At 69.1% G+C, this 111,741-nt stretch carries 111 protein-coding genes and 3 tRNA genes (2 of these 114 only partly in view); 32 read left to right on the top strand and 82 right to left on the bottom strand.

What is annotated here, in order from left to right; translation table 11 throughout:
• The 17 genes from AB0L64_RS23265 to AB0L64_RS23185 form a co-directional block, all read right to left on the bottom strand.
• On the bottom strand, window positions 1-481 hold the start of the coding sequence (locus AB0L64_RS23265; protein WP_363713113.1) for a DNA-directed RNA polymerase subunit beta'. 3,380 nt of this gene lie to the left of the window's left edge; 481 of the gene's 3,861 nt are visible here — the first part of the coding sequence; it begins with the start codon at window positions 479-481; the stop codon falls past the left edge of the window.
• A gap of 68 nt (window positions 482-549) precedes the next feature.
• Window positions 550-4,032: a DNA-directed RNA polymerase subunit beta gene (gene rpoB / locus AB0L64_RS23260; RefSeq protein WP_355482536.1), complete on the bottom strand. Its 3,483-nt coding sequence runs from the start codon at window positions 4,030-4,032 to the stop codon at window positions 550-552.
• 262 nt (window positions 4,033-4,294) lie between these two features.
• Complete coding sequence (locus tag AB0L64_RS23255; protein ID WP_363713111.1) at window positions 4,295-5,089, bottom strand: hypothetical protein; 795 nt, start codon at window positions 5,087-5,089, stop codon at window positions 4,295-4,297.
• The gene (locus AB0L64_RS23250) at window positions 5,089-5,580 is read right to left on the bottom strand and encodes a hypothetical protein (RefSeq protein WP_359939447.1); all 492 of its coding nucleotides are present in this window, start codon (window positions 5,578-5,580) and stop codon (window positions 5,089-5,091) included. Before AB0L64_RS23250 ends, AB0L64_RS23255 begins: the two co-directional genes overlap by 1 nt.
• A complete protein-coding gene (locus AB0L64_RS23245; protein WP_363713109.1) occupies window positions 5,577-6,869 on the bottom strand; it encodes an MlaD family protein in 1,293 nt (430 codons plus the stop codon). The genes AB0L64_RS23250 and AB0L64_RS23245 overlap by 4 nt, the downstream gene beginning before the upstream one ends.
• Window positions 6,866-8,095 carry an MCE family protein gene (locus AB0L64_RS23240; RefSeq protein WP_363713107.1) on the bottom strand — a complete coding sequence of 410 codons (1,230 nt, stop codon included), beginning with the start codon at window positions 8,093-8,095 and terminating at the stop codon, window positions 6,866-6,868. Before AB0L64_RS23240 ends, AB0L64_RS23245 begins: the two co-directional genes overlap by 4 nt.
• Window positions 8,092-9,279 carry an MCE family protein gene (locus tag AB0L64_RS23235; RefSeq protein WP_363713105.1) on the bottom strand — a complete coding sequence of 396 codons (1,188 nt, stop codon included), beginning with the start codon at window positions 9,277-9,279 and terminating at the stop codon, window positions 8,092-8,094. Before AB0L64_RS23235 ends, AB0L64_RS23240 begins: the two co-directional genes overlap by 4 nt.
• Window positions 9,279-10,292, bottom strand: coding sequence for an MCE family protein (locus AB0L64_RS23230; protein WP_363713103.1), 1,014 nt, complete (start codon window positions 10,290-10,292; stop codon window positions 9,279-9,281). Before AB0L64_RS23230 ends, AB0L64_RS23235 begins: the two co-directional genes overlap by 1 nt.
• Entirely contained in the window at window positions 10,289-11,320 is a 1,032-nt protein-coding gene (locus AB0L64_RS23225; RefSeq protein ID WP_363713101.1) for an MCE family protein, read from the bottom strand. Before AB0L64_RS23225 ends, AB0L64_RS23230 begins: the two co-directional genes overlap by 4 nt.
• Window positions 11,321-11,480: 160 nt before the next feature.
• A complete protein-coding gene (locus AB0L64_RS23220; protein ID WP_363713099.1) occupies window positions 11,481-12,818 on the bottom strand; it encodes an MCE family protein in 1,338 nt (445 codons plus the stop codon).
• A 4-nt stretch (window positions 12,819-12,822) separates the two neighbouring features.
• Window positions 12,823-13,653, bottom strand: a complete 831-nt coding sequence (locus AB0L64_RS23215; protein WP_363713097.1) for an ABC transporter permease — start codon at window positions 13,651-13,653, stop codon at window positions 12,823-12,825.
• A 1-nt stretch (window position 13,654) separates the two neighbouring features.
• Complete coding sequence (locus AB0L64_RS23210; protein WP_355699434.1) at window positions 13,655-14,428, bottom strand: ABC transporter permease; 774 nt, start codon at window positions 14,426-14,428, stop codon at window positions 13,655-13,657.
• A complete protein-coding gene (locus tag AB0L64_RS23205) occupies window positions 14,425-15,372 on the bottom strand; it encodes an ABC transporter ATP-binding protein (RefSeq protein ID WP_359939473.1) in 948 nt (315 codons plus the stop codon). The genes AB0L64_RS23210 and AB0L64_RS23205 overlap by 4 nt, the downstream gene beginning before the upstream one ends.
• Before the next feature lie 224 nt (window positions 15,373-15,596).
• The gene (gene rplL, locus AB0L64_RS23200; RefSeq protein ID WP_134107138.1) at window positions 15,597-15,986 is read right to left on the bottom strand and encodes a 50S ribosomal protein L7/L12; all 390 of its coding nucleotides are present in this window, start codon (window positions 15,984-15,986) and stop codon (window positions 15,597-15,599) included.
• Window positions 15,987-16,049: 63 nt separating this feature from the next.
• A complete protein-coding gene (gene rplJ, locus AB0L64_RS23195) occupies window positions 16,050-16,670 on the bottom strand; it encodes a 50S ribosomal protein L10 (protein ID WP_355699432.1) in 621 nt (206 codons plus the stop codon).
• Between the two features lie 216 nt (window positions 16,671-16,886).
• Window positions 16,887-18,062, bottom strand: a complete 1,176-nt coding sequence (locus AB0L64_RS23190; protein ID WP_363713093.1) for an MFS transporter — start codon at window positions 18,060-18,062, stop codon at window positions 16,887-16,889.
• The gene (locus AB0L64_RS23185; protein ID WP_363713091.1) at window positions 18,062-18,871 is read right to left on the bottom strand and encodes an IclR family transcriptional regulator; all 810 of its coding nucleotides are present in this window, start codon (window positions 18,869-18,871) and stop codon (window positions 18,062-18,064) included. The genes AB0L64_RS23190 and AB0L64_RS23185 overlap by 1 nt, the downstream gene beginning before the upstream one ends.
• Window positions 18,872-18,923: 52 nt before the next feature.
• Between AB0L64_RS23185 and AB0L64_RS23180 the strand changes: the two genes are divergently transcribed.
• On the top strand, window positions 18,924-19,526 hold the full coding sequence (locus AB0L64_RS23180; RefSeq protein WP_363713089.1) for an SMI1/KNR4 family protein: 603 nt from the start codon (window positions 18,924-18,926) through the stop codon (window positions 19,524-19,526).
• On the opposite strand, the gene AB0L64_RS23175 is transcribed toward AB0L64_RS23180, so the two are convergent.
• The 3 genes from AB0L64_RS23175 to AB0L64_RS23165 are packed head-to-tail and all read right to left on the bottom strand — an operon-like array spanning window position 19,523 to window position 21,643.
• On the bottom strand, window positions 19,523-19,927 hold the full coding sequence (locus tag AB0L64_RS23175; RefSeq protein ID WP_355699428.1) for a RidA family protein: 405 nt from the start codon (window positions 19,925-19,927) through the stop codon (window positions 19,523-19,525). The genes AB0L64_RS23180 and AB0L64_RS23175 overlap by 4 nt on opposite strands.
• 19 nt (window positions 19,928-19,946) lie before the next feature.
• Entirely contained in the window at window positions 19,947-20,681 is a 735-nt protein-coding gene (locus AB0L64_RS23170) for an IclR family transcriptional regulator (RefSeq protein ID WP_363713087.1), read from the bottom strand.
• A complete protein-coding gene (locus tag AB0L64_RS23165) occupies window positions 20,678-21,643 on the bottom strand; it encodes a sugar kinase (RefSeq protein WP_363713085.1) in 966 nt (321 codons plus the stop codon). The genes AB0L64_RS23170 and AB0L64_RS23165 overlap by 4 nt, the downstream gene beginning before the upstream one ends.
• A 131-nt stretch (window positions 21,644-21,774) precedes the next feature.
• Between AB0L64_RS23165 and AB0L64_RS23160 the strand changes: the two genes are divergently transcribed.
• Genes AB0L64_RS23160 through AB0L64_RS23150 form a run of 3 tightly spaced genes read left to right on the top strand, consistent with a single transcriptional unit; the run spans window position 21,775 to window position 25,329 of the window.
• Window positions 21,775-23,079, top strand: a complete 1,305-nt coding sequence (locus AB0L64_RS23160) for an amino acid deaminase (protein ID WP_363713083.1) — start codon at window positions 21,775-21,777, stop codon at window positions 23,077-23,079.
• Between the two features lies 1 nt (window position 23,080).
• Window positions 23,081-24,694 (top strand): D-aminoacylase, encoded by a 1,614-nt coding sequence (locus tag AB0L64_RS23155; RefSeq protein ID WP_363713081.1) that lies wholly within the window; start codon window positions 23,081-23,083, stop codon window positions 24,692-24,694.
• Window positions 24,691-25,329, top strand: a complete 639-nt coding sequence (locus AB0L64_RS23150; protein ID WP_363713079.1) for a bifunctional 4-hydroxy-2-oxoglutarate aldolase/2-dehydro-3-deoxy-phosphogluconate aldolase — start codon at window positions 24,691-24,693, stop codon at window positions 25,327-25,329. Before AB0L64_RS23155 ends, AB0L64_RS23150 begins: the two co-directional genes overlap by 4 nt.
• Here AB0L64_RS23150 and AB0L64_RS23145 read toward each other — a convergent pair.
• Genes AB0L64_RS23145 through AB0L64_RS23135 form a run of 3 tightly spaced genes read right to left on the bottom strand, consistent with a single transcriptional unit; the run spans window position 25,316 to window position 27,955 of the window.
• Window positions 25,316-26,008 (bottom strand): DUF4097 family beta strand repeat-containing protein, encoded by a 693-nt coding sequence (locus AB0L64_RS23145; RefSeq protein WP_363713503.1) that lies wholly within the window; start codon window positions 26,006-26,008, stop codon window positions 25,316-25,318. The two genes, AB0L64_RS23150 and AB0L64_RS23145, sit on opposite strands and share 14 nt — an antisense overlap.
• A complete protein-coding gene (locus AB0L64_RS23140) occupies window positions 26,008-26,652 on the bottom strand; it encodes a response regulator transcription factor (protein WP_363713077.1) in 645 nt (214 codons plus the stop codon). Before AB0L64_RS23140 ends, AB0L64_RS23145 begins: the two co-directional genes overlap by 1 nt.
• Window positions 26,653-26,677: 25 nt before the next feature.
• Complete coding sequence (locus AB0L64_RS23135) at window positions 26,678-27,955, bottom strand: sensor histidine kinase (RefSeq protein ID WP_363713075.1); 1,278 nt, start codon at window positions 27,953-27,955, stop codon at window positions 26,678-26,680.
• Between the two features lie 166 nt (window positions 27,956-28,121).
• Here AB0L64_RS23135 and AB0L64_RS23130 point away from each other — a divergent pair, with 166 nt between their 5' ends.
• Window positions 28,122-28,637: a hypothetical protein gene (locus tag AB0L64_RS23130; protein ID WP_363713073.1), complete on the top strand. Its 516-nt coding sequence runs from the start codon at window positions 28,122-28,124 to the stop codon at window positions 28,635-28,637.
• Here AB0L64_RS23130 and AB0L64_RS23125 read toward each other — a convergent pair.
• Entirely contained in the window at window positions 28,627-29,745 is a 1,119-nt protein-coding gene (locus AB0L64_RS23125) for a hypothetical protein (RefSeq protein WP_363713071.1), read from the bottom strand. The two genes, AB0L64_RS23130 and AB0L64_RS23125, sit on opposite strands and share 11 nt — an antisense overlap.
• A 227-nt stretch (window positions 29,746-29,972) precedes the next feature.
• Here AB0L64_RS23125 and AB0L64_RS23120 point away from each other — a divergent pair, with 227 nt between their 5' ends.
• Complete coding sequence (locus AB0L64_RS23120) at window positions 29,973-31,016, top strand: alpha-hydroxy acid oxidase (protein WP_363713069.1); 1,044 nt, start codon at window positions 29,973-29,975, stop codon at window positions 31,014-31,016.
• Window positions 31,013-31,852 carry a formyltransferase family protein gene (locus AB0L64_RS23115; protein WP_363713067.1) on the top strand — a complete coding sequence of 280 codons (840 nt, stop codon included), beginning with the start codon at window positions 31,013-31,015 and terminating at the stop codon, window positions 31,850-31,852. Before AB0L64_RS23120 ends, AB0L64_RS23115 begins: the two co-directional genes overlap by 4 nt.
• Before the next feature lie 245 nt (window positions 31,853-32,097).
• Here AB0L64_RS23115 and rplA read toward each other — a convergent pair whose 3' ends face one another.
• From rplA to AB0L64_RS23090, 5 genes are all read right to left on the bottom strand, one after another.
• The gene (gene rplA / locus AB0L64_RS23110; protein WP_355699416.1) at window positions 32,098-32,820 is read right to left on the bottom strand and encodes a 50S ribosomal protein L1; all 723 of its coding nucleotides are present in this window, start codon (window positions 32,818-32,820) and stop codon (window positions 32,098-32,100) included.
• Between the two features lie 78 nt (window positions 32,821-32,898).
• A complete protein-coding gene (gene rplK, locus AB0L64_RS23105) occupies window positions 32,899-33,330 on the bottom strand; it encodes a 50S ribosomal protein L11 (protein WP_355699415.1) in 432 nt (143 codons plus the stop codon).
• A 12-nt stretch (window positions 33,331-33,342) separates the two neighbouring features.
• Window positions 33,343-34,041, bottom strand: a complete 699-nt coding sequence (gene nusG, locus AB0L64_RS23100) for a transcription termination/antitermination protein NusG (RefSeq protein ID WP_363713501.1) — start codon at window positions 34,039-34,041, stop codon at window positions 33,343-33,345.
• A 574-nt stretch (window positions 34,042-34,615) separates the two neighbouring features.
• Window positions 34,616-34,858, bottom strand: coding sequence for a preprotein translocase subunit SecE (gene secE / locus AB0L64_RS23095; protein ID WP_130384685.1), 243 nt, complete (start codon window positions 34,856-34,858; stop codon window positions 34,616-34,618).
• Window positions 34,859-34,913: 55 nt separating this feature from the next.
• Window positions 34,914-34,986: transfer RNA gene (locus AB0L64_RS23090), tRNA-Trp, on the bottom strand.
• Window positions 34,987-35,265: 279 nt separating this feature from the next.
• Here AB0L64_RS23090 and AB0L64_RS23085 point away from each other — a divergent pair.
• The 4 genes from AB0L64_RS23085 to AB0L64_RS23070 all read left to right on the top strand — a co-directional run bounded on the left by AB0L64_RS23085 (window position 35,266) and on the right by AB0L64_RS23070 (window position 39,539).
• Window positions 35,266-36,459 carry a pyridoxal phosphate-dependent aminotransferase gene (locus AB0L64_RS23085; RefSeq protein ID WP_363713064.1) on the top strand — a complete coding sequence of 398 codons (1,194 nt, stop codon included), beginning with the start codon at window positions 35,266-35,268 and terminating at the stop codon, window positions 36,457-36,459.
• A 45-nt stretch (window positions 36,460-36,504) separates the two neighbouring features.
• Complete coding sequence (locus AB0L64_RS23080) at window positions 36,505-37,539, top strand: adenosine deaminase (protein ID WP_363713062.1); 1,035 nt, start codon at window positions 36,505-36,507, stop codon at window positions 37,537-37,539.
• On the top strand, window positions 37,506-38,105 hold the full coding sequence (locus AB0L64_RS23075) for a histidine phosphatase family protein (RefSeq protein ID WP_363713060.1): 600 nt from the start codon (window positions 37,506-37,508) through the stop codon (window positions 38,103-38,105). The genes AB0L64_RS23080 and AB0L64_RS23075 overlap by 34 nt, the downstream gene beginning before the upstream one ends.
• Before the next feature lie 63 nt (window positions 38,106-38,168).
• Window positions 38,169-39,539 (top strand): TrpB-like pyridoxal phosphate-dependent enzyme, encoded by a 1,371-nt coding sequence (locus AB0L64_RS23070; RefSeq protein WP_363713058.1) that lies wholly within the window; start codon window positions 38,169-38,171, stop codon window positions 39,537-39,539.
• A gap of 27 nt (window positions 39,540-39,566) precedes the next feature.
• On the opposite strand, the gene AB0L64_RS23065 is transcribed toward AB0L64_RS23070, so the two are convergent.
• The gene (locus AB0L64_RS23065) at window positions 39,567-40,070 is read right to left on the bottom strand and encodes a hypothetical protein (protein ID WP_363713056.1); all 504 of its coding nucleotides are present in this window, start codon (window positions 40,068-40,070) and stop codon (window positions 39,567-39,569) included.
• A gap of 418 nt (window positions 40,071-40,488) precedes the next feature.
• On the opposite strand from AB0L64_RS23065, the gene AB0L64_RS23060 reads away from it, so the two are divergent.
• From AB0L64_RS23060 to AB0L64_RS23050, 3 genes are all read left to right on the top strand, one after another.
• A complete protein-coding gene (locus AB0L64_RS23060) occupies window positions 40,489-41,835 on the top strand; it encodes a hypothetical protein (protein ID WP_363713054.1) in 1,347 nt (448 codons plus the stop codon).
• Window positions 41,832-42,476: a 2'-5' RNA ligase family protein gene (locus AB0L64_RS23055; RefSeq protein ID WP_363713052.1), complete on the top strand. Its 645-nt coding sequence runs from the start codon at window positions 41,832-41,834 to the stop codon at window positions 42,474-42,476. Before AB0L64_RS23060 ends, AB0L64_RS23055 begins: the two co-directional genes overlap by 4 nt.
• A gap of 128 nt (window positions 42,477-42,604) precedes the next feature.
• Entirely contained in the window at window positions 42,605-43,246 is a 642-nt protein-coding gene (locus AB0L64_RS23050; protein ID WP_363713050.1) for a helix-turn-helix domain-containing protein, read from the top strand.
• Window positions 43,247-43,508: 262 nt separating this feature from the next.
• On the opposite strand, the gene AB0L64_RS23045 is transcribed toward AB0L64_RS23050, so the two are convergent.
• The 9 genes from AB0L64_RS23045 to AB0L64_RS23005 all read right to left on the bottom strand — a co-directional run bounded on the left by AB0L64_RS23045 (window position 43,509) and on the right by AB0L64_RS23005 (window position 53,012).
• Window positions 43,509-45,719, bottom strand: coding sequence for an FAD-dependent oxidoreductase (locus tag AB0L64_RS23045; RefSeq protein ID WP_363713048.1), 2,211 nt, complete (start codon window positions 45,717-45,719; stop codon window positions 43,509-43,511).
• Between the two features lie 10 nt (window positions 45,720-45,729).
• The gene (locus AB0L64_RS23040; RefSeq protein WP_359939553.1) at window positions 45,730-46,605 is read right to left on the bottom strand and encodes a MurR/RpiR family transcriptional regulator; all 876 of its coding nucleotides are present in this window, start codon (window positions 46,603-46,605) and stop codon (window positions 45,730-45,732) included.
• Window positions 46,606-46,627: 22 nt separating this feature from the next.
• The gene (locus AB0L64_RS23035) at window positions 46,628-48,001 is read right to left on the bottom strand and encodes a hypothetical protein (RefSeq protein ID WP_363713046.1); all 1,374 of its coding nucleotides are present in this window, start codon (window positions 47,999-48,001) and stop codon (window positions 46,628-46,630) included.
• On the bottom strand, window positions 47,998-48,822 hold the full coding sequence (locus AB0L64_RS23030) for a carbohydrate ABC transporter permease (RefSeq protein ID WP_363713044.1): 825 nt from the start codon (window positions 48,820-48,822) through the stop codon (window positions 47,998-48,000). The genes AB0L64_RS23035 and AB0L64_RS23030 overlap by 4 nt, the downstream gene beginning before the upstream one ends.
• Window positions 48,815-49,747: a sugar ABC transporter permease gene (locus AB0L64_RS23025; protein ID WP_363713042.1), complete on the bottom strand. Its 933-nt coding sequence runs from the start codon at window positions 49,745-49,747 to the stop codon at window positions 48,815-48,817. The genes AB0L64_RS23030 and AB0L64_RS23025 overlap by 8 nt, the downstream gene beginning before the upstream one ends.
• Window positions 49,747-50,889 (bottom strand): ABC transporter substrate-binding protein, encoded by a 1,143-nt coding sequence (locus tag AB0L64_RS23020; RefSeq protein ID WP_363713040.1) that lies wholly within the window; start codon window positions 50,887-50,889, stop codon window positions 49,747-49,749. Before AB0L64_RS23020 ends, AB0L64_RS23025 begins: the two co-directional genes overlap by 1 nt.
• Window positions 50,890-51,169: 280 nt before the next feature.
• Window positions 51,170-52,195, bottom strand: a complete 1,026-nt coding sequence (locus AB0L64_RS23015; protein WP_363713038.1) for a UDP-N-acetylmuramate dehydrogenase — start codon at window positions 52,193-52,195, stop codon at window positions 51,170-51,172.
• Entirely contained in the window at window positions 52,192-52,593 is a 402-nt protein-coding gene (locus AB0L64_RS23010; RefSeq protein WP_363713036.1) for a MaoC family dehydratase, read from the bottom strand. The genes AB0L64_RS23015 and AB0L64_RS23010 overlap by 4 nt, the downstream gene beginning before the upstream one ends.
• The gene (locus AB0L64_RS23005; protein WP_363713035.1) at window positions 52,590-53,012 is read right to left on the bottom strand and encodes a MaoC family dehydratase N-terminal domain-containing protein; all 423 of its coding nucleotides are present in this window, start codon (window positions 53,010-53,012) and stop codon (window positions 52,590-52,592) included. Before AB0L64_RS23005 ends, AB0L64_RS23010 begins: the two co-directional genes overlap by 4 nt.
• Before the next feature lie 71 nt (window positions 53,013-53,083).
• Here AB0L64_RS23005 and AB0L64_RS23000 point away from each other — a divergent pair, with 71 nt between their 5' ends.
• Window positions 53,084-53,830 carry a (2Fe-2S)-binding protein gene (locus tag AB0L64_RS23000; RefSeq protein WP_363713033.1) on the top strand — a complete coding sequence of 249 codons (747 nt, stop codon included), beginning with the start codon at window positions 53,084-53,086 and terminating at the stop codon, window positions 53,828-53,830.
• A 60-nt stretch (window positions 53,831-53,890) separates the two neighbouring features.
• Here AB0L64_RS23000 and rpmG read toward each other — a convergent pair whose 3' ends face one another.
• The 3 genes from rpmG to AB0L64_RS22985 form a co-directional block, all read right to left on the bottom strand.
• Window positions 53,891-54,058 carry a 50S ribosomal protein L33 gene (gene rpmG / locus AB0L64_RS22995; protein ID WP_130384703.1) on the bottom strand — a complete coding sequence of 56 codons (168 nt, stop codon included), beginning with the start codon at window positions 54,056-54,058 and terminating at the stop codon, window positions 53,891-53,893.
• A gap of 67 nt (window positions 54,059-54,125) precedes the next feature.
• Window positions 54,126-54,199 (bottom strand) — tRNA-Met (locus AB0L64_RS22990).
• Between the two features lie 50 nt (window positions 54,200-54,249).
• Window positions 54,250-54,322: transfer RNA gene (locus tag AB0L64_RS22985), tRNA-Thr, on the bottom strand.
• Between the two features lie 317 nt (window positions 54,323-54,639).
• Here AB0L64_RS22985 and AB0L64_RS22980 point away from each other — a divergent pair.
• On the top strand, window positions 54,640-55,272 hold the full coding sequence (locus AB0L64_RS22980) for a DUF899 family protein (protein WP_363713031.1): 633 nt from the start codon (window positions 54,640-54,642) through the stop codon (window positions 55,270-55,272).
• On the opposite strand, the gene AB0L64_RS22975 is transcribed toward AB0L64_RS22980, so the two are convergent.
• From AB0L64_RS22975 to AB0L64_RS22920, 12 genes are all read right to left on the bottom strand, one after another.
• Window positions 55,269-56,312, bottom strand: a complete 1,044-nt coding sequence (locus AB0L64_RS22975) for an LLM class flavin-dependent oxidoreductase (RefSeq protein WP_363713029.1) — start codon at window positions 56,310-56,312, stop codon at window positions 55,269-55,271. The genes AB0L64_RS22980 and AB0L64_RS22975 overlap by 4 nt on opposite strands.
• Window positions 56,313-56,319: 7 nt before the next feature.
• Window positions 56,320-57,096, bottom strand: a complete 777-nt coding sequence (locus AB0L64_RS22970) for a DUF1684 domain-containing protein (RefSeq protein ID WP_363713027.1) — start codon at window positions 57,094-57,096, stop codon at window positions 56,320-56,322.
• Window positions 57,093-58,193 carry an LLM class flavin-dependent oxidoreductase gene (locus AB0L64_RS22965; protein ID WP_363713025.1) on the bottom strand — a complete coding sequence of 367 codons (1,101 nt, stop codon included), beginning with the start codon at window positions 58,191-58,193 and terminating at the stop codon, window positions 57,093-57,095. Before AB0L64_RS22965 ends, AB0L64_RS22970 begins: the two co-directional genes overlap by 4 nt.
• Window positions 58,183-60,120: an FAD/NAD(P)-binding protein gene (locus AB0L64_RS22960; protein WP_363713023.1), complete on the bottom strand. Its 1,938-nt coding sequence runs from the start codon at window positions 60,118-60,120 to the stop codon at window positions 58,183-58,185. The genes AB0L64_RS22965 and AB0L64_RS22960 overlap by 11 nt, the downstream gene beginning before the upstream one ends.
• Complete coding sequence (locus tag AB0L64_RS22955) at window positions 60,117-61,433, bottom strand: NtaA/DmoA family FMN-dependent monooxygenase (RefSeq protein WP_363713021.1); 1,317 nt, start codon at window positions 61,431-61,433, stop codon at window positions 60,117-60,119. Before AB0L64_RS22955 ends, AB0L64_RS22960 begins: the two co-directional genes overlap by 4 nt.
• Window positions 61,430-62,533 (bottom strand): LLM class flavin-dependent oxidoreductase, encoded by a 1,104-nt coding sequence (locus AB0L64_RS22950; RefSeq protein ID WP_363713019.1) that lies wholly within the window; start codon window positions 62,531-62,533, stop codon window positions 61,430-61,432. Before AB0L64_RS22950 ends, AB0L64_RS22955 begins: the two co-directional genes overlap by 4 nt.
• Window positions 62,530-63,585, bottom strand: coding sequence for an NADPH-dependent FMN reductase (gene ssuE / locus AB0L64_RS22945; protein WP_363713017.1), 1,056 nt, complete (start codon window positions 63,583-63,585; stop codon window positions 62,530-62,532). Before ssuE ends, AB0L64_RS22950 begins: the two co-directional genes overlap by 4 nt.
• A gap of 8 nt (window positions 63,586-63,593) precedes the next feature.
• On the bottom strand, window positions 63,594-64,562 hold the full coding sequence (locus AB0L64_RS22940; protein WP_363713015.1) for an ABC transporter substrate-binding protein: 969 nt from the start codon (window positions 64,560-64,562) through the stop codon (window positions 63,594-63,596).
• A 9-nt stretch (window positions 64,563-64,571) separates the two neighbouring features.
• The gene (locus AB0L64_RS22935; protein WP_363713013.1) at window positions 64,572-65,516 is read right to left on the bottom strand and encodes an ABC transporter substrate-binding protein; all 945 of its coding nucleotides are present in this window, start codon (window positions 65,514-65,516) and stop codon (window positions 64,572-64,574) included.
• Window positions 65,516-66,268, bottom strand: coding sequence for an amino acid ABC transporter ATP-binding protein (locus AB0L64_RS22930; RefSeq protein ID WP_363713011.1), 753 nt, complete (start codon window positions 66,266-66,268; stop codon window positions 65,516-65,518). The genes AB0L64_RS22935 and AB0L64_RS22930 overlap by 1 nt, the downstream gene beginning before the upstream one ends.
• Window positions 66,265-67,158, bottom strand: a complete 894-nt coding sequence (locus tag AB0L64_RS22925; protein WP_363713009.1) for an amino acid ABC transporter permease — start codon at window positions 67,156-67,158, stop codon at window positions 66,265-66,267. Before AB0L64_RS22925 ends, AB0L64_RS22930 begins: the two co-directional genes overlap by 4 nt.
• A 109-nt stretch (window positions 67,159-67,267) precedes the next feature.
• On the bottom strand, window positions 67,268-67,342 hold the full coding sequence (locus AB0L64_RS22920) for a putative leader peptide (protein WP_355483003.1): 75 nt from the start codon (window positions 67,340-67,342) through the stop codon (window positions 67,268-67,270).
• 340 nt (window positions 67,343-67,682) lie between these two features.
• Here AB0L64_RS22920 and AB0L64_RS22915 point away from each other — a divergent pair, with 340 nt between their 5' ends.
• Together AB0L64_RS22915 and AB0L64_RS22910 are read left to right on the top strand one after the other, a co-directional pair.
• The gene (locus AB0L64_RS22915; RefSeq protein ID WP_363713007.1) at window positions 67,683-68,609 is read left to right on the top strand and encodes a M23 family metallopeptidase; all 927 of its coding nucleotides are present in this window, start codon (window positions 67,683-67,685) and stop codon (window positions 68,607-68,609) included.
• A gap of 41 nt (window positions 68,610-68,650) precedes the next feature.
• Complete coding sequence (locus AB0L64_RS22910; protein WP_363713005.1) at window positions 68,651-69,343, top strand: hypothetical protein; 693 nt, start codon at window positions 68,651-68,653, stop codon at window positions 69,341-69,343.
• Here the strand turns inward: AB0L64_RS22910 and AB0L64_RS22905 are convergent.
• Genes AB0L64_RS22905 through AB0L64_RS22895 form a run of 3 tightly spaced genes read right to left on the bottom strand, consistent with a single transcriptional unit; the run spans window position 69,340 to window position 71,636 of the window.
• Window positions 69,340-69,849, bottom strand: a complete 510-nt coding sequence (locus AB0L64_RS22905; protein WP_359939621.1) for a GNAT family N-acetyltransferase — start codon at window positions 69,847-69,849, stop codon at window positions 69,340-69,342. The genes AB0L64_RS22910 and AB0L64_RS22905 overlap by 4 nt on opposite strands.
• Window positions 69,850-69,891: 42 nt before the next feature.
• Window positions 69,892-70,977, bottom strand: a complete 1,086-nt coding sequence (locus AB0L64_RS22900) for a HAMP domain-containing sensor histidine kinase (RefSeq protein WP_363713003.1) — start codon at window positions 70,975-70,977, stop codon at window positions 69,892-69,894.
• Window positions 70,974-71,636, bottom strand: a complete 663-nt coding sequence (locus AB0L64_RS22895; protein WP_363713001.1) for a response regulator transcription factor — start codon at window positions 71,634-71,636, stop codon at window positions 70,974-70,976. The genes AB0L64_RS22900 and AB0L64_RS22895 overlap by 4 nt, the downstream gene beginning before the upstream one ends.
• A gap of 88 nt (window positions 71,637-71,724) precedes the next feature.
• Between AB0L64_RS22895 and AB0L64_RS22890 the strand changes: the two genes are divergently transcribed.
• Complete coding sequence (locus tag AB0L64_RS22890) at window positions 71,725-72,351, top strand: M15 family metallopeptidase (RefSeq protein WP_363712999.1); 627 nt, start codon at window positions 71,725-71,727, stop codon at window positions 72,349-72,351.
• Window positions 72,352-72,353: 2 nt separating this feature from the next.
• Here AB0L64_RS22890 and AB0L64_RS22885 read toward each other — a convergent pair whose 3' ends face one another.
• Complete coding sequence (locus tag AB0L64_RS22885; RefSeq protein ID WP_363712997.1) at window positions 72,354-73,187, bottom strand: oxidoreductase; 834 nt, start codon at window positions 73,185-73,187, stop codon at window positions 72,354-72,356.
• A gap of 184 nt (window positions 73,188-73,371) precedes the next feature.
• On the opposite strand from AB0L64_RS22885, the gene AB0L64_RS22880 reads away from it, so the two are divergent.
• Complete coding sequence (locus tag AB0L64_RS22880; RefSeq protein ID WP_363712995.1) at window positions 73,372-74,355, top strand: AraC family transcriptional regulator ligand-binding domain-containing protein; 984 nt, start codon at window positions 73,372-73,374, stop codon at window positions 74,353-74,355.
• Here the strand turns inward: AB0L64_RS22880 and AB0L64_RS22875 are convergent.
• On the bottom strand, window positions 74,352-74,873 hold the full coding sequence (locus tag AB0L64_RS22875; RefSeq protein ID WP_363712993.1) for an N-acetyltransferase family protein: 522 nt from the start codon (window positions 74,871-74,873) through the stop codon (window positions 74,352-74,354). The genes AB0L64_RS22880 and AB0L64_RS22875 overlap by 4 nt on opposite strands.
• A 42-nt stretch (window positions 74,874-74,915) precedes the next feature.
• On the opposite strand from AB0L64_RS22875, the gene AB0L64_RS22870 reads away from it, so the two are divergent.
• Window positions 74,916-75,476, top strand: a complete 561-nt coding sequence (locus AB0L64_RS22870) for an XRE family transcriptional regulator (protein ID WP_363713499.1) — start codon at window positions 74,916-74,918, stop codon at window positions 75,474-75,476.
• On the opposite strand, the gene AB0L64_RS22865 is transcribed toward AB0L64_RS22870, so the two are convergent.
• Window positions 75,443-76,954, bottom strand: a complete 1,512-nt coding sequence (locus AB0L64_RS22865) for an FAD-dependent monooxygenase (RefSeq protein ID WP_363712991.1) — start codon at window positions 76,952-76,954, stop codon at window positions 75,443-75,445. The genes AB0L64_RS22870 and AB0L64_RS22865 overlap by 34 nt on opposite strands.
• A 64-nt stretch (window positions 76,955-77,018) precedes the next feature.
• Window positions 77,019-77,627, bottom strand: coding sequence for a TetR family transcriptional regulator (locus AB0L64_RS22860; RefSeq protein WP_363712989.1), 609 nt, complete (start codon window positions 77,625-77,627; stop codon window positions 77,019-77,021).
• A 101-nt stretch (window positions 77,628-77,728) separates the two neighbouring features.
• Between AB0L64_RS22860 and AB0L64_RS22855 the strand changes: the two genes are divergently transcribed.
• Window positions 77,729-78,937: a TerC family protein gene (locus tag AB0L64_RS22855; RefSeq protein WP_363712987.1), complete on the top strand. Its 1,209-nt coding sequence runs from the start codon at window positions 77,729-77,731 to the stop codon at window positions 78,935-78,937.
• Window positions 78,938-78,943: 6 nt separating this feature from the next.
• Here AB0L64_RS22855 and AB0L64_RS22850 read toward each other — a convergent pair whose 3' ends face one another.
• The 4 genes from AB0L64_RS22850 to AB0L64_RS22835 are packed head-to-tail and all read right to left on the bottom strand — an operon-like array spanning window position 78,944 to window position 83,904.
• Window positions 78,944-79,774, bottom strand: a complete 831-nt coding sequence (locus AB0L64_RS22850; protein WP_363712985.1) for a carbohydrate ABC transporter permease — start codon at window positions 79,772-79,774, stop codon at window positions 78,944-78,946.
• A gap of 2 nt (window positions 79,775-79,776) precedes the next feature.
• On the bottom strand, window positions 79,777-80,727 hold the full coding sequence (locus AB0L64_RS22845; RefSeq protein ID WP_363712983.1) for a sugar ABC transporter permease: 951 nt from the start codon (window positions 80,725-80,727) through the stop codon (window positions 79,777-79,779).
• The gene (locus tag AB0L64_RS22840) at window positions 80,724-82,046 is read right to left on the bottom strand and encodes an extracellular solute-binding protein (RefSeq protein ID WP_363712981.1); all 1,323 of its coding nucleotides are present in this window, start codon (window positions 82,044-82,046) and stop codon (window positions 80,724-80,726) included. Before AB0L64_RS22840 ends, AB0L64_RS22845 begins: the two co-directional genes overlap by 4 nt.
• Before the next feature lies 1 nt (window position 82,047).
• Window positions 82,048-83,904, bottom strand: a complete 1,857-nt coding sequence (locus AB0L64_RS22835; protein ID WP_363712980.1) for a beta-L-arabinofuranosidase domain-containing protein — start codon at window positions 83,902-83,904, stop codon at window positions 82,048-82,050.
• A 156-nt stretch (window positions 83,905-84,060) separates the two neighbouring features.
• On the opposite strand from AB0L64_RS22835, the gene AB0L64_RS22830 reads away from it, so the two are divergent.
• Together AB0L64_RS22830 and AB0L64_RS22825 are read left to right on the top strand one after the other, a co-directional pair.
• The gene (locus AB0L64_RS22830; protein WP_359939664.1) at window positions 84,061-85,059 is read left to right on the top strand and encodes a LacI family DNA-binding transcriptional regulator; all 999 of its coding nucleotides are present in this window, start codon (window positions 84,061-84,063) and stop codon (window positions 85,057-85,059) included.
• An 88-nt stretch (window positions 85,060-85,147) separates the two neighbouring features.
• The gene (locus tag AB0L64_RS22825; protein ID WP_363712978.1) at window positions 85,148-86,335 is read left to right on the top strand and encodes a hypothetical protein; all 1,188 of its coding nucleotides are present in this window, start codon (window positions 85,148-85,150) and stop codon (window positions 86,333-86,335) included.
• Here AB0L64_RS22825 and AB0L64_RS22820 read toward each other — a convergent pair.
• From AB0L64_RS22820 to AB0L64_RS22770, 11 genes are all read right to left on the bottom strand, one after another.
• Entirely contained in the window at window positions 86,298-87,278 is a 981-nt protein-coding gene (locus AB0L64_RS22820; RefSeq protein WP_363712976.1) for an acetylxylan esterase, read from the bottom strand. The two genes, AB0L64_RS22825 and AB0L64_RS22820, sit on opposite strands and share 38 nt — an antisense overlap.
• A 23-nt stretch (window positions 87,279-87,301) precedes the next feature.
• On the bottom strand, window positions 87,302-89,611 hold the full coding sequence (locus AB0L64_RS22815; RefSeq protein ID WP_363712974.1) for a polysaccharide lyase 8 family protein: 2,310 nt from the start codon (window positions 89,609-89,611) through the stop codon (window positions 87,302-87,304).
• A gap of 10 nt (window positions 89,612-89,621) precedes the next feature.
• Window positions 89,622-90,470: a GDSL-type esterase/lipase family protein gene (locus AB0L64_RS22810; protein WP_363712972.1), complete on the bottom strand. Its 849-nt coding sequence runs from the start codon at window positions 90,468-90,470 to the stop codon at window positions 89,622-89,624.
• A gap of 383 nt (window positions 90,471-90,853) precedes the next feature.
• A complete protein-coding gene (locus AB0L64_RS22805; protein ID WP_363712970.1) occupies window positions 90,854-91,906 on the bottom strand; it encodes a right-handed parallel beta-helix repeat-containing protein in 1,053 nt (350 codons plus the stop codon).
• A gap of 29 nt (window positions 91,907-91,935) precedes the next feature.
• Window positions 91,936-92,520 (bottom strand): hypothetical protein, encoded by a 585-nt coding sequence (locus tag AB0L64_RS22800; protein ID WP_363712968.1) that lies wholly within the window; start codon window positions 92,518-92,520, stop codon window positions 91,936-91,938.
• Window positions 92,517-94,451: a hypothetical protein gene (locus tag AB0L64_RS22795; RefSeq protein WP_363712966.1), complete on the bottom strand. Its 1,935-nt coding sequence runs from the start codon at window positions 94,449-94,451 to the stop codon at window positions 92,517-92,519. The genes AB0L64_RS22800 and AB0L64_RS22795 overlap by 4 nt, the downstream gene beginning before the upstream one ends.
• Window positions 94,451-96,178: a heparinase II/III family protein gene (locus tag AB0L64_RS22790; RefSeq protein ID WP_363712964.1), complete on the bottom strand. Its 1,728-nt coding sequence runs from the start codon at window positions 96,176-96,178 to the stop codon at window positions 94,451-94,453. The genes AB0L64_RS22795 and AB0L64_RS22790 overlap by 1 nt, the downstream gene beginning before the upstream one ends.
• Window positions 96,166-96,930 (bottom strand): SDR family oxidoreductase, encoded by a 765-nt coding sequence (locus tag AB0L64_RS22785; RefSeq protein WP_363712962.1) that lies wholly within the window; start codon window positions 96,928-96,930, stop codon window positions 96,166-96,168. Before AB0L64_RS22785 ends, AB0L64_RS22790 begins: the two co-directional genes overlap by 13 nt.
• Before the next feature lie 23 nt (window positions 96,931-96,953).
• Window positions 96,954-97,835, bottom strand: a complete 882-nt coding sequence (locus AB0L64_RS22780) for a carbohydrate ABC transporter permease (RefSeq protein ID WP_363712960.1) — start codon at window positions 97,833-97,835, stop codon at window positions 96,954-96,956.
• Window positions 97,822-98,775, bottom strand: coding sequence for a sugar ABC transporter permease (locus AB0L64_RS22775; RefSeq protein ID WP_363712958.1), 954 nt, complete (start codon window positions 98,773-98,775; stop codon window positions 97,822-97,824). Before AB0L64_RS22775 ends, AB0L64_RS22780 begins: the two co-directional genes overlap by 14 nt.
• Window positions 98,772-100,058: an extracellular solute-binding protein gene (locus AB0L64_RS22770; protein WP_359939699.1), complete on the bottom strand. Its 1,287-nt coding sequence runs from the start codon at window positions 100,056-100,058 to the stop codon at window positions 98,772-98,774. Before AB0L64_RS22770 ends, AB0L64_RS22775 begins: the two co-directional genes overlap by 4 nt.
• 222 nt (window positions 100,059-100,280) lie before the next feature.
• On the opposite strand from AB0L64_RS22770, the gene AB0L64_RS22765 reads away from it, so the two are divergent.
• Entirely contained in the window at window positions 100,281-101,363 is a 1,083-nt protein-coding gene (locus AB0L64_RS22765; RefSeq protein WP_363712955.1) for a LacI family DNA-binding transcriptional regulator, read from the top strand.
• A 1-nt stretch (window position 101,364) separates the two neighbouring features.
• Window positions 101,365-102,174: a TrmH family RNA methyltransferase gene (locus AB0L64_RS22760; protein ID WP_363712953.1), complete on the top strand. Its 810-nt coding sequence runs from the start codon at window positions 101,365-101,367 to the stop codon at window positions 102,172-102,174.
• Between the two features lie 11 nt (window positions 102,175-102,185).
• Here the strand turns inward: AB0L64_RS22760 and AB0L64_RS22755 are convergent, their stop codons facing one another.
• Window positions 102,186-102,980: a methyltransferase domain-containing protein gene (locus AB0L64_RS22755; RefSeq protein ID WP_363712951.1), complete on the bottom strand. Its 795-nt coding sequence runs from the start codon at window positions 102,978-102,980 to the stop codon at window positions 102,186-102,188.
• Window positions 102,981-103,147: 167 nt separating this feature from the next.
• On the opposite strand from AB0L64_RS22755, the gene AB0L64_RS22750 reads away from it, so the two are divergent.
• Both AB0L64_RS22750 and AB0L64_RS22745 read left to right on the top strand, forming a co-directional pair.
• The gene (locus tag AB0L64_RS22750; RefSeq protein WP_359939711.1) at window positions 103,148-103,444 is read left to right on the top strand and encodes an antibiotic biosynthesis monooxygenase; all 297 of its coding nucleotides are present in this window, start codon (window positions 103,148-103,150) and stop codon (window positions 103,442-103,444) included.
• Entirely contained in the window at window positions 103,441-104,175 is a 735-nt protein-coding gene (locus AB0L64_RS22745) for an isocitrate lyase/phosphoenolpyruvate mutase family protein (RefSeq protein WP_363712949.1), read from the top strand. Before AB0L64_RS22750 ends, AB0L64_RS22745 begins: the two co-directional genes overlap by 4 nt.
• Here the strand turns inward: AB0L64_RS22745 and AB0L64_RS22740 are convergent.
• Complete coding sequence (locus AB0L64_RS22740; RefSeq protein ID WP_363712947.1) at window positions 104,172-105,431, bottom strand: AlkA N-terminal domain-containing protein; 1,260 nt, start codon at window positions 105,429-105,431, stop codon at window positions 104,172-104,174. The two genes, AB0L64_RS22745 and AB0L64_RS22740, sit on opposite strands and share 4 nt — an antisense overlap.
• An 84-nt stretch (window positions 105,432-105,515) precedes the next feature.
• Here AB0L64_RS22740 and AB0L64_RS22735 point away from each other — a divergent pair, with 84 nt between their 5' ends.
• The 3 genes from AB0L64_RS22735 to AB0L64_RS22725 all read left to right on the top strand — a co-directional run bounded on the left by AB0L64_RS22735 (window position 105,516) and on the right by AB0L64_RS22725 (window position 107,640).
• On the top strand, window positions 105,516-106,058 hold the full coding sequence (locus AB0L64_RS22735) for an AAA family ATPase (protein ID WP_363712945.1): 543 nt from the start codon (window positions 105,516-105,518) through the stop codon (window positions 106,056-106,058).
• Window positions 106,059-106,168: 110 nt separating this feature from the next.
• Window positions 106,169-106,852: an RraA family protein gene (locus AB0L64_RS22730; RefSeq protein WP_363712943.1), complete on the top strand. Its 684-nt coding sequence runs from the start codon at window positions 106,169-106,171 to the stop codon at window positions 106,850-106,852.
• Window positions 106,849-107,640 (top strand): aldo/keto reductase, encoded by a 792-nt coding sequence (locus tag AB0L64_RS22725; protein ID WP_363712941.1) that lies wholly within the window; start codon window positions 106,849-106,851, stop codon window positions 107,638-107,640. The genes AB0L64_RS22730 and AB0L64_RS22725 overlap by 4 nt, the downstream gene beginning before the upstream one ends.
• 99 nt (window positions 107,641-107,739) lie before the next feature.
• Here the strand turns inward: AB0L64_RS22725 and AB0L64_RS22720 are convergent, their stop codons facing one another.
• Window positions 107,740-108,624, bottom strand: a complete 885-nt coding sequence (locus AB0L64_RS22720) for an LLM class flavin-dependent oxidoreductase (RefSeq protein ID WP_363712939.1) — start codon at window positions 108,622-108,624, stop codon at window positions 107,740-107,742.
• Between the two features lie 92 nt (window positions 108,625-108,716).
• Between AB0L64_RS22720 and AB0L64_RS22715 the strand changes: the two genes are divergently transcribed.
• Window positions 108,717-109,133, top strand: a complete 417-nt coding sequence (locus AB0L64_RS22715) for a MarR family transcriptional regulator (protein ID WP_363712937.1) — start codon at window positions 108,717-108,719, stop codon at window positions 109,131-109,133.
• 242 nt (window positions 109,134-109,375) lie between these two features.
• On the opposite strand, the gene AB0L64_RS22710 is transcribed toward AB0L64_RS22715, so the two are convergent.
• The 3 genes from AB0L64_RS22710 to AB0L64_RS22700 all read right to left on the bottom strand — a co-directional run.
• A complete protein-coding gene (locus tag AB0L64_RS22710) occupies window positions 109,376-109,888 on the bottom strand; it encodes a YciI family protein (protein WP_363712935.1) in 513 nt (170 codons plus the stop codon).
• A 58-nt stretch (window positions 109,889-109,946) separates the two neighbouring features.
• Window positions 109,947-111,038 (bottom strand): hypothetical protein, encoded by a 1,092-nt coding sequence (locus tag AB0L64_RS22705; protein ID WP_363712933.1) that lies wholly within the window; start codon window positions 111,036-111,038, stop codon window positions 109,947-109,949.
• 87 nt (window positions 111,039-111,125) lie between these two features.
• A protein-coding gene (locus AB0L64_RS22700) for a hypothetical protein (RefSeq protein WP_363712931.1) crosses the window boundary here: on the bottom strand, window positions 111,126-111,741 show its 3' portion. The gene runs 281 nt beyond the window's last position; 616 of the gene's 897 nt are visible here — the last part of the coding sequence; the start codon falls outside the window, past its right edge — the gene reads right to left on this strand; the stop codon is at window positions 111,126-111,128.

The following is a 111,741-nucleotide window of genomic DNA, read 5'->3' as shown; positions in this document are numbered from 1 at the left end:
GCTTGCGCTCCACGTCCACCCGGCCCTCGAGCGAGGTCAGGTCGCGGTGCCGGGCCTCGTCGTCGACGTCGGTGATCATGTACGCCGCGAAGTAGATGACCTTCTCCAGGTCCTTCGGGGCGAGGTCGAGCAGGTAGCCGAGCCGCGACGGGACACCCTTGAAGTACCAGATGTGGGTGACCGGCGCGGCCAGCTCGATGTGGCCCATCCGCTCACGGCGCACCTTGGAGCGGGTGACCTCGACGCCACACCGCTCGCAGATGATGCCCTTGAAGCGAACGCGCTTGTACTTGCCGCAGTAGCACTCCCAGTCCCGGGTGGGACCGAAGATCTTCTCGCAGAACAGACCGTCACGCTCGGGCTTGAGGGTCCGGTAGTTGATCGTCTCGGGCTTCTTGACCTCGCCGTGCGACCACTGGCGGATCTCATCCGCGGTCGCCAGGCCGATCCGAAGCTCGTCGAAGAAGTTCACGTCGAGCACGATGTGTTATCTCCTAGTAAAAACTGTGGTCTGAGTTGAGTTGACGTTGATCTCGAGCGGCAACCCGCTCAGACCTCCTCGACGCTGTTCGGCTCCCGCCGGGACAGGTCGATGCCCAGTTCCTCTGCCGCCCGGAAGACGTCCTCCTCGCTGTCGCGCATCTCGACCCGGCTTCCGTCGGACGAGAGCACCTCGACGTTGAGGCAGAGGGACTGCATTTCCTTGACCAGAACCTTGAACGACTCCGGGATACCCGGCTCCGGGATGTTCTCGCCCTTGACGATCGCCTCGTACACCTTGACCCGCCCGACGACGTCGTCGGACTTGATGGTCAGCAGCTCCTGCAGCGCGAAGGCGGCACCGTAGGCCTCCAGGGCCCACACCTCCATCTCGCCGAACCGCTGGCCGCCGAACTGGGCCTTACCGCCCAGCGGCTGCTGCGTGATCATCGAGTACGGACCGGTCGAGCGCGCGTGGATCTTGTCGTCGACCAGGTGGTGCAGCTTCAGCATGTACATGTAGCCGACACCGATCGGGTCCGGGAACGGCTCACCCGAACGGCCGTCGAACAGCTTCGCCTTGCCCTGCCCGTTGACCATCCGGACGCCGTCGCGGTTCGGCAGCGTCGAGGACAGCAGGCCGGTGACCTCTTCCTCGGTGGCGCCGTCGAAGACCGGGGTGGCGACGTTCGTCATCGGCTCGGCCGCACCGGCGCCGATCTTGATCAGCCGCTGCGCCCACTCCTCCTCGTTCTCCGGGTCGACCTCCCAGCCGCGGGAGGCGATCCAGCCGAGGTGGGTCTCCAGCACCTGGCCGACGTTCATCCGGCCGGGCACGCCCAGCGGGTTCAGGATCACGTCGACGTGGGTGCCGTCCTCGAGGAACGGCATGTCCTCGACCGGCAGGATCTTCGAGATGACGCCCTTGTTGCCGTGCCGGCCGGCCAGCTTGTCGCCGACCGAGATCTTCCGCTTCTGGGCGACGTACACCCGGACCAGCTGGTTGACGCCCGGCGGCAGCTCGTCGCCGTTGTCCCGGTCGAAGACCCGGACGCCGATGACGGTGCCCTCCTCGCCGTGCGGGACCTTCAGCGACGTGTCGCGGACCTCGCGCGCCTTCTCACCGAAGATCGCGCGCAGCAGCCGCTCCTCCGGCGTCAGCTCGGTCTCGCCCTTCGGGGTGACCTTGCCGACCAGGATGTCACCGGTGGTGACCTCGGCGCCGATCCGGATGATGCCGCGCTCGTCCAGGTCGGACAGCATCTCGTCGGAGACGTTTGGGATGTCCCGGGTGATCTCCTCCGGGCCCAGCTTGGTGTCGCGGGCGTCGACCTCGTGCTCCTCGATGTGGATCGAGGTCAGCAGGTCCTGCTGCACGACGCGCTGGCTGAGGATGATCGCGTCCTCGTAGTTGTAGCCCTCCCACGTCATGAACGCGACCAGCATGTTCCGGCCGAGGGCCATCTCGCCCTCGTCGGTGCAGGGACCGTCGGCCAGCGGGGTCCCGATCTCGACGCGCGCGCCGGCGTCGACCAGCGGGCGCTGGTTGATGCAGGTGCCCTGGTTCGAGCGGCGGAACTTCGCCATCCGGTAGGTCTGGTACGTGCCGTCGTCGGCGGCGACCTCGATCAGGTCGGCCGAGACCTCCTTGACCACACCGGCCTTGTCGGCCACGACCACGTCGCCGGCGTCGACCGCACCGCGGAACTCCATGCCGGTACCGACCAGCGGGGCGTCCGAGGTGATCAGCGGCACCGCCTGGCGCTGCATGTTCGAACCCATCAGCGCGCGGTTGGCGTCGTCGTGCTCGAGGAACGGGATCAGCGCGGTCGCCACCGACACCATCTGGCGCGGCGAGACGTCCATGTAGTCCACGTCCTCGACCGGGACCAGCTCGACCTCGCCGTGGCGGCGACGGACCAGCACGCGCTCCTCGGCGAACCGGTTCTCGTCGTTCAGCGCGGCGTTCGCCTGCGCGATGACGAAGCGGTCCTCCTCGTCGGCGGTCAGGTAGTCCACCTGGTCGGTGACCTGGCCGTCGACGACCTTGCGGTACGGCGTCTCGACGAAGCCGAACGCGTTCACCCGGCCGTACGACGCGAGCGAGCCGATCAGGCCGATGTTCGGGCCTTCCGGGGTCTCGATCGGGCACATCCGGCCGTAGTGCGACGGGTGCACGTCACGGACCTCGAAGCCGGCCCGCTCACGGCTCAGACCACCCGGGCCGAGCGCGTTCAGCCGGCGCTTGTGGGTCAGGCCCGCGACCGGGTTGGTCTGGTCCATGAACTGCGACAGCTGGGAGGTGCCGAAGAACTCCTTCAGCGCCGCCACCACCGGACGGATGTTGATCAGGGTCTGCGGCGTGATCGCCTCGACGTCCTGGGTCGTCATCCGCTCCCGGACCACGCGCTCCATCCGGGCCAGGCCGGTGCGCAGCTGGTTCTGGATCAGCTCGCCGACGGTGCGCAGGCGACGGTTGCCGAAGTGGTCGATGTCGTCCTCTTCGACCACGATCTCGCCGCGCGGGGCCGGCAGTTCGGTCTTGCCCTCGTGCAGGGCGACCAGGTACTTGATCGTGGCGACGATGTCGTCGACGGTCAGCACCGCCTGGTCGTGCGCCTCGTCCCGGCCGAGCTTCTTGTTGATCTTGTAGCGACCGACCTTGGCCAGGTCGTAGCGCTTGCCGTTGAAGTAGTAGTTCTCCAGCAGCGCCTGCGCGGCCTCGCGGGTCGGCGGCTCACCCGGACGCAGCTTGCGGTAGATGTCCAGCAGCGCGTCGTCCTGGCCGGAGGTGTGGTCCTTCTCCAGGGTCAGGCGGATCGACTCGTAGTCCCCGAACTCCTCGAGGATCTGCGCGTCGGTCCAGCCGAGCGCCTTCAGCAGGACCGTGACGTTCTGCTTGCGCTTGCGGTCGAGGCGGACGCCGACCATGTCGCGCTTGTCCACCTCGAACTCCAGCCACGCGCCGCGCGACGGGATGATCTTGGCGGTGAAGATGTCCTTGTCGGACGTCTTGTCCGGCGTGCGCTCGAAGTACACACCGGGCGAACGGACGAGCTGCGACACGACGACGCGCTCGGTGCCGTTGATCACGAACGTGCCCTTGCGGGTCATCAGCGGGAAGTCGCCCATGAACACGGTCTGGCTCTTGATCTCGCCGGTCTCGTTGTTCATGAACTCGGCCGTGACGAACAGCGGCGCGGAGTAGGTGACGTCCCGCTCCTTGCACTCGTCGACCGTGTTCTTCGGCGGCTCGAAACGGTGGTCGCGGAACGACAGCGACATGGTGCCGCTGAAGTCCTCGATCGGGGAGATCTCCTCGAAAATCTCTTCCAGGCCGCTGGGGCCGGACAGGTCCGACCGCCCCTCGGCCTCAGCGGCGGCCACCCGGGCCTGCCACGTTTCGTTACCGACCAGCCAGTCGAAACTGTCCACCTGCAGCGCAAGCAGATCCGGAACCTGGAGCGGCTCGGAGATCTTTGCGAAGGAGATGCGGCGGGGGCCGGTGACGTTGGAAATGCTGTCGGACTGGGGGTTGCGCGAGGCGACCAAGGGGCGTCCTTCCACGGGCTCGCAAAATCACATCGGTGCTGGGAGCGCACGCCAAGCCGCCCCAGTCAAGTCGGAGACCCGAGCAGAGGCGAGAGAAAGGCAGCGCAAAGCAATAGGCTACATGATCCAGGCAAGCCTGTCCAATGGGGTCCAACAGTTTGCCGTCGGACCACCCTCTCCGTCAAGGACCGACCCGGAGTCTCCAGCGGGTAGATCACCCACGAGACACCCGGCGCCCCTCTGGTGCGGAGTTAGGAAGAGATTACAGTCCGGCGATCTCCTGGACCAGCCATCGGTCGCCGTTTCGGACCATGGTGAACCGGGTCCGGTTCAGGTCCACCCGGGGACTACCCTTCGTGATCGTGCTGGTGGTCGTCTGGTTGACGAAGATGATCAGCGTGACCCGGTCGGCGTCGCCGTCACGGACCCCGACCTCGCGGACCTCGGCCTTCACCGTGGCCTTGGTCTTGGTGGCCAGTTCGCCGGCGACCTTCGCGGTCTCGTCGAACTTGGCGGCGAAATCCGGGGTCATCGTCGCCCGCGCCGCGGCGAAGCTCTTGTCCAGGTCGCGGTAGTCGTAGCTGAGCGCCGTCTCGGCCGCTTTCCGCCCGGCCGCCGCGGCCTGGCTCCGGGCGTCCTCGGCCTGCTTGCCGTGCCACGCCTTGACCCCGAGCACCGCGGCGACGGTCAGCGTCAGCACCACGACCACCGCCAAGGCGGCCGTCAACGTGGTCCCCAGACCCCGCTTCTGCTCACTCTCCGTAGAGATTTCAGCAGCCGGAGACTTCTCGGGAAGGTCCTCCGGAGGCTCCTCTGTGGCCGGGGTCACATCCCCTTGAGCGTCCGCAGCCGTGTCCTCGGCGGGGTCCGCAGGCGTCTGCTCGGCCTCGGGCTCGGGGTCGGCCCGGACCCAGTAGCCGCCGCCGCGTGCGGGCATGCGCTTCCAGTTGCCCGGTCCCGGCGGCTCGGGGAGCTGCGGGGTCTCCGGCGTGTCCGGGACCTCGGCCGCCGGGCGGGGGCGGCGGGAACCGGCGACGCGGGGGCGGTAGCGAGGCATCAGCCCACCACCTGGAGGTCGGCGGTCAGCCAGCGGTTCTGCTCGCGGACCATGTCCAGCTTGATCCGGTAGCGGCGCTGGACGCCTTCGGCCGAGGCCGTGTTCGTCACCACCGCGTTCACGATCACCAGCACTTGGGCGGAGTCCTTGTCGTTCGAGACCACGGCTGCTTCCTTGACGTCCCCCTTGGAGGTCGCCTTGTTCGTCACGACCTCGGTCTTCACCGCGGCGATCCCGGCCTCGAACTCCTGTTTGAACTGCCCGGTCGACTCGTCGGTCACACGCTTGAAGTCCGCCTCCGACGTCGTGTAGTCGTACGTCGTGAAGTCCAGCGCGAGCTGCCGCGCCGCCTTCATCGCGCCGTCGCGCTGCGAGTCGTCGGCCCGCTGCTTGCTCAGCGCGACCACCGACAGCGTGAGGCCCGCGAGCGCCACGATGAGCAGGACGCTGAGCGCCCAGGCCAGCACGAGCCGGCCGTTGCGTGCGATCACTTGCTGGTCACCGGTCCGAGGATGAGTGCCTTCCAGGAGTCGCTGCCGAGCAGCTCCTGCTGTCCACCGGTGGAGCCCAGGGTCAGCTGCGGCATCCCATCGGTTCCGCCCGCGGCGCCGGTCGCCGGGTCGTAGCCGATCCCGTACCCGCCGCGGTTCAGGTCCTCCCGCGACGACGGGGTCGGCTTGTTCTGCGAGCCGCGGACGTTGATCCCGCTGCCCGGGTTCGCCGTACAGCCGGCCTTGGTGTTCGCGGGGGTGTTCTTGAGGTCCTGCGGGACCCGCTTGTCGGTGCCGCCGTACCCGGGCCGGCAGGCCGGCGGCTGGAGTCCCACGACCAGGCCGAAGTGCGCGTCGTAGTGGCCGGTGCCCGGGTCCTTGGCCGGTACGACGTAGCCGCCCATCGACACCGCCGGGTACACCACCAGCAGCTGCTCGACGGCGTCCAGCCGGACCGCGGTCAGTTCGTTCACCGTCAGGAGGTTACCGAGCAGCACCGCGATCGACGCACTGTTCTCCTGGATCAGCCCCGTGACCTGCGTGGATGCCAGTGAGCCCTGGTCGATGACCTTGCGCAGGTTGGCGTCCGAGCTGACCAGGGTGTCGGACAGCAGCGCCAGGTTCTTCGCCCAGGTCTTGATCGCGTCGCCGCTGGCCACCTGGGTGGCGAGCACGGTGTCGCCGTCGTTGATCAGCTTGATCGTCTGCAGCACGTTGGCGTCCGCGTCGTCGATCAGCTTGCCGGAGCTGTCGATGATCTTCTGCAGGTCGGTGCCCTTGCCCTTGAGCGCGGTCCCGAGCTCGCGGACCGTGGTCCGCAGGCTGTTCTTGTCGACCGAGTTCACCAGCTGGTCGAGGTTCAGCAGCAGCTCGGTGGTGTCGATCGGGATCGCGGTGTCCTTGCGGTCGATCCGCGAGTTGTCCTGCAGGTACGGCGCCCCGTCGCGGCGCGGCTGCAGGTCGACGTACTGCTCGCCGATCGCGGACCGGTTCGCGACCACGGCGAGCAGGTCGTTCGGGATCTTCACCTTCTTGTCGATGACCAGGTTGACCTGGACGCCGTCGCTGAGCAGCTTCAGCTGACCGACCCGGCCGACCGGCTGGCCGCGGTACGTCACCTCGGCGCCGGTGAAGATGCCGCCGGACTCGGCGAAGCTGGCGCTCACCGTGTAGTCGTCGTCGACGACCAGCTTGTCGATCTGGGCGTACCGGGCGCCGACGAACGCGACGCCGACGACGGTGATCAGCAGGAACACCATCAGCTGGATCCGGACCGCTCTGGTGATCATCCGACCACCCCCGGCATCAATGCCTTCGCCAGGTCGGGATCGAGCCCGGACCGGTTCAGCGTCGGCGAGCAGACCGGCAGCCCGAGCACCGTGATGCAGGTCGTCGTCGTCCCGGTCGGGACCGGCAGCGACGGGAGCACACTGCCCGGCGCCTGACTCGTCGGCAGGTGCACCGGGAGGCTGATCCGGCCGGTCGGGATCGCGGTCGGGCCGGCGGTCGGCAACTGGATGCCCAGCAGGTTGTCGAGTGCCTTCTTGGTGTTCACGTCGAGCGTGATCCCGAGGTTGGTGTAGTCACCCTTCGCGGCCTTGGCGGCATTGTCGGGGAACGGATAGGTGAACAGCAGCTCCAGCGACTTCGGCAGGTTCTCCCCCGCCTCGGCCAGCTTGGTGAGGATCGGGTAGAGCGACTTCAGGTTGGCCACCAGGTCCTTCTGGGCCGAGGTGATCACCCGGGTCGCGGTGTTGCCGAGCGTGGCTAGCGCCTGCAGCGTCTTGACCAGCGCGGCCCGCTGCTTGTCCAGCGTCGCGATCGACGCCGGCAGCGAGTCGATCGCGGTGGCGAGCGTCGCCTTCTGCGCGTTCAGCTTCTTCGCCAGGGCGTCCACGGACTTGATCGCGGTGACGATGCGCGCCTTGTTCTGGTCCAGGGTGCCGACGAAGGTGTTCAGCTGGGTCAGCACGCTGCGGATCGCCGGCTCGTTGCCGGTCAGGGCCTTGTTGAGCTCCTGGGTGATGATCTGCAGCTGGGCCACGCCGCCGCCGTTCAGCAGCAGCGAGAGCGCGGACAGCACTTCCTCGACCTCGACGTTGCTGGTCGTCCTGGACAGCGGGATCAGCTCGCCGTTGTCGAGCTTGCCGCGCGCCTTCTCGGTCCCGGTCGGCCGCGACAGCGACACGAACTTCTCGCCCAGCAGGCTGGTCTGACGGATCGTCGCGTGCGTGTTGTCGGGCAGGTCGAGGCTCTTCGGCAGCCGGATCCGCACCTTCGCGACGTACCCCTCCAGCCAGACCTTCTCGACCGTGCCGACGGTGACGTCGTCGACCTTCACCGTCGACTTCGGCACGAGGTCGAGGACGTCGGTGAACTCGACGGTGACCGTGTACGACGGCCCCTTGATCTTCGCGCCGCCGGGCAACGGCAGCGAGTACACGCTGAAGTCACAGCCGCTCAGCAGCATCGCGAGCGCGGCGACTCCGGCAAAGATCGACGTACGGCGCCTCATCGGACCAGCCCCCCGAGCGTCGGGTCGACCGGGTCAGGACTGTTCAGCGGGGCCTGCGGCTTCGGCGCCCACGGCGTACCGGCAGGGCCGCCGCTGGTCGGCCCGGTGCCGGTCAGCTGCTCGAGCAGCGGCAGCTTGGCGAGCGCGTCGAGGACCGGCTTGAGCGTCGTGCACGTCGACAGGGGCTGGTTCGCCTGCAGCAGCAGCGAGCACACGAACGTCGCCGGGTCGTCGAGCTGCCCGGGGTTGATCCGCTGGTCGAGCGTGCCGAACTGCGGGTTGTAGATCCGGGCGAGGTTGCCGAGGCCGAGCGGCGCGGTGTCGAGCACCTCAGCCAGCGCGGCCTTCTCGTTGACCAGGATCTGCGACAGCTTGGTGGCGCCGGAGACCGTGTTCTTCACCAGCGTCCGGTTCTCCTTGACGAACGTCGCGACCTCGCCGAGCGCGGTCGCCAGCAGCGACAGCGACGCGCCCAGGTCCTTGCGTTCGCCGGCGAGCGTCGTCGAGACCGCGGCGAAGTTCGTGTTGAACTGCCGGACCAGCTGGTCGTTCGCGGCCAGAGCGGACACGAAGGTCTGCAGCTGCCGGATCGTGTTGAACAGCGCCGACGAGTTCCCGGACAGCGTGCTGGTCAGCTTGGAGACGTCGGTGATGGTCTGGTTCAGCTTGGCGCCCTGGCCGTTCAGGTTCTTCGCCGAGACGTCCAGCAGCCGGGCCAGCGCGCCCTGGTCGTTCGCGCCCTTCGGCCCGAGCGCCACGGACAGGTCGTTGAGGCTTTGGTAGATCTGGTCGAGCTCCAGCGGTACGGCGGTCCGCTCGATCGGGATCTGCGCGCCGTCGGCCATCACGGCCCCCTTGGAGTACGCCGGGGTGAGCTGCACGTACCGGTCCGCGACGATCGACGGCGACGCGATCACCGCCTTCGCGGTGGCCGGCACCTTGTGCTTGGCCTCCCACCAGAACTTCACCCGGACCGTCCGGCCGGCCGGGGTGACGCTCTCCACCTCGCCGACCTTGATGCCGAGGATCCGGACGTCCGAGCCCGGGTACACCGAGACCGCACGCGGGAAGTACGCCGTCGCCGTCACCCGCTCGGGTTTCGGCCACAGCGTCACGACGCTGACCGCGAGGATCACCACGACCACGCCGACCGCGATCAACCGGGACAGTGCGTTGACCTTCATCAGCCGCCACCTCCCAGGATCGTCGGCAGTCCGGGAATCGGCACCTTCGGCAGCGGGATCTCCGGCACCGGCACCAGGTTCTGCAGGTAGGTGTCGAACCAGGGCCCGGTGCCGAGGGTGTTGGTGAAGACGCGGACGAACGGCGCCAGGCCCTTGATGCTCGCGTCCAGCGAGTTCTGGTTCTGCAGGAGGACGGCGAGCACCGCGTTGACCTTCTGCAGCGTCGGCCCGAGGTCCTTGCGGTTCTCCCGGACCAGCGCGGTGATCTGCGCGGACAGCTTCTGCGTCGACACCAGCAGCTGGTGGATCAGCGCCCGCCGGGCCTGCACGGCCTGGAAGACGGTGTTGCCGTCCTTCATCAGCTTGATCAGCTGCTGGTTGCGGTCGGCGAGGACCTTGGTGACCACGTTCGAGTGCTGGAGCAGCAGTTTGAGCTGCTCGTCGCGCTTGGCCACGTTCCGGGACAGGCGGGACAGGCCGGTCAGCGACGCCTGCACCTCTTCCGGCGTGTTCTTGAACGTCGCCGACAGCGTGTCCAGGGCCTTGGCCAGCTGCGCGGTGTTGATCCGCTCGGTGGTGTTGGCCAGGTCGGTGAAGGCGTCCACGACGTCGTACGCCGAGATGGTCCGGGCCAGCGGGATCTCGGCGCCTGGCTTCAGCTTGCCGGAACCGGCCGGGTCGAGCTTCAGGTACTTCTGGCCGAGCAGCGTCTTGATCTTCATCTCGGCGCCGGTCTGGTCGCCGAGCTGCACGCCCTTGTCGACCACGAAGTCGACCCGGACGTGGGTGCCCTCGAGCTCGACCTTGCGGACCTTGCCGACCCGGACGCCGGCGACCCGGATCTCGTCGTTCGGCTTCAGCCCGCCGGCTTCGGAGAACTGCGCGGAGTACTTCGTCCCGCCGCCGATCAGCGGCAGGTCCTGCGCCTTGAACGCGGCCAGCATGATCAGGCCGATCACGGTCAGCCCGATCACGCCGATCGTCACCTGGTTCTGCTCGCGGAACGGTTTCACTTCGCGCACCTCGCCGAGTTGAGCTGGTACGAGACCGGGATCCGGGTTCCGGTGGGCAGCGTGACGTTGCCGTCGAAGTTGCACAGGTAGAAGTTGAACCAGGAGCCGTACGACGCGGTGCGGGTCATCGTGTTGAGCTTCTCCGGCATGAACTGCAGGGTCTTCACCCAGATCGACTGGGTGTCGTCCAGCGTGGTGGCGACCGCGCGGAGCTTGTCCAGGTCGGCCTTGATCGGCACCCGGGTCTGCTGCAGCAGGCCCGCGGTCTTGGTGTTCAGCGAGTTGATCGAGGTCAGCGAGCCGAGGATCGGGGTGATGTCCTGGCTGAGGCCGGTGATGAACTGCTGCAGGTTGACGAGCAGCTGGGAGAAGTTCGCCTGCCGCTGGGACACGATCTGCAGCGTGCCGGTCAGGTTCGTGATCAGGTCGCCGATCACCTGGTCCGCGTCGGCCAGCGTGGTGGTCAGCGACGCGGTCTTGGCCAGTAGCGACTCGATCGTGCCGCCCTCGCCCTGCAGCACCTTGATCACCTCGAACGCGAACTGGTTCACGTCCGCCGGGGTGAGCGCGGTGAACAACGGCTTGAACCCGTTGAAGAGCACCGACAGGTCGAGCGCCGGCGTCGTCCGTTCCTTCGGGATGATGCCGTTCTTCTTCAGCCGGTCGCCGCCGCCGACGCCGTCGGTGAGCGCGACGTAGCGGTTGCCGACCAGGTTCCGGTACCGCAGCGTCGCGTGCGTGGAGGTGTCGATCACCTGGTCGGAGTCGACGCTGAAGGTCACCATCGCGAGCTTGTCCTGGTACAGCTGGATCTTGTCGACCTGGCCGACCTTCACGCCGGCGATCCGGATGTCGTCGCCCTGGTTCAGCCCGACCGCGTCGGTGAAGACCGCGCGGTACTTCGTGGTCGGGTTGAAGCTGATGTTCCCGATCGTCACCGCCAGCAGCGCGGTCGCGATCGTGGTCACCACCACGAAGATCCCCAGCCGCACGGTGTCGAACGTGGTCGTCTTGTCGAAGAAGCTCACTTGGTGACCCCCCTCGGCTGTTGGTGCGTAGCTCCGGTGTCCAGGTGGGTGCATCGCAAGGCGGAGGAGGTGCTCGATGCGGGTTTCATCGTGCGCCGACGACAACGCAGCGAGGTGCCCGCCTGGGCGCCGGAGATGCGTGCCGAACAGTCGAGGGGGGTCACCTTAGGTTCACCTGGCCTCCGCGCAGCAGTGGGCCGACCATCAGCGTGGTGAGGTCCGGCACCTCGTTCGCCGGCACGCCCATCTCGGGGCCGACGATCGAGTTGACGACGTCCTGCTCGGCCGGTGTGCCGACGCCCTGGGTGTCCGTCGCGAAGCCCGGCATCGCCCGGTTCAGCTTCAGGTCGAGCGGGAAGCGCTGGTTCTTGTTGTGGTCGCCGATCACGCCGTCGTCGCCGGTGATGTACGGCGCCGGATTCTCCTGCGTGTAGGGGCCCGGCTTCGCCCCCGGGTGGCTGTAGTTCTTGCCGACACAGGTCGGGCCGCGGTGGTCGGCGTACACGGGCTTCTCGTTCGGCTCGTACGGCGTCGGCTGGTTGGTGATCAGCTCGAGGTTGATGTTCAGCCGGCCGTCCCGGAACGTGTCGTTCAGGATCGGGGCGGTGTCGGTCATCACCTGCAGGAAGCACGGCACCTCGGGCGAATACCGCTCGAGCAGGTCCAGCACCGGGCGGCTGACCTGGCCGAGCCGGATCACCCGGTCCTCGTTGTCCTTCAGGAACGTGTTCCCGGTGGTGGACAGGTTCTGCACGTCGACGAAGAACTGCTGCAGTTGCTTCTGCTTCTCGACCACAGTGTTGCCGGTGATGGTCAGGTTCCGCAGCGCGCGGACCAGGTCCGGCGTCGCGTCGCCGTACAGGTCCGCGACCTGGGTCAGCTTGGCGAGCGCGTCCATCAGCTTCGGGACGTGCGGGTTCAGCTTCTTCAGGTACCCGTCGAGCTGGGTGAGGGTGCCGGCGATCTCGGCGCCGCGGCCCTCGAGCGCGGTCGCGAGCGTGTTCAGGGTGGCGTTCAGGTCGGCCGGGTCGACCGCCTGGAGCAGCGGCAGCGCGTCGTTCAGCACCTTCTCGATCTCGATGCCGACCGCGGTCTTGTCCCGGCTGATCACGTCGCCGGCCTTGATGTGCCGGTCTCCGGTGGCTTCGGTGCCGGTCGGCGGCACCAGCGCGACGTACTTCTCGCCGAACAGCGTCTTCGGCAGGATCCGGGCGCTGACCGCGGCGGAGATCTCGTTCACCTGGTCGGGCTTGAGCGCCAGGTCGACGGTCGCCTCGTCGCCGTCCGTCGAGACCCCGCGCACCTCGCCGACGATGATGCCGCGCAGCTTCACGTCCGCGTGCTCGTTCAACTGCAGGCCGATGTGGCTGGTCTTCAGCTCGACGTTCACGGTCTTGGTGAAGACCTTGGCGTAGAACGCGTAGGTCAGCCACAGCAGGAACACGAGTACGCCGATGAACGCGACGCCGAGCACCTTGTGCGAGATCAGTTTGGTCATGACGTCATCCCGCCAGCCGAACCGTGGTCGTCGTACCCCAGATGGCCATCGACAGCAGCAGGTCGACGACGTTGATCACGACGATCGACGTCCGGACGGCCCGGCCGACGGCCACGCCCACACCCGCCGGACCGCCGGTCGCGTGGTAGCCGTGGTAGCAGTGCACCAAGATCACCAGCACCGCGAACACCAGCACCTTGCCGAACGACCAGAGCACGTCTCCGGGTGGCAGGAACAGGTGGAAGTAATGGTCGTACGTGCCCGTACTCTGCCCGTAGAACGTGGTCACGGTGAGTCTGGTCGCGAAGTACGACGCGAGCAGACCCACGACGTACAACGGGATCACCGCGATCAGTCCGGCGATGATCCGGGTGGTGACCAGGAACGGCAGCGACGGGATCGCCATCACCTCGAGGGCGTCGATCTCCTCGCTGATCCGCATCGCGCCGAGCTGCGCGGTGAAACCGCAGCCGACGGTCGCGGCGAGCGCGATCCCGGCGATCAGCGGCCCGATCTCGCGGGTGTTGATGTACGCCGACACGAAACCGGCGAACGCCGACGTGCCGATCTGGTTCAGCGCCGAGTAGCCCTGCAGGCCGACCTCGGTGCCGGTGAAGAACGCCAGGAACGTGATCACGCCGACCGTGCCGCCGATCACCGCGAGCGCGCCGCTGCCGAGCGTGACCTCGGCGAGCAGCCGGAAGATCTCCTTGCGGTACCGCGTCACGGACTTGCCGGACCAGGCCAGCGCCTTGATGTAGAAGGCGAGCTGCTCACCGAGGTGGTCGAGCGAGCTCAGCGGCTTCTTGACCAGCACGTCCATCAGGGCCGCCATGTCAGGCCCCCTTCGGCGGGACGAGCTGGAAGTAGATCGCGGTCATCGAGAAGTTCGCGACGAACAGCAGCATGAACGTGATCACGACGGACTGGTTCACGGCATCGCCGACGCCCTTCGGGCCGCCGCCCGCGTTGCAGCCCTTGTACGACGCGACGACCGCGGCGATGAACCCGAAGACCAGCGCCTTCGCCTGCCCCTGCCACAGGTCGGGCAGGTGGGCGAGCGCGGTGAAGCTCGCGATGTAGCTGCCCGGTGTCCCGTCCTGGAGGACGACGTTGAAGACGTAGCCGCCCATCACGCCGACCACGCTGACGAACCCGTTCAGGAAGAACGCGACCAGCATCGTCGCCAGCACCCGCGGCACCACCAGCCGCTGGATCGGGTCGATGCCGAGCACCATCATCGCGTCCAGCTCCTCGCGGATCTTCCGCGAGCCGAGGTCCGCGCAGATCGCGGAACCGCCGGCGCCCGCGATCAGCAGCGCGGTCGCGATCGGCGACGCCTCCCGGACGACGGCCAGCACGGCGGCCGAACCGGTGAACGCCTGCGCGCCGAACTGCTTGATCAGGCCGCCGACCTGCAGCGCGATCACCGCACCGAACGGGATCGCGACCAGCGCGGTCGGGATGATCGTCACGCTCGCGACGAACCAGGCCTGCTGCAGGAACTCCTTCAGCTGGAACGGCCGCCGGAACGTGGCCCGGCCGGTGTCGAGAGCGAAGGCGAACAGTGAACCGGCATGCTTCAGCGGGGCGGTCGCAGAAACAGTCACCGCGCCCCCACGGCTTTCGCCTCGAACGACCCCGGCGGCGGGACGATGCCGTTCTCACGGCACCATTCGCCCGGCGGGCGCTGGGTCGGGCGGAGCATGCCGCTGCTGGGCAGCTGCTGGATCGGGATCGGCGGCAGCGGCGGCAGCTCCTGGCCGATCTCACGGGCCAGCTCGTCGGCGTCCTTCTCCTCGGACATGCCGATCGGGCCGATCATCTGCGCGTTCAGGAACTGCCGGATCACCGGCTCCTCGCTGGACAGCAGCATCTCCCGCGGACCGAACATCGCCAGGTGCCGGTGGTACAGCATGCCGATGTTGTCCGGCACCGTCCGGGCGGTGTTGATGTCGTGGGTGACGATCAGGAAGGTCGCGCCGAAGGCTTCGTTCAGGTCGATCATGACCTGGTTGAGGAACGACGTCCGGACCGGGTCGAGGCCGGAGTCGGGCTCGTCGACGAGCAGGATCTCGGGGTCCAGGACGAGCGCCCGGGCCAGGCCGGCTCTTTTGCGCATACCGCCGGAGATCTCGCCGGGCAGCTTCCGCTCGGCGCCGACCAGGCCGACCATCTCCATCTTCTCCATCACGATGGAGCGGATGTCGGACTCGGACTTCTTGGTGTGCTCGCGGAGCGGGAACGCGACGTTGTCGTAGAGGTTCATCGAGCCGAACATCGCGCCGTCCTGGAACAGCACGCCGAACAGCCGGCGGACGTCGTACAGCTCGCGCTCGCTGCAGGTGGCGATGTCGGTGCCCTCGATCCAGACATGCCCGCGGTCGGGCTTGATCAGACCGATCAGCGTCTTCAGGAACACGGACTTGCCGGTACCGGACGGGCCGAGCATCACGCAGATCTCACCGGCCGGCAGAGTCAGGGACACGTCGCCCCAGATCAGCTGGCTACCGAAGGACTTGGTGAGACCCTCGACGCGGACTTCTACGCCCACCGGTCCTCCTCACGGGAATGTTCTGGCCTGCCCCGAACCGACGAGTACGCGGGTTCCAACGAGGGAGCAGTGGCCTAGGTTACGCACGAGTACGGTTTTGCGTAACCCCTGGAAGTCAAGCGATTGCGATACTAACCATCACGTAACAGCAGAAGGGCGGCCCCCTTGCGGGGACCGCCCTTCTCTACACATTCGTTACGCTCCTTGACGGAACGTAACCGAGGTCACTTCAGGGTGACGGTGGCGCCGGCGCCCTCGAGGGCCTCCTTGGCCTTCTCCGCGGCAGCCTTGTCGACCTTCTCCAGGACGGCCTTCGGGGCCGACTCGACGAGGTCCTTGGCCTCCTTCAGGCCGAGGCTCGTGAGACCGCGCACCTCCTTGATGACCTGGATCTTCTTGTCGCCGGCGCTCTCCAGAACGACGTCGAACTCGTCCTGCTCCGCGGCCTCTTCGGCGGGGGCGCCCCCACCAGCGGCCGGAGCGGCGGCAACGGCGACCGGGGCGGCGGCGGTGACGCCGAACTCCTCCTCGAACGCCTTAACGAACTCCGACAGCTCCAGCAGGGTCAGTTCCTTGAACTGGCCGAGGAGCTCTTCGGTGCTGAGCTTCGCCATGATGGCGGTCCTTCCTAACGATGGTGCTTGGTGATCACTGATGGGGTGTTGCGGTGAGATGCCTCAGCTGTCCGCTGCGGCGGTCTCCTCGGTGCTCGCCTCGGCAGGTGCCTCGACCGTGTCCTGGACGGTGTCCTGCACCGTGTCCTGGACGTCCGCCGGAGCGGCGTCGGCCGGCAACTTCTCCTGCAGCGCCGCGAACAGGCGCGCGGCCTGCGACAGCGGAGCAGCGAACAGCGACACCGCTTGCTGCGGGGCCGCCTTCATCGCACCTGCGAGCTTCGCGAGGAGAACCTCACGCGACTCCAGGTCAGCGAGCTTGCTGATCTCGTCAGAGCCGAGTGCCTTACCGTCCAGCACTCCACCCTTGATGACGAGCAGGGGGTTCGCCTTGGCGAAGTCACGCAGTCCCTTGGCCGCAACCACCGGGTCGCCCTTGATAAAGGCGATCGCCGAGGGGCCCTCGAGGAGCGAGTCGAACGAGTCGACACCCGCGTCCTTGGCCGCGATCTTGGTCAGCGTGTTCTTCACCACGGCGTAGTTCACGTCGTCACCGAGCGCAGTCCGAAGTTGCTTCAGCTGCGCGACGGTGAGACCGCGGTACTCGGTCAGCACGGCGCCGTTGGAGCTACGGAACTCGTCCGTCAGCTCCGCGACAGCGGCTGCCTTGTCCGGCCTCGCCATGGGGGTCTCCTTCTATCGGCTTCCACGCCTCGGACCCCTGAACAAAGAAAATCGCCCCTGCGTAGGCGCAAGGGCGTGAAACATACAGTGTCACTTCCAAGTCACCTGCGCGGGCCGCCCACCTGAGTGGGACCTTCAGCTACCTAGGGCAGCAACCAGCGGTCTTCGGCAGTAGACAGTGTGCCTGGTGGACAGGTGTTTGGCCAAATCGGTTGTTCACGTGGGCTGTTCCGTCCTCGGATGCGGCGGGATCCAGCGGTGCATCGCCGTTGCCGCTGCCCAGCCGGTACCGGCCATGATCACGATCGCCGGCCCGAGCCCCAGCAACGCGGTCGCCCCTGCCAGCAGCAGAGGTCCCGCGCCGTTGCCGGTATCGGCGAACAGCCTGAACGCGCCGAGGAACTGGGCCCGTCCCACCGGCGGTGAGGCGTCCGCGCCGAGCGTCATGATCACGCCGGCGCCCAGGCCGTTGCCGATCCCCATCAGCAGCGCGACCGCGGTCAGCGTGGCCGTGGTGTGCGTCAGCGGGAGCAGCAGGTGCGCCAGCCCCAGCACGATCATCGACGGTACGGCGACCCACTTCCGGCCGAGCCGGTCCATCACGGATCCAGCCGGATAGAACAGCAACATGTCGACGGCTCCGGACAGCCCGAAGATCACACTGGTCGTCTGCGGATCCAGTCCGATGTGCTGCGCCCACAGCGGGATGACAACCTGGCGCGACGCCCGGACGGCCCCGACGAGCAACGCGCCGACGCCAAGTGTGCGCAGTACGGGAATGTGGTCGCGGATGACACCCCAGGTGGACTGTGCGGCCAGCGGGCCTTTCCCGCGCCTGTTGGCAACGTCCGGCAGGCTCACCAGAACCGCACAGGCCAGGACGGCGGCCACCAGGTGCACCCAGTACGCGCCGTCGGTGCCGAGGAACTTCATCGCGCCCGCTCCGAGGAACGGCCCGATGAACGAGCCGATGCGCTGTACGCCGCCCAGCGTGGACAGGGCCCGCGCCCTGAGCTCGATCGGCACTGCCTCACTCAGATAGGCCTGCCGCGCAAGGCCCCAGACTGCGCCGGCCAGACCGGTGCAGCCGATCGCCACTGCGAGTCCCCAGACCGTCGGGACCAGCAAACAGGCCACCAGGGCCAGCGCAACGAGGACGGTGGCGGCCAGCATCGCGCTGCGCTCGCCGATGCGGTTGGTGAGTGCCCCGGCCGGGATGTCACCGATCACCTGCCCCAGTCCGGCTGCAGCGACGACCAGGCCGGCCACGGCGACTGATGCGCCCAAGTGGGTGGCAGACAGCGCTACTACGGGTGCGATGGCGCCCTGCCCGATTCCGTAGAGCAGAGCGGGCAGATAGACAGCGGGGGCGATCTTCCAAAGGCTGCGCATCACCGGCCGCCGGCCAGCGCCGTACTGCGGTCCCGGGCGGCCGGGGTCGCTCCCAGCAGCTCCGAGACCGACCAGGCTGCCTCGGCGACCCGCATCCCGAACTCCTGCATCCGCTCGACCGGCATCCGCATCTCGGGGCCGGACACACTCAGACACCCGGCGACCGTGCCGGAGTAGCCGAAAACCGGTGCCGCCACACTGCAGATCCCCGGCGTCCGCTCGGTCCGCGACATCGCATAACCGCGCCGACGGATCTCCGTGAACTGCTCCGCGAGCACCTCCGGGTCGGTGATGGTTGCCGGTTGCACCTGCTCCAGCGGGCCCTGCAGCACCTCCTGCTGCTGCTCGAGCGGCAGGAATGCCAGCAGCGCCTTGCCCGGCGCACCGAGCGGCAGTGCCACCGGGAGACCGAACTCCGTGTAAGTACGGCGCAACTGGTGGTGGCTCTCGACCTGATCGAGCACGACGCGCTGCCCTGACGGGAGCAGTTCGTGCACGGCCGCGGTCTCCCCTGTGGCATCGCGGAGTGCACGCAGCACCGGCAGAGCAGCGTCGCGCAGGCCGGCCGGGACGCCGCCGCTGTGTGCCAGTTGCACGACCAGCGGACCGATCGCGTAGCGCCGGTGCGCGGTCTGCCGGACGAGCCCGTTCTCCTGCATGGCCAGCAGCAGCCGGTGCACGGTGCTCGTGGACAGGCCGGTGGCCCGAGCCAGGTCGCTGATCCCGAGGTCCGGCGTCCGCGCGTCGAAGCACCGGAGGATCGCGACCGCGCGGTCGATCGACTGCACCGAACCGCGCGTTTCCTGCATTGTGAAACCATATCCCGCGATACGGGAAGCTTGTCGATGTAGTGTCCAGCGGGTGAGCATCACCGCCTCTTGGGGCCGGATCGACCACTGGCTCGCCCGGCACGCTCCCGCGACGTACGACGTCCTCGCACCCCCGGCCACCGGCGCAGAACTCAAAGGCGACGCGGTCGAACTGCCGCCTGAGCTGGTCGAATCGCTGAGCTGCCACAACGGCGTGACGTCGTGGGCGAATCTGCTGCCGGAGGCGCTGCCGTCGAGCGCGTCCGAGATCGCCGTGAATTGGCAGCTGCGGATGGACCTGGCGGCGGAGTACGACGGGTTCACCGTCCACCCGCCGGCCTCGGAGCCGTACTGGCATCCGGCCTGGATCCCGTGGGCCGACAGCGACGGGGACCTGCACGTCATCGACCTGCGCCCGGGCCCGGCACGGGGGCGCCTGGGCATGGCGCTGCACGACGGATCAGGAGACTTCAGGGCCGGCTGGCCGAGCCTCGCGTCCTACCTCGCGGAGGTGGTGCACTCCCTGCACCACGGCACCGGCGTCAACGGCTGGTACCCGTACCTCACCATCCACCAGGAGCTCTGGTGGGATCGGGGCCCGGACCAGCAGTCCGTCAGCGGCGAGCCGCTGGTCCGGGCACCGGTGCAGAACTAGCTCAGAACAGCCAGCGCGTCGATCTCGACGAGCATGTCCGGCAGCGGCAGGCCGGTGAACACGGTGGTGCGCGACGGCAGGACGCCGCTCGGCGTGCGGGCCGACACGAACTCGTCGTACGCCTCGTTCATCGCGGCGAAGTTGTCGCGCTCGGTGAGGTAGACGCGCAGCATCACCACGTCGTCGATGCTCCCGCCGCCGGCCTTCAGGATCGCCTCGATGTTCTGCAGCACCCGGGTGGTCTGACCCTTCACGTCACCGGCGAACACGAAGTCGCCGCTGGCCGGGTCGACCGAGCCCTGGCCGGACACCTGCAGGATGTTGCCCTTGCGGACGCCCTGCGAGAACACCGGCATCGGCGGCGGCGCGTCGGTGGTGGAGACTGCGGTCTTGTCGGACATCAGGTCTGACACCTCTCAGTTAGTTGTAGTCGGCACTGATCGCTCTGGCGGTCGCGAGCAGGTCTGGCAGCAGCTCGAGTACCTGCTCATAGTTCAGCAGTACGTCGGGCACCGACAACGACACGGCCCCGACAACGCGGCCCGTGGTGTCGGTGAGCGGTGCACCGATGCAGTTGATGAACGACTCGTGCTCCGCCTTGTCCTGCGCCCAGCCGCGCTCCGTGGTCACCTGCAGCTCGTCCCGCAACCGGTCCGCGTCCGTAATGGTGTTCGGCGTGAACGCCTTGTAGTCCAGCGACTGGAGGACCGCCTCCCGCTGCCGCTTGGGTTGCGCCGCCAGCAGGACCTTTCCGACCGCGGTGCAGTGCAGAGCCGCCGGTACGCCGACCTGCGAGTACATGCGTACGGAGCGCACACTGTCGAGCTTGTCGATGTAGATGACCTCACCGTTCTCCCAGGCGGCCAGGTGAACCGTCTGCCCGGTCTTCTGGTTCAGCTCCCGCAGATGCGGTGCGGCAACTTGGCGTACGACGTGTTGCTCGCGCGCGACGTCGGCGAGCGCGAACAGCCGCGAGCCCAGGCTGTATCTGTGCTGGGCGTCCCGCCGTACGAACCGCTCGGCCTCCATGGTGCGCAGCAGCCGGAGCACCGTCGTCTTGTGAACGCCTAGCTCGACCGCGAGCTGGTCCAGCGACCGCTCACCCTCGCCAAGACTGGTGAGGATCTGCAGCGCCCTGCCGAGGCTCTGACTCATACCTTGGTCGCCGCCCACTCCTCGTCCGACGCCTTGAGCAGCCGCTCCCGCTCAGCCGCGGCCGGCGGCGGCGCGTGGTCCTCCGGCGCTGTCAGCACGGCAGCAGCATTCAAATGCCCCAGCCGGAGCCGCTCCACCATCGACAACCCCTGCAACGTCCCCGCCAAGAACCCGGCCGCAAACGCGTCACCTGCCCCGACCGTCTCGACCACCTCTACAGACAATGCCGGGACCTCAGTACGGACCCCTCGCTCGAACGCGATCGCGGAATGCGCATCGTTCTTCACCACCAGGACAGGCGTCTGCAGCTGCTCGTACAACACATCCGGATCCCCCGTGCCCGCAAAGACCTCAGCCTCATCAGCACCGATCAGCACGATCTCGGCCGCCTTCAGCAACCGCCACAACGGCGCGGGGTCCCGGTCACGCCACAGCGCCGGCCGCCAGTTCAAGTCGACGCTGAGCAGGTACTCACGCGGCTCCGTCGCCAGCCGCTCCAGCATGTCCGCACTGGACGTAGAGATCGCGGCGGTGATCCCAGTGGTGTGCACGAGCTTGGCCTGCTGCAGTCGCTCGCTGACCTCGGGCCGATCCAAGAAGCTGGGCTCCGTGGCCGCGGCCGCCGAGCCGGTCCGGTAGTAGTGCATCCGGGAGCGGCCGTTCTCGGACTCCTTGACGTAGAGCGCCGTCGGCCGGACCGGATCCAGCTCCACTCCGCCGACGTCGACACCACGCGCCTGCAGATCCCGCAGTACATGCTGTCCGAACCCGTCGTCGCCGAGCCGCGAGATCCAGCCGGTCGGTACGCCGAGCCCGGCGAGCCCACCGGCCACGTTGCACTCCGCCCCGCCGACCGACCGCCGGAACACCTCCACGTCGGCGAGCGGCCCGGGTCCGCCGGCCAGCATGATCATCGCCTCGCCCACGCAGATCGCGGTCGTCTCAGGGAGCGGTTCGGGCATCGGCACTCCTTGGCGGCAGGGTGATGGGATAGGTGTGCGTTGACGCGACTTCGGCCGCGATGCTACAACCGACGAGTCAGGATACGCAACGAGCGTTGCGTATTCTGCAATCCCAAACCCCAGGGGGTCTGATGCCTGCTTACGATGCCGACACCGTCGCCGCTCTCGCCGATCAGCAGGTGAGCTGGCAGGACAAGGCCCTGCCGCCCGCCTTCTGGGGCCGGACCGTCGCGGAGGTGCTGGCCGGCAGGCCGCGGCTCTCGCAGCTCCCCACTCCGCTGATGACGCTGTCCGCGCCCGGCCTGCGGCACAACGTCGACACGCTCGCCACCTGGTGCGTCCGCCACGGCGTCGAGCTCGCGCCGCACGGCAAGACCACGATGGCGCCGGCGCTCTGGGCGATGCAGCTGGACGCCGGCGCCTGGGCGATCACGCTGGCCAACGGCTTCCAGCTCGGCGTCGCCCGCGCGTACGGCGTACAGCGGGTCCTGGTCGCGAACGCGGTGATCTCGCCGCTGCAGCTGCGCTGGATCGCCGACGAGCTCGCGGCCGACCCGTCGTTCGAGGTGATGGTGTGGGCCGACTCGGTCCACACGGTCGAGCTGATGGAGGCGGCGCGCTCGGCGTACGTCGGCCCGGACGCGCGGAGGCTCGACGTGATGGTCGAGGTCGGCGGGATCGGCGGCCGGACCGGCGCCCGGGATCCCGAGACCGCGCTGGCCGTCGGCCGGGCGATCGCCGACGCGTCGACGTTGCGGCTCGTCGGCGTGGCCGGGTACGAGGGCGCGATCGGTCACGGCGTCGACGAGGAGAACCTCGAGGAGGTCCGTGCGTACCTGCGCGAGCTCGCCGGCGTTCACCACCGGCTGCGGCCGTGGTACGACGACGACATCGTGCCGGTGGTCAGCGCGGGCGGCAGTCAGTACTTCGAGCAGGTCGCGAAGGTCCTCGCCGCGGAGGCCGGCGAGGGCGCCCGCGTGGTCCTGCGGTCCGGCGCGTACATTACCCACGACGACGGGCTGTACCGGCGCGTGTCGCCGCTCGGCGAACACCCGCGGACGGACGGCGAGCAACTTGTGCCGGCGATGCACGGGTGGATGCGGATCACGTCGCAGCCCGAGCCGGGGCTGGCGATCTTCGACGGCGGGCGCCGCGACTTCCCGTTCGACCAGGACTATCCCGAGCCGCAGCTGATCCGGCCACGGTCGGACGGCGCGCCGATCCTGCCGGCCGGCGGCATGAAGGTGACGAACCTGAACGACCAGCACGGCTACCTGACCTTCGACGAATCCGTCCCGGTGGTGATCGGCGACGAGCTGCGGGTCGGGCTGTCCCATCCCTGCACGGCCTTCGACAAATGGGGCCTGATCCCGGTCGTCGACGACCCGGACGCCGCGGATCCGGTCGTCGTGGACCTGGTTCGGACGTTCTTCTGACATGAGTGTGCTGATCACGGGGGCGCTGGTCGTCGACGGCTCGGGCTCCCCCGGGTTTCACGCCGACGTCGTGGTCGACGCCGGACGGATCGTCGCCATCGGCAACGACCTGCCGGCCGCGCACCGGAGGATCGACGCGGACGGGCTGGTGCTGTCGCCCGGGTTCATCGACATGCACTCGCACTCGGACCTGCAGATCCTGGTCAACCCCGACCACACCGCCAAGGTCAGTCAGGGCGTGACGCTGGAGGTGCTGGGTCAGGACGGCCTGTCCTTCGCGCCGATCGACGACCCGACGCGCGCCGTCGTCCGCCGCCAGATCGCCGGCTGGAACGGGGAGCCGGACGACTTCGACTTCTCCTGGTCGACGGTCGCCGGGTACCTCGACCGGCTCGACCAGGGCATCGCGTGCAACGCGGCGTACCTGGTCCCGCAGGGCACGCTGCGCATGATGGTCGTTGGGACCTCCAACCGTCCGGCGACCGGTGCCGAGCTCGCGCGGATGCAGCAGCTGCTCGCCGACGGACTGCGTGAGGGCGCGGTCGGGATGAGCAGCGGTCTGACGTACACACCGGGCATGTTCGCGAGCACGGACGAGCTGGTCGCGCTGTGCGAGGTCCTCGCGTCGTACGGCGGCTACTACGCGCCGCATCAGCGCTCGTACGGGAAGGGCGCGCTGGAGGCGTACGGCGAGATGGTCGAGGTGGCGCGCCGCTCCGGGTGTGCGCTGCACCTGACCCACGCGGTGATGAACTTCGGCCCGAACGCCGGCCGCGGCGACGAGTTGGTCGCGATGATCGACAAGGCGCTGGCCTCCGGTGTCGACGTCACCACCGACACCTATCCGTACCTGCCGGGGGCGACCACGCTGGCGGCGATCCTGCCGAGCTGGACGGCCGAGGGCGGGCCGGACGCGCTGCTCGCGCGGCTCCGTGATCCGTCCGCGCGCGAACGCATCACGTACGAGCTGGAGCAGGTCGGGTCCGACGGCTGCCACGGCTGCGTCGTCGAATGGGACACGATCGAGATCGGTGGCGTCCGCAACCCCGCGCTGTCCGGCGCGGTCGGCCGGACCGTCGCGGCTCTCGCGCAGCGCACCGGGAAGCCGGCCGCGGACGTCTTCTTCGAGATCCTGCTGGCCGACGACCTCGCCACCTCGATCCTGCAGCACGTCGGCCACGAGGAGAACGTGCGCGCGATCATGCGGCACCCCTCGCACACGGGCGGCTCGGACGGGATCCTGGTCGGCGGGAAGCCGCATCCGCGGTCGTGGGGCACGTTCCCGCGGTACCTCGCCCACTACGTCCGCGAGCTCGGCGTCCTCGACCTCGCCGACTGCGTCCACCACCTCACCGGCCGCGCCGCCCGCCGGCTCCGGCTCCCGGATCGCGGGCTGGTGCGGGAGGGGTACGCCGCCGACCTGGTCCTGTTCGACCCGGACACCGTGCGGGACGCCGCCACGTTCCCCGAACCGCGCCGGCAGGCCGAAGGCATCCCGTACGTGTTCGTCAACGGCGTCCCCGTCATCGAGGACTCGCACCGAACCGCCGCCGTCCCCGGCCGCGCGATCCGCCGTACCCCCACCCCTGCGCCGTCTGAGAGGAACCTGTTGTGAACACCCTGGAGCTGCTCCGCGCCGATCGGGTCCTGACCGTCGTCCGGGCGCCGGAGATCTCCGACGCCCGGGACCTGTGCGCCGCGCTGGTCGCCGGCGGCATCCACGTCGTCGAGCTCACCTACACCACGCCGGACCTCCCCCGGCACCTGGAACGTGCTGCGTCCACGGCCGCCGACACCGGCGCGGTCGTCGGCGCCGGTACGGTGCAGACCGCCGACCAGGCCACGCGGGCGATCAACGCCGGCGCGCAGTTCCTCGTGACGCCCGGCCAAGGTCCCGAGGCCGCGGCGATCGCCGATGCCGCGCACGCCGCCGGCATCCCCGTTGTGCTCGGCGCCTTCACGCCGTCCGAGGTGATGACCGCGCTGGCGCTGGGCTCGGCGGCGGTGAAGATCTTCCCGGCGCACGCCCTGGGCCCGAAGTACTTCAAGGACCTCAACGGCCCGTTCCCCGGCGTCCCGCTGATCCCGTCCGGCGGCGTCAACGCGACCAACGCCCACGACTTCCTGACGGCCGGTGCCCTCGCCGTCAGCGCGGGCACCGACGTCGTCTCCCCCGCCGACGTGGCCGCCGCCAACTGGGAATCCATCACCGGCAAGGCCAAGACCTTCTGCGCCGCTATTGCACCGTGATGCTGCCGTAGCTGGTCCGTAGATAGAGCTGGTAGGTCGCCGATGCGTCGTTCGGCACGTCCAGCTCGGTCGATCCCTGCGCGGCGACCGCGTCGATCGCGTAGGTCGCCGACCGCGGCACCTGCACCGTGATCGACCCTTCGCTCGCCGTCGCCGCCACCTGTTCGGGCGGACTGTCGAAGAACAGCGAGATCGAACCGCGCTGCGCGTCCGCCGACACCTGCCTGCTCCGCACTCGCGCCAGGTCGATCGACCCGTCGCTCGCATCGACTGTCAGTGGGGAGGCCACCCCCATCACATCGATCGACGCCCCCTCGACCTTCGCCCGGACCGCCGCCGCGGCCGGCACCTCGACAGTCAGGTCCACCGCACAGTGGAGGTCCGGACACGTCGTCGCGACGACCAGCTCCGCGCCGGCTGTCGACACCTGGACGTCGGGCTTCGCCACGGCGTACGACCCGGCGACGGTGACATGCACCTTCCCGTCGACGCTGGCCAGCACCTGCGTCGACACATCGGACGTGATCCGGACTCCGGCCGTGCCGGGATCGAACGCGGCCGAGTAGCTGTACGGCAGCTTGCCACGAATCAGCGACACCGTCACCGCCGCCGCGCTGACGACCAACGCGAGCAACGGCACCAGTCCGACGATCAGCATCCTGCGTTGCGCGGGCGTCATCACGCCCCCAGGAACTTCAGGACGGCGAGCACGCGGCGATGCTCGCCGTCCGCCGGTGACAGCTTGAGCTTCAGAAAGATGCTACTGATGTGCTTCTCCACCGCTCCTTCGCCGACGACCAGCGCCTGCGCGATCCCGGCGTTCGACCTGCCCTCCGCCATCGCCCGGAGAACGTCCTGTTCCCGCGGGCTCAGCACCGCCAGCGGGTCCACCCGCCGCGACCGCACCAGGAGCTGCGAGATCACTTCGGGGTCGAGCGCGGCCCCGCCGTCAGCCACCCGGCGCAGCGCCTCGACGAACTGGTCCACGTCCGCCACCCGGTCCTTCAACAGGTACCCGACGCCGTCCGGGTTCCCACCGATCAACTCGCTCGCGTAACGCTCCTCGACGTACTGCGACAGCACCAGTACGCCGATCTCCGCGAACTGCTCCCGGATCACCAGGGCAGCCCGCAGCCCTTCGTCGGTGAACGTCGGCGGCATCCGTACGTCGACCACACACACGTCGGGCCGCTCCGCGGCGACGGCCTTCAGCAACGCGTCACCGTCGCCGACCGCCGCCACGACGACGCAGCCCTGCTCCTCCAGCAGCCGCACGATGCCTTCGCGCAACAACACCGAGTCCTCGGCGATCACTACCCGCATCCGCTCAGTCTTCCGCTCGGTTTCGTCAGCCACAGGGCAGCTCCGCGATCAGCACGGTCCCGCCGCCAGGCGGGCTCTGCACCGTCAGCCGTCCGTCGACGCCGGCCGCCCGATCGCTCAGACCGCGCAACCCGCTGCCCCGGGCCGGATCCGCACCGCCACGCCCGTCGTCGCGTACATCGACCCGCAGCACGTCACCGTCCCGTGTCACCCGTACCTCCACGTGCGCGGCCTCCGCGTGCTTCGCCACGTTGGCCAGCGCCTCGGTCACCACGAAGTACGCGATCGACTCGATCGTCAGCGGGGGCCGGGGATCCACGTCGACGCCCAACCGGACCGGCACCGGTGATCGAGTCGCGACCGCGGACAGCGCCGCGTCCAGCCCGCGGTCGGTCAGCACCGGCGGATGCAGGCCCCGGGTCAGGTCGCGGATCTCGGCGATCGCCTGCATCGCCTCCGAGTGCGCCTCCTCGATCAGCCCGCGGACCGCCGGATCCCTGTCGCCGAGCCGGTTCTTCGCCCGGCCCAGCGTCATCGCCAGCGAGACCAGCCGCTGCTGGGCGCCGTCGTGCAGGTCACGCTCCATCCGGCGCCGCTCGGCCTCCACCGAGTCGACCACCTGCTGCCGGCTCGTCACCAGCTGGCTCACACGCTCGGCCAGTGCACCGGTCTCGGACCGTCCGAGCAGCGATCGCGCCAGCTCGCCGTCCAGCGCCGACGCCGCCCGCATCAGCACCGGCGACACGACCAGCAGGAACACCGCCCCGATCGCCGCCACGACCGACGCCTTCGTCATCGTGTCGACCACGAACGGCCCGAGCTGCGCCTGCGACGCGGCGAACGCGGAGTAGTAGAGCGGCAGCGCGATCAGCACCGGCGGGACCGACCACGCCAGCACGATCGCCGCGATCCACACCATTGCCAGCGGCAACAGCAGGGCGTAGTACAGGAACTGCCGCCACATCCCGACGTCCGCCACCGCCTCCCGGGCGTCGCCGATCCGGGACCCGGTCGGAGGCGGTGGCACCAGCGGCAGGATCTCCTGGCCGCGAGTGATCCGCGCACGGGCCCGCTCCCCGCCGCTGATCGCGTAAACGAGCCGGTTCGCGCCGACGGTCAGCGGAAGGCCGACGTACGCAAGCGGCCAGGCGAGGATCGCGACCGCGACCGCGATCAGCACGAGGAATCCGGACGTGAGCACGACGACCGCGTCACCGAGCAGGTGAATGGTTGCCAACCACAAGTACGGCGAGCGCCAGAGCCGCCAGGGCGTCCGGGGAACCGGACTCGCAGCAACCGTCATCCGGACCACCTCCCCGTGTCAGCGTCTGCTTGCCGTCACAACTTACGTGGTCGGTCCGGCCGAGCGGCATGAGGACAACCCACGGCCCCGACCGGGGGTTGTCCCCACCCTCGTTCGTGGGCTGGCCGCAATGTGCGGAACAGCCGAAACGCGGATTCTCGAAGGCATGACGACGACAGCGATCAGCAGCCCCGGCGACCTCGGCCGGGCCATGGACGGACGGCTCGGGGACGCGATCGACGACCGCGTGGCCGACGCGCTCGACGACTACATCGCCGAGGGCCGGCTGGACGGCCGGATCCGCGCCCGCCGCTCACCCGGCGGCCTGGCCGCGCTGGTCGCGGCCGGGACGGCGGCGGTGCTGCTGCCCTGGTGCCTGATTCTCGCCGCCACACTGCCGAGCACGTACCAAACGAGCCACTGGAAGCTCACCTGGATCGGGCTCGACTGCGCCACCGCGATCGCCGCCAGCCTCACGGCGTACCTACTGCACAAACGCAGCAGGTACGCCGCTCTGACCGCGATGGCCGCCGGGACGCTGCTCACGGCCGACGCCTGGTTCGACGTGAGTACGGCGGCCGCCGGCTTCGACCGCACCCTCTCGCTGACCGAGGCTCTCCTCCTGGAGCTGCCACTCGCCGTCTGCGCCTTCGTGGTCGCCGCCCGTGAACTCAGACGATGAGCTCCAGGACCGGACCTTCGTGCAAGGCCAGGTAGACCTTGTCCCGCAGGAGGTTGGCCTCCGCATCGGTGAGCGTGCGATCCACCGGGCGAAGGACCAGCCGGACCAGCAGATTGCGTTGTCCCGGGCTCATCCGGAGACGCTCACGGGCACTCGCCGGCAAGTCGTCGTACGACGTTTCGCCCAGCACCTCCAGCGACTCCGCGGCATCGGCATCCGCCCCGAGCGCGGCGCGCACCTTGTCGCCGAGCACCTCCGCCGACACGTCCGTGCCCTCGTCCACCACGACGGACAGGTCGCGCCGGACCGGCGGCATCGACGAGACCGCCTTGTAGGGCAGCAGGTCCAGCATCTGCCCCGCCACCCGCGGATCCGTCGAGCGGAGCAACCGGATGTCCCGGATCCCCTTGCGGAGCATCAGCAGCCGATCCAGCCCCGGCCCCATCGCGAGTCCGGTCCAGCTGTCGTCGAGCCCGGCCATCCGCAGGACGTGCGGCGCCGCGACCCCGCACTCACCGACCTCGATCCACTGGTCGTCCAGCAGGACATCGATCTGACGCCCGTGGATCGTGTACGGGTGGACCGCCGGCACGGTGCGGTAGGTCTGCCCGGGCAGGACGACGTCGACCAGCCGGGCGATCATGTCCTCCAGCTCCGGCTCCCCCAGCATCACATTCCGGCTGAGCCGCCACAGGTCGAGCTGATGCGGCGTACCGGTGTGCTGCCAGTCGACCGAGTCCCGGCGGTAACAGATGCCGGCACAGATCATCAGCACGTCGGACGACTCCGAGGCGGCGAGCTCCCGCAGCGCGGGCGGGATCATCGCCGACGTGTGACTGCGCAGCACATCGTTCTCCGACACGTACCGGGTGTAGCGAGCCTCCCGGGTCACCGCGTCGGTGGCGTAGCCGAGGTTGTCGTAGTTGTCGGCCAGTGAGACGGCGGGATGATCGCGGCGGGTCCAGATCTCGGTGTACGGCCAGGCCGCGCCGAGTGCGGTGCGGATCGAGTCGACGACGAGCTGGACCGCGTGTGGACCCTGGGCCGGATCGGTGAGATCGCGCAGCGCGAGGGCAGAATGCAGTTCTTCTACGGTGAGGACAGACATGGGTTTCTCTCCAGGATGACGGTCTCGACGGGGGGTTCACCCCGGTCGGCCGCGGTCACCTCAGGAGAGAGCGCAGCAGCAGCTCACCCCGTCGGCACCGTCGTGCCGGCCGGGGCGCAGAAATCGCCGCCCGTACTGCGTCATGTGTCCTATCGTACCGGGCGGCTCCCAGCCGCGCCGCGGAATTCGGACCGGCCGCGGAGGCGGCGGGTGCGACGATGGGCCGCATGCGATGGATCGACACCCTGGAAGGCGCGGCCGCCGGGAAGTTGCCGGAGGCCGTGCATCGCTACTTCCGGCAGGGCTCGGCCGGCGGAGTCAGTGTCGGCGAGGCCACCGCCGCCTGGTCGTCGTACCGGTTCCGTCCACACGTGCTGAACGACGTGTCCACCATCAGCCTCGGTACGACGGTGCTCGGCACCCCCGTCGACGCGCCGATCCTGGTCGCGCCGTCGACGATGCAGCGGATGGCCGACCCCGACGGCGAGATCGCGATGGCGCGCGGCGTCAGCGCGGCGGGATCGGTCCTCGGTGTCTCCAGCAATGCCGGCACGACGTTCGCCGAGCTCGGCACGACAGGTGTCCCGTGGTGGCTGCAGATCTACGTCGTACGCAATCGGGAGATCACGCTCAGGATGCTCGACGCCGCGGTCGCCGCCGGGGCGCGGGCGATCGTGCTCACCGTCGACACTCCGGTCGTCGGGCGCAAGGAGGACGAAGGCGAGACGGTCTGGGATCTGGCGCAGCCGGGCCAGCTGCTGGCCAACCTCCCCGACGGAGACTGGACGGACGACGACCTCGCGAAGGCCGACGATCTGAACCCCGACGTGATCGGCCGGCTCGCCGAACGCACCGGCCTGCCCGTCGTCGTGAAGGGGGTGCTGCGCGGCGACGACGCGAAGCGCTGCGCGGACGCGGGTGCCGCCGGCATCATCGTCTCGAACCACGGCGGACGTCAGCTCGACGGCTCCGTCGCCACCGCACAGGCCCTGCCCGAAGTGGCCGAGGCCGTCGCCGGAAGCAGCCTCGAGGTGTACGTCGACGGCGGTATCCGCCGGGGCGAGCACATCCTCGCCGCCCTCGCGCTCGGCGCCCGCGCGGTCTTGGTCGGCCGACCCGCGCTGTGGGCCCTCACGGTCGGCTCGTCCGGCGGCGTCACCCGGCTGCTGTCCGACCTGGCCGAGGAGCTCGACCACGCCTTGCGGCTGGTCGGTGTCTCGTCGCCGTCGTCGCTGACACCGGACCTCGTCAGGTCGGCGGGTCCGAGATGAGCTTGCGCATCGTCGGCCTGAACGCGTTCCTGCCGGGTTTCCGGCTCGTGCACGAGTTCGCCGAGCGCAACGGTCACGAGGTGGTGCTGGTGGTGACGCTCCCGGAAACCAGCAGGTACGGCGCCTCCGACCCGATGGTCGCAGGGCTGCCGGAGAGCACGAACGTGCTGATCACGCGCAAACTCCGCACGGTGGCCGCGCCGGTGATCGCCGCGCTGCGGCCCGATGTGATCATCTCGGCGGCGTTCCCCCGGCTGATACCGGGCGAGATCCTGGACCTATCGAAGTACGGCGCGGTCAACTGCCACCCGTCACCGCTGCCCGCCGGCCGCGGACCGACACCGCAGCGGCTGATCTACGAAGGTGACGAGCGGGTCGGGGCCACGGTGCATCGGACCGCCGCCGAGTTCGACACCGGCTCGATCCTCGCCCAGCGCATCGCGCCCTTGCCCGACGATCTGAACGGCACCGGGCTCATGCGGGCCTGGCGCACGTTGCTCAGCGAATGCCTCGACGAGGCCGTGCCGCGACTCGTCGCCGGCGATCCGGGCGAACCGCAGGACCCGTCCGCGGCCTCCGAAGCGCCGTTCTTCACCGACGCCGAACGCCTCCTCGACCCGACCGAGCCGTCCCGGGTGATCCGCCGCAAGGCCGCCGCCCTCAACGTCACCGCCCCCACCGCCCAGATCGACCTCGACGGCACCACCCACCTCATCACCCGCACAGATCCCGCGGACGTCAGCAGCTCCGCCGAGCCAGGCACCGTCCTCGAGCACCACCCCGACGGCTGGACAATCCAAACCGCCGACACTCCCCTCCGCCTGACCCGCGCCTGACCACCTAGCCGCCGCCGATGGCGGGCCCGTCGAGTCGTGAGAATTGGCGGCTCAGAAGAGCCGCAATCCACGACTCGCGGTTTCGGGCCACGACCATTCGCCACGACTCGGCGCAGCCGCGACCGGGCGGCGCCGGATCAGCGGGACGGCACCGGCGGGCAGCTCAGCAGGCGCCAACGCGAATCCGCGAGGCAACAGAAATGCCCCCGGGTGATCCCGGGGGCATTCTGATGACGATGCGAGGCTCAGGCCTCGGCCGACTCCTCGGTGAGGTTGCGGCTCAGGTTGGGGTCAACCTGGACGCCCGGCCCCATCGTGGTCGAGAAGACCGTCTTCTTGATGTAGCGGCCCTTCGAGCTGGCCGGCTTCAGCCGGAGGATCTCCTCGAGCGCGGCGCTGTAGTTCTCCACCAGCTGGGCCTCGTCGAACGACGCCTTGCCGATGATGAAGTGCAGGTTCGCGTGCCGGTCGACCCGGAACTCGATCTTGCCGCCCTTGATGTCGGACACGGCCTTGGTCACGTCCGGGGTGACCGTACCCGTCTTCGGGTTCGGCATCAGACCACGCGGGCCGAGGACGCGACCGAGGCGGCCGACCTTGCCCATCAGGTCAGGGGTGGCGACGACCGCGTCGAAGTCGAGCCAGCCGTCGGTCACCTTCTTGATCATGTCGTCGTCGCCCACGAAGTCGGCGCCGGCGGCCTTCGCCTGCTCGGCCTTCTCACCGGTGGCGAAGACGAGGACCCGTGCCGTCTTGCCAGTGCCGTGCGGAAGGTTGACGGTGCCGCGCACCATCTGGTCGGCCTTGCGGGGGTCGACCCCGAGACGCATCGCGACGTCCACGGTGGAGTTGAACTTCTTGCTGCCGGCGGCGTCCTTGGCCAGCCGGATCGCCTCCAGCGGCGTGTACAGGTGATCGAAGTCGATCTTCTCCGCGGCGGCGCGGTAAGCCTTGCTGCGCTGTGCCATTACTGCTGTTCCTCTCTGGGGTGTGGTCTCCGGGCGGCGCTTCGCCCTGCCACTACTTCACGAAAAGTTGGGGTGCGATCAGCCGTCGACGGTGACGCCCATGGAGCGCGCCGTACCCTCGATGATCTTCATCGCGGCGTCGATGTCGCGGGCGTTCAGGTCCGGCATCTTGGTGGTGGCGATCTCGCGGACCTGGTCCTTGGTGATCTTGCCGACCTTGTCCTTGTGCGGGACCGGCGAGCCCTTCTGCAGACCGGCGGCCTTCTTGATCATCTCCGGCGCCGGCGGCGTCTTGGTGACGAAGGTGAAGGAACGGTCTTCGTAGATCGTGATCTCGACCGGTACGACGTTGCCGCGCATGGACTCCGTCTGGGCGTTGTACGCCTTGCAGAACTCCATGATGTTGACGCCGTGCGGACCGAGCGCGGTACCGACCGGCGGTGCCGGCGTCGCGGCACCGGCCTGGAGCTGCACCTTGACCAGGGCAGCGATCTTCTTCTTGGGAGGCATTCTGTCGGGTCCTTAGACTTTCTGGATCTGGTTGAAGCTGAGTTCCACCGGGGTCTCCCGGCCGAAGATCTCCACCAGGGCCTTGATCCGCTGGGCCTCGGCGTTGATCTCCGTGACTGTGGCGTGCAGGGTCGCGAACGGCCCGTCGACCACCATGACCGAGTCTCCGACACCGAAGTCGGCGACCTCGACCTTCTTCTTGGCCGCGGTCTTGGCGGGTGCGGCACCGGCTTCGGCTGCCGCCGCCTCGGCCGCCGCCACGACGGCCGGAGCGAGCATCTTCTCCACCTCTTCGAGGCTGAGCGGGACCGGCTTCTGGCTGTTCCCGACGAAGCCGGTCACCGACGGCGTGTGCCGCACGGTCGACCAGGACTCGTCGGTCAGGTCCATCCGGACCAGCACGTAGCCGGGGAGCACCGTGCGCTTCACCATCCGGCGCTGCCCGTTCTTGATCTCGGCGACCTCCTCGGTCGGCACGATGATCTCGAAGATGTAGTCCTCCATGTTCAGGGAGTTGATCCGGTTCTCCAGGTTGCCCTTGACCCGGTTCTCCATCCCTGAGTACGTGTGCACGACGTACCAGTCGCCGATCTGCGACCGCAGCCGGCTGCGCAGCTCCTCGAGCGGGTCGCCCGGCTCCTCGGGCTCCGCCTCCACGGCCTCCGCGTCGTCGTCCGCGTCGTCCTCGGTCGCGGCGGCGGCTACCGCCAGCGCCTCGACGTCCGCGTCGTCGTCGGCCTCGTCATCGTCGTCGGACTCGTCGTCGCCGGAGTCCTCGTCGTCGCTGGAGAAGACGACCTCGTCGTCGGCGGCCGGCACCTCGGCGGTGCTCAGCGGCGCGGTCTCCGCGGTCTCGTCGGCCAGCTCCTCGGCGGCCTCCTCGACGTCGTCGGCGGTCACGACCTCGGCGTCCTCGGCCTCGTCGGCCGCCGGGACCACCACGACCGGCTCGTCGTCGGACTCGTCGGCGTCCGCCCGCGGCGTCTCGTACTCGTCGTCGGCGGAGTACTCGTCGTCGTCCTCGTCGTCCGCGTCCTCATCGTCGTCGAGGTCCGCGAACGGGTCGTCGTCATCGTCGTCGTCACCGAAGAGGTCGTCGTCGGTGGCGTTCTCGTCGAAATCGAGGTCGTCGTCGGAGTCGGATACGTCGAACTCGCCCTCGTAGTCGAGGACCTCGTCGTCGCGCTCGGACACGTCGTACTCCGTCATCTGTGGATCGGGGTCTTGTCTGCTTCGGGTCGGGTCAGGAGCCCGGGACCTACGGTGCGGATCGTGATGGGCGGCCTCAGCCGAAGATCTTGAACATCGCCCAGCCGAAGGCGAGGTCGAGGACCGAGACGATCGCGATGACGAACACCACGAAGGTCAGGACGACCACGAAGTAGGTGGAGAGCTGCTTGCGGGTCGGCCAGACGACCTTGCGGAGCTCGGCAACCACCTGGCGGTAGAAGCGCAGCAGGCCCCTGCCCTGCTTGCCTTCCGCAGGCTTGCCGGCGCCGGACGGTGCCGGGGTGCGCGTCTCCGTCACGACCTACCTCTTTCGCTAGCGGCGGCCTGACCGGCCCTGCGCCGGTCAGGATTTGCAGGGCACGAGGGACTTGAACCCCCAACCTTCGGTTTTGGAGACCGATGCTCTGCCAGTTGAGCTAGTGCCCTCTGCAATCCATCCGGACGCCGCGTCGGACCTGATCTCGGGCATGCCGGATCAGGGCCACCAACGCCCGGACCTAGAGAAGTGTACGGGGTCGGAGCCACCTGGTCGAACTCAGCCTCGACCTGGTCCTTTCCCGTACGACCACCCACCGGGCGCCGCACCGCGGTCAGAACCATACAGCCTCCAGATGGTCCCAACGCACAGCACCCCCGGCGCGTTCCCCGGCCCATCCCCTGAAACCCGCGCGCGGCGCCGTCCGGCGTGATGCCAGGATGGTTCGTATGGGTTCCAGGATCTCGGCGCGGATCGGCGCCATCAGTGAATCGGCGACGCTGGCGGTCGACAGCAAGGCGAAGGCGCTCAAGGCGGCCGGGCGGCCGGTGATCGGGTTCGGCGCGGGCGAGCCGGACTTCCCGACGCCGGACTACATCGTCGAGGCCGCGGTCGCGGCGGCGCGGGACCCGAAGAACCACCGGTACAGCCCGGCCGGCGGCCTGCCGGAGCTCAAGCAGGCGATCGCCGACAAGACCAAGCGGGACTCCGGCTACGAGATCGAGCCCTCCCAGGTCCTGGTCACGAACGGCGGCAAGCACGCGGTCTACAACGCGTTCGCGACGCTGCTCGACCCGGGGGACGAGGTGCTGCTGCCGGCGCCGTACTGGACGACGTACCCGGAGGCGATCCGGCTGGCCGGCGGCGTACCGGTCGAGGTGCTCGCCGACGAGTCGCAGAACTACTGCGTCACCGTCGACCAACTCGAGGCCGCCCGGACCGAGCGGACCAAGGTCCTGCTGCTGTGCTCGCCGAGCAACCCGACCGGCGCGGTCGACACCCCGGAGGCGATCGAGGCGATCGGCCGCTGGGCGCTCGAGCACGACCTGTGGGTGGTCACCGACGAGATCTACGAGCACCTGACGTACGGCGACGTCCGGGCGACCTCGGTTCCGGTCGCCGTACCGGAGCTGGCCGACCGCACCGTCGTCCTGAACGGGGTCGCGAAGACGTACGCGATGACCGGCTGGCGGGTCGGCTGGATGATCGGCCCGAAGGACGTGATCAAGGCCGCGACCAACCTGCAGTCGCACCAGACGTCGAACGTCTGCAACGTCGCCCAGCGGGCCGCGCTCGCGGCGGTGTCGGGCGACCTGAGCGCGGTGGACGAGATGAAGGTCGCGTTCGACCGGCGCCGCCGGACCATGGTCCGGATGCTCAATGAGATCCCCGGCGTCGAGTGCCCGGAGCCGACCGGCGCCTTCTACGCCTACCCGTCGGTCAAGGGCGTCCTCGGCAAGGCGATCAACGGGCGTACGCCGGCCACGTCGGCCGAGCTGGCCGACCTGATCCTCGACGAGGTCGAGGTGGCGGTCGTGCCCGGTGAGGCGTTCGGCGCGCCCGGGTACCTGCGGCTGTCCTACGCGCTCGGCGACGACGACCTGGCCGAAGGCCTCGGCCGGATCGCGAAGCTGCTGGGCTGACCAGTGGATTTCGCCGGTCGGGTAGGGCCTCGGTAACCTTCGGTAATGACGCAGCGGGATCTGCGGGTGCTGCCGAAAACACACCTGCATCTGCACTTCTCCGGGTCGATGCGGCACCTGACGCTGGTCGAGCTGGCGGACAAGCACGGCGTGCGGCTGCCGGACGCGCTGCGAACCGACTGGCCGCCGGAGTTGTCGGCGGCGGACGAGCGCGGCTGGTTCCGGTTCCAGCGGCTGTACGACATCGCCCGATCGGTGCTGCGGACCGAGGACGACGTCCGGCGCCTGGTCCGTGAGGCGGCCGAGGACGACCGGGCCGACGGCTCGCGCTGGCTGGAGATCCAGGTCGACCCGTCCGGGTACGCGAACCGCTTCCACGGCATCACCGAGTTCACCGACCTGGTGCTCGACGCCGCCCGCGACGCGGCCGCGTCGACGGGGATCGCCGTGCAGGTCGTCATCGCCGCCAACCGGACGCGGCACCCGCTCGACGCCCGGACACTGGCCCGGCTCGCGACGCAGTACGTCGGACGCGGCGTGGTCGGGTTCGGCCTGTCGAACGACGAGCGCCGCGGGACGACGTCGGAGTTCGAGCCGGCGTTCCGCATCGCGCGGAGCGCCGGGCTGCTCGCAGCGCCGCACGGTGGCGAGCTGTGCGGTCCGGCCACCGTGCGCACCTGCCTGGAAGAGCTCGGCGCGGGCCGCATCGGCCACGGCGTCCGCTCCGTCGAGGACCCCGACCTGCTGAAGCGCATCGTCGACGCGCAGATCGCCCTCGAGGTCTGCCCCGCCTCCAACGTCTCGCTCGGCGTCTACCGCCGCCCCGAGGACGTCCCCCTCCGCGCGCTGTACGAGGCGGGCGCCCGGATCGCGCTCGGCGCCGACGACCCGCTGCTCTTCGGCTCCCGCCTCGCCGAGCAGTACGAGACGGCGCGCACCGTGCACGGCTTCACCGATTTGGAGCTGGCCGATCTGGCTCGCGGCTCCGTCCTCGCCTCCACCGCCCCACCCGAGGTCCAGAAGACCCTCCTCACCGAAATCGACGAATGGCTCGGAGCCCCGGCCGCGATCCCGGTCTGACCTACCTGGCTCGACACGGACAGACCGAGTGGAACGTGGCGGGCCGCCGCCAGGGCCGGCTCGACTCGCCCCTCACCCCGCTCGGCGTCGAGCAAGCCCGCCGGAATGCACTTCTGCTGACCGGTGAAGGCATCGATGCCGTCTTCGCCAGCCCGCTCGGACGGGCGCGGGCGACGGCGTCGATCATCGCCGCGCAGGTCGGGCTGGACGTGTGGGTCGTCGACGATCTGGCGGAGATCGACCACGGGGCGTGGTCGGGGCTCGGCACCGCGGAGATCGACGCGCGGTGGCCGGGGCAGCGGGAGGTGCGGGAGCGGCAGAAGTACACGTACCGGTTTCCGGACGGTGAGAGCTACGCGGACGGCGAGGTGCGTGCGACGCGGGCCCTAGAGGACATCGGGCGCAGCGGCGCGCGGCGACCGTTGATCGTGTCGCACGAGATGGTCGGGCGGATGCTGTTGCGGCAGCTCGGCGTACCGGACGTGCTTCGTACCAGGCAGCCGTCGGACATGGTTTATCGGGTGGGCGCGGGCGGCGCGGTCGAGCGGTTGTCGAGTTCCGGATAAGTGCTGGTTGCGTTCCGGTTCAGGTCATTGTCCGGGCGTCGGCGCGAGCCTAACTTTGCGTACATGACGCCGACGAAGATCCTGCTGCCAGAAGACGAGCTCCCGACGCGTTGGTACAACGTGCTTCACGACCTGCCGACGCCCCCGCCACCGGTGCTGCATCCGGGCACGGGCCAGCCGATCGGGCCGGACGACCTCGCGCCGCTGTTCCCGATGGACCTGATCCTGCAAGAGGTCTCCCAGGAGCAGTACGTCGACATCCCGGGCGAGGTGCTCGACGTCTACCGGCTGTGGCGGCCCAGCCCGCTGTACCGCGCGCATCGGCTGGAGAAGGCGCTCGACACCCCGGCCCGGATCTACTACAAGTACGAAGGCGTCTCACCGGCCGGCTCCCACAAGCCGAACACGGCTGTCCCCCAGGCGTACTACAACGCCAAATCCGGCGTCCGGAAGCTCACCACCGAGACCGGCGCCGGCCAGTGGGGGACGGCGCTCGCGTTCGCCTGCGCGCAGTTCGGGCTGGAGTGCGAGGTCTGGCAGGTGCGCGCGTCCTATGACCAGAAGCCGTACCGGCGGACGATGATGCAGGTCTTCGGCGCGACCGTGCACCCGAGTCCGTCGGAGCTGACCGAGGCCGGGCGGAAGATCCTCGCCGGTGACCCGGACTCCACCGGTTCGCTCGGGATCGCGATCAGCGAGGCGGTCGAGGCCGCCGTGCAGGACCCGGAGGTGCACTACGCGCTCGGCTCGGTGCTCAATCACGTGCTGATGCATCAGACCGTCATCGGCGAAGAGGCGCTGATGCAGCTCGCGATGGTCGGCGAGACCGCCGACCTCATCGTCGGCTGCACGGGCGGCGGGTCTAACTTCGGCGGCCTGGTGTTCCCGTTCCTGCGGGAGAAGTGGGCCGGCCGGATGTCGCCGGTGGTGCGCGCGGTCGAGCCGGCGGCCTGCCCGTCCCTCACCCAGGGCACGTATGCGTACGACTTCGGCGACACCATCGGGATGACGCCGCTGATGAAGATGCACACGCTCGGCCACGATTTCGTCCCCGACCCGATCCACGCCGGCGGCCTGCGGTACCACGGGATGAGCCCGCTGATCAGCCACCTGTACGAGACCGGCGAGATCGAGGCCGTCGCGAAACCGCAGTCCGAATGCTTCGCCGCCGGCGTCCAGTTCGCCCGCACCGAAGGCATCGTCCCGGCGCCCGAGCCGACCCACGCGCTCGCGGCCGCGATCGAGGAAGCCCAACGCTGCAAGGAATCCGGCGAAGAGAAGGTCATCCTCACCGCGCTCTGCGGCCACGGCCACCTCGACCTGGCGGCGTACGACGCCTACCTGTCCGACGCCATGACCGACCGCAGCTGGGAGGACGCCGACATCCAGTCCGCCGTCGCCGAAGCTCTCACCCGCCTGCCCGCCGTCAACTGACGATCGAGCACCTGTCGACCGCCGGCCTCAGCGGCCCCCGCGCTTCCACCAAGGCTTGGGCCGCTTGGCCACCGCGGTGAGCCAGTCTTCCGGGATGGCCCAACCACGGGAGGTCAACGCGTCGAAGTACTCGGCCTTCAGGCTGTCCGGCAGCCAGTAGGTCGCCTTATGGCTGCCGGACGCCTCGAAGTAGGTCGTGCGTTGGCGACTGCTCCACACCGTGGCCTGACTCGAGCAGTAAGCCAGGCGTACGTAGTCCCAGCGCGCCTGCTCGTCGTCCATGTCGAAGCCGCGCTCGACGACGCGACCTTTGGCGCGCGGTTCCTGCTCGATCTCCTCGATCAGGTTCTGCACCAAGGCACGGTCGTCGGTCAGCGCCTCCGGCAGCCGCAGCCCGACCGGATCCAGCACCACCGCGCCGAACCGCGGCCGCGCCACCTCCAGAAACACCTCGAGCAGCGCGAACGCTTCCTCCACCCGCCCGAACCGATCCAGCTCGGCGCGCAGCGTCGTCACGGCTTCCTCGGGCACCCCACAACTCTAGGTCCTGTCTGGTGATCCAGCGCCGTAGCGAGGAGGTGCTCGGTGCGGTGCATCGGCGTGCGGGGGCGAAGGTCTCGATGCGGAGCATCGTGGCCTTTGCACCCGTGCGGCGAGGTGCCGTGCCGAGTGCCCCGCAGTAGGCGATGGATTACCAGACGGGGCCTAGACGGGACCGGTCCGCGAGGGGCTTCCCCTATCTGCCCCGGGATGCCCCGCATCCTCACGCTCAGCAACCGTCCCCGCAGGCCGAAATCACCGCCGATTCGCGCGCCACCCGCCATCCGGGGCGGCCGAAATCCCCTTTTTCCACAGGGATTCGGGGCAGATCGGGGCAGCGTGGGGCAGATCGTCCACAAGGCCTGATTTCGTGGTCGCAGAGGGTGTTCAGCGCCTTACAGTTACCGCCATGTCAGGGCCGAACGAGTTCCTCCGCGAGGCGCGGGAACGCACACCATCACGACGTGCACCGGGCGAACACATGTCCCGGAGCGAGCTTGCCGACACGATCTGCGCGTGGCTGTGGGACACGACCGAGATCAAGTACGACCTCGACGGGCACTACATCGCCAAGCTCGAGCGTGGCGCGGTCCGCTGGCCGGGCGCTGCGTACCGATCCGGCCTGCGCCACGTGCTCGGCATCGCCTCGGACAGCGAGCTCGGGTTCTTCCCACCCGCCGGTGTCGCCCTCAACGAGACCGAGCCGACGCCGCCCTCGTCGATGGTCGGCCACGACGACGACCTGGTGAACGCCGGCGACGAGTCGATCGCGCTGCTGTCGTACGCCGAGGAGTCGAACGTCGGCGATCTCACGGTCGAGCAACTGCACGCCGACATCGAGCGGATCGCGCAGTCCTACCTCCGAACGCCGATCAGGCCGTTGTTCGTCAAGAGTCGGGCGATCCGGGACCGCGCGTTCGCGCTGCTGGCCGGCAACCAGGCGCCCCGGCAGTCCCGCGACCTGTACGCCGCGGCCGGCTGGGCGATCACCCTGCTCGCCTGGATGTCGGTCGACCTCGGCCGCCCGGACATCGCCGAGGGCCACACCCGGACGGCCTGGGCCTGCGCCGAGGCCGCGGACCACGACGTACTGCGAGGCTGGATCCGCGCGACCCAGCACACCGCCGCGTACTGGCAGGAGGACTTCGCGCGCGCGGCGGCGTACGCCGAGGACGGCCTGCGGTACAACGCCGGCACCGCACGGCTGTTCCTCGCCAGCGCCGCATCTGTCGACCTCGCCCGCCTCGGACGCACGGACAAGGCCCGCGCACTCCTCGACATCGCCCGGACCATGGTCGTCCGCCCCGCCGAATCCGAGCCGGGCGGAGTCCTGCTCTGTACGCCGGAACGCGCCGAAGGACTGTGGGCGAACACCCACCTGGCGTTCGGCGACGTGCGACTGACCTCGGACCACGCCGACCACAGCGTCGCCCTGTTCGAAGCGGTCCCGTACGCGCTGCGGAACGCAGGCTCCGAACGCATGGCCCGCCTGCAGCAGGCGAAGGCCCGGCTGCTCCTCGGCGAGCTCGACGGTGCGATCGAGGCGGCGGAGCCGGTGCTGCTGGTTCCGCCGGAGTACCGGGTTCGGCCGTTGATCCAGCGCGCCGCGGAGGTCGCGGCCCTGACCACGCCGTACGTGCGGAGCCCGAAGGGCCGGATGCTGCGGGACCGCGTCGCCGATTTCACCCAACGGACAGGGCTCCCGCCCCGCCCGGAGTCCCCCGACCGACGACCCGTGCTCGAGGAGCAGACATGATCAGTGAAGTCCGCGATCACTGGTACTGGCGGCCGAACTGGCGTCCCGGGCGATCCTTCTACACCTGGCACGTCATCTTCCCCGACGACGCCGTGCTGACCGATCTGCACGGGGCGTACCAGCGGCTGGTGGGTTCGCTGCCCGGGATCACGCCGGTGCCCGTGCAGTGGCTCCATCTGACGCTGCAGGGGATCGGGTTCGCGGACAAGGTGCCGCAGGCGGATCTCGCCCCGATCATCGAGGCGGCGCAACGCCGGCTCGAACACTTCCGGCCGTTCGAGATCAAGCTCGGCCCCGCGGTCGTCGACGTCGAGAGCCTGCAGCTACCGGTCACCCCTGTCGACCGCCTCCGCCGCCTCCGCGCCCAACTCCGCGCCGCCGTCACCGACGTCTGGGGCCGCGACTCCGTTCCCACCCTCCCCGAACTCGACCCCCACGTCTCCCTCGGCTACTGGAACCAGCCCGCCCCCGCCGCCCCTCTCCGCCAACGCGTCAGCGCCCTCCCCGGCGGCACCGCCACCACCCACCTCACACAAGTCACCCTCCTCAACCTCAACCGCGACCACCACCAGTACGAGTGGACCCCCCACGCCACCCTCGACCTAGGAGCCCGGGCCACCGAGACAGGAGCCAACCCATGAACCCACGCCCCCTGTCCAGCGCCCCTGACTCGCACACCCTTCCAAACCACCACCCCCACCACAGCCCACCCCACCCTCCGCTCCGGACTCCACCACGGGGTTCGGGCAAACGAGACAGGAGCGAATTGATGACACAGCGGGCCCTGTCCGGCGACTTTGCCTCGCTGGTCGTTCGAGCGCTCCTGGACTTTCGTACTCTCTGGACGACGCATGATCTGGTGACGACTACCGGCGTTCCCGTGCAGAGCATCCGCCAGGTGGTCAACCGACTCGAGCGCGACGGCCTGGTTGAGCGTCGGGCGCCCGGAGTCATCTCGGTCCCGAGCTGGCTCACCCTGCTCCGCCGGTGGAACCAGGACGTGCGCTTCAGCCACGACGTCAGCGTGACGTACTGGCGCAGCAAGCAAGGCACCCAGTCGATCCTGGACCGCATACCAACATCTGAACTCCGCCACGCAGTCAGTGGCTGCCACGCGGCAAAGCTGTGGGCTCCCGAGACACCAGTCGGACCAACCGTGATCTACACCCCAGACGCGCAGACTGCCGCCACGGTGTGGGAACTAGTACCAGCCAGAACCAAGACGATCGTCCTGGCCGAGCCACCAGCCGACGTCGTCTACACCCGCACCCGAAAAACCGACACAGGCCTCCGCCTAGCCGCCCCTACCCAGGTCCTGGCAGACCTGATGACCGGAGCAGCCAAGTCCCCCACCGCCGCCGACCCCCTCCTCACCTGGATGCTCCGCCACGAACTCGACTGGCGCTACTAACCTCCGGAGACTCGCAGCTGGCGCGGCCGCACTCCCCCTACGGCCGCACCGGCATACGCTCCACAGCCGCCTCACCAGCACAACCGACCCACCTGGCCCACCTGGCCCACCTGGCCGCACGGCAAGCCCGCCCGCTCACACCGCCGGACGGCGCGGATAGCCCGGTCGGTCGGGCGGCCCCGGCTACTTGAGCGGCCGGGGTGCACGTGTGAGCTTCCGGACGCGTGGGTGGCATGGGTGTTTGGTGCTGGCCGCGCCGTGGCTAGTAGGTGCGGATGGAGACCACGTGGGCTCTCGGGGCGCCGTTGGTCTCGTGGGTTGTTAGGCGTAGGTGGGTGGCTTGGGTGGGGGTTTGGAGGTGGTGATGCTGGGTGCGGTGGTGGTTCGCGGTTACCTGGGCGAGCTGTTGCCACGGGCCGGAGCCGTTGCGGATCTCCAGGTCGTACGCCGACAGAAGAGTTGGTAGGGACTCGAACGGGGTGCGGTGGTGGTGGAGGTTGATGAGGTCCTCTTGGACGTCCGCGTCCAGGACGACGACGACTTCGGAGAGGGTGACCGGCTCGGGCCAGGTGAGTTCCAGCCAGGGGTTGGGGTCCCATGCCAGGTCCTCGGAGGACCACAGGTTCGGCCCGCCGTACGGGCGTGCGTAACCGCCGATCACCTTCTCTGGTGTGTACGCCGACGTCTCGCCGAGGCGGATGCACAGGCCGGCGCGCGGCAGGATGTGCTTCCAGGCGCGGAACTGCTCGGTCCACTGCTCGTCCGGCGCCGGCTCGCGGCGGGTGAAGTGGATCGTCCCGGGGAGCGCCGTCGACGCGGTGTGGACCGAGATGTCCGGGGTGCTGCGCAGGACAACGAACGCATTCGACGGCGCCGACGGGCGCCAGGCCAACGGGATCTGGATCCAGCGCTTCTCGCCGGCCGGTACGTCGACGGTGCAGGAGTCGACGAGCTGGGCAGGTAGATAGTTCTGCGGCTTCACCGGATCGTGGAGCTCGACCGTCAACGACCCACCGCTGGAATCGACGAGCAGTTCGAACCCGTCCAGGGCCGGGTCGACCGGGACGACCATCCCGAGGTCGGCGGTCAGCGGCAACGTCCCGGACGACACCTCGAGCGCAGGTCGTGTCAGCGTGGAGGATGCCGTCACCGTCGCCGACAGCGCGAGGTTCGCCGGATCGTCGTCGACGACGCCGAGGACCGACGAGTCGGCGCGCGTCAGTGCGTGCTTCATCAGGTCGAACCGGTCGTGCGCCAGCTCCCGCGGCGTCAGGCCGTTGCGCAGGGCAACAGACGCGCCGATCCCGGCCGCTTCGCCGAGCAGTGCGCAGGTCGCCATCACCCGGGTGGTACCGAACGCGACGTGACTCGCGCTGATGTTCCGTCCGGCCAGCCACAGATTCCGCACGTTCCGGGAGTACAAGGAACGCAACGGAATGTGGTAGTTCCCGTCCGGATGCCAGTGCTTCGACCCGCGCTCGGACGCGTACACACCACCCGGCGGATGCAGGTCGATCGACCAGCCGCCGAAGGCCACCCGGTCGTCGAACTCGGTCTGCTCGAGGACATCGTGCTGGGTGAGCACGTGGTCGCCGAGGAAACGCCGGTACTCACGTTTTCCGGGAACCGACCCGATCCATTCCAGGGTCAGGTTGTCCGCGTCGAACCGCCCGGAGTTCTTGATGTAGTCCCAGATCCCGTACACGACCGCCTGCAGTTCGTCGCGGATCGCCTCGTTGTCGTCGACGACGTCCAGCTCGCCGCCCCACTCGATCCACCAGAACGCGCAGCCGTTCATGTCCGTGCGGACCACCCGGCGTTCCGGAATCGCGGTTTCCGTGACGTCCCGCGCGAACGACGGCGGCACGAACCGGACCGGTTCCCCGGCGTCCTTGCTGTAGAAGAGGATCGTGCTGCCGAGCGTGTTCGAGTCCGGTACGTCGGGCGCCCACGACTCGTCGTACTGCGCTCGCGGCTCCCGCCCGGTGCGGAAATCGGCGCCGGCCAGGACCCCGACCAGCCCGTCGCCCGAGCAGTCGACGAACACCGGGCTGACGAAGCGGATTTCCTTCTCGGATCCCATCTGCCAGCCGGTCACCGACCGGATCTCACCGTCCGCGGCCTCCACGGTCCGCACGTCGGTGTTCAGGTACAGCGTGATCCGCGGTTCGGCGCGGACCGCCTCCAGCAGCACCAGGTCCCAGTAGTACGGATTTCCGAGCGGATTCCGGAACTGGTTCTCGACGAACAGCTCGCCCATCACGCCGGTCTCCCGCGCGAAGCTCTGGACGCCGTGCGCGGTGGCCCCGCACACCCACACCCGGACCTCGCTGGACGAGTTCCCGCCGAGCACCGGCCGGTTCTGCACCAGTGCGACGGTGCTGCCCTGCCGTGCGGCGCCGATCGCCGCGCAGATCCCGGCGAGCCCGCCGCCGACGACGGTCAGATCGGTCTGGACCTCGAGCTGCTGCATGCATACCCCTCTAGGTGTCTCGCTGGACGACGGGCTGCCCCGGCCCGTTCGGATGATGTGCGGTCAGGTGGTCGGGCACCCGCTGTGCGACCAGGACGAACAACAGGCCGGCGGTCAGTACGTCGCTCGCGCGGCCGGCGAAGAACTCGGTCCAGTTCGCGCCGTTCGGCGTACCGGTGTCGAGCGTGACGTCGGCGATCCGGCTGATCGGTGCGTCCGGCATTCCGGTGATCGCGACCGTGAGCGCGCCCTCCTCACCGGCCCGCTTGACGAAGTCGAGCGTGGTCGCGTCGGTGCCGGACCGCGTCACCGTGAGCGCGACGTCGCCCTCGTCGAGCAGACCCGCGCCGATCTGCGAGGACTGCGGACCGTCGAAGAACCACACCGGGATCCCGATCCGCAGCAGCCGGATGTACAGCTCGCGTGCCGGGATCGCATCGCCCCACTCGCCGTAGATATGCGTTCGCCGGGCGCCGGCGATCGCGTCCGCGACCCGGGTGGCCGCGGTCAGGTCGATCGCGGCCAGCGCGTTCCGCAAGGCGTTCGCCTGCGTCGACGCGAGCACGTTCAGCACCTGCTCGGGCGGATCCGCCGGGCCGATCGCCGACCCGATGTCGCTGGCCCAGCCGGCTTCCAGACCGCGGCCGACCTCCATCGCCAGCGCGGCCCGGAGCGCGGGATACCCGGCGTACCCGAGGTGGGTGGACAACCGGGTCACGGTGGCCGCCGAGGTCTGCGCGGTCTCGGCCAGCTTGGTGATCGAGCCGCGCGCGACCTCGTCCGGGTTCGCCAGGATGTGTTCGGCGACCCGCTGCATCGCCCCGTTCAGCTCGGGGAGCGCCCGCTTGACCAGTTGCAGCGGACTCGGACTACCGGCTCGTTCCATCGAGGAATCCATTCCGTGATCATCACGTATAGACGAACTGGGCACTCGCGACGCCGTCCGCGTCGCTCACCACGCGTACCCAGTGCGCACTGAACCCAGGCGGGAAAACGTGTGACCGAACCTGCCCCGGCTCGACCGTCAACGTCTCCACCGCGCCGAACCGGCCGTGGCCGTGGAAGTCGATCTCGATCGTGATCGTCAGCGGCGTCGCGGAGAAGTTCTCCAGGTGCAGGCACTTTCCGTCGAACCCCGTCATCAGGTACGGGTCGGACGGAACGCCGGCGGAAACTGGTGTTTCCCACCACGGCCCGCCCCATCCGGCCGGCTTCCCGAAGCTCCACAGGTCGTCGGTCTTGCCGAACCACAGGCCGGACTGCGGCTCGGCCGTCGTCGGGTTCTGCCCGTGGCTCGGGGACGCGTTGTCCGCGCCCGCCACCAGCAGTCCGCGCCACGAGCAGAAGTCGCCGAGCACCCACAGGTGCGTCGAGATCGGGCGGATGCCCCAGACCCGCCCGCCGTACGCCCATGGCGACACCTCGTAGAACATCCCGTGGTGGTCCATCAGCAGCCGCTCGTGCTCGACCTCGCGGATCCGCGGCCATTCGGTCTGCCACTTGTGGTCGAAGCAGTGCGAAGCCTTCGGCAGCCGGTACCGCGTCCATTTCCGGTCCGATTCGGTGAACACCTCGAGGATCGCGGACGCCCGGTCCCAGCCGGTCGCGAAGATCGTGCCGCCGAACTCGTGCCGCCCACCGATCGCGGTGAACGGATCCTTTCGCAGGATCCGCCACTGCGTACCGTCGTACTCCGCCAGCCGGCCGCGCGACCGCTCGCCCGCCCATTCCGGCTCGGAGTACTCGTTCGAGCACACCACCAGCCGGCCGAAGCTCGTGTAGCAGTCCTTGTAGTGCACCTTCATCTCGCCGTCGGTGCCGAGCTCGTCGTTGAGATCGAAGAGCTGGGTGCACTCGTACGTCGTGACGTCGAGCTCGAACAGCTCACCCTCCATCGCGAGCACGTAGACGTGCGTGTCCGGCTTGGTGAGGTGCCGCGCCGTACCGCAGACCCGCAGCGGCGCCAGCTCCGGGACCGTGACGATCTTGTGGCCCGCGGAAATCACGTGCGGTCCGAGGACCAACCGAGAGGTCGGAAAATGTACGAAACGATTCGTGTACGTTCCGTCCACGCCAAGAGTTTCCGGAACGATTTCCATCGACAGGTCGGCGTCGATCCGGCGCAGGCTCACCCCCGCACCGGACGCCGCCTTGTGGGAGTTGTAGTTCTGGACGTAGAGCTTCCCGTTCCACGGCATCAGCGACCCGACGCCGAGCTCGCTGCGCGGCGGACCGAAGTCGCCGATCTGGGCGAGATGCGGAAAGACACCGGAGATGTTCATTTGATCCCTGTATGCGTCATGGCCGCGATGAAGCGGCGTTGCAGGACGACGAAGACGATCAGCACCGGCACGATCGAGATCACCGAGGCGGCCATCGTCAGGCCGGGCGCGATCTGGCCCTGTTCGTCGACGAAGTTGGTCAGGCTGAGCGGCAGCGTGTACCGGTCCGGGTTGCTGATCAGCACCAGCGGCGTCTCGTAGTCGTTCCAGGACCACACGAAGGCGAGGATGCCGAGTGCGCTCATCACCGGTGTTGCCAACGGCAAGTAGATCCGGGTGAACACCTGCCACTCGTTCGCGCCGTCCATCCGGGCCGCCTCGGCGAACTCGGCCGGCTGGCTGACGAAGAACTGGCGCATCAGGAACGTGCCGAGCACGGTGAACATCCCCGGCAGGATCAATGCCCAGAGCGTGTCGTACAGCCCGAGCTTCTGGAAGTAGATGAACCGCGGGACGAGCAGCAGCTGCGCCGGGATGATCGCCGTCGCGAGGTACAGCAGGAACAGCTTGTCCCGGCCCTTGAACGACATCCGGGCGAACGCGTAGCCGGCCATCGTGGCGGTGATCAGCTCGCCCGCGACCCGCAGCAGCGCGACGAACACCGAGCGGCCGAACGCCGGCAGCACCGAGGTCGCCCCGCTCAGCACGGTGCTGAAGTTGTCCCACTGGAACGGGTCCGGGATCCACTGCATCGGGATCTTGTACGCGTCCACGTCCGGCTTGAGCGCGGTCGAGATCATCCACGCGAACGGCGCCAGGAAAGCGACGGCGAGGATCCACAGCGGGATCCCCCAGATCCACTTGCTGTATTTCCTAGTCATTGAGAGCCCTCCCGCGCTGCGCCCGCCAGGTCACCAGGGTCAGGACCAGGACGCCGACGAAGGTCACCAGGCCGATCGCCGACGCGTAGCCGAACCGGTAGAACTGGAAGCCGGTCTGGTACATGTAGTACGAGATCGTGGTGGTCGCGTCGCCCGGACCGCCCGCGGTGATCAGCGCGATCAACCCGAATCCCTGGGACGCGCCGATGATCATCGTGACCAGCAGGAAGACGGTGGTCGGCAGCAATGCCGGCCAGGTGATCACGCGGAACTTGGCCCAGGCCGAGGCGCCGTCGATGTCGGCCGCTTCGTACAGCTGCCGCGGGGCGTCCTGCAGCGCGGACAGGTAGATGAGCGAGCAGTACCCGACGCCGCCCCAGACCGCCATCACGATCAGCGCCGGCAGCGCCCAGTGCGACGACGCGAACCAGCCGGGCTGTACCCCGAACGCGTCGAGGACCTGGTTGACCAGGCCGGCCTTCGGGTTCATCAGCATCAGCCAGGTCATGCCGATCGCGACCACGTTGACGATGTACGGCAGGAAGAAGATCGCCCGGAGGACGGCGCGCCCCGGGAGCGGGCGGTTCAGCGCGATCGCGAGCGCCAGGCCGAGGACGACGGTGAGCGGGACCGACACCGCGACGTACACCAGCGTCAGGCCGACCGCGTGCCAGAAGCCCGGGTCACGGGCGATCGCGACGAAGTTGTCGATGCCGTTGAACGTGATGCCGCCGAGGCCGGACACCAGGTTCCAGTCGGTGAAGGCGAGCACGACCACGCTGATCAGCGGGATCAGCGTGAACGCGACCACGCCGAGCAGGTTCGGGGCGATGAACAGGAAGCCGATCCAGCCGGACGGCCGGATCCCCGGACCCTTCGCGGTCCGGGCCTCGGCACCGGCCGCGACGACGGTGGCGGTGGCCATCAGGGCCTCCTCTCGTTACGGGCGATCGCGGCGTCCGCGAGCCGCCGGACCTCGCGGATCGCGACGCCCGGGTCCTTCTCGCCGAGCCAGCACAGGTCGCGCTGCTGCTTCATCGCCAGCGAGATCTCCGGGAACCCGGTCAGCCGGGTGTCGGTGGCGAGCTTCGGGTCCGACGCCAGGACGACCCGGCGGAACGAGTCGAGGTCGAAGTACTTGTCCGGTTCTTTTCCGAGCATTCCGGAAACGATCTGCTCGTCGGTGACGTTGCCGAGCGCCGGCATCTTGCCGCCCTTGAGCATCGGCGTCGCGCCCTCGGTCAGCCAGAACTTCACGAACGCCCAGGCCGCCTCGAACTTCGGCGACTTCGGGTTGACCATGATGAAGTTGCTGTACGAGCCGCCGTTCCAGTTCTGGCCGTCGACCGTCGGCGGCGGGGCGAACGCGACCTTGAAGTCGTGCGGGTACTTCTTCGCGTCGTACAGGTACCGCAGGTTGAACGGGGCGGTCGACCAGAGGTGGAACTCCGCGCCCAGGAACGAGTTCTGCTGGTAGGCGTCCAGGTGCCGCGACAGCACCTCGGTCCACGGGAAAGCGGTGCCCTCGGCGATCATTTCCCGGCCGAGCCGGAAACCCTGCTCGAAGTGCGGATCACCGAAGTTGGAGCGGTTTCCGTCGTACCAGTGGTTCGGGCCGAGGGCGATCCGGGCGACGTCCGGGAGCGTGTACGTGCCGACCGTCTTGTCCGTCGTCAGTTTCCGGGCCGTCGCCCGGAACTCCTCGATCGTCCAGGACTGCGGCAACTCGACACCGGCCTGCTGCCGGAGCTTCTCGTTGAACAACACGAAGAACGGTTCGCGTGCGGTGGCGAGCGCCTTGACCTTGCCGTTGTCGATGTACGACCGCGGCTGCTCGGTGTCCAGGAACACCCGCAGGTCCGGATCCGCCCGCACCCGGTCGGTCAGGTCCGCCGCCAGTCCGGACCCGGCCCGCAGCGCCATCGCGGCCTGCGAATACGTGAAGTAGACGTCGATGTCGACGCCACCCTGGAGAGCGGTGTCGAGCTTGAGGTTGCCGCGGTCGTCGTTCACGAACCGCGTGTAGTTCACCTTGTACTGCGGAAACTTCGCCTGGAACGCTTTCACCACGTCAGCCGGCCCCGAGGCCGCCGGCACTCCGCCCCACACCTGCAGGGCCCCGGACCGCCCACTGTCCGTACCGGAACACCCCGGCACGACAGCCGCGGCCAGTCCTGCTCCTGCCCCGGCCAACACTTCCCGCCGAGAAAATCTTTTACGCCTCACGCGTCACCTCCGACCGGATCGCGTAAAAGATTAGCGAGCCTGCTCGGCCTTGCCTACCCTCTGGATGCAAATCTTTTTCACACGCGACGACGCCCAGTGGCCGGACGAGCCGGCGCGCGGCTCAGAAGCTGCAGTTCACCAGGACCGGCTCGTTGACGAGCCTGATGTCGAAGGACTGCTGCACCTGGGTCCGGACGTGCGTAGCCAGGGTGAGCAGTTCCTTCGCGGTCGCCTGTCCGCGATTGGTGAGAGCCAGCGTGTGCTTCGTGGAGACGCCGGCGTTGCCGATGGTGAAGCCCTTGGACACGCCGGCGTGTTCGATGAGCCAGGCGGCGCTGGTCTTCACGCGCCCGTCGGCCTGCGGCCATTGCGGTGCGCCGGCCGGGACCTCGGCGGGGGTGTCGAGGATCGGGTTGGTGAAGAAGGAGCCCGCGCTCCAGGTGTCGTGGTCGACGGGATCGAGGACCATGCCCTTGCCGCGGCGCAGGCCCAGCACGGCTTCCCGGACATCGGTCATCGGTGCGCGCGAGCCCGGTTCCACGTCGAGGACGCGCGCGAGTTCGGCGTACCCGACCGGAGCGGACAGGTCGCCGAGCTTCAACTGGAACGCGACCTCGAGGACGACGTACCGCGACGGGTCGGCCTTGAAACGGGAGTTGCGGTAGCTGAACCCGCAGTCCGCGGCGAACATCGTGCGGACCTGGTTGTCGGTCCGGTCCCAGACCCGCACCGACGCGATCGTCTCGGCGACCTCGTGACCGTACGCACCGACGTTCTGCACCGGCGTCGACCCGGTGAGCCCGGGGATGCCGGACATCGACTCGAGCCCGCTCCACTCCTCGGCGATCGCCCGCTGCACGACGCCGTCCCAATCCTCACCGGCCGCGATGTGCACCGTCGCGCCGGAGCACATGTCCGCGTCGACCCGGATGCCGGACGTCGCGACCTTGATCACGGTCCCACGGAAACCGTCGTCACCGATCACGACGTTGCTGCCGCCGGACAGCAGCAGCACCGGCTCCCCGGCGGCGTCGGCATCGCGAACCGCGGTGATCAGGTCGTCCTCGGTGCCGACCTCGAGGAACTTGTCGGCCGGCCCGCCGATCCGCAGCGTGGTGTGGTCGGCCAGCGACACATGCGTACTCACCGGACGCGCACGACCGCCTTGGCCCGGCCGAGCACCTTCTCCTCGCCGGCCACCGCGGTGATGTCGATCTCGGCGAGCCCGTCCGCGACCTTGTCGACGACGGCGGAAAACGTCACATTCGCGCCCTTGTCGTCGTCCGGTACGACGACCGGCTTGGTGAACCTGACGCCGTACTCCACCAGGTCGGCCGGGTCGTCGAGCCAGTCCGTGACGACCCGCGCGGCCGAGGCCATGGTGAGCATGCCGTGCGCGATCACTCCGGGCAGCCCGAGCGCGGCGGCCATCCGGTCGCTCCAGTGGATCGGGTTGAAGTCGCCGCTCGCCCCGGCGTAGCGGACCAGGTCGTCACGCCTGAGGGTGACGGTCAGCGGCGGGAGGTCCGTGCCTGCCTCGATCATGCGTCCGCCCGGTTGTGCGAGAGGGTCGACGTCGCCGTGCCGATCGGCTCGCCGTCGACGGTGGTCAGGGCGGTCTCGTACATGATCACCTCGACAGGACCGGCCTTGCGCACGGTGGTGATGGTGGCGGTCGCGGCGATCTCGTCGCCGGCCTTGATCGGGCGGGTGTAGCTGAACTTCTGCGCGCCGTGCACGATCCGGTCCAGCCGCAGGCCCAGCTCCGCGTCGTTCAGCAGCTCCTCGAGTGCCCGGCTGCCGATCACGAACCCGAACGTTGGCGGTGCGATCGGGTCATCACCCCGGTACGCCGGGTTACTGTCGCCGATCGCGTCGGCGAACTCCCGGATCTTCTCCCGGCCGACCTGGTAGGACCCGGCGGCCGGGTAACTGCGGCCGACCATCGTGGCGTCGATCGTCATATCCGCTAACCCTACTGGCAGACTGTGCCGAGGGTTTCCGCCGCCCACGATTCCGACGGAGAAGGTTGAACGTGACGGCAGTGGCGGCGCTGGCGAAGTACGCGCCTCGGTACCGGCTGGAGATCGGTGAGCCGGAAGGCTCGGACTGGTTGCGGGTGGACCAGATCCTGGAGCCCGGCAGTCCCGAGCTGACCGAGCTGCTCAAGCGGGACGACGAGGCCAGCTCCCACCGGTCGGCGCACGCGAACGCGCTCAGCATGATGTCGTTCTACGCCGGCCGCGCACCGGCGACCGCGCTGCTGCTCTGGGCGCTCGAGGGACACGTCCTCGACATCCGCCCGCAGAATCTCTGGGTCCGCCCGCACCCCGGCCACGGAATCGCCGCGGTCGCCGTTCGTTCCGCGGATTTCCTGCCCGGCGGGCTGGAAACGCTGTACGACGTCGTCCTGCGGAAACACCTGCTGCCGCTTTCCGAGGAGCTGCACCGGCGGACGCGGGCCGGCCTGCGGCAGGTGTACGGCGGCGTGGCGGCCGGCTGCGCGATGGGGTTCTGCGCCGCGACCCGCGAGGACGTCACGGTCGAGCCGGCGTACCTGCTCGAACGGTGGCAGACCTTCGTCGCGAAGGCGCCGGGCGGACTCGCGCGGCTCGGGGACGTGGAGGTGGCGGGCGGGAAGCTCGTCTACCTGCGGAACACGTGCTGTCTGTACTACACGAGCGAGACCGGCAACGGCACGCTCTGCGGCTCCTGCTGCCTGACTCCCCGTGACGAGCGTCTCACCGCCTACGAGGGCGGCCGGCCGATCCTCACCGTCTGAGGGAACAGCAAAAGGCCGCTCCAGGTGATCCGGAGCGGCCTTCGCGAAGCGATGCTGAGGTCAGCGGGTCTCGCGGTGGTCGGTGTGGTCGTTGCACCGGTGGCAGTACTTCTTCAGCTCAAGACGGTCCGGGTCGTTACGCCGGTTCTTCTTGGTGATGTAGTTCCGCTCCTTGCACACCGTGCACGCCAGAGTGATCTTCGGGCGGATGTCGGTCGACTTGGCCACTGCTGCCTCTTCTGTCAGGAGTGCGCAACTGAGGTGATCGCACTCTCGATGTACTGCCGTTGGTGGGTAGCGGGGGCGGGAGTCGAACCCGCGACACCACGATTATGAGCCGTGTGCTCTAACCACCTGAGCTACCCCGCCGCAAGAGTCCGTCATCTCACCCGGCGGACCGGGTGAGATGTCGTTCTCAGAGCCCCTTTACGGAATCGAACCGTAGACCTTCTCCTTACCATGGAGACGCTCTGCCGACTGAGCTAAAGGGGCGGGCCGAGGAGAGAGATTACACGGTCCCCCGCCTCGATGTGAAATCGAGCCAGAAGCGCCTTGCAGGCCCCTCAGTCCGTCCCGGAAAGCATACCTGCTCCGGCGAGTGCTTCTGACCATTTTCCGCTCCGGTCCGGCACGGTCGGTGAGACCGCGGTGCAACGCCGGTGAGACATCCGGATGCGCTCCTGGGGTATCGGCGCCGGACGGCGAGGTTTCCGCGAGTTCCGGGAGTTTCTGGGAGTTTCCGGGCACCCGGGTGTCGAGATCTCCCGGGCGGCTTCGTCCTAGGGACAGAACCTACGAGAGGAGCACGAATGTCCGAGACAGCGATGCCGCCGGTCGTTTCCGCCGACGAGTGGGCCGCGGCTCGTGCGGAGCTGCTGGTCGCCGAGAAGGAGGCGACGCGCACCCTCGACCGGATCGCGGCGCAGCGGCGGCGGCTGCCGATGGTGCGGTTCGGCGAGTACACGTTCACGTCGGCCGAGGGCCCGGTCACGCTGCGGGAACTGTTCGGCGAGCATCGTCAGCTCGCGGTGTACCAGTTCATGAACGCGGGGCCGGACGCGTTCTGCGGCGGTTGCACGTATTTCACCCAGAACGTCGCCAACCTCGACGGGCTGGCACGGAACGACATCGCCTGGGCGACGGTTTCCGACATGCCGATCGAGCAGATGGCCGGGTACTGGAAGGAGATGGGCTGGCAGCACATCCCGTTCGCGTCCTCGGCGGGTACGACGTTCTCCGCCGACTGCGGCGCCGGCGGCGGTTTCCTGCTGAACCTCTTCCTGCGGGACGGCGACAACGTTTTCCGCACCTACACGACCGGTCAGCGCGGCGTCGACCACCTGCTGTTCAGCAGTACCGTTTCCGACCTCGCGGCGTACGGCCGCCAGCAGGACTGGGAGGACTCCCCGGCGGGCTGGCCGCAGGCGCCGACGTACGGCTAGGTCCAGACGCGGCTCGGGTAGGCCGCCCGGAGCGACGGCATCACGTCGGTGACGAACGACTCGACGGACTCCCGGTTCTCCGCCGCCGGGAGTCCAGGGACCTCCAGGGAAATCCCGGAAAGCTCGTGCCCGAACGCTTCCTGGTACCGGCCGAACTTGTCGATCACCTGCTCCGGCGATCCGACCAGCACCGATCCGCCGTCGAGGAACTCCTCCAGCGTCCGGAACGGCAACTGGTTGTGCCGGGCGCCCGGCGAATCCATGAACGCGTCGAAGACCGGCCGGTACCCCTCCACCGCCTCCTGCGAGGTCTTCTTCACGTACAGCCCGTTGAACCCGGCGCCGACCACAGCAGCCCCCGGGTCCCGCCCGTACGCCTCCCAGCGCTCGCGGTAGTGCCGGATCAGGCCGGCGTACTTCTCCAGCGGATGGAACCCGTTCGCCGAGAACAGCGGATCGCCCCAGCGCGCAGCCAGCTCGGTGGACTCCGTCGACGACGCCGAACCGTGCCACAACGGGATGCCGTCCGACCGGTACGGCCGCGGTTGCGTGGTCGCGTCCGTCAGCGCCGGCCGGTAGCGCCCGGACCAGGACACCCCGGTCTCGCGCAGCAACCGCCGGAGCAACTCGTACTTCTCTCGGTTGCGGTCCCACTGCCCGTCCAGCTCGTACCCGAACAGGGCGTTCTGGTCCGGGTCGTTCCCCTTCCCGATGATGATGTCCAGCCGCCCGCCCGACAGCTGATCGAGCGTCGCGTAGTCCTCCGCCACCCGCACCGGATCCAGCAACGACAGGACGGTCACCGTGGTCAGGAGCCGGATCCGGGACGTCACCGCCGCGATGTAGGACAGCACCACCGGCGGCGACGACGAGATGAACCGCTGCGCGTGCCGCTCCCCGACGCCGTACGCGTCGAACCCGAGTTCCTCGGCCCACTGCGCCTGCTGGACGACGTGCCGGAACCGCTCGGACGGCGTGAGCTGGACGCCGCTGATCGGATCCGGCGAGTTGTCGATCAGCGTGTAGGTACAGAACTTCACCTGGCAGTCACCGCACCTTCTTCTCGCCCGCGGTGACCGGGAGACCGAGGCGGTTGCCGGGCACCGGCGCCGGGCACGTCCCGTACGCCGTGAACGCGAACGGCAGGTTGATCGTTCGGTTGAAGTCGATCCGCACCGATCCGTCCCGCTCGACGGGCCCGGTCGTCACCGTGCGCCAGGGCGCGGTCTCCTCCCCGTTCGTCTTGTCGTGGAACGCGACGTTCAGCCGGTTGTCGCTCGCGGCGGTCGCGGCCAGCTCGTACGCCATACCGCCGAGCGCGACGTGCACGGTGCCGATCGCGGTGATGTGCTGACGCAGGTCGTCGCGCGCGGTCGCCACCTCCAGCCGTTGTGCCTTCGGGTACGGGCTGAAGTAGCCGGTGACCGTCCAGGCGTCGTCGAGCGGAAACGCCGGAACGCCGTCGAAGGCCTTCCGCGTCGCAGCCTCCGGATCCCGCTGCCGGACGGCGTACCGGCCGCCGCGGAGAACGAGTTCCGCCAGGCGGTTCCCGTGCAGCAACCAGCTCAGCGAGCCGGCTTCCGGAACGCTGGCGGAAACCGTTCCGTGGACCGGTTCGCCGCCGAGTGTCAGCTCGCCGGCGGCGGTCACGTGTGCCTGCTCGTCGGCCCACCACTGCCCGGGCAGGCCGGCGATCGCCGTCGGTGTGGCCGGCAGCCAGTCGAAGGCGACGACGGACAACCAGCCGTAGTCGGTGTCCAGGTCGCGTTCCCGCGCCGTGTGCCAGGTCTGCCAGTCCAGCTCCAGGTCGGAAACGACGGTCATGATGCTTTCCTCTGTTCGCGGTGGGCTACCTCGGAACGGACCAGCGGGATGACGTAGCGGCCGAAGTCGATCGCGTCGTCGTAGATGTCGTAGCCGCGGGCGGAGAAGATCCGGATGCCGAGGTCGTAGTAGTCGAGCAGCGCAGCGGCCACGGTGTCCGGCGTGCCGACCAGCGCGGTGGAGTTTCCGCCGCCGCCGGTCAGGCCGGTCGGCGCGGTCCAGAGCGCGCGGTCGTGGCGCTCGCCGGCCGCGACGGCTTTCAGCAAGCGCTGCGATCCAGCGTTTTCCGGAGTCTTCGACCGCAGCCGGGTGCTCGCCGGGACGCCGCCGGCCTGCACGTCCTTGATCCGGCCGAGGATTCCTTCCGCCTTCTCCCAGGCGAGGTCCTCGGTCGGCGCAAGGATCGGCCGGAACGCGATCTGGATCGCCGGCCTGTCCGTCCGGCCCGCCTTCGCCGCCGCGGCGTCGATGGTCGCGAGCTGCTCGCGGGTCCCGGCCAGCGGTTCACCCCAGAGCGCGAAGATGTCCGCCTCGGCCGCGCCGACCGCGTACGCCGCCGCCGACGAGCCGCCGAACGAGATCCGCGGCCGCGGCTGCTGGAGCGGCTTGATGTCGGCCAGGAACTGCTCGAACCGGTAGTGCTTTCCGTTGAAGTCGAACCGGGTGTCCGACGTCCAGGCCTGCTTGAGGATCTGGATGAACTCGGCCGTCCGCCCGTACCGGTCGTCCTTGGCCAGGAAATCGCCCTCGGCCGCCTGGTCCGCGGTCGAGCCGCCGGTGATCACGTGCACCTCGAACCGGCCGCCGCTGAGGTGGTCCAGGGTCGCAAACGTTTTCGCGGTCAGCGTCGGGTAGGCGACGTTCGGCCGGTGCGCGACGACCAGGTTGATCCGCTCGGTGCGCCCGGCGACGTACGCCGCGACCTGGGCCGGGTCGGGCGAGCCCGAATGGTAGGCGAACAGGATGCGGTCCCAGCCGTTGTCCTCGTGCGCACGAGCGAGCTTGCTGGTGTACTCCAGGTCCAGCGGACCGCCGGTCCGCGGCGTCACCTCGCTGGCCGGGTTGGTTCCGGCGATCCCGAGGAACTCAACTGGCATGGCGTTCTTCCTTCCGTACGGTGGGTGCGAGCAGCGTGAGGAGGTCCCGGGCGACGGCGTCGTTCTGCCGGAAACCGGGACCGTTGAAGTGCGGGCGGGAGAATCCCGACGAGCCGGCCGATCCGGACACCGACGGTCCGAGCAGGAACAGCGCCGGATGGACCGACCCGTCGGCGCGGATCGCCCGGCAGCGCGAGTCGGCTTTCAGCTGGCCGCCGCCGAGACTCGTTCCGTCGGCCGCGAACAGTTCGTCGGCCGCCAACGCCCCGGAGTCGAGCAGACCGCGCAGCAGCGGGTCGGTGGTCGCCAGGACGTCGGGCCGCGGCAACCGCGCCTCGACGAACGCCCGCGCGCGGATCTCACCCGCGACGGCCGGGCTGGTGGCCACGAACTGATCGTTGTCGAGAGCAACTTCCAGGTCCGGCCCCGCGAACCGGACGATCCCGGCCCGGTGCAGTGCGAGCAGCTCCTCCAGCCGCCGCGGCGGCGGCCCGCTCGCCACGAACGAGAAGAACCCGTGCCACTCGCCCTCCACCCGCCGCACCCGATCCTCGTCCGACAACTGCCCGTCGGTGATCGCCCGCGACAACACGCTGTAGATGCTCAGCAGCGAGTTGAACACGGCCAGATCAGCCGAGTACGCCGAATCCCCCCGCCGCAGCAGGTCCCCCTCGATCGCCTCGACCAGGAACCGCTCGAACCGCTCGCGGTCGCCGAAGAACAGCCCGGCCAACGGGCGATCCACCTCCGTCCGGACGAACCGATCGGCCGGATCGGGCACCGCGGCCGCAACAACCGCCGCGAACTCGGCCTGCGGTTCGGCGGCCGGCCCGCGCCCCGCTTCCGGACCCGGGGTCCCCGCACGCGCGGGAGCCCAGTGGTCCAGCGCGGTCGCGAACTCGTCCCACGACCACCGGGTTCGTTCGGGGTGGGCCGTGAACAGCTGCTGGTAGTGGGCGAAGGCCAGCTCTTTCTCGATCAGCGGCAGCACGTCCCGGTCGAAGTCGAGCGGTCCGTCGCCCAGCGCCTCCTTGGTCAGGTAGCGCGTCGGGACAGGCTTCGTCCCGGGCGCGGTGTAGCCGAGCTTCGCGTGGTACGGAACGCCGCGGCGCGACCCGACGTACAGGATCGGCTCGTCGCCGGACGCGTGGTACTCGAGCAGTCCGTCGCGTTCCTCGTACCAGCCGCCGCGGCCCTCGGTCAGCAGCACCATCAGGTCGACGAACGCCTGCCCGAATCCGCGGACGATCACCGGCGCGTCAGGCCACAGCCCGTCCAGGTCGACATCGGCGGTGTACCCCGGCGGGAGATAGGTCAGCCCGGCGTCCGCGGCCTGCGCCGCCCACGCCGCTTCCGATGCCGTCGGCAACCGATCCAGGTAGCCGAGGGCGAGCATCACCGCGTCGGCCGCGATCTCCCGGCCCGACTCGAGGATCACCCGCTGGTCCCCGGTGAGCTCGACGGCCCGCTCGCGGTGCGTGGTGACGGTCGCGGGAAGATCGCGGACGACGCGCTCCCACACCCACGCCAGGTACTCCGCCTGCACCAGCCGGGGCGGGAAGTCCAGCGGACCCGGCGGTTCGAGCCCGGCCTTCTCGAGGATCACCGCGCCCTCCCCGGCGACCCAGGTGGCGAGGTCCGGCCCGGGCACGATCGGCCCCTCGCACTCGACCGACTCGTCGGTGAAGATCGTGATGTCGGACGTCATCGAGTTCATCCACAGCAGCCGCGACTGCTCCCGCCGCCAGATCCGCCCGCCGCCGACGGGATACGGGTCGACCACGTGGATCTCGACCCGGCGGCCGCCGAGCAGTTCGCGGGCACTGGCCGCGAACCGTTCCAGCAGCCCGACCGTCCGCGGCCCGCCGCCGACGAACACCACCGTCGCGGCCGGTTCCTTCCACGACTGCAGTTCGGCCACGGTCATCGGACCAGCCCCAGATGGTCCCGCAGCGTGGAGCCGCCGTACTCGGAACGGAAAACGCCGCGTTCGCGCAGCAACGGGACCACCCGGTCGACGAAGTCGTCGAGCCCGGACGGCGTGAGGTGCGGAACCAGGACGAAACCGTCGGCAGCGTTTTCCTGGACGTGCCGGTTGACCGCCTCCGCGACCGTGCCGGGCGACCCGACGAACGTCTGCCGGTTCTGCTGGTTGATGACGGTCTGCCGCAGCGACCAGCCGTGCGCCTCCGCCTGCGCGCGCCATTCGGAAACGATCGGAAACGGATCGTTGTACCCGACGCGGCCCTGCGTCACCGATGACCCGACGACCGGGTCCTCGGCCGGCAGCGGACCGTCCGGGTCGTACGCCGACAGGTCGCGTCCCCAGAGCAGTTCGGCGAGGACCAGCGCGGTCGGGCCGGAGACCTGCTGTTCCCGGATGTACGCCGCTTTCTCGATCGCGTCGGCGTCGGTGTCCGCGACGACGACCGTCACCGCGGGCATGATCTTCAGCGACTCGTCGGTCCGCCCGTACTTCGCCAGCCGCGCCTTCACGTCCTTGTAGAAGGTCTGCCCGGCCTCGAACGTCCCGTGCCGGCTGAAGATCACGTCCGCGCTCGACGCGGCGAACTCCCGCCCCTCGTCGCTGTCACCGGCCTGGATGACGACCGGCCGGCCCTGCGGCGACGGCGGCAGACCGAACCGGCCGCGGATCGTGAAGTGATCGCCGTCGTCCGCGAAGGCCCCGGCGCCTTCGCGGGCGAAAACGCCTTCCATCTGGTCGAGGACGAGTTCGTCGGCACTCCACGCGTCCCAGAGTTTCCGTACGATCCGCAGCGTTTCCTGCGCCCGGACGTACCGGTCCGACTTGTCGAGGTACCCGCCGCGGCGGAAGTTCTCGCCGGTGAACGCGTCCCAGGACGTCACGACGTTCCAGGCCGCGCGGCCACCGGAGACGTGGTCGAGCGTGGACAGCCGCTTCGCCAGCTCGTACGGCTCGTTGAAGGTCGAGTTCACGGTCGCGGCCAGGCCCAGGTGGGTGGTGACCGCGGCCAACGCGCTGAGCACGGTCAGCGACTCGGGCCGGCCGACGACGTCGAGGTCGTGGATCCGGCCCTTCACCTCCCGCAGCCGCAGTCCCTCGGCCAGGAAGAAGAAGTCGAACGTTCCGCGTTCCGCTGTTTCCGCCAGCTGACGGAACGATCCGAAATCGATCTGCGAGCCGGCCGCCGGGTCCGACCACACGGTGGTGTTGTTGACGCCCGGAAAGTGCGCGGCCAGATGAATCTGCTTGGTCATCGCGCACTCCTCGCGTACCTGTTGGCCGGCCGCCGTAACCCGAGCCGCCCGCGCAGACTCCCGGCCCGCTCCCCGGGCCCGGCCAGCCCGCGTTCCCGCAGCGCCGGAAGCAACTGCTCCGCGATCACCGGCACGTCCAGCTCGAGCGAAGCCGGCCGCAGATGTACGCCGTCGGCGCCCGCGGCGACCCACCGCTCGATCGCCTCGACCAACCGCTCAACGCCCTCGCCATGCGGCCGCACCCCGACCGACACCAGCACCACCGGTTGCCCCGCACGGCGACGAGGCGCATCGGCGGTCACGGCCACACTCCGCGGCCCACCGTCGGACGCAACACTCACACTCCGCCGATCACCGTCCCGCAGCGCCCGCACTTGCGCGGCCACGTCGTCGGACTCCGGCAGCAACACCAGCTCCGCATCGACCGCCGCCGCCAGCGCCTCGGGGCCCGTCGCCCGAATAGCAGTGATCGGGTGCCCCTGCGGCGGCCGCGGCACGATCGACGGGCCTTTGACGCTGAACGTCGGCGCCTCGAAGTCGACGTAGTGCAGCTTCTCGCGGTCGATGTACCGCCCGGTGGCCGCGTCGCGAATGATCGCGTCGTCCTCCCACGAGTCCCACAGCCGGCGCCCGGCGTCGACGACGTACCGCGCCTCCCGCCAGGTCTCGGCGGCCGGCGCCGGCTCGCGCCGGCCGATCACCGCCGCCGCCTCGGCCGACGTCGACACGTCCGCGATCCACCCGGCCCGCCCGCCCGAGATGTGGTCGAGCGTCGCGACGGACGCCTGCACGTGGAACGGTTCCGTGTGCGTCACGGTGATCGTCGGCAGCAGCCCGATCCGTCGCGTCACCGGCGCGACCCGCGCGGCGAGTCCGAGCGCGTCCAGCCGCACGCTGACCCGATCGGGTACGTCGTCCGGCGCCTCGAGCGTGTCCGCGAACGTCACGAGGTCGACACCCGCCGCCTCCGCCCGCTGCGCCGCCCGGACGGCGAGCTCACCGGTCAGGATCGCCCGCGGATCGAGGTCCGGCCCGCGCCACGCGCCTGGGTCCGCGCCCGCACCGTCGATCTCGATCGCGGTGATCACCGGCCTGCTCACGAGGCCGCCTTCAGCGCCACGGAAAGTTCTTTCCGGAACGGCAACGGACCGATCGACTCGGGATCGGCCTCGGTGTCGAACTGCGGCTCGAACCCCACCGCCAGGTACAGCGCCGCTGCCTCCGGCTGCCGCGGACCCGTCGTCAGGTACAGCCGCCGGTACCCGAGATCCAGCGCCGCCGCCTCGAGCTCGGCGAGCACGCGACGCCCGAGGTCCTGCCGGCGATGGACCTGTGACGTCCACATCCGCTTCACCTCGGCGGTCTCGTCGTCGTACCGCCGGATCGCCCCACCGGCAACCGTTCGACCGCCGGACCGCAGCAGCACGAACGCGCCGCCGCGCTCGGCGTGGAAGTCCGACGGCGGAACCTCGGTCAGCTGCGTGTTCTCGTTCGTCCGCCCGTACCGCGTGCTGTACTCGACGACCAGATCCGCCAGCAACGGCGCCGCCTCGGGATCCTCCGGCCGGGCCCGGATCGCCTCCACACCGGCGAGTTGCACCGGCGGACCCTCCACCGGTTGCCCGCCCTCGACCGTCGCGAGGAACGCCTCGGTCACCTGGTACAGCGGCACCGACGCGGTCGGGTCGAGCAACAGCCCGCCCCCGTCGTACAGCTGGATGTGCGACGACAGGACGAACCACCCCTGGCCGATCGCGCCCGCGCCGAGGCTGGTGAGCACCGGCCGGAGCGCGTAGTCGATCACCAGCACATGCGCCGGCGTACCGCCCGTTGCCAGCGGCAACACTGTCTTGCCCTTCAGCGCGTACTGCGGCAGGAGGTCGAGGAACACCTTGAGCAGTCCGGAGTACGCGGCCTTGTAGACCGGCGTGGTGACCACGACGGCGTCGGCGGATTCGAGGATCGCTGCCGCGGCGGCGACCGCCGGATGGTCCGCCTGACCTCGCAGCAACGGCTCGGCGGGGAGGTCGCGCAGCACGATCGGGGTGACCGTGTGACCGTGGCTGATCAGGCGCTTGGTGACGTGGTCGAGGACCGCGTCGGTGCGGGACGGAACCGACGGGCTGCTGGAGATCGTTGCGATGGTCGCCATGAGTGCTCCTATTTCTTCGGCAGGCCGGGCGGGTTGATCAGCGACTTCGGGACGGCCTCGGCCTGCAGGCCCCACTTGGCCAGCACCTTCGCGTAGGAGCCGTCGGCGATCGCTGCGTTCAGCGCGTCGGCGAGTGGCTTGACGAGGCCGTTGTCCTTCTTGGTCGTGATCCCGACCAGGCCCTGCACGGGGTAGCTGGACGAGACGGTGCCGACGATCTCGGTCTTGTGCTGGGTCGCGACGTGGTACGACGCGTTCGGGTTCGGACCGAGGTACAGGTCGATCCGGCCGGACTGCAGCGCGAGGTAGGTGTCCGCGGCCTGCTGGTAGTACTTGAGGTTCGCGGGTTTCCGGCCGGCCGCGACGTTCTGCTTGTTCCAGTCGACCAGGATCGCTTCCTGCAGCGTTCCGGAACCGACCGCGACGTTCTTTCCGGACAGGTCCGCCGGCCCGGTGATCTTCAGGCCGGAGCCGGTCTTCGCCTCGAACGCGTGCAGGCCGAGCCGGTAGGTCGCGAAGTCGTACTTCTCCTTGCGCAGCTCGGAAACGCCGATGTTCGAGATTCCGACCTGGTATTTCCCGGAGTCGAGACCGAGGAACAGGTTCTCCCAGCTCGTGGTCTCGATCTCGGCCCGCAACCCCAGCACACTCGCGACCAGGTAGGCGACGTCGATCTCGACCCCGATGGGCGTCTTGTTGTCGTCGGCGGTGAACCCGAGCGGCGGCAGACCACCGCCGGCCGAGCCGTTCCCGATCACGAGTTTCCCGGATTCCCGCACCGCCGGCGGCAGTTCGGCCGCGATGCTGTCCACCTTCGCCGAGGTGATGTGCTGCTGGCCGGCCGAGGTGTCGAAGGCGACCACCGACGCGTCACCGCTCTTCGCGGCCGGCCCGGCGGCGGGCTCCGTCTGCGGGTCTGCGCAGCCGGCCGCCGCCAGCAGAACCACCCAGATCGCCGCAATCCAACGTTTTCTCATCTGTCGTCCTCAGCTCGTCAGGGGAAGGCCGGGCGGGTTGATACCGGAGCGCGTGACCGCCTCGTTCGACACGTTCCAGCGGTCCAGGACCTTTGCGTAGCTGCCGTCCGCGATCACCCCGTCGATCGCCGCCTGGTAGGCCTGCACCAGACCGCTGTCCTTCTTGGTGGTGGCCGCGATCAGCCCCTGCAGCGTCGGCCCGGCGCCGGAGAACTTGCCGATCGTCTCGGTCTCACCGGACGTCTTCACGTGGTACGCGATCGACGGGTTCGGCCCGAGGTACGCGTCGATCCGGCCGGAGCTCAGGGCGAGGTACGTGTCGGTGTTCTTCTGGAAGTACTTGATCGTCGCGGCGGGCAACCCGGCCTTGACGTTGGCCTCGTTCCAGTCGACGAGGATCTTCTCCTGGTTCGTCCCGGAACCGACCGCGATCGTCTTCCCGGCGATGTCCTTGCCGCCGGTGACCCGCCAGGTCCCGCCCTTCTTCGCCTCGAACGCGATGTCGTCCTTGCGGTACGTCGCGAAGTCATACTTCTGCTTGCGCTTCTCCGTCACGGTGATGTTCGAGAAGCCCACGTCGTACTTGGCCGAGTCGAGGCCGACGAACAGGTTCTCCCAGCTCGTCACCTCGATCTCCGGCCGCACACCGAGCGCCTCGGCGACCAGGTACGCGATGTCGATCTCGAGACCGATCGGTGTCAAGTTGTCGTCGGCGTAGAAGCCGAGCGGCACGCTGCCGCTGCCGAACCCTGCGCCGACGACCAACGTGCCGCGGTCCCGGACCTTCGCGGGCAGCAGCGCGGCCGCGGCGTCGTTCTTCGTGGTGGTGACTCGGTGCTGGTCGGCCGACGTGTTCACGCCGGTGCCGGAGGTGGCGGCCGTGGCCTGCGGCTCGGTGCCGCACCCGGCCAGGGCGAGGAGCAGCAGACCGGCGGCGATCAGGGGACGTTTCATCACAGAACCTTGGAGATGAAGGCGCGGGTGCGCTCGTGGACGGGGTTGTCGAGCACCTCGCGGGGTGGACCCGACTCGAGGATCCGGCCGCCGTCGATGAAGACCACCGTGTCGGCGATCTCCCGGGCGAAGCCGATCTCGTGGGTGACGACGACCATCGTGGCGCCGTCGCGGGCGAGCTCCTTGATCACGTCGAGGACCTCGCCGACGAGCTCCGGGTCCAGCGCGCTGGTGGGCTCGTCGAACAGCAGGACCTTCGGTTTCAGCGCCAGCGCCCGGGCGATCGCGACCCGCTGCTGCTGACCACCGGACAGTTGCCGCGGGTACACGTCGGCCTTGTCGCCGACCCCCACCCGCTCCAGCAGTTCCCGCGCGAACGGCTCGACCTCGCCGCGCTTGCGGCGCTGCGCCGACACCGGCGCCTCGACGACGTTCTGCAACGCGGTCAGATGCCCGAACAGGTTGAAGTTCTGGAACACGAACCCGACCTGCGACCGCTGCCGCAGGATGTCGCGTTCCCGGAGCTCGTGCAGCTTGTTGCCGCGCCGCTGGTACCCGATCAGCTCGCCGTCGATCCGGATCAGCCCGCGATCGACCTTCTCCAGATGATTGATCGACCGCAGCAGCGTCGACTTCCCCGATCCCGACGGGCCGAGGATCACCGTGACGGTACCGGCCCGGATCTCCAGGTCGATCCCCTTCAGTACTTCGAGATCGCCGAAGCTCTTGTGCACACCCTTGACGTCGATCATCGCTTCGTACCTCGGGCGAACCGGCGCTCGACGTAGTACTGCACGATCGACAGCAGCGTGGTCAGCACGATGTACCAGACGGTGGCGACCATCAGCAGCGGTACGACGCGGCTGTTCCGGCCGTAGATCACCTGGACCTGGTAGAAGAGCTCGGGGATCGCCATCACCGAGACGATCGAGGTGCCCTTGAACAGGCTGATCACCTCGTTCGCGCCGTTCGGGAGGATCGAGCGCATCGCCTGCGGCAGCACGATCCGGAAGAACTGCCGCGCTTTCGGGATCCCCAGCGCGGCCGCGGCCTCGAGCTGACCGGCATCGACGGAAATGATCCCGCCACGGATGATTTCCGCCGCGTACGCCGCCTGGTGCAGGGCCAGGCCCAGCACCGCGGCGCCGAGCGGGCCGAACAGGTTGTTCGTACTGAAGTGCACGAACTCCGGACCGAACGGGATGCCGAGACTGAGTTCCTGGTACAGGTAGGCGATGTTGAACCAGAACAGCAGCTGCACGATCAACGGGATCGAGCGGAACGCCCAGATGTAGCCCCAGGCAACGACCTGGAGGAACGGGCTGCTGGACAGCCGCATCGACGCGAGGACGGCGCCGAGCACGAACCCGAGCACCGTGCCGTACGCCGTCAGCTGCACGGTCACCCAGAGCGCGGAGAAGATCGTCCGGGTGGCGAAGAACTGGAAGAACGTCGGCCAGTCCCAGCCCGGGTTCGTGACGAGCCCGTGCAGGAACATCGCGAGCAGGACGAGCACGACCCCGACGCCGACCCAGCGCCACGGGTGCCGCCGGGCGACGACGGTCAGTTCGAGATCGAGCGGTACTGCGGTGGCCGGTGGGCCGGTGGTCCCGGACGCGGACGTGACTGAAGTGGTGGACACGATGACACTCCCTGGCGGTGGGCAGGCTTCGCGGGCCCTCCGGCGCTGGAGGGCAGCAGGCGACAGACGTCCGGACCGGACGCCTCAACAGGACGCGAGGTAACTCGGCTCAGCGCAGACAGAGCGCGCTGGAGACCCGGAGAAGATCGATGTGGAGGCGGTAGTACGGCGGCTTGCGCGTCATCCCCGTCCCCTCTCGTCGGTCGTGTCATCTCAGTATGGGACGCGATTGAAAGATTAGTAAGTCAGTCGACAAAGCTCTCAATATATGGACGGCTTATACCGGTCCGGAGGGGCCGCCCGGCGCCATCAGGGAAGTGATCCGCGTCACAGCGGCGGCGACTTTCTTCACCGGCCGATTCACGCCTGAGCGTGCACCCGGCGGCAAGACGGCCTCACTGAGCGTGTCCAATTTCGCACGGTCTCTTCGCAATCCGTGTTTGGGCGCTCGTGACCCTCTCGTTATGGTCGTTGAGGCCGTCGGTCCCCCTCACCGGCGGTTTCCCCTCCCTGGAAGGTTTTCCGTGCCCACTCACCAAGACGCGCCGCATGCAGATCGGCAGGCGTCCAGCCTCTCGGCTGCCTCGCGCCGGGTGGCAAAGCACCGCTCCTCCCGTCGTAGCGTCCGCCGTACCCAGCTCATCGGCCTGACCGCCGCCCTGGCGGCCGCGGCGGGCACCACCACCGTCGGACTCAGCTCGTCCGCGAGCGGACCGGCCAATGCGTCCGGAAGCACCGGTCTGAGCCCCGCACAGGCCGAAGCCCTGACCGCCGCCCGCATCGATCGGCGCGACCTCGGATCGCGGGACGCGTCCCGGATCGACCTGTCGCTCGCATCGAGCCGGAAGGCGGCCGCCGACGCCGCGGCGAAGCAGCGGGCCGCGAAGCTCGCCGCGAACGCGACGCTGACGCAGCGGCGGGCGCTTGCCCTGGCCGCCGCGAAAGCAGCCGCCGCCCGCAAGGCCGCCGCCCAGAAGAAGGCCCTGGCCGAGGCTCGCGCCGAGGCGGTCGCGAAGGCCGCGGCCCTCAAGGCGGCTGCTGCCAAGGCTGCGCCGAAGGTCGTGCTGCCCACCACCGGCTACCACCTGACCGCCCGCTTCGACCAGGCCGGTGGCCGCTGGGCGCACAACCACACCGGTCTGGACTTCGCGGCCCCGATGGGTACGCCGGTCCGCTCGGTGATGGCCGGTGAGGTCATCCAGGCCGACTTCGAAGGCGCCTACGGCCGCCAGGTGAAGGTGCGGCACGCCGACGGCACCGTCACGTCGTACAGCCACATGTCCGAGTTCGACGTCTCCGTCGGCGACTCGGTCAAGGCCGGCACGATGGTCGGCCGGATCGGCATGACCGGCAACACCACCGGCCCCCACGTCCACTTCGAGGTCCTGCCCGGTGGCGGCTCGCCGATCAACCCGGAGCCATGGCTCCGCGACCACGGCGTCAACCCGTAACTCGCTAACGTTCCCCCGACCACTTCGAAGAGGGGGAACTTTTGAAGCCCTGGAAACTCGCGCCGGCCGTCGCAATCGTGGCGGCCGGCCTGACGGCCACCCAGCCCGCGCAAGCTGCCACGCAGCGAACGACGGCAGCCTGCACTCTCGCAGCCCCCGCACGCATCAGCGTCAGCGGGTCGTACAACCTGTTCTACGCGCGGCTGGGTGCCAACTGTCCTGCGAACGTCTACACGGCGGTGTGGAAGAGTACGCCCGCCGTCACGGGGAAGCCGCAGGGACGGCTCGAGTTCACGAACGGCAATCGCGTCGCCCAGTTCGGCTTCTCCGGTTCGTCGCCGGTGATCGGGACCATCACCTGGCAGCCCGCCGGTGGCGCGACAGACATCAACGGCGTCAAGGTCGCCGATCTCGCCACCGGGTACACGGCGTCCCGGTGCGCGTCGGTGGCAGCTCTCACCGGTGGCCGCCAGGGCAGTCGTACGGCGCTGCTCACCACGGTCTCGTACTGGCGCCCCCTGCACGACCGGTACGAGCGCTGGGCCGGCAAGAAGGTGCTGATCCAGTACCAGGACATCGGTACGACGACCTGGAAGGGCCTGGCGTACGCCACAACCAACAGCGTCGGACAGGTGACGTACAACTACTACCCGAACCGCACCCGCCGGTACCGCGTGTACGTTCCCGGCACCACCAGCATCTGGGACGACTACTCGCCCGTCATCAGTCGTTAGAGCGTCTTTGCCATGTCGAGGGCGGCGATGTAGTCGCCCTCGATGAGAAACTCGTTCGGGTGGGTGCCCTCGACGACGTACCCGTGCCGTTCGTACAGGCGGCGGGCGGCCGCGTTGGTGCTGTGGACGTGCAGGCTGATCTTGCGGGCACCGCGGAGACGGCCTTCGGCGGCCGCGGCCTCCAGGAGTGCCGAGGCGACACCGAGGCGGCGCGCGTCGTGGGCGACCGCGAGACCGTTGATCGTCAGCACCCCCGCGCCCTCGGGGAACTGGTACTTGTCCTGCAGGCGCAGGTACCCGACCACGGTCCCGTCGTGCTCCGCGACCAGATGCGCCTCCGGTCCGCTCCGGCTGAAGAAGGTGTCCTGCAGGGTGTCCTGGTACGACGGGAAACCCGACGACGCGTCCCAGGCGCTCCGCTCGATCGCGAGCAGCGCCGCGTCGTCCTCCTCGACGGCGCGGCGTACGGTCACCTGCTGGCCGGCTGATCGGCGGTCGTCACTCACCGCACCATCCTCGCCCGTCGACCGGGCCAACTGCCTGCCGGGTCAGCTTCCGAAGCCGAGCTCCCGCAGGACGACGGTTGCCGTCAGGCCCCCGTCCGGATTCGGGGCCAGCTCCAGCCGCCCGCGATGGACCTCGACGATCCGGCGTACCAGCGCCAGACCGAGTCCGTGCCCGGCGCCGTAGCGGTCCTTCGCGAACGGTTCGACGAAGGTCCGCACCCGCGCCGCGTCCAGGATCCCGCCGTCGCTCCGGACCACGAGCCAGCCGCCGGAAACTCGCACGGAAACCGTTCCGCCGCCGTGCCGGATCGCGTTCTGCACCAGATTGGTGACGACCTGGTGCAGCAGTACGTCGTTCCCCTCGACAACCGATTCCGTGAGCTCGGACGACAGCGTCGTACCCGCCTCGGCGGCCTCGGCGGACAGCGCCGGCCAGGCCGAGCGCAGCACCGCTGCGAGGTCGACCGGATCGACCTCGACCTCGCGGTTGTCCAGCGCGGTGAGGCTCAGCAGGGTCTCGACGATGTCGATCCCGCGCTGATTCGTCTCGGCCAGCCGTTTCACCAGCTGCGGCACGTCCTGGTGCCCCGGATCGGCCTGCGCGACCTCGAGCATCGTCTTCATCACGGCGTGCGGTGTCCGCAGCTCGTGCGAGGCGTTGGCCGCGAACCGCCGGTACTGCTCGAAGGACAGCTGCAGCCGGTCCAGCATCTCGTCGAACGTGTCCGACAGGTCGGTGAACTCGTCCCGGATCCCGGTCAGCCCGATCCGGTGGTCGAGCGACCCGCTCGCCGCGCGCCGCGCCGCAGCCGTGATCTCCTGCAACGGTTTCAGCATCCGGCCGGCGAGGATCCAGCCGCCGACCAGTCCGACGAGCGCCAGAAAGCCCAGCGTCCAGGCGGACAGTTTCACCACCAGGTCGAGAATCTCCGCGCGCGACGGCGGCTGGCCGGACTGTAGGTCCCGCGGATTCGCCGCGGTCAGCGGGTAGTTCGGAACGATCCGGAAAACCAGCCAGATGATGCAGGAAACGGCGGCGCCGGAAACGACCAGCAGACCGGCGTAGCTCAGCGTCAGCCGCAGCCGGACCGTCAGCCGCGGCCGCCGCGTCATCAGGCGCTCGCTCATGATTCCCCGACCCGGTAGCCGACGCCCGGCACCGTGTGGATCACCCACGGGTTCCCGAGCTGTTTCCGCAGCGCCGAGATCGTGATCCGGACGACGTTGCTGAACGGGTCGGCGTGTTCGTCCCAGGCCTTCTCCAGCAGTGTTTCCGCGCTGATCACACCGCCGCGCGCCGCCATCAGCAGCTCGAGCACGGCGAACTGCTTGCGGGTCAGTTTCACGTACCGGTCGAAGCGGTACACCTCGCGACGGTACGGATCCAGGCGGACGCCGGCGTACTCGATCACGGTCGGCGGGGTCGCGGCGGGGCGGCGGACCAGGGCCCGCAGCCGGACGACGAGCTCGCGCAGCTCGAACGGTTTGGTCAGGTAGTCGTCGGCGCCGAGTTCGAAGCCCGCCACCTTGTCGTCGAGGTCGCCGGCCGCGGTCAGCATCAGCACCCGGCAGCCGATGCCCTGCGCAACGATCTGCCGGCAGACCTCGTCCCCGCTGACGCCGGGCAGATCGCGGTCGAGGACCACGACGTCGTACGCGTTCACCGTGACCGCGTCCAGCGCCGAGTTGCCGTCGAAGGCCAGGTCGGCCGCGATCGCCTCCAGCCGCAGACCGGCCTGGATCGCCTCGGCGAGATAGACCTCGTCCTCGACGATCAGCACCCGCATACCGTCCATTGAACCAGGCGCCGCTTATCGAAAACGTAAAGGAATCCGCAGACGCTGCTGCAACATCGGCTCCGATGAACTGGTCGGCATGCTGATCAATCACCTGCGGCGCGGGCGCCGGCCGGCCGTACCGGGCCGGCCGGCGATCGTTGCCATCGTCATCGTTCTCGTCCTGACCGGCTGTACAGCGGTTTCCGGGGCGGACGAGACGTCACCGTCGAGCGCCGGTCCGGCCTCCAGGTCAGGGCGGTCGTCAGGATCCGGCTCGGCGCAGGGCGGACCGCCAGGCGCCGCGGACGGCGTCCTGCCGGACCACACCTCGGCGTACGACACCGATCTGCCCGGGGTCGCCAAGCTCGATCCCGCCCTGCGCGAGGCAGTTCAGCGGGCCGAGACCGCGATGCAGAAGGACGGCATCACGATGCAGGTCACGACCGGGTGGCGGAGCAAGAAGTACCAGGAAGAGCTGATGGAGAAGGCGATCCGCAAGTACGGCAGCAAGAAGAAGGCCAAGGAGTACGTCGCCGATCCCGACGAGTCCCACCACGTCACGGGCCACGCCGTCGACATCGGACCGACCGACGCCGACGACTGGCTGAACCGCCACGGCAGCCGCTACGGCCTGTGCCAGACGCTGTCCCACGAGATCTGGCACTTCGAGCTGGCGACCACGCCCGGCGGCACCTGCCCGCCGATGACCACGCCGAAGACGTGACGTCAGCTGGACGGAACCCCGATCGCTCGGCGCACGACCGCGTCGAAGGTACGGTCGGGCAGCACCTCGCGGAGGAAGATCAGCGGCTTGGCTCCGAAGCCGACGGCGTACCGGGTCTTCGGCCTGCGTGCCTGCACCGCCTTGGCGATCGTCCGGGCGATCAGCTCCGGCGCGGAGGCGCGCCGCTGATTGGACTCCGACGAGAGCGAGTCGGCGACCGCGTTGCCTTGCGGGGCGTACGGACCGGTGGAGGAGACCGCCCGGAGCTTGCCGGCGGCGATGCCGGCCCATTCGGTCTTGATCCCACCGGGCTCGATCACGACGACGTCGATACCGAAGGGCTTGAGCTCGAGCCGCAAGCAGTCGCTGATCGCCTCCAGCGCGAACTTGGTGGCGTGGTACCAGGCGCCGAGCGGAGTGTGGATCTTGCCGCCCATCGACGTGATGTTGACGATCTTTCCGGACCGCTGCGCGCGCATCTGCGGGAGCACGAGCTGGACGAGCCGCGCCGCGCCGAAGACGTTGACCTCGAACTGGTAGCGGGCTTCGTCGAGCGGGACGTCCTCGACCGCGCCGTACGAGCCGTAGCCGGCGTTGTTGACCAGGACGTCCAGGCGGCCCGTCTCGGCGAGGATCTTCTCGACGCCGGCCTGCAGCGAGGCGTCGTCGGTGACGTCCATCGCGATCGGGCGGATACCGGAGCTGGTGAGGTGGGCCATCCGCTCGACGCGCCGGGCCGCGGCGTAGACGGTGTAGCCGGCCTCGGCCAGTTCCAGGGCGGTGGCTTCACCGATGCCGGAAGAGGCGCCGGTGACGAGTGCTGTCGGCGTACTCAAGGTAGTTTCCTTTGCTGCGGTTCTGCTGTGGACACGGCCCACGGTAGGAACGGCGGCGCGCGGCTCCACTAGCACAAGACGCCGATCGGCTTGCACTTCGCGCCAGCGACGGTCGGCGTGATCTGCAAGTGCGTTGGCGGCTTGTGCGGGTCCGTCGCGTCGGGTCGGCGGCTAGGCTCGCGGTATGGCAGGTGACCGTTTCGACCTGGAACCGAGCATCCGGGCCTTCGTCCGGGACCTCGGGATCTCACCGTCGCGGGCCCTGCGGCGCGCCGAGCTGCCGGCTGACCTGTTCGCCCGGCAGCCCATCGAGCTCTCGGTTCCGGAGTACTACCGGTTCTGGGACGCGCTCGGTGCCGAGGGTGGCGCGGATCGCGATCTCGCGCTCGACATCGGGAAGGCGATCTCCGTCGAGTTCTTCTCGCCGCCGATGTTCGGCGCGCTCTGCAGCCCGAATCTCACCGCGGCGGCGCGGCGACTCGCTGTCCACAAGCCACTGATCGGCCCGCTGCGGATCGACGTCGACGCCGGCACCGCGCTGACGATCACCTGCGTCTGGCCGCCCGGACCGAAGCCACCGATCCTGCTGGCGGCCACCGAGCTGATTTTCTGGGTCGCTCTGGCCCGCATCGCCACGCGCGAGCAGATCCGGCCCGCACGGGTCACCATGCCCAGCCCACCCGCCGACCCGTCGGCGATGGAGAGCTACCTGGGCGCCCGGGTCCGCAAGGGCAGCCGGTCGTCGATCACCTTCACCGCCGCGGATGCGGGGCGTCCCTTCCTGACCGAGAACGAACAGATGTGGCGAGTCTTCGCCCCCGAGCTCCGCCGCCGGCTCTCCGACCTGCAGGCCTCCGCCACGGTCGCCGACCGGGTCCGCGCCGCACTCCTCGAGACGCTGCCCGCAGGTGACCCGTCGATCGGTGCGGTCACCCACCAGCTCGCCACCAGCGCGCGTACTCTCCAGCGGCAGCTCAGCCACGAAGGCACCTCGTTCCAGACCGTCCTGACCAGGACCCGGGAAGACCTCGCGCGGCACTACCTGACGAACGGCGACCTGCGGACCACGGACATCGCGTTCCTGCTCGGGTACGACGACACCAACTCGTTCTACCGGGCATTCAAGTCCTGGACCGGCACCACCCCCGACGCGGTCCGGGCCGGCTAGCTCGGTTCTTCCGGTGGGTCCGGGAGCTTGGCGAGCGGGCGCTGGGACCAGGCGACGTCATGCCAGGAATCGAGTTTCCAGCCGATGTTCCGGTAGGTACCGATGGTCTCGAAGCCGAGCGACTTGTGCAGGGCGTCGCTGGCCGGGTTGGGCTGGGTCACACCGGCGACGGCGGTGCGGAAACCGCGTTCGGAAAGCCGGTCGAAGAGGGCGTTGTAGAGGGTCCGGCCCGCGCCGGTGCGGTGGTGACTGGGCGCCACGTACACGCTGACCTCGCAGGACCAGCGGTACGCCGGACGCGGCTTCATCGCGCCGCCGTACGCATAGCCGACCACGTCGCCGTCGTCCTCGAGGACCAGCCACGCATGGGTGGACTGCGCAGTCGTGATCCGCTCGGCCATCTCCTCGGCCGTCGGCGGCTCGAGCTCGAACGTGATCGCGGTGCCCCTGACGTACGGCGCGTAGATGGCCGCGCAGGCCTCGGCGTCGGCGACCGAGGCGTCTCTGACCTGAACCATGACACGATAGTAGCCACAACTGTCTCTATAGTGGCAAGCGTGATGGATGAACTGTCTCGATCCCTGGCCGCGACCGTGCAGCAGGCGCGGGTCGCCCGGGACCTGTCGGTGAACGCGCTGGCCGAGCGGTCGGGCGTTTCCCGCGCGATGATCGGGAAGATCGAGCGGGGCGAGGCGCAGCCCACCGCCGTCCTGCTCGGGAAGCTGTCGGGAGCGCTCGGCATGACGTTGTCCGAGCTGGTCGCCCGCGCGGAGAACACGGGCGACCTGCTGCGGAAAGCGGAGGACCAGCCGGTCTGGACCGATCCGGTCACCGGATATCGCCGCCGCGCGGTGTCCCCGGTGACCGAAGGGCCCCTGGAACTGGTCGAGGTCGAGCTGCCGCCCGGCGCATCGGTCTCGTACCCGGCCGACGCGTACATCTTCAAGTACCAGCAGCTGTGGATCCTCGACGGAATCCTGCGTTTCCACGAGGGATCGCAGCTCCACGAGCTGCACACCGGGGACTGCCTGCAGCTCGGCCCGCCGTCTCCGACGACCTTCCACAACCCTGGTACGTCGGGGTGCCGCTACCTGGTCGCGCTGGTCAAAGGGCGCGGCTGAAACCACTGCGCGATCGCGTCACGCAGTCCGTCACGTTCCGCGGTGCCGTCCTGGTCGGCGGCCCATGCGACATAGCCGTCCGGCCTGATCAGCAGGGCGAGCGGAGTCTCGCTCCGGCCGGTGACCGCCTCCACGGGATCCTCCGCGAGGCCGGCGAACGCACCGTCGGGCGTGAGGTCGATGAGGAGCGGGCGTGCGGACCGCATCAGTTCGGCCAGCCGCACCGACCCGACCGTCAAGTCCGGCGCCCACCGGCCGACCAGCGGATGCGATCCCTCGGAGTACGTGATGTCGGCGCCGGAGATCAGGTCCGCAACGCGCTGCACGTTCCGCGGATCGGTCAGGAACTCGCCGAACAGTTTCCGCAACGCGGTCACGTCGGCGCCCGGCGCGATCAACGCGGACTGCGCCTGCGTCTGCATCACCACGCGCTCCCCCACCGGCCGGCGCTCGGACTCGTACGTGTCGAGCAGCCCGGGCGGCGCCCAGCCCCGCACCTCGGCCGCCAGCTTCCAGCCGAGGTTCACCGCGTCCTGCAGCCCGAGATTCAGCCCCGGCCCGCCGATCGCGGAATGCACATGCGCGGCGTCGCCGACCAGCAGCACCCGCCCGGAACGGAAACTCGAGGCGAGCCGGCTGTTGCCGCCGACCACCCGGCGCAACTGCCGGACACCCTCACCTGTTGGTTCGGCCAACGGCAGATGCACGCCGAGCACCCGGTCCGCGCTCTCCTGCAGCTCCTCGAACGTCATCTCCCGGTCAGGCGGGGCGTCCCACTCGCCGGTGCTGATCGCCGGCAGCCGATTCGGGAACGGCGCCCACACGAACAGGCCGCGTTCGGTCCGCTGATGCATGAACGGCGGCACCACGCCGTACCCCGGGATCTTCAGCACTCCGTCCTCGACGTACTCGGGCGGCACCGCGGCGCTCCCGGTCCGCGACACCATCGAGTCGTTGGTCACGCCGGGAAAGTCGATTCCGGCGAGTTTCCGCGTCCGGCTGTGCCCGCCGTCGGCGCCGACCAGATAGCCGGCCCGCAGCTGGTACTCGCCGTCCGGGCCGGACAGCGTGACCGTGACGCCGTCCTCGTCCTGGGTGAACCCGGCCAGCTCGTGGCCACGGCGGATCTCGACGCCGAGCTCGAGCGCGCGCTCCTGCAGCACTTCCTCGATGCGCACCTGCGGCACCTGCAGCAGGTAGACCGGGTTCTCCTCGAGCCTGTCGAGTGGCAGCGGCATCGCACCGAACACGAAACCGGGTGCGGGCCGAGGCGGCCCCGGCGTACCGCTCAGCCGCTCGTACAGTCCGCGCCGGTCGAGCATCCGGACCACCTGGCCCACCAGGCCGTTGGCGCGCGGAACCGTGCTGCGTTCCGGCAGTTTCTCCAGCACGATCGGCCGGACCCCGGCCAGCCGGAGCTCGCTCGCGAGCATCAGGCCGTTCGGGCCGGCCCCGGCAATGACGACTTCGGCATCCATGACATCCCTCCACAGGCATGACTGACCGCCCCGGCAACCCGCCGGGGTCGAGTGGTTCGATGAGTTATTCGGGGACGGGCAGGCCGGCTTCGACCTGGTCGAGCGCCGACGACAGCAGCTCGGCGATCGAGCGCGGCGGATCGGCGCGCAGCCACTCCGCCATCACGACGCCCCGGGTCGCGCCGATCACCTCGGCGACCAGCCGCGGATACATCCCCGAGGTGCCGGTCCGGTCGGCGACCGCGGCCGCCAGTTCGTCACCGGCGCGGGCGTACGCGCGAGCGGTCGCGCCCTGCAGGGCCGGCTCGCTCATCATCAGGCGAATACCGGCGAGCCACTGCTCGTCCGGCGGCCGCCGCCCGCCGTGCCCCTCCTCGCCGAGGGCGAAGTGCTTCTCGATCGCCGCGCGGACCGCCACCCACAGCGGCTCGTCGCCCGGCCGCGCCCGGAGCTCCTCGGCGATCCGCAGGCTGCGGTCGACCTCGCGCGCGGCGATCGCGTCGGCCTTGCTGTCGAAGTAGTTGCGGAACGTCCGCAGCGAGACGCCGGCCTCGGCGGCGATGTCCTCGATCCGCACATTGCCGTACCCGCGCTCGACAGCGAGCCGGACTGCGGCCCAGCTCAACGCGATCCGCGTCTCCTGCTTCTTCCGCTCCCGCAACCCGTCGGCCATACAGCGACCGTAGCAGAATTTGCTCAAAGAGCAAAGATGCCTTTTAGGCAACTTTCTTGGAGCAGGCTGGACTCGGCAGCCCGGCATGGTTGGGTTGACCCATGACCGTGTCCCTGGTGGTCTGGGTGCTGACGTTGCTCGCGATCGTCGGCCTGTTGCTGTTCGACTACTTCTTCCACGTGCGGTCGGCCCATGTGCCGACGATCCGCGAGGCCGCGATCTGGTCCGCGCTGTACGTCGGGATCGCGGTGCTGTTCGGCCTCGGCACCCTCGTGTTCGGCGGCGTCGCGATGGGGTCGGAGTATTTCGCCGGCTACATCACCGAGAAAGCGTTGTCGGTCGACAACCTGTTCGTGTTCCTGATCATCATGACCGGCTTCCGGGTGCCCCGGGAGAACCAGCAGAAGGTCCTGCTGGTCGGGATCGTGGTCAGCCTGATCGCGCGGGCCGGGTTCATCTTCATCGGCTCGGCGTTGCTGCACACGTTTTCCTGGGTGTTCTACGTGTTCGGGATCGCCCTCCTGCTGACCGCCGGGAACATGCTCAAGCCGGAAACCGAGGAATCCCACCAGGCGCAGAACGTGGTGGTCCGGCTCAGCCGCCGGCTGTTCCGGACCTCGGAGGACTACGACGGGGACCGGCTGACGACCGTGTCCGGCGGCCGCCGGATGCTGACGCCGATGCTGCTGGTGATGGTCGCGATCGGCGCCACCGACCTGATGTTCGCGCTGGACTCGATCCCGGCGATCTTCGGCCTGACCCAGAACGTGTTCGTCGTGTTCACGGCGACCGCGTTCAGCCTGCTCGGCCTCCGGCAGCTGTTCTTCCTGCTCGACGGGCTGCTGGACCGGCTGATCTACCTGTCGTTCGGGCTCGCGGCGATCCTCGCGTTCATCGGCGCCAAGCTGATCCTGCACGCGCTGCACGAGAACAACCTGCCGTTCGTGAACGGCGGCGAGCACGTCGAGGTGGTGGAGATCAGCACCGGTCTCTCACTGGCGGTGATCCTGGCCGTCCTGCTGATCACGATCTTCGCGTCGCTGTTCAGCACCCGCGGGCGGACGCAGACCGCGATGGCCCACATCCGCCGGGACGCGACGGCGTACCTCGACCCGGAGTACACCGACGACCCGGCGGAGCGGGAACGCGTGTTCCGGCGGCTGCTGCGGGCCCGCGACCACATCACCGACCTGGGCCCGAAGGCCAAGCAGCAGGTGCGGAACGAGGCCGACCTGATGGACCTGTGCCGCCAGGTCGGCGAGGCGCACGCCGCCGCCCACGCCGACCACGAGATCCGCCCCAGCTTGTGAACCCGCCTAGCCCTTGACGGCTCCTGATGCGAGGCCGCTGACGTAGAACCGCTGCAGTCCTACGTACAGCACCACGCACGGGATCATCGCGATCACCGACCCGGCCACCAGCGACCCGAAGTTGATCTCGCCGTACGCGCCGGCCTGGACGTTCACCAGCGCGACGGGCAGCGTGTAGAGCTCGTCCTTGGTCAGGAACGTGAGCGCACCGAGGAATTCCGTCCAGGCCGCGAGGAAGGCGTACAGCGCGACCGTCGCGGCGCCCGGCGTGATGAGCGGACGCAGGACGGAACCCAGCATGCGGAGCGTTCCGCACCCGTCGACGTGCGCCGAGTCCTCCAGCTCCACCGGCACCGACGCGAACGAGTTGCGCATCACGAACACCCCGAACGGCAGGTTCACCGTCGTGTAGAACAGCACCAGCCCGAGCAGGCTGTCGGTCAGCCGCAGGACGTTCATCTCCAGGTACAGCGGGGTCAGGATCGCCTGGAACGGGATCATCATCGACACCACGACGAGCGCGAACAGCAACGGCCCGCTGCGGAACCGGAAGCGCGCGAACCCGTACCCGGCGAGGGTCGCGAGCAGGGCCGTCAGGGCGGCGGTGCTGATCGCGACGACCAGGCTGTTCCCGACCGCCCGGACCAGGTTTCCGGGTCCTTCGATCAGTGTCCGGAAGTTGTCCCAGGTCAGGTCGAAGAACGTCTTCCCGTCCGGGGCCGCGACGATCACGTCGTTCGGCTGCACCGACCGGAAGAGGGCCCACAGCAACGGTACGGCGAAGACCAGGAACGCGCCGCCACCGCCGATCACGTAAAACGTGTTCTTGAGTCGCATCGTCAGTCCTTCTCCCGGAGCAGGCGGAACTGGGCCGCGGTGACCAGGCCGACCACGATCACCAGCACGATCGACAGCGCGGTCGCGGCACCGAGCTGCAGCTGCACGAAGGCCCGGTTGTAGATGTACTGGACCACCGTCGTGGTGTCGGTTCCCGGACCGCCGCGGGTGAGGATGTAGAACTGCGAGAACGCGAGCAGCGAGCCGATCACCGAGATGATCACGGCCATCGCGATCGTCCGGCGCAGGATCGGGATCGTGATCTCGCGTTCCTGCTTCCACCAGCCGGCGCCGTCCAGCTCGGCCGACTCGTAGTACTCGCGCGGGATCGCCTGCATACCGGCCATCAGCAGCATCATCGTCAGCCCGCTGACCGCCCAGACCACCAGCACGCAGATCAGCCCGGTCGCGAGCGGCCCGTCCACCAGCCAGGCCGTCGTACCGCCGGTGATGCCGAGTTCGCGGAGCACGATGTTGATCACGCCGCTGTCCGGCTGCGCCTCGAGGACGGTCACGAAGCTGAGCGTGGACAGTCCGACGACGAACGGCAGGAAGAAGACGGTGCGCAACACTGTCGAGCCGCGGCGTTTCCGGCGGACCAGGACCGCGAGTGCGTAGCCGAGTACCAGGATCGGCCCGGTCACGATGACCGTGTAGAGCAGCGTGTAGAGGACGGACTTGGCGAACGCGGCGTCGGAGACGATCGCGGTGTAGTTCTTCAGCCCACTGAACTTCACGGTGCCGATCAGCGGCCAGTTGGTCAGCGAGATCACCAGCGCGAACACGAGCGGGACCAGGACGAAGACGCCGACGAACAGTACGGCGGGACTCACCAGGAGCAGCCCGGTTCGGGACGGATGCGTGAGCGAGCCCTGCCCGACCCGGCGGCCGGCAGAGGCGGCTCTGCGCGAGCCGGAGTCGAGCCGGCGTGCACCTCTGACCGCGGTGCTCATGCTTGCCCCTGACGGAGGATGCGGTCGTAGTTCTGCTGTGCTTCCTTCATGGCGGCCTCCAGCTCGCCGTCGAACACGGCGCGGCGGAACATCTGCAGCCACGGCCCGTCCGGCTGGTTGTAGAGGAGGTTGTAGGACAGGGTGGTCGGCGCGTACCCCTCCTGGATGCGTTCCAGCGGCAGCGTCGCCAACGGGTATTTCTCCGCGAACTCCGGGCTCCGGGCGTCCGACCGCACCGGTGTGTAGCCGCCGGCCGGCAGGTCGATCTGCTGCGGCAGGTCCAGCGCGAACCGGACGAACTCCCACGCGCCGGACGCGTTCCGGGCACCGCGCGGGATGCACATGTTGTCGCCGCCGTCGAAGAACGCGGCGCCACCGTCGGGGCCGGACAGCAGCCGCGGCGTGACCTTCTCGTGGAACGCCTTGTCGGACGCCGAGACGACCACGCTGTAGTTCGACGGGAAGATGCCGATCTTGCCGGCCCGGAAATCGCTGCCCCAGCGCGACGCGTCGTCGGAGAAGTTTGCCCTGGGCACCAATCCGTCGACCCACAGCTGCCGGTGCAGCTCGAGCATCTGCGTGACCGCGTCGTTTCCGACGATGTGTCCGGACTGGTCCGGGATCGTGCCCTGGATCAGATCCGTGTCCGCCGCCCACACCATCGGCTGGACGACGAACCCGAGGGCACCCGGACTGTTCGCCGGGAAACTCCACGCGTAGATGTCGTCGCCGAGTTTCCGGAATTTCCGTGCCGCGTCGAGCAGGCTTCCGAACGATTTGACGGCCTGGTCCGGGTCGACGTCGGCCCGGTCGCACAGCTCGGTGTTGAACCAGAACATCGAGTTGTCGGCGAGGTACGGAACGCCGTACACCCGGTCGTCCTTGGTCGCCAGCCGCAGGTGGCCCGGGCTTAGCTTTTCCCGGAAGTCCAGGGCGGCGAGCGGTTCGGTGAGGTCGGTGAACGCGTCGCGGTAGATGAACAGCATCGAGTTGATGTCGTCGATGTCGACCAGGTCCGGCACACTCCGGCCGCGGATCGCGGTCGCCAGCTTGGTCACGTACTGGGCGTCCAGGACCGGTGTCAGCTCGACGGTGAGCCGGTCCTGCGACGCGTTGAACTTCTTCACCAGGTCGGTCAGGCCGCTCTGCGTCGCCGCCCGGCACCACACCTGCACGGTGCCGGTGGCGTCCTGCCCGAAACCCGCCGCCTGGACGTCGGGTGCGGGCAGGACCGAACTGCAGCTCGACGTCAGACCGGCCCCGGTCAGGCCGGCCGCCGCAGCGGCCGACACGCCGAGGAACTTCCGCCGGGTGAACACGTCAGGCCCTGGGCAGCCAGACGCGCATGGCACCGATCTCCCGGTTCGCCCACGCGTAGTACGGGATCGCGGTCACCTCGACCTCGTCGCCGGTCGAGTCCTCGACACCGACCTCGAACGACCAGCCGGGCCGATGACCTGTGCCTGCTCGTCCCTTGGCCTTCAGCACTGTCACTCCGTCCAGGAGATTCGTGCTCTCGGCAACAGGCGCCTCGGGTACCAGATGCAGATCGTCGACGTTCGCCTCGTTGTCCGCCTGCTCGACGGCGTACACCAGCGGACCGCGCTCCAGCGCGACGCAACCACGCACCGCGTCGATCCGAGGATCCGCCCCGACGACCCTGGACTCCAATGGCAGCTGGAGATCGATCTGTGCAGCTGTGACGCGAGCGTAGGTGCCGGGCTCGACGCGTTCGCCGTTGACGGTGGCCCCTTCCGCCCACGCCGGAATGCGGAGGTCGACCACCGCCGGGGCCGCGCTGGTGATGCGGACCGCGCCGTCCCACGGGTAGTTCGTCTCGACGGTCAGCTCCACGTCGCCCGCCTTGATCGTGCCCGCGGCGTACTGGTGGATCTGGACCGCGTCGTCGCCGGTGGTCGCGAGGTAGCCGTCGAGACTCGACAGCGTGCGCATGATGTTCGGCGGGCAGCACGCGCAGTCGAACCAGCCGCGCCGCCCGTGCGCCGGGCTCCGGCCGGTGTCCGGGTACGCCGCGCCGCGCAGCTGCAACGGGTTGACGTAGAAGTACTCCGAACCGCCCAGCGACACGCCGGCCAGGAAACCGTTGTACAGCATCCGCTCGATCGCGTCGCCGTACGCCGCCTCGCCGGTCGCGAGCAGCATCCGCCAGGCCCACTGGATTCCGCCGATTGCCGCACATGTTTCCGCGTACGCACGGTCCGGCGGCAGCTCGTACTCGTCGCCGAACGCCTCGCCCTCCCAGCGCGCGCCCAGCCCGCCGGTGACGTAGGTCTTCGTGGACCACATGTGGTCGAACTGCCGCTGCAAAGCGTCGAGCAGCTCGGCGTCACCGGTCTCCAGCGCGACGTCGGCCGCACCGGCGGCGAGGTAGACCGCGCGGACCGAGTGACCCTCGACGCTGGTCGCCTCGCGGACCGGGACCCGGTCGGAGAAGTACGCCGGCGAGTGTCCGTGCCGCTCGATGATCCCGTGGCCGCGGGCCTCGACGAACCACGTCGCCAGATCCAGGTACGCCGCTGTACCGGTTTCTCGATAAAGCTCGACCAGGGCCATCTCGATGACCGGGTGACCGTCGACGTCGACGGTCTTGCCGTCGCCGAACGTCGCGACGAGGTGGTCGGCCAGCTTGGTCGCGACGTCGAGCAGCGCCCGGTCGCCGGTGCAGCGGACCTGCGCGACGGCGGCCTGGATCAGGTGGCCGGCGCAGTAGTGCTCGTGGCTCCAGACGAGTTGCTGGTAGCGGCCCTCGTCGCCGTAGCGGAGCTGGACGACCGAGTCGAGGTACCCGTCGTCGCGCTGTGCGGCCGCGACGACCGCGGTCAGCTCACGGATGCGCCGCAGCAGGTCGTCGTCGGGGTTGCGTCCGTACTCCCACGCGGCGGCCTCGAGCCACTTGTAGACGTCGGAGTCGGCGAACACCGGGCCGATCGCCTCGCCTTCGCCGATACCGGCGGCGAGGCGGAGGTTGTGCAGGTTGCCTGCCTTCTCGAGCTGGTCCTGGCCGCTGGGGATCGCGTCCGCGCCGTTGCGGGCCTGCCGCGGCGCCCAGAAGCCGCCGGTGATCGCGACCTGACCGAGTCCGAGGGGGTGCCGGCGGCCCTTCGCGGTGGCCGCCGGAGTGCGGGAAGTGGTGACAGTTTCCGGGGAAGAGCTCATCAACCGTGACTCCTGAGTTAGGAAAATCCGGAACACGTTTTCCTGGACGAAGGTAGAGAGCCGAACGCGCCAGGTCAACCCCTGCCTGTGGATAAACTCCGGGTCGGTCGCGATCCGTGCGGTACTGTGCCGGAAACCTCGGAAAGGAGTTGCTGCATGGCGTCACGGATCATCCGCGTGCCCGGGATCAAGGACGTGGCCGCACTGGCCGGTGTCTCGGCGAGCACGGCGTCGAAGGCGCTGAACGACACCGGGCAGCTCCGCGCGGAGACCCGCGAGCGCGTCCGCCGGGCGGCCGACCAGCTCGGTTTCCGCCCCGACAGCCGCGGCCGCGCGCTCGCGTCCGGGCGCAGTTTCACCGTCGGCCTGATCACGACCGACAGCTCCGGCCGGTTCAGCATACCGATCATGCTCGGCGCCGAGGACGCGTTGAGCGCCGGCGAGATGGCCCTCGTGCTCTGCGACACCCGGGACGACCCGCTCCGCGAGCAGCACTACCTGAAGTCGCTGGTTTCCCGCCGGGTGGACGGCATCATCGTGACCGGTCGCCGGACCGAGGCGCGCGAGCCGATCGACGTACCGATCCCGGTGGTGTACGCGTTCAGCCCGTCGACCGATCCGGACGACACGTCGGTGATCGTCGACGACCACGGCGGCGCCGCGTCGGCCGTGCGCCACCTGCAGTCCCTCGGCCGGGAGCGGATCGCCCACGTCACCGGTCCCGAGTCGCATCTCAGCGCGCAGATCCGCGCCGCGTCGACGATGGGCGCCGCGCGGGCGGGCTTCGTCGGCCAGCCGCTGTACGGCGAGTGGAGCGAGCGCTGGGGACGGCACGCGGTCGACGTGCTGCTCCGGGCCGAGCCGACGGTGGAGGCGATCACCTGCGGCAGCGACCAGATCGCCCGGGGCGTCTGCGACCGCCTGCGCGAGCTCGGCCGCTCGGTGCCCGACGACATCGCGGTCACCGGCTTCGACAACTGGTCCGTGATGGCACTGGCCAGCCGGCCGCCGCTGACCACCGTCGACATGGAGCTCGAGGAGCTCGGTCGCCGGACCGCCAACCTGCTGCTCGACGTCATCGCCGGAGAACCGCGCCGCGGTCAGCTGATCCTGCCCACCCGCCTGATCACCCGGGAGTCGACGCTCGGCACGTGACGGCACCGGACACGTCGCGTGGTCCCGTTTCCGGATGGTCACCCGTTCGACTGCCGTTGGTTGCCGACGGCCGTCTAGATTGAGCCGGGTGCTGCGCAAGCTGGTGATCGGTGTGGCGGTCGTCGCGACGCTGGTGGCAGGGGTGGGGACCGCGCGTCTGGTGCTTCCGTGGACCGATCCTGCCCGGGGTGTGGTGAAGCAGTTGGCGTTCCTGCGCGCCGAACTCGAGGACGGCGCGGACCTGGCCGCGCAGAAACAGTTTCCGGAAGGTTTCTTCTTCCTCAACGTGCTGTACGGGCTCAGCTGGGTCCAGGTCGGCATCGACGATCCGGCGCGCTCCGCCCACGCGACCGCGGAAGTGCGCTGGGCACTCGACCGGATCGCCTCCGCGGACGGGACCGCTCCGTTCGACGCGTCGCTGCAACCGCGGTACGGCGTCTTCTACGCGGGCTGGACGAACTGGCTCCGCGGCGGCCTGATCGCGCTCGGCCACTCCGACGCCGCCGACCGAGATGCGTTCAGCAGCGACTCGGTCGAGATCGCCACCGCTTTCCGGACCGCGAGGACGCCGTTCCTGGCCGCCTACCCGGGACAGGTCTGGCCGGTCGACTCGGTCGTCGCGATCGCCTCGCTCCGGCTGTACGACGCGCTGGTCGCGCCGCGCTTCGACCGGACCGCGCGCAACTGGGTGACGGCGGCGAAGACCCGGCTGGATCCGGCGACCGGGTTGCTTCCGCATCAGGTCCTTCCGCAGGTTTCCGGCGCGCGGGGCTCGTCGCAGGCCATGATCCAGCGATTCCTGGTCGACATCGATCCGGCGTTCGCGCGAACGCAGTACGCAAGCTTCAAGGACAAGTTCGTCAACGGGCTCGGAGTCCGTGAGTACCCGGAGGGCACCAGCGGCCAGGGGGACGTGGACTCCGGGCCACTGGTGTTCGGAATGAGTCTTTCCGCGACGGTCGTCGCGCTGGGCGCGGCCCGGGTTCACCACGACCCGCTGGCCGACCGTTTGGCGCGCACGGGCGAGCTGATCGGGTTGCCGTTCAGCGGGCTGAAGACGAAGCGGTACGCGTTCGGTGCGGTGCCGATCGGGGACGCATTTCTCGCCTGGTCGACGGCTGCCCGGCCGCTGGTCGCCGCCGCCCAGCCGGAACTCGACGGCGAGTCCGGCTGGTGGCGACTTCCTTGGTTGGTGCTGCTCTGGCTACCGGCCTTGCTCCTGTGGGGCGCGCTCCGGCTCAGGCACCGTGGCCGAAGGCGCCCGCGAGCGCATTGAGCTTGCGCGGCAGGTCGTACTCGGCGCCACCCTCGTGACCGTTGTAGGTGAACACCTCGATCTCGGCCGGTCCGGCATAGGCGTGGTACGCCGCGAACACCGTGGACGGCGGGCAGATGTTGTCCATCAGCGCGACCGAGAACCACGCCGGGCACGTCGCACGGGCGGCGAAGTTCACCGCGTCGAAGTACGACAACGTGCCGATCGCGGTCTCGGTCTCGAACCGGTGCCCCTTCAGCCAGCGCGCGATCTCGGCGTACGGCCCGTTGTCGGTGATCTGCGACGCGCGCCGGAAATGACTCAGGAACGGTACGTCGGCGATCGCCGCGGACAGGTCCGCGCGCAGCCCGGCGACCGCGAGCGCGAGCCCGCCGCCCTGGCTGCCACCGACCACCGCGACACGGTCGGCGTCGACGTCCGGGCTGCTCCGCACGGCATCGACCGCGCGCACCGCGTCGGTGATCAGCCGCCGGTAGTAGTGCTTGGCCGGATCCTCGATTCCGCGGGTCAGGAAACCCGGTGCCGACGATCCGTGTCCTTCCGGCGCGATGTCTGGAGTTTCCGAAACGGTTTTTCCGCCGCCGCCCTGGCCGCGGTTGTCCATGATCAGGTGCGCGTATCCGGCCGCGCTCCAGGTGAGCCACTCGTAAGGAATGCCCCGGCCGCCGTTGTACCCGATGTACTGCACGACCGCGGGCAGCGAACCGGTGCGATGGCGTGGCAGGAGCAGCCACGCCTTGACCGGTTGACCGCCCCATCCGCTGAACGTCACGTCCTGGACCTCGACGGTCGCCAGACGTGCGTCGTAGGGCGCGAACCGGGTGTCGATCGGCCGTCCGGCAGCGTCGTCGAGCGTCTGCTTCCAGAACGCGTCGAAGTCCGCGGGCTCCTCCGGCTCCGGCCGGTACTCGCGCAACCGGTCCAGGGGCATGTCGACCAGCATGAAGTGTTTCCTTTCAGTGGACTTCAGTGGAAGCAGGCAGTGGCGGCGTTGCCGTGGCGACCGGTGGTGTCGACGACGATGCTCCAACCGCGGCCGCGGCGGGTGACTGTGACGCCCGGATCGGCCTTCGTCAGCAGGAGATCCGGCGTGTCGAGGTCGACGGTGACCGACGGACGGGTTTGCGTCGGATCGGAGATCGCGACCGTGCCGCCGGTGACCACGACGGAAGCCGGTCCGTCGGCGGTCAGTTCGGCGACGGTACCGGCGCTCCAGAAGTTGGTCGCCAGGACGTTCCTCATCCGGACCGCATGCGCCGTGGAGTCGGCTCGCAGTTTCTGCACCGGAAGCTTGCCGGCGAAGGACTTCGTTGCCTCCAGCGTCGCGGTCGGCAACTGCACGTAGTAGTAGCCCTGCGCGACCGGTGCCGTGCCGTGGGCAATCCACACGGTTTGGTACGGCCGGGTGACGGGCGTGTCGGTGCCGTACTTGAGGTTGATCTCCCGCCAGGTCGCGGTCCGGTTCTCGCGCAGCGTCCGGATCGGCGTCCGGTCCGGGAAAACGTAGCCCCCGGTGCCCTCGAGGTGACACCAACCGGGTGCTGCCGTGAACGCCTCGTTCCCGGTCCGCAGCTTGCGGTTCTCGATGATCGTCTCGACCGTGCCGTCGCCGGTGATGTCCGAGCCGACACACACCATCACGTCGTCGATCAGGAACCAGCTCTTCAGCGCCCGCAGGCCGGTTCCGTACCCGCGCAGGTCCATGCCGTAGGCACCGATCGTCCGCTGCGGAACCGCGGCACCACCCACCCAATCGGCCTCGCTGGTGCTGCGGAAACCGTAGGAGTCGGCCAGTCGCCGGGTGTCGACCGTTGTCCCCGGCAACCGGTACGGGTCGACCGTCGGCCAGTAGTCGCCCGAGTAGTGGCCGAGGTCGTCGTCGTACAGCAGCACCATGCCATCGGACAGGTGCCAGCCGTGCAGGTTCTCGGTCTGGATCGACTCGTAGTTGTAGATCCGCGACGAGTAGGCGCTCAGCCCGATCGTGAACGACGGCCGGTGATGCGCGACCTTGTCCATCCGCGGGTACTGCTTGTGCAGCACGAGCGGGCCGCGGGCGGGTGCCGGCGACGCCAGGATGTTCCGGGCCGCCACCAGCGAGGCCGGATCCGTGACCTTCAGGAAATCCCGGAAAGTGTCTTCGGTGATCCATTGCTTGACGAGCGCGGTCAGCTGCGCGGCGCGGTCGGCCGGCGCGGCCGGGATCAGGCGAAGCGTGCCTTCGATGACCGTCTGCGTCGGGGCGTGGTTCTGCTTGCTGGGCCGGGCGATCTCCCGGCCGCAGACCGAGCCCATCAGGTCGCCGCGCACCATCAACGGGTCGAAGGCGGCGGTCACCCAGCCGTAGATGTTCTCGAGGTCCGGATCGGTCACGGTCCACTCGGTACCGCCGAGCAGGTAGAGCAGGGCGGAAAGCGTTCCGAGCAGTTCCTTGCCGTACCCGCCGTTGTACGGGTGCTTGTAGTGCTGCAGGAACGAGCCGTCGCTGTAGAAACCCTCGCCCGTTCCGTCGACCCGGCCAGGCGCGTCGTTGAACGCGAGCACGCTGTTCGCACCGCTGCCCTCGACGTCGCTGATCGCGTCGCGCACGCGGACCAGCGCGGCTGTGTCGCCGTCGAGGACCGCGCGGGTGGCCACCACGGTGGCGATCCAGACCCGGTTCGCACCGGTCGCGATCTGCCGGTCGGCGCGCCACAGGTTGGGGTCCGGCGTGTAGTGGTTGATCGCCTCCGTGTACTTCGTCCGGGTTTCCGCCGGGATCGCGTCGTACAGCAGGACCAAGGTGTCGGCGAACGCGGAGGCACCGCCGATCTCCCAGTCGTAGTCGTTGTCGTAGCGCGGGAGCGTAGGGCTGTAGCGATTGGTGTACATCCAGTCGAGGGCACCACGAATGTCGTCGGCGACGGACGCGTTTCCTTGGTACGCCGATCCGTTGGTGGCCCAGGCCACCGCGATCTGCTTGATCCGGCGGAAATTCGACGCGACGTGGTTGGAAAGCGTTGTACTCGCGAGGTCCGGCCAGAGCGTGGTGCGGCCTGCCGAGCGGTCGAGGGTGCTGAGCGCGGACTGGGCGAGGCGGTCGACGCGGGCGATCGCTACCGCGAGGTCCGGATCACTCGGGTCGACGGTCGGCCCGCCGGTGAGCAGGGTCTGCCAGCGGAGGCGGAGCTCGTCGGTGGACCCGGCGGCCCAGGTCGGTGTGGGGAGGGCGAGGAGCGCCGTTCCGCCGAGCATGCCGCCGAGTACGGTACGGCGACGAAGGGTGAGATCAGGCATTTGAGTCCTCTCAGAGGGCTAGGGCAATCGCCTTCGCGCCGGCGGCATTGGGATGCAGGCCGTCGCCGCTGTTGAAGCCAGGGCGGAGCCGAGCCGGGTCGGCCGGGTCGCGGAGCGCCGCATCGACGTCCAGGAGGCGGTCGAAGACACGGCCTCGCCGGAGTACGGCGTTGACGTCGCTGCGGACCTGGTCGAGAGCTTCGGTGTAACGGATCCAGCCCTTGAACGGGCCGATCGTCGCGCCGATCACCTCGAGGTCGTGATCGTGCGCGCGGCGTACCAACTGGTCGTAGGCCAGCAGGATCCGTGCCGGGTCGGTCTGGCTGGGCGGTTGCTGGATGTCGTTGATGCCCAGGAACACGACCAGCGTCCGGAGGCTCGGCAGGCCGACAACATCGCGGTCGAATCTGGACTGGCCGCTGGGTCCGAAGCGGGCGTCGTCGAGCAGAACACGGTTTCCGCTGATTCCGAGGTTGGCGACGGCGGGGCGCCGGCGGAATTGTGCGGCGTACTGGTCCGGCCAGCGGAGGTTCGCGTTGTCCGGCGTGCCGACTCCTTCGGTGATCGAGTCGCCGAGCATCGCGACCACGCGGCGCCCGGCCGCCGGTACGTCGACACCGTTCAGCAGGAACACGGAGTTGGTCGGGCGGTCGTCGATGGAGCCGGTCGCGTGCACGTTCCGGTGGAAACTCAGGGGGCCGGTGGGGCCTGGCAGGTACATGCTCACCGCCAACTCCCCGCCGTCCGGTATCACCATCTCCACCGGATCGCTCACCACAGTCGCGCCGGCCGCGATCAGGATCTCCTTCTCTCCGCCGAACAGCACCGGCGTACCGTTCGCCGCTACCGGTCCGACCACCACAGGTGCCGCGCCGAACGGATTCGCGAACCGCAGCCGAACGCCGGCACCTGTTCCTGCCGAGAGGTGAAGGGTGTAGCGCAGGGTGGTGTCGGTGAACCCGGCGCTCGCGTCTGTGTCCGTGGGCGTGGGGGCAGTCTGTGCAGTCGCCCAACTCGCGGCCCAGTGACCATGAGTCCCCGCCGACGATCCCGCGCCCTGCCTGCCCGACGCGGTGGCCGCCGATCCCGCACCTACCGCGCCGAACAACCCACCAAGAACCCCACCGGCCGTCCCACCAAGAACAACCCGTCGCGACACCCCACCAGCCGTCCCGTCCGACGACACCCGACGCGAGCCCTCCTGAGCGGCGCCGGCCTCGGGGGTGTGTTGTGTCCTGGGCATCAGCAGGTCGCTGTCGGGTTGAAGTTGGTGGCGTAGGTGCCTACGGAGTTTCCGCCGGTGTTGCCGGACATCGTGTTGCCGCAGATCTGGCCCTGGGGTGTGCGCATGAACTTGATGCCGCCGGAGGCGTTGTTCGTGATGGTGTTTCCGTAGACGTTGTTGTCGGTTCCGTCGGTTTCCGTGTCGCCGCCGAGGCGGACGCCGGCGCCGGCGTTGTCGTGGATCGTGTTGTAGCGGAACGTGTTTCCGTTGCCGCGCGCGTCCAGCCCGCCCGAGCTGGGGTCCTGCTGCCGGCTGCAGTCGTTGTGCTCGACGACGTTCGCGGTCGAGTTCTCCTTCACGTCGACGCACTCGTTGCCGTACGTCGCGATCGTGTTGTCGTGGATGTGGTTGTTCCGGCTGCGGTCGGGCTGGTCGTCGGGCGCGCCGTTCTCGCCCTGCTGCTCGGGCGCGGTGCCGAGGTAGATCCCCTCGCCGTTCTTGCCGCCGTCGCCGAACTTGAAGTCGTACACGCCGCACGGGCCGACGGTGTTGTCGTGCACGTCGGCGTTCGTGATCAGGTACCGCAGCCGCAGGCATTCGCCGCCGGCGTTCTTCAACCGCATGTTCCGGATCGTCAACGTGCCCACGCCGTCACCAGGCGACGTGCTCATCACGTACACGAGCTTGTCCCGGTACCCGGCCTTGCTGGACGACGACCCGAACAAGCCGTCGATCGTGAACCCGTCCAGCGTCACGCCGTCGTGCTGGATCTGGAGGATGCGCGAGTTTCCGGCGCCTTTCACGACCGCGCTCGACGGACCGGTGATCGTGACCCCGGACCGGATCGTCACCGCGTCCTGGAGATAGGTGCCGGAGGCAAGGTGTACGGTCGCGCCGCGCGGAGCGACGTCAAGCGCTTTCTGGATCGTCGCGAACGGCGTACCGCTGGACGTACCCGAGTTGGCGTCGCTGCCGGTGGTGGCGACGTAGTAGTCGCTCGCGGCGTGCGCCGGGACCGCTGGCAGCGCCAGCGCGGCGCCGAGAAGCAGGATCGGGACAGCTCTGGACATGGTGGTCCTCCTGAGTGGGCGGTTGCTGCCTATGGACGGTCGGCGACGAGCAGGCCGACCAGAACCGGGATTGTGGTGCCGAGGAGCAAGGGACCTGCTGGTATCGGGAGCGAGAAGACCGGTGCGGCGACGGCGGCGCCGAGGAGTGCGGTGCCGCGCGCGACGGAGGTGAAGGCCAGGCGGAACGCCGTACGACGCCAGTCGGCGGCTGATCCGGACGGGTGGCGGCCCGCGGCGACCGCGAGCGCGAGGTGATAGGTGACCGCGGCGGCGACCAGGCCGACGTGGATCATGAACAGCGTCAGGACGAGCGGCCCGGAACGGCCGGAAAGGAACGCCAAGTTGCTGGCGGCAATCATCGCGGCGATCGTCACCAGCACCGAGTGCGGGAGCAGTGGGCGCCAGTACGTGCGCCATCCGGCGAACACCCCTGTGAAGCACCGCGTGTCGCCGTCGGTCCGCCACCGGTTGAGCGCGAACCCGACCGCCGCCAGGGCCGGCAGCCACGTCACGATCCCCAGGCACAGGATCGTGAAAGCCGCGCCGGCCATCGCCGGGCTCGCGATCCAGCCGAGCCAATCGAGTGCGCGCCGGCCGAGCCCTCCCCCGGTCATACCGTGATCCGCCCGCCGGTCGTCACGATGACCGCGCGGATCCCCGCGCCGGCCCAATCAGGCTGGAGGTCGGCGCCTTCGATGGTGCCCTCGTCGTCGGCGAGCAGCACGGTCTCGTCGGCGAAGGCGACTCCGTGGCCGCGGGCGAGGTCGAGGCGGCGTGCGGTCGGTGGTGCCGGGTGCAGCGACGACGTGGGTTCGATGGTTGTGAGCAGGGTGGCGTTCGTCGTCTGGAGGGCGGTGGCCCGGAGCGTGTGCATGGTGCGGGTCAGGCGGAGGCTGGGCGTGCTGGACGTCGGGTTGGCCTCGACCTCGGTCACGGCGGACTCCACGGTCAGCGGTGTGTGCAGTCGGACCCAGGCTTGCGCGGATCCCGACCGCAGCGCGATCTCGTCGCCGTACTCGATCGGCCAGTCGGCGTGCAGCAACAGTGTCCAGTCACGCGGTGCCTCGGCCGCGCACCGGTCGAGCAGGACGAGTCGGCCCGCGGGCGTGAAGACGAGGGTCCGGTCGAGTCGGGTGATGCCCAGCTCGGGCGGGTACATCGCCGCGATCTGTGCTGTGGCGTGGGCCATCCCGTCGGCCGCGTGGACGTCGACCATACGCGCCCGGCGTTCGTACGGGATTCCTTTGTAGACGTGGTACCGGTCCTCGTCGGCGTACCCGAGGCCGTCGACCAGGATCAGGTTGTGGTCGCCCGCGCGCTTGCGGTTGCTGTATCCCTCGTCCACGGCCAGGAAAGCGCCGCGCGAGGTCAGCACGAACGATCCCGAGTCGGGGTGATGATGCCCGGCGCTCAGCGTGTCCCAGCCGCGCTCGCGGTCCAGCCGGTGCGATGTCTCCCACGCCTGATGCCCACCGCCCGGCGCGGCCTTGAACGACACCATCGTTGCCTCGTCGTCCCATCCGGTCCGCGCCGTGACGAGGCCGAGGTCCGGAAAGTACGCGGACAGCGGCGTGTTCTTCGCGGGATCGACCGGCGACAGCGAGTCGTCGTACCAGAGCAGCTCGAGGTACGCCTCGGGCATCACGCCGGGTTTCACACCGCTCGCGTACGCCTCCCGCCAGAAGAAGCGCTCGGACACGAGATCGGCGAGCCACTGTGCCTCGCCGATCCGGTACGCGGAAGCGAGTTTCCGGTACAGCGCGACGCTGTGTCCGCTGCGCCGGTCGTGGCAGTCGCCGTGATCGATGTTCTCCTCGAATCCCGGCGCACATTGCTGCAGCCGGTAGGAAAACGTGTTCGCGAGGAACCGGCAGCGCTGCCACCAGTCGAGGCCCTCCCGGTCCTGCAGCAGGTCCAGGTACGTCGCCAGCCACGGAACGCCGTACCGCCAGTAGACGACGCCCTCCATGTCGGACCCGTCCGCCGGCAGCAACTCGACGACCGTCTCGAAGTTCCGCTTGGCGCGCTCGGTCCATTCGGTGCGGCCCAGCGCGTAGCCGGCCGCGGCGAGCCCGGTGTAGCAGATCCAGTTGTGGTTCTGCCAGTACGACGAGCTCCACCACGAGCCCTCGGTCTCGACGGCGAACTCGTACAGCCGCGACCCCTGGAGCTCGAGCTTGGCGCGGAGGTCGCCGGCCAGAGCGAAGTCGTCGCCCAGCCAGGTGTACGCGAGGGACAGCCCGTGCAGCAGCCAACCCGCGTCGAGGTCGTGGTCCGGGAGGTGAGCCTTGCCCCAGTGCGGGAAGCCGATCGCGGCCGAGATCCAGCGCTCCGCCTCGACGCGGTATCCCTCGTGGTCGGTCAGACGATAAGCCAGCGCGAGGTTGGCGGCGGCCGGGCCGAAGTACGTGATGCTCGCGGACGGATGCTCGGTCGGCGGGGTCTGCGTTCGGTACCAGTCGCACTGCTCACGCAACCGCCGCCACTGCGCGGCGTACCGTCCGTCGAGGCCGGCGCGTACTTCGCCGATGCGATCGTCGAACATCACAGCCCTCCGATCGCGTGGTCGTTCCCGTCGACCGTGATGACGTCGCCTTCCAGCCGCACGTCGAGCGGTGTGGTCGAGTAGACGGAGCAGTACGTCGCGGTCGCGCCGACAACTGTCCAGTCGAGCCAGGTCCGGGTCCGCTGCGGATCGTCGGCCGGACCGGGGCCCGGGCGGGTCACCGGTACGGCGTCGGCGAGGTGGTAGCCGTACAGCGTCTCGTCGCCCGCCCACGTCGTCCGTACCGCGTCCGGACCGACCTCCACGGTGAGGTCGACGTCCGGGCGGAACTGCAGCACGATCTCGCGCTCGCGATCCGCCGTCACCCGGACGACATCGACCAGGTAACTGGTTCCGGAAATGAGTTTCCGTGCCGCGCGGACACCGTCGTACCAGCCGTCGACGGTGGCCGTCACCGACTCGGCGTCGGAGGTCAGCCGGCCGGTCGCCTCGGCAGGTTCGAGGCCGTCGATGCGGATCGTCGGGTGCGCGGCGGCGGATTTGTAGTGCGAGCGCCACTCGGCATGGCCGTACGGCACCTGGCCGGGGTCGGGCTGCCACGGCGTCGTCGCGCCGTACAGATAGAGCGCGAGCTTGTCGTGGTGCCCGTGGGAACCGCCGTGCGGGCCGTGGTCGAGGATCGCCTGAAGACCGGGCACGCGAAGCACAGCGTAGAAAGAACTGACCAGGAATGACCCGTCAGCCGGGGCAGCCTGAGCGACTGAGGTTGCGGTGCGGGGTGGCCCGCTGAACCAGTTAATCAGCTTGTCCTCGAGGCCGTCGTACTCGGGGCCGACCTCCGCCAGCGCCCGGGCCGCAACAGCACTCAGGTCGTACGCGGTGGTGAACTGGCGGGCGAGCGAAGCGATCTCCAGCCACTCCAAGGCCAATGGAGCCCGGAGATACGGACCGTCGTGGAGGGCCGGAAGGATGCCGCCGTCGGTGGCGATCGAGGCCAGCGCCGCGATCATCCGCTCCAGGCGATCAGGCACCGATTCCGGATCGAGACCGCGCAGACTCAGCAGATAGGCCCGCAGAACGAAGCCGTGGTAGTACGTGCTTCCTTCCCACTCCCAGCCGTCCTCGCCGGCCGCGACCTCCATATGCTCGAACTGGCCGCATTCACCGGTCAACCACTCCTCCGCACCGGACCAGCTCTCGCCCCGAACAGCAGCGGCCGCCTGACTCGCGGTCGTCCCGAGGGCGTTGAACCACGCGGTGTAGTTCGAGGAGAACTTGTCCTGGGCAACCATCGCGTCGCGCGCCCGGCGTGCTCCGGCGACCATGTCGTCGAGCATCGGGAGCGTCTCCCCCAGCTCGGCCCGGCCGGCCAGGTTCAGGATCGAGTGGGCGATCGGCACACCCCACACCGCATCGGTCAGCGCCTGGTGGAACAACCGTCCGCGCTGCATCCACCCCTGCGCCTGCTCGTGCTCGCCCGCTTTCGTGAGCTCGGAGTACAACCTCGCGTACGACGTGAGCAGGTCGGCGCCGCCCCCGTCGTACGAGAGCAGCCGGATCCGCCGCGCCCAGAAGTGATGGGCGAGGACCGTCCACGCGCCGCGGACCGCGGGGGTGTCGACCCGGCAACCGTAGGAACACCGAACGCCGCCCTCCGGAAAGTTCCCGGAATCGAATCCGACGTGCGCCAGCTCGACACCGTGTGCGGGACACACGTACTCGTGCCACCAGCCACCGCGCTCCGTCGGCGGGCTCAACGCGGCCACGTGCCACCGTCGATGTCGATGGTGATGCCGGTCAGGTACCCGGACGCCGGCAGCGCGAGGAACCGGACCGCGTTCGCCACGTCCTCGACCTGCCCGGCGCGGCCGATCGGCGTACCGGCGACCATGTTCGTCTGCGCCTGGACCGTGGAAAACGTGTTATGAAACGCGGTGTCCGCGATGTACCCGGGCGCGACCGCGTTGACCGTGATCCCACGCGGCCCGAGCTCCTTCGCCAGCCCCTTGGTGAACCCGCGGATCCCGGCCTTCGCCGCCGCGTAGATCACCGAGCCGGGACCGCCGCCGTTGTGCGCGGCGAGCGAGGCCATCGTGACGATCCGCGGGTTCGCCGACTGCGCGAGGTGCGGAATCGCGGCCCGGGTGGTCCGGAACGTCGCGCCCAGGTTCACGTCCACGACCTGCTGGTAGTGCTCGTCGGTCATCTCCTCGACCGGGACCCGCCCGATCAGGTGGCCGGCGTTGCAGACCAGCACGTCGAGGCCGCCGAGGAAACCGGCCGTTTCGTCGAGCAGCCGGTCGACCTCCGCCGTCGAGGTCACGTCGGCGCCGACCGCGATCGCCTTCCGGCCGAGTTCCTCGATGCCGGAAACGGTCTGCGCGGCCGCGGCGGCAGACTTTCCGTAGTGCACCACCACGTCCGCGCCGGCCGCCGCCAGGCCGAGCGCGATCCCGCGGCCGATGCCGTGCCCGGCCCCGGTCACCAGCGCGCGCGTCCCCTGCAGTTCCCCGGTCATAGAAACAGTCCTTCCGTCGATTGTCATTTGATGCCCGCGGTCGCGAAACCTTGGACGAAGTAGCGCTGCCCGATCAGGAACAGCACCACCATCGGCACGGTGGCCAGCGTGGTGCCGGCCATCAGGAACGCCCACTGGGTGTCGTTCTCGGTGCGGAACACGGACAGTCCGACCTGGATCACCCGCAGGCTGTCGCTCTTGGTCACCAGCAGCGGCCAGAGGAAGTTGTTCCACGACCCCTCGAAGGTGAGCAGCGCGACGGTGATGAACGCGGGTTTCACCAGCGGCGTCATGATCCGCGCGTAGATGCCGAGCTCACCGAGGCCGTCCAGCCGGGCCGCCTCCTCCAGTTCCACCGGCAGGTCCAGGTAGAACTGCCGGAACAGGAACACCGAGAACGGACTCACCGCGCCCGGGATGATCAGCGCCCACCAGGTGTCCAGCCACCCGGTGCCGCCCTGCCCGGTGATGTCGTTCCCGCCGAACAGCGGCATGAACCGCACGATCAGGAACTCCGGCAGGATCTTGGTGTACGTCGGGATCATCAGCGCCCCGACGAACCCGAGGAAGATCAGCGAACTCCCCCGGAACCGCAACCGCGCCAGCGCGTACCCGGCCATCGACGCGATCAGCACGTTGAGCACGGTGTGGCTGAAAGCGATCACGAAACTGTTCCGCGCGTACGTCGCGAACGGAGCCGCCCGCAACGCGTCGGCGTAGTTTCCGAGAGCCCATTCCGTGGGGAACAACCGGGGCGGAACCGCGGCGATGTCGCCCGGCGTCTTCACCGAGGTCAGCAGCATCCAGACGAACGGCACGATCATCACGCACGAGATCGCGGTGAGCGTCAGATACAGCGCGATCCGGCCGGTCCGGACCCGCGTAGAGGTCTCAACGGGTGGCACGGTCACCTCCGGTGATTCGCCGGTTCAGCAGGGTCAGGAACAGCAGCAGCGCGAACAACACCAGGCTCTGCGCGCACGCGTATCCCATCCGGAACTCCCGGAACGCGGACTTGTAGATCTCGTACGTCATCATCGTCGTGCTGTTCGCCGGCCCGCCGTCGGTCAGGATGTACACCTGGTCGAAGGACTGGAACGCGCCGATCACCGAGGTGACGAAGACGAAGAACGTCGCCGGCCGCAGCAGCGGCAGGGTGAGGCTGAAGAATTGCCGGACCTTCGAGGCGCCGTCCACCGACGCCGCCTCGTACAGGTCGGTCGGCAGGCTCTGCAGCGCCGCCAGGTAGATCAGCATCTTCAGGCCGATCCCCTGCCAGATCCCAACCACGATCACGGCCGGCATCGCCCAGTCCGTCGAGGACAGCCAGGCCGGACCGTCCAGCCCGAGGAACGACAGGACGGCGTTGGCGAGGCCGCTGCGCGGGTCGTAGATCCACAGCCACACGAGCGCAACGGCGATCGTCGCGGTCACCTGCGGGATGAAGATCGCGGTCCGGAAGATCGCCCGCCCGGCCAGCCGGGTGTTCAGCATCAGCGCGATCAGCAGCGCGATCGCCATCGCCACCGGAACGGTGAAGAACGTGTAGATACTGGTGTTCAGCACGGCGCGCCGGAAAACGCTGTCGGAAACCAGGTCGCGGAAATTTTCCAGCCCGACGAACCGCGGCGGCGTCAGGACGTCGTACGACGTGAAGCTCAGCACGACCGCGGCGACCAGCGGAATGCCGATCCAGATCAGCGCGTGCAGCACGGCGGGCGCGACCATCAGCAGACCGGCGCGGCGGCGGGCGCGCAGCAGCCCCCGCTGCCGCGGCGGGGCTGCGGACGGTCCGGGTGCGGCCGCCCGCACCCGGTCCCGCGTCGACACCATCGTTCCGCTCACAGCCGCGAGATCGCTTCCTTGCTCAGGTTCGCGAGCTCGTCGATCGCTTCCTTGGCAGTCCGCTTGCCGACCACGGCGGTCTCCAGCGTGGTCTTGATCTTCTCCCGGATCTCCATCCAGGCCGCCGTACCGCCCTCCGAGCGGGCCTTGCTCATGTTGTCCAGGGCAAGCTTCACGAAACCGTTGTTCTTCACATAGTCCGAGGTCCGTAGGTCCTGGACGCCAGGCACGGAACCGCGCTGTTCCGCGGTCGGCAAGATCGATTCCGGCGTTCCCATGAACTCGACCAGCGCCTGGGCCGCGGCGGCGTGCTTGGACGAGGCCGAGCGCGCCACCATCGTGCCGCCCTGCAGCATCGCGGGCACCTTGTTGGCCAGGATGAACGCGCCGACCTTGTCCTCCGCGAGCAACTCCGGGTTCTGCTTCTTCAGCTGCACCCAGAGCGAGTTGTTCGACATCATCATCGCGGAGCGGCCCTGCTGCAGCGTGGTCGGCTGACCGGCCGACGACTTGAACGAGTAGTCCGCGGACTTGTCCTTGATGACGTCGAGGAACAGCTGCAGCGCCTCGACACCACGCTCGTCGTCGAACTTGACCTGCTGCCCGGCCTCGTCGAACAGGTTCCCGTCGTTGGCGAACAGGAACGTCTCCCAGCACTGCCGCAGATCGATCGAGAACGGGTCGAACCCGACCCGGGTGAGTTTGCCGGAGGCATCGGTCCGCGCCAGCTCCTTCGCCATCGACCGCAGCTCGGCCCAGTCCTTCGGCGGCGCGGTGATCCCGGCCTCGGCGAACAGGTCCTTGCGGTAGGTGACGATGCGGGTGTCCAGGACCATCGGCAACGCGTACAGCTTGCCGTCGAACCGCGACGGCTCGAGGACGCGGTCCTCGTAGTCGTACCGCTTGGCGAGCTCGTCGGGTAGCGGCGCGAGCACCTTCTTGTGCGCGAACGGCGGGATCCAGCCGACGCCGAGCATCACGACGTCCGGCATCAGGCCGCCGGCCAGGCTGGTGGTGATCTTCTCGTTCAGGGCGGCGTACGTCGTGTAGTCGACCTTGACCGTGACGTTCGGGTTCTTCTGCTTGAACGCCGGCAGCAGCTTGCCCTCCAGCAACTCCTTGCCGGTGCTGCCCTCGAACAGCGGGGTGAGCAGGCTGATCTCGCCTTCGACGGGCCCGTCGGCGGCCGCCTGGGTGGTGCCGCCCGACGCGGAGCACCCGGTGGCCGCGGCGACGGCGCCGAGCCCGAGGGCGGTCAGGACTGATCTGCGGGTGTACTCCATGGCGCGCCTTTCGTGGTGCTGCGGAAGAGGAGTGGTGCAACGATCTACCAGCCAGAGCGGCGCAGCGGTGCGCGACTGGTGCAACGATGCACCGCATGCTAGGAACGGATTTCGCGACACGTCAAGAGGTGGACGCCGACAAGCTGTCACTGGACTTTCGGCGAGACCTGATGCATCGTTGCACTGCGATACGGCAGCACCACGGGGTGACAGAATGCGCGGGTGGGCGGTGAATTGAGAACTGGCGAGGTGACGATCCAGCAGGTCGCGACCGAGGCGGGCGTCTCGCCGAGCACGGTGTCGAACCTGCTCAACGGGCGCAACCACCGGATGCTGCCCGAGACCCGGCAGCGGATCGAGCGCGCGATCGACAAGCTCGGCTACCGGCCGAACCGGGCCGCCCGGCAGCTCCGGACCGGCCGGAACACCACGATCGGGCTGGTCGTCCCGTCGGTGGGCAACCCGTTCTGGGGTGCGCTCGCGCGACACCTGGAGTCCGCGGCGCTGGCCGAGGGGTACCACGTCCTGCTCTGCAACTCCGAGCGCGATCCGCGCCGCGAGCGCGACTACGTCGACGAGTTGTGGGCCGATGGCGTCCACGGCGTCGTACTGTGCTCGTCGCTGCCGTCGCTCGAGCACGTGATGCCGCTCGTCGAGCGCGGGCTGCAGCTCGTCGCCTTCGACCGGACGTCGCAGGCCGGGGATCCGGCGTCGCTGGTCAGCATCAGCGTCGACAACGCGATCGGCAGCCAGCTCGCCGCGCAACACCTCACCGATCTCGGGCACCGCCGGCTGGCGTTCGTGTCCGGCGCACTGGCGAGCGTCAACCGCAAGGAGCGGTACCGCGGGTTCACGGCCGCCCTCGAGCAGGCGGGGATCGACCCGGCGACGTCGGTGCGCGCGCCGGTCAAGGGCGACGCGGACGACTTCGGTGACGTCGAGGCCTCCGAGCTGGGGCGCGCCGCCGCGGCCGAGCTGCTGGCGCTGGAGGAGCCGCCGACCGGGATCGTCGCGATCAACGACATGTGCGCGCTCGGCGTGTGCCGCGGGCTGCGCGACGGCGGGCTCGAGGTGGGCAAGGACGTCTCGGTGGTCGGCTTCGACGACATCGTGCTCGCGGACCTCTACGCGCCGACGCTGACCACGGTCCGGCAGCCGATGAAGGAGATGGCCGCGGCCGCCTTCACGCAGCTCCGGGCCCGGCTCGACGACTCCGGGCCGACGCAGGGCCAGTCGTTGCTGTTCCGTCCGGAGCTGATCGTGCGCGAGTCGACCGCGCCGCCGGCGGAGCGGACGCCGTCGTAAAATGAGCCCGGTGCAACGGATCTCGTCGCGGAACGCCCGGTTCCAGGTGTGGCAGGCGTCGCTGACCAATCGCACCAAGCGGCAACGGTCCGGCGAGTTCCTGGTGCAAGGCGTCCGGCCGATATCGGTTGCCGTCGACAACGGCTGGCCGGTGCGCACGGTCATCACCGACGCGTCCCGCCCGTTGTCCCGCTGGGCTTCGGACCTGCTCGGCCGGCTGCCGGACGTCGAGCGGGTCGCGATGGCGCCGGAGCTGCTGGCCGAGCTCGGCGAGAAGGACGATCCCGAGCTGATCGCCGTACTGGAACTGCCGGCCGACGAGCTCGAGCGGATCCCGGTCGGGCCGGAGTTCCTCGGCGTCGTCTTCGACCGGCCGACCGGACCGGGGAACATCGGGTCGATCATCCGGTCCGCCGACGCGTTCGGGGCCGACGGCGTGATCGTGACCGGACACGCCGCCGACGTCTACGACCCGAAGGCGGTGCGCGCGACGACGGGATCGCTGTTCGCGGTCCCCGCCGTCCGCGCGCCGTCGCATCGCGAGGTCCTCGACTGGGTACGCCGGTCCGCGGTGCCCGTCGTCGTGGTCGGCACCGACGAGCACGGGCCGACCGACGTGGACGCCTTCGACTTCACCCAGCCGGTGCTGCTGCTGATCGGGAACGAGACAGCCGGCCTGAGTACGGCGTGGAAGGACGCCGCCGATCACCTGGTCCGGATCCCGATCACCGGATCAGCGAGCTCGCTCAACGCCGCCAACGCCGCGACCGCCGTCCTCTACGAGATCTCCCGCCAGCGCCGCGTCCGCTAGCGCCGGTGGTCTCACGCCCTGCAGAGGATCTCGCCGTGCAGGATCGAGATCGTGGCGTCGGGGGTATCCGTCCAGGTTCGCCAGGCCTGTGAGATCGCGGTCAGCGTCTCCTCCGGTACGCCGGACGCGCGCGCCTGGTCCGCGAGCGCCGACTGGAGGATCCGGTCCGCCCACATGCCGCCCCAGAACGCACGGTCCGCGGGGTTCGTGAACGCCCAGGTCGACGTGGTCGCCTCGACATTGTCGAAGCCGGCCGCGAGCGCCCACGACAGCAGCCGCCGGCCCGCGTCCGGTTCGCCGCTGTTGGCGCGCGCCATCCGCTGGTAGAGCTCCATCCACTCGTCCAGCTCGGGAAGCTGCGGGTACCAGACGAACCCGTGATAGTCGGAGTCGCGGACCGCGACGATGCCGCCGGGCTTGCAGACGCGCCGCATCTCCCGCAGCGCCTGCACCGGATCGGCCACGTGTTGCAGGACCTGGTGCGCGTGCACGACGTCGTACGTGTCGTCGGGCAGGTCCAGCGCGTGGACGTCACCGACGACGAACTCGACGTCGAGATCCAGGTTCTCGAACGCTGCCCTGGTGATGTCGAGCGCTGCGGCGTTCGCCTCCAGCGCCGTCGTCCGGCCGGGCCCGACCAGGCGGGCGAGATCGGCGGTGATCGTGCCGGGACCGGCGCCGACGTCGAGCAGCGACATCCCCGGCCGCAGCTGCTCGAGCAGGTAGCCGGCCGAGTTCTGCGCGGTCCGCCAACTGTGCGACCGCAGCACCGACTCGTGGTGGCCGTGGGTGTAGACGTTGTTCATGCCAGGCTCCTTTGCCCTCACCGATCGCGTCCCACGCTAATCCAGAATCTTGCTGAATGAGACATATCGTCTTGTTATTCGAGACGAAGTTCATGACCGAATATGGCCGGACCGGACCGCCCGGACGCGCGAACCTTGCAGTACTTCGCAACCCAGGGAGGAATCCGATGCTGGCAAAGGTGTTTCCGATCAAGCTGAAGGACGGCAACCAGGCGGCCGCCGAGGCGATCGTGCAGGAGTTCGCGCCGAAGGGGCCGGGCGCCGAGGAGGGCACGCTGTCCTTCCGGGTGTACCGCGACCCGGCGACCCCGGATTACCTGTTGTTCGTCGAGCACTTCGCGGACCAGGCGGCGTACGACGCGCACACCGGGTCGGCGGCGTACAAGGAATTGATCGCGGGCCGGTTCGCCGACCTGATCGTCGAGTTCGTCGAGGTCGACCACGAACTGCTGGTCAGCCTGTGAACGACCTGGCACGGCAGCTGCGGGAACTGCACGGGCAGCCGGCGCTCGTGCTGCCGAACGCCTGGGACGCCGGCTCGGCGCGGGCGATCGAGGCCGCGGGCGCCGCGGCGATCGCGACGACGAGCACAGGTGTCGCCTGGGCATTCGGCGTCGACGACGCGGGCGAGCTGACGCAGTCGGCGGCGCTCACGATGATCCGCGCGGTGTGCGCGGCGGTCTCGGTGCCGGTGACGGTCGACGTCGAGGCCGGGTACGGCGACGTCGCGGGCACTGTCGCCGCGGTGCTCGAGGCAGGCGCCGTCGGCATCAACCTCGAGGACAGCACCGAACGAGTCCTCGACGAACCGGACGTGCACGCCGCGCGGATCAAGGCGGCCCGCGCCGTCGACGCCGGCCTGGTGATCAACGCACGAACCGATACGTACCTGTTCGGCGACCGGACCGGAACGATCGAGCGGGCGAAGCTGTACGCCGACGCCGGCGCGGACGTGCTGTTCGTACCGGGCGTGGTCGACCTGCCGACGATCGCCGGACTCGTCCGGGACTCGCCGCTGCCGCTCAACGTGATGGCCGGTCCGGGGGCGCCGTCGGTCGCCGAGCTCGCGGAGGTCGGCGTGGCGCGGATCAGCGTCGGGCCGGCCATCACCAGCGCGGCGTACGCACTCGCGACGGCCGCGGCCAAGGAGCTGCTGACCAGTGGCACCTATGGGGGAATGACCGTCGGAGTCTAGGCGACGAGCTGGTAGACGGCGGCGAGCGAGCGCCATGGGCGGAGGTGCTCGACCTCGCCGCCGAGCGGCCAGGCGTCCCGGGCGCCCAGGCGCAGCGCGATCTCCTGCGCCGCTCGGCGGCTGACAACAGTCTCCAGCGCCGGGACCAGCGTCTCCGCGTCCGCCAGCCTGATGTTGCCGTTAGCAACTTCCCGGGCGAACGGCCCGATCATTTCCGCCGCGGCCAGCGCCTCCGGCCCGGGGAACGCGTGGGTCAGGCCATGGCCGAGGCCGGGCACCGGCACGCCGTACACCTCGACGAGCTTGCGCAGCGCGTCGCTCGACTCGTCCGGAGCGAGCCGGTCCCGGACAACGGCCTGGACGGCGACCTCGAACGGGCCCCACGCCCCAGGCACGCGAACGCCGGGCCGCGCCGTCACCAGCGGCCCGAGCTCCGGATCCGCGGACAAGTGCGCACGCGCACGGACCGGCTCGCAGTCGAGCCCGACCAGGCGCGCGGCCCGGTCGACGACATGGATGACGCCCTCCCAGAACGGCAGGTGCGCGCGCAGGATCAGGTGATCTTCGCCGCCCGCACCGATCTCCAGCAGGCCGGGCTCGCCGTCGAGCGAGATCGTCCGCCGGTACACACCGTCCACGACCGACTCGACGCCCGGGACCGCCCGCGCACCGAGATACGAACTCATGGCCTCCCAGTCGTACGGCGGGGTGAACGGCAGCCGCAGCACCAGCCCGCCGTCGGCCGCGAGGCGATCGCCGCGGCGGCGCCGGTCGCGCAGCTCCCGCGGCGTGGCCCGGAAGATCTCCCGCATCGCCCGGTTGAACTGCCGCAGGCTGCCGAACCCGGCCGCGAACGCGACCTCCGCGATGCCGAGGTCGGTGTCGTCCAGCAGACGGCGCGCGAAATGCGCCCGGCGGGAGCGGGCGAACTGGTCCGGCGTGACCCCCAGGTGCTCGTGGAACATCCGCCGGAGGTGCCGCGCCGACACCCCCAGCCGCGCCCCCAACGCCTCCTCGCCGGCCTCGTCGAGCAGGCCGGCGATGATCAGCTGCACCGCGCGGCAGACCAGCTCGGGGGTCTCGTCCGCGACCGTCCCGGCCACCCGGTACGGCCGGCAGCGCAGGCAGGCGCGATACCCGGCCGCCTCCGCGGCGGCAGGCAGCTCGAAAGTGCTCACGTTTTCCGCCAGCGGCTTGGCTCCGCAGCCCGGCCGGCAGTAGATCCCGGTCGTCCGCACCGCCGAGTACGTGGTCACGGAAGCCACGCTAGAGGCGGCCTCCGACAGTTCCTGACACGCGGTTTACACCGAGCGCCCACGGTGACGGATAAGGTACGGCGGGTGCAGCCGAAACCGATGCTCGTCGTGGTCAGTGGTCCTCCCGGGACCGGCAAGACGACGCTGGCGCACCGGATCGCGACGGCGATCGGCTGCCCGGCGATCTGCCGCGACGAGATCAAGGAAGGCATGGCGCACGCCACCCCCGGATTCGTGCCGGGCCCCGGCGACCCGCTGACGATGCGCACGCTGTCGACGTTCTTCGACGTGATCGGCCTGCTGGTCGGCCGCGGTACGACGGTGGTCGCGGAGGCGGCGTTCCAGGACCGGTTGTGGACGCCCGGCCTGAGCCCGCTGCTCGGCCGCGCCGACCTCCGGATCCTGCACTGCACGGTCCCGGCGGAGGTCGCGCTGCAGCGGATCACCGCCCGGACGACCAGCGACCCGCGCCGGGCGGCGCACGAGGACAAGCAGATCAGCCCGGACGCGCGGCTGCGGACCCACAACGCCTTCCAGGCCGTCGATCTCCCGGTTCCCTCGCTGATCGTGGACACCACCACCGAGCCGCCGCTGGACGAGATCCTCGCCTTCCTCCGCCGGGAGTGAGGTACCTAACGACAGGACATGCCCCCACCGGGCGCGGTTCGGGAGCAGACTGCGAGCGGGGAGGGCAGAGAGACCTCCTGTCGTTGGGCACCACCTGAGGAGTGATGGGCATGCTGGAGCGGTTTGCCGGGCTGACGACGGCGCATGTGGCCGATGCTTGTCTGCGGGCCAAGGTTCCCGTGCGGACAGTCTCGTTGACGGCGGTGACCGGCAGCCGGGTCGCGGGCCGGGTGCTACCGGCGCAGCACGTCGGAAGTGTCGACGTTTTCCTGGAGGCGTTCGAGTCCGCGGCCGACGGCGACGTACTGGTCGTCGACAACGGCGGACGGCGGGACGAGGCCTGCGTCGGCGACCTGGTCGCGCTGGAGGCCGCGGCCGCCGGTGTGGTGGGGATCGTGATCTGGGGACTGCACCGGGACACCGTCGACATCGCCGCGATCGGCCTGCCGGTGTTCAGCCTCGGCGCCTTGCCGACCGGTCCGCTGCGGCTCGACCCGCAGCCGGCCGATGCGTTGTCCACGGCAACGATCGGCGACTGGACGGTGACCCGGGACGACGTCGTCCTGGCGGACGAGGACGGCGCGATCTTCGTCCCGGCGGATCGGCTGGAGGAGCTGTTCGGGCTGGCGGAGTCGATCCGGGACACCGAGCGCCGGCAGGCGGACGCGATCCGGGCCGGGCGGTCGTTGCGCGAGCAGGTGAGCTTCGCGCAGTACCTCGAGCGCCGGGCCGCCGACCCGTCGCTGACGTTCCGGCAGCACCTGCGCGCGGTCCGAGGAGCGATCGAGGAATGACCACATGGCAGTTGGGTGACGTCGCCGTCGGCCGGCTCGGTTTCGGAGCGATGCGGATCAAGGCCGGCCCGGATCGACCGGCCGCGCTCGCCGTACTGCGTCGCGCGGTCGAGCTCGGCGTCAACCACATCGACACGGCCGCGTTCTGCGGGTCCGCGAACGAGCTGATCCGCGAGGCGCTGGCGCCGTACCCTGCCGATCTCGTGATCGTGACGAAGGTCGGGCCGGGCACCGATCCGGAGCGCGGGTTCTACAACGCGACGACAGCCGCGGAGCTGCGCGAGCAGGTGGAGACCAATCGGCGGCAGCTCGGCGTCGACCGTCTGGACGTCGTGAACCTGCGGATCACCGGCGACGGCTCGCTCGCGGAGCGGTTCGGGTGGCTCGTGGCGCTGCGGGACGAGGGTCTGATCCGGCAGCTCGGCGTCTCGAACGTGCGGCTCGAACACGTCCGGGAAGCGCTCGCGATCGCGCCGGTCGTGTGCGTGCAGAACAGCTACGCCCTCGACCGCCGCGGCGACGAGGACGAGGTGATCCGCTTCTGTGCTGAGCAGGGGATCGCTTACGTCCCCTTCGGATCCATCGCCGACGCCGCCTCCTCGGCCGCCGTCGACGCGGTCGCCGCGGCCCGCGACGCCACGCCGCAGCAGATCCGCCTCGCCTGGACGCTGCACCGCTCCCCCAACATCCTCGCGATTCCCGGCACCGGCAGCGTCCGGCACCTCGAGGAGAACGTCGCGGCCGGCAAGCTCGAACTGTCCGCGACCGACCTCGCATCCCTCAGCTGATCCCTCGCGTCGCTCGGCTGGTCGCGGCCGACCTCGCGTCCTTGGCTGGGTCGCGGCCCGCCTCGCGTTCTCGGCTGGGCTCGGCCGGCTTCGCGTCGGTCAGCTGATTGCGGCGCGGACGGCGGGGACGACCTCCTGCGACCAGCGGGAGAGCTGCGTCTCGAACGGGTCGGTGCCGCGCGGAAACAGCGTGAAACCGCCTGCGTCGTGGTTGAGGATCGCGTCGGTGAGCTCCTCGACCCATTGCGCCGGCGATCCGCCGAGCCAGCGCCCGTCCTCGTCGCGGGTGCGGGGCAGCGGGGTCGCGGTGATCGCGCCGGGGAAGTTGTAGACGGTCGCCACGTCCGACGGTTTCCGTCCGGCCGACAGGGCCGCCTCGTCGATGATCGGGCGGGACCAGCGGTACCGGTCGCTGAGCCAGTCGGCGGCATGGCCGGGGATCCAGCCGTCGGCGTTCCGGCCGGTCGCGGCCAGCGATTTCGGGCCGTTCGAGCCGGTCCAGATCAGCGGCGCGGGTACGGCGGCCGGGCGGAGCGCGCCGATCGGGTAGTGCTTCGTCGGCGTCGGCGTACCTCCGTCCGACAGTGAGTGGACGAGCTGCATCGCCTCCTCGAACGCCTCGACCGCCTGGGCCGGGCGCAACTCCGGCACCCCCATCATCGTGATCCGGTCCCACGCTCCGCCGGCGCCGAGGCCGAGGACGAAGCGGCCGCCGGACAGCGCCGACAGCGAGGTCGCTGTCCGGGCGAGGACCGGCGCGGGTCGTAGCGGCAGGTTGGTCACGTTCACGAACGCGGACAGCCGCTCGGTGCGTCCGAGGACGAACGCGATCGCGGCGTACCCGTCGAGCATGTCCGCGACGTACGGGTGGTCCGCGAGGCTGACGTGGTCGAGACCGTCCCGGTCCGCCTGCTGCGCCAGCCGGACGATCGCGCCGGCCTCCCGTACCGCGTCCGGCGAGCCGTATCCGAACCGCACGTTCATGTCGTACTCCTCAGGTAGTTCGCTGTTCTAACTAGTTGTAGCACGAATCATTCGAACCACAAACTATTAGGGCAGCGGACTATCATGGAGGCATGGTGACGACGACGGCCCGGGACACCGACCTCGCGAGTGCGCTGGTGCAGACCATGCACCGCCTGCAGGACGTGCACGCCGAGACCAGTCGCCCGCTCGGCCTCACCCCGCAACAGGCGCACCTCCTGTGCGTGCTGATCGCCGGACCGCTGGGCATGACCGAGCTCAGCCGCATCCTGAGCATCGAACGCTCCAGCCTGACGAGCATGGTCGACCGCCTGGAGCGCCGCACCCTGGTGGCCCGCATCCCCAGCCCGACCGACCGCCGCGCCTGTCAGATCGAGTTGACCCCCGAGGGCCTGTCCCTGGCCCACGACGCCCACAACGCCGTCGTCGACCGCATCAACACCCTGACGGCAAACCTCCCCGCCACAACCCGCCAAACCCTGGCAACCGCCCTGCAATCCATCATCTGATGACCTACCGGTACGTCGAGCGCTCGGGCGCACGCATCGCGTACCGCCAAGATTGCCTACCTCGGCACGACCGACCCCGCGATCCGGCGTTTCCGGCGGCTGCGGCCGGTGCTGGAAGGTATCGGGTTCGAGTACCTGGAGTTCGACGGGCTGAACCACATGAACGTGCGGGCTGGGCGACACCTCGGCTGACGGCCGGCGCGTCGCCCAGGTTGTCGCGGATCGTCTCGTCAGCGGGTGAACTACCGCCGGCCGCCGAATTCCCAGGGGTGGATTTCGGCGGCTTCGGCCTGGATCAGTGCGGCGGCTGCTTCGGCGGACGGGGCTTCCAGGAGTGCGGCGCGGCCGATGTGGGTGTCGCCGTCGAGCAGGTCGCCGTACATGATCAGGTGTTCCGAGGTGAGCGGTCGCGGGGCGTCCTTGGTGACTGCCAGGTAGCGGCGTTCAGCCTTGCCGGTGAAGTCCCACATCGTGCGGCCTGGGTAGTGGTTGCGGAAACGGTGGATCTCCACGGTTTCGAAGGCGCCGGCGCGATAGTACGGCTCGTCGTACGCGAAGGATCGGACCGCCTCGTCGTCGGGCAGGTCGACGATGTGCAGGCTGCCGGTGGTCCGTTCGCCGTCCTCGGTCAGCGTCGGGCCGCGGGCGATCAGCCCGTCGGCGTACCCGTCCATGAAGGTCCAGTGCTCTTCGTTCAGAGCGACCTTGATGTCGAAGCCATCCACCGTGTCCCGGCCGTAGACGAAGTACTCCATAGGCAGACCCTACGGAAGTACCAGGCCGGTCGGCCGGGGCACGGTGCTGGGAGGCGCGTCAGCCGTTCGTGGCGAGGTGGAAGCGGAGGATGGTGTCGTAGTCGATGACCTCCACGCCGGCGGCCGGGGTGACCGGCTCGTGGGAGGAGACGATCAGGACCTGGCGCGGGTCGGCGACGTCGACGTCGTACTTCGACTTCACCTGCGCGCGGTTCTCCGCGTTCTTCAGGTACTCGGCGTACTGCGCGAGCTCGGCCGCGCTGTCCTGCACCGGCGTACGGAAAACGCGGCGCCGCTTCTTTCCGTTCACGGAGTCGACGACCGGGAGCTCGAGCCGCCCGACGATGTGGTTGCCGTCGGAGCGCTCGAGGATGAAGTCCGGGTGCAGGTCGCCGAGCGCCGGCCGGCGGACCAGCTTCGTCGCGTCGAACGCCGACAGCAGAATGCCCTCGTGCTTGTCCAGGAAATCGTCGACGCCGCTGTCCTGCAGGCCGTGCGCGAGGTAGGTGCTCTCGAACGCGTCGGCCTTCAGCGCGGCCGGGTCGATCGGCAGGCTGATCGTGCCCACCGGGTCGAGGTGCGGGCGGGAGTTGATGTAGTTCCGCAGGAAATCGAGGTACTTGTCGGCCGGCTCCGACCGGTGGATCGCCAGCGCGAAGAACACCCAGTGCGCCCGCAGCGAGTCTCCCGACGTCTGCACGAGCAGGGCGCGGTCGAAGGTCGAGTAGTTTCCGGGCGCGAACCGCAGCACCTCGTCGGCCGGGCCGACGACCTCTTCGCCGAGCATGTTTCCGGCCTGCGGAAACTGCTCGACCAGCGTTTTCCGGCCGGCCTCGGTCGCGATCGTCGCGTCCTTGAACCAGTTCTGCCCCTGCAGGTTCGCGACCACGGTGCGGCCGCCGCCGAGCCCGAAGTACTCCTCGATGCTGCCCACCTTCTGCCGCCGGACCTCGAGGCTGCGGTACTCGCGGCTGAGCCCGACGAGCTCGAGGATGTTCCAGTCCGGCGTCTCGGTCAGCACCATCATCCGCGGGAACAGCATCGGCCCCGGCAACTCGCTGCGGTGACTCACCGGCAGATGCCCGGCCACTCCCTTGAGGTGCTCCCCCCAGAACTGACCGTTCACCTTCACGAACTCGGTGGGTTTCATCGTTCTCCTCGCTCAGACACTCCGTCGCAACCTTCAACTCCCGCCCGAGCCGACCCTATTCCCTGCGGTCCGAGGCCGACGAGGCCGTTACTCGCCCAGGAGGATGTCCTGGAATCCGACCTGAGAGGTGTGGTTCAGCCCGTTGAAGACCGCCGGCACCTTGCCGTACGACACCATCGCGGTGGCTGTGCCGTTGAACTTGCTGAAGCCGTACTGGTAGCCGGCCTGGGTGTCGTGGTCGACGGCGATGATGACCGTCGGGCCGTTGACGCCGCACTTGTTGACGGCCAGCGACTCGAACGCCGCCCACCCGGACTTCCGGACCAGCTTCACCACCGGCTTCGCACCGGCGGTGATCGGGATGTGGATGGTGTAGAGCGCGCCGGCCGTCGTCGTCATCAGCAGGGTGTCGTACGTGCGCTCCTCGCTGATCATCGTCATCGCCTTGAAGCCCCGGAAACCGGCGAACGAGCCCGCCGACCGGTAACCGGTGCCGTTCGGGGCGTAGCGGTACAGGTTGCCGTTGGTGTTCAGGCCGTACAGGTACGCGGGCCGGGACCCCTTGAGGGGATAGTTCGAGGTGGCGATGGACTTGAAGCTCCCCCAGCCGGTACCGACCCGAACCGCCTTCGACTGCCACGGCCTCGACCCCGAGAAGACGGTCGTCTGCCGGTACAGGTTCGAGCCCAGCAGGAACAGGCCG

The organism is Kribbella sp. NPDC051936 (genome assembly GCF_040680955.1).
GTDB lineage: Bacteria > Actinomycetota > Actinomycetes > Propionibacteriales > Kribbellaceae > Kribbella.
The sequence above is the reverse complement of the archived record's forward strand: the minus strand, read 5'-3'. Positions and strand labels throughout refer to the sequence as shown.

Coding starts and splice junctions, on each gene's coding strand:
- AB0L64_RS23255 (WP_363713111.1), bottom strand. CDS start 5,089: ATGCCTCGCTACCGCCCCCGCGTCGCCGGTTCCCGCCGCCCCCGCCCG.
- AB0L64_RS23245 (WP_363713109.1), bottom strand. CDS start 6,869: ATGATCACCAGAGCGGTCCGGATCCAGCTGATGGTGTTCCTGCTGATC.
- AB0L64_RS23240 (WP_363713107.1), bottom strand. CDS start 8,095: ATGAGGCGCCGTACGTCGATCTTTGCCGGAGTCGCCGCGCTCGCGATG.
- AB0L64_RS23235 (WP_363713105.1), bottom strand. CDS start 9,279: ATGAAGGTCAACGCACTGTCCCGGTTGATCGCGGTCGGCGTGGTCGTG.
- AB0L64_RS23220 (WP_363713099.1), bottom strand. CDS start 12,818: ATGACCAAACTGATCTCGCACAAGGTGCTCGGCGTCGCGTTCATCGGC.
- AB0L64_RS23215 (WP_363713097.1), bottom strand. CDS start 13,653: ATGGCGGCCCTGATGGACGTGCTGGTCAAGAAGCCGCTGAGCTCGCTC.
- rplL (WP_134107138.1), bottom strand. CDS start 15,986: ATGGCGAAGCTCAGCACCGAAGAGCTCCTCGGCCAGTTCAAGGAACTG.
- rplJ (WP_355699432.1), bottom strand. CDS start 16,670: ATGGCGAGGCCGGACAAGGCAGCCGCTGTCGCGGAGCTGACGGACGAG.
- AB0L64_RS23190 (WP_363713093.1), bottom strand. CDS start 18,062: ATGCGCAGCCTTTGGAAGATCGCCCCCGCTGTCTATCTGCCCGCTCTG.
- AB0L64_RS23185 (WP_363713091.1), bottom strand. CDS start 18,871: ATGCAGGAAACGCGCGGTTCGGTGCAGTCGATCGACCGCGCGGTCGCG.
- AB0L64_RS23175 (WP_355699428.1), bottom strand. CDS start 19,927: ATGTCCGACAAGACCGCAGTCTCCACCACCGACGCGCCGCCGCCGATG.
- AB0L64_RS23170 (WP_363713087.1), bottom strand. CDS start 20,681: ATGAGTCAGAGCCTCGGCAGGGCGCTGCAGATCCTCACCAGTCTTGGC.
- AB0L64_RS23165 (WP_363713085.1), bottom strand. CDS start 21,643: ATGCCCGAACCGCTCCCTGAGACGACCGCGATCTGCGTGGGCGAGGCG.
- AB0L64_RS23160 (WP_363713083.1), top strand. CDS start 21,775: ATGCCTGCTTACGATGCCGACACCGTCGCCGCTCTCGCCGATCAGCAG.
- AB0L64_RS23155 (WP_363713081.1), top strand. CDS start 23,081: ATGAGTGTGCTGATCACGGGGGCGCTGGTCGTCGACGGCTCGGGCTCC.
- AB0L64_RS23145 (WP_363713503.1), bottom strand. CDS start 26,008: ATGACGCCCGCGCAACGCAGGATGCTGATCGTCGGACTGGTGCCGTTG.
- AB0L64_RS23140 (WP_363713077.1), bottom strand. CDS start 26,652: ATGCGGGTAGTGATCGCCGAGGACTCGGTGTTGTTGCGCGAAGGCATC.
- AB0L64_RS23135 (WP_363713075.1), bottom strand. CDS start 27,955: ATGACGGTTGCTGCGAGTCCGGTTCCCCGGACGCCCTGGCGGCTCTGG.
- AB0L64_RS23130 (WP_363713073.1), top strand. CDS start 28,122: ATGACGACGACAGCGATCAGCAGCCCCGGCGACCTCGGCCGGGCCATG.
- AB0L64_RS23125 (WP_363713071.1), bottom strand. CDS start 29,745: ATGTCTGTCCTCACCGTAGAAGAACTGCATTCTGCCCTCGCGCTGCGC.
- AB0L64_RS23120 (WP_363713069.1), top strand. CDS start 29,973: ATGCGATGGATCGACACCCTGGAAGGCGCGGCCGCCGGGAAGTTGCCG.
- AB0L64_RS23115 (WP_363713067.1), top strand. CDS start 31,013: ATGAGCTTGCGCATCGTCGGCCTGAACGCGTTCCTGCCGGGTTTCCGG.
- rplA (WP_355699416.1), bottom strand. CDS start 32,820: ATGGCACAGCGCAGCAAGGCTTACCGCGCCGCCGCGGAGAAGATCGAC.
- rplK (WP_355699415.1), bottom strand. CDS start 33,330: ATGCCTCCCAAGAAGAAGATCGCTGCCCTGGTCAAGGTGCAGCTCCAG.
- AB0L64_RS23085 (WP_363713064.1), top strand. CDS start 35,266: ATGGGTTCCAGGATCTCGGCGCGGATCGGCGCCATCAGTGAATCGGCG.
- AB0L64_RS23080 (WP_363713062.1), top strand. CDS start 36,505: ATGACGCAGCGGGATCTGCGGGTGCTGCCGAAAACACACCTGCATCTG.
- AB0L64_RS23075 (WP_363713060.1), top strand. CDS start 37,506: ATGGCTCGGAGCCCCGGCCGCGATCCCGGTCTGACCTACCTGGCTCGA.
- AB0L64_RS23070 (WP_363713058.1), top strand. CDS start 38,169: ATGACGCCGACGAAGATCCTGCTGCCAGAAGACGAGCTCCCGACGCGT.
- AB0L64_RS23060 (WP_363713054.1), top strand. CDS start 40,489: ATGTCAGGGCCGAACGAGTTCCTCCGCGAGGCGCGGGAACGCACACCA.
- AB0L64_RS23055 (WP_363713052.1), top strand. CDS start 41,832: ATGATCAGTGAAGTCCGCGATCACTGGTACTGGCGGCCGAACTGGCGT.
- AB0L64_RS23050 (WP_363713050.1), top strand. CDS start 42,605: ATGACACAGCGGGCCCTGTCCGGCGACTTTGCCTCGCTGGTCGTTCGA.
- AB0L64_RS23045 (WP_363713048.1), bottom strand. CDS start 45,719: ATGCAGCAGCTCGAGGTCCAGACCGATCTGACCGTCGTCGGCGGCGGG.
- AB0L64_RS23040 (WP_359939553.1), bottom strand. CDS start 46,605: ATGGAACGAGCCGGTAGTCCGAGTCCGCTGCAACTGGTCAAGCGGGCG.
- AB0L64_RS23035 (WP_363713046.1), bottom strand. CDS start 48,001: ATGAACATCTCCGGTGTCTTTCCGCATCTCGCCCAGATCGGCGACTTC.
- AB0L64_RS23030 (WP_363713044.1), bottom strand. CDS start 48,822: ATGACTAGGAAATACAGCAAGTGGATCTGGGGGATCCCGCTGTGGATC.
- AB0L64_RS23025 (WP_363713042.1), bottom strand. CDS start 49,747: ATGGCCACCGCCACCGTCGTCGCGGCCGGTGCCGAGGCCCGGACCGCG.
- AB0L64_RS23010 (WP_363713036.1), bottom strand. CDS start 52,593: ATGATCGAGGCAGGCACGGACCTCCCGCCGCTGACCGTCACCCTCAGG.
- AB0L64_RS23005 (WP_363713035.1), bottom strand. CDS start 53,012: ATGACGATCGACGCCACGATGGTCGGCCGCAGTTACCCGGCCGCCGGG.
- AB0L64_RS22980 (WP_363713031.1), top strand. CDS start 54,640: ATGTCCGAGACAGCGATGCCGCCGGTCGTTTCCGCCGACGAGTGGGCC.
- AB0L64_RS22970 (WP_363713027.1), bottom strand. CDS start 57,096: ATGACCGTCGTTTCCGACCTGGAGCTGGACTGGCAGACCTGGCACACG.
- AB0L64_RS22965 (WP_363713025.1), bottom strand. CDS start 58,193: ATGCCAGTTGAGTTCCTCGGGATCGCCGGAACCAACCCGGCCAGCGAG.
- AB0L64_RS22960 (WP_363713023.1), bottom strand. CDS start 60,120: ATGACCGTGGCCGAACTGCAGTCGTGGAAGGAACCGGCCGCGACGGTG.
- AB0L64_RS22955 (WP_363713021.1), bottom strand. CDS start 61,433: ATGACCAAGCAGATTCATCTGGCCGCGCACTTTCCGGGCGTCAACAAC.
- ssuE (WP_363713017.1), bottom strand. CDS start 63,585: ATGGCGACCATCGCAACGATCTCCAGCAGCCCGTCGGTTCCGTCCCGC.
- AB0L64_RS22940 (WP_363713015.1), bottom strand. CDS start 64,562: ATGAGAAAACGTTGGATTGCGGCGATCTGGGTGGTTCTGCTGGCGGCG.
- AB0L64_RS22935 (WP_363713013.1), bottom strand. CDS start 65,516: ATGAAACGTCCCCTGATCGCCGCCGGTCTGCTGCTCCTCGCCCTGGCC.
- AB0L64_RS22930 (WP_363713011.1), bottom strand. CDS start 66,268: ATGATCGACGTCAAGGGTGTGCACAAGAGCTTCGGCGATCTCGAAGTA.
- AB0L64_RS22900 (WP_363713003.1), bottom strand. CDS start 70,977: ATGAGCGAGCGCCTGATGACGCGGCGGCCGCGGCTGACGGTCCGGCTG.
- AB0L64_RS22895 (WP_363713001.1), bottom strand. CDS start 71,636: ATGCGGGTGCTGATCGTCGAGGACGAGGTCTATCTCGCCGAGGCGATC.
- AB0L64_RS22890 (WP_363712999.1), top strand. CDS start 71,725: ATGCTGATCAATCACCTGCGGCGCGGGCGCCGGCCGGCCGTACCGGGC.
- AB0L64_RS22880 (WP_363712995.1), top strand. CDS start 73,372: ATGGCAGGTGACCGTTTCGACCTGGAACCGAGCATCCGGGCCTTCGTC.
- AB0L64_RS22875 (WP_363712993.1), bottom strand. CDS start 74,873: ATGGTTCAGGTCAGAGACGCCTCGGTCGCCGACGCCGAGGCCTGCGCG.
- AB0L64_RS22870 (WP_363713499.1), top strand. CDS start 74,916: ATGGATGAACTGTCTCGATCCCTGGCCGCGACCGTGCAGCAGGCGCGG.
- AB0L64_RS22865 (WP_363712991.1), bottom strand. CDS start 76,954: ATGGATGCCGAAGTCGTCATTGCCGGGGCCGGCCCGAACGGCCTGATG.
- AB0L64_RS22860 (WP_363712989.1), bottom strand. CDS start 77,627: ATGGCCGACGGGTTGCGGGAGCGGAAGAAGCAGGAGACGCGGATCGCG.
- AB0L64_RS22855 (WP_363712987.1), top strand. CDS start 77,729: ATGACCGTGTCCCTGGTGGTCTGGGTGCTGACGTTGCTCGCGATCGTC.
- AB0L64_RS22850 (WP_363712985.1), bottom strand. CDS start 79,774: ATGCGACTCAAGAACACGTTTTACGTGATCGGCGGTGGCGGCGCGTTC.
- AB0L64_RS22845 (WP_363712983.1), bottom strand. CDS start 80,727: ATGAGCACCGCGGTCAGAGGTGCACGCCGGCTCGACTCCGGCTCGCGC.
- AB0L64_RS22835 (WP_363712980.1), bottom strand. CDS start 83,904: ATGAGCTCTTCCCCGGAAACTGTCACCACTTCCCGCACTCCGGCGGCC.
- AB0L64_RS22830 (WP_359939664.1), top strand. CDS start 84,061: ATGGCGTCACGGATCATCCGCGTGCCCGGGATCAAGGACGTGGCCGCA.
- AB0L64_RS22820 (WP_363712976.1), bottom strand. CDS start 87,278: ATGCTGGTCGACATGCCCCTGGACCGGTTGCGCGAGTACCGGCCGGAG.
- AB0L64_RS22815 (WP_363712974.1), bottom strand. CDS start 89,611: ATGCCTGATCTCACCCTTCGTCGCCGTACCGTACTCGGCGGCATGCTC.
- AB0L64_RS22805 (WP_363712970.1), bottom strand. CDS start 91,906: ATGTCCAGAGCTGTCCCGATCCTGCTTCTCGGCGCCGCGCTGGCGCTG.
- AB0L64_RS22800 (WP_363712968.1), bottom strand. CDS start 92,520: ATGACCGGGGGAGGGCTCGGCCGGCGCGCACTCGATTGGCTCGGCTGG.
- AB0L64_RS22795 (WP_363712966.1), bottom strand. CDS start 94,451: ATGTTCGACGATCGCATCGGCGAAGTACGCGCCGGCCTCGACGGACGG.
- AB0L64_RS22785 (WP_363712962.1), bottom strand. CDS start 96,930: ATGACCGGGGAACTGCAGGGGACGCGCGCGCTGGTGACCGGGGCCGGG.
- AB0L64_RS22770 (WP_359939699.1), bottom strand. CDS start 100,058: ATGGAGTACACCCGCAGATCAGTCCTGACCGCCCTCGGGCTCGGCGCC.
- AB0L64_RS22760 (WP_363712953.1), top strand. CDS start 101,365: ATGAGCCCGGTGCAACGGATCTCGTCGCGGAACGCCCGGTTCCAGGTG.
- AB0L64_RS22755 (WP_363712951.1), bottom strand. CDS start 102,980: ATGAACAACGTCTACACCCACGGCCACCACGAGTCGGTGCTGCGGTCG.
- AB0L64_RS22750 (WP_359939711.1), top strand. CDS start 103,148: ATGCTGGCAAAGGTGTTTCCGATCAAGCTGAAGGACGGCAACCAGGCG.
- AB0L64_RS22730 (WP_363712943.1), top strand. CDS start 106,169: ATGCTGGAGCGGTTTGCCGGGCTGACGACGGCGCATGTGGCCGATGCT.
- AB0L64_RS22725 (WP_363712941.1), top strand. CDS start 106,849: ATGACCACATGGCAGTTGGGTGACGTCGCCGTCGGCCGGCTCGGTTTC.
- AB0L64_RS22720 (WP_363712939.1), bottom strand. CDS start 108,624: ATGAACGTGCGGTTCGGATACGGCTCGCCGGACGCGGTACGGGAGGCC.
- AB0L64_RS22715 (WP_363712937.1), top strand. CDS start 108,717: ATGGTGACGACGACGGCCCGGGACACCGACCTCGCGAGTGCGCTGGTG.
- AB0L64_RS22710 (WP_363712935.1), bottom strand. CDS start 109,888: ATGGAGTACTTCGTCTACGGCCGGGACACGGTGGATGGCTTCGACATC.
- AB0L64_RS22705 (WP_363712933.1), bottom strand. CDS start 111,038: ATGAAACCCACCGAGTTCGTGAAGGTGAACGGTCAGTTCTGGGGGGAG.